Consider the following 113,716-nt stretch of genomic DNA (forward strand, 5'->3'; position numbering starts at 1 on the left):
GGGCGCTGGCGTTCGCGGAATGGCTGTCGGCGACCTACCGCCACCGCGGCATCACGGTGCAGGCGATCTGCCCGCAGGGCGTGCGCACGGCGATGCTGGAAAGCACCGGCACCGCGGGCCAGCTGCTGATGGGCGCCTCGGCGATCGAGCCCGAGCAGGTGGCGGACGCGCTGTTCACGGCCATCGACGAAAAGCGGTTCCTGGTGCTGCCCCACCCCGAGGTCGCGGGCTACTACGCCGCGCGCGCCACCGAAACCGACCGCTGGCTCGGCGGGATGAACAAGCTGCAGCGCAAGGTCGAAGAGGCCGTCGGGGAACTGTGACCCGGGCGGGTGGCGGGCTCGCGGCCGGGGTGGCCGCGAGCCGTCCCTGGTGAGTCCACAAGCGACGGTCCGGAACTCATCGGCCGGACGCGAAAGGCGGGAACCTCGGCGGACGGCGTTCGTTCCAGCTCGCCAGCCCCTCCGCCAGCTCGGGGTGCCCGAACGACTCGACCATCAGCTCCGTCGCCGAGCGGGCCGCCTCGGGCAGCGGCAGCAACGCCTCCCGCGCGAACTGCTCCTTCATCACCGCCATCGACCGTGGTGCGCTGTAGGTCGCCAGTTCCGTCGCGTAGGCGTGCGCGCGCAGCCGCAGCTCGCCGGCCGGGACGACTTCCTGGACCAGGCCGTATTCCACGGCCTGTTCCGCGGTGAACGTCCGCCCGGACAGCAGCAGGTCGCGGGCCCGGCCCTGGCCGATCAGCTCCGGGAGCAGCTTCGCGATGCCGTACTCGGCGATCAGGCCGCGCCGGGCGAACGCGGTGGTGAACTTCGCGCCCGCGGCCGCGAACCGGACGTCGGCCGAACAGGCGATGACGAACCCCAGGCCGGCGCAGCCGCCGTTGATCGCCGCGACCACCGGGACACCCACCGACGCCGCGGCCAGCACGTCCCGGAAGTTCTCGCCGCCCTCGGCCGGCGGCCCCGCCGCGATCGTGTCCAGCAACCCCAGGTCGGCGCCGGGGCAGAAGGCCCGGCCCGCGCCGGTGACGACGACCGCGCGGACGTCCGGATCCGCGTCCGCCCGCCGCAGCAGGGCACCGTAGCGGGCCTGCATCGGGACGTCCATCGCGTTGCTCGAGTCCGGCCTGTCGAACGTGCACGTCGCGACCGCGCCGTCCGCCTCGTACCGCACACCATCCACAGTGGACATCGCCGCCTCCTCGGGGTCCGCCTCATGCTAAGCGGTCGCTTGGGTGGAAGTCGAGGCCGGAGTTCGAAATCATCGAACCCTTTGGTTGTCCGGAAAACTCTGTGCCATAGTGCTTTCCGCCTGCACATCGCCGCGCTGGAAGGGGCTGGCCCGATGCCGGAACAACCGAGTGGTCTCCGCAGACGGGTCGTCCTCGGCGGTGCCGGCGCCGCGGTCGCCGCGTCGGCCGTCGCGCCGGTCGCCCGGGCCGCCGACGCGCTCGCCCCGCCGGGCGCGGCGCGGGAAAGCGATTTCACGGCCGGCTGGCGGTTCGCACTGGCCAACCCCGACGGCGTCACCGATCCCGGCGGCCGCTTCGCCGACGCCCCGAAGCCCGGATTCGACGACTCGAAGTGGCCGGTCGTCGACGTCCCGCACGACTGGAGCATCGAGCTCCCGCCGACGGACCAGGGCACCAGCAGCGGTTCGGGCTTCTTCCGCGGCGGCCTCGGCTGGTACCGCAAGAGCTTCACGCTGCCGCCGTCGCTCGAGGGCAAGCGCGTGTCGATCGAGTTCGACGGCGTCTATTCCGACGCCCACGTGTACCTGAACGGCGAACTGCTCGGCCACCACCCGTACGCCTACACCGGGTTCGCCTTCGACCTCACCGCGCGGCTGCACACCGACGGGCGCACGCCGAACGTGCTCGCCGTGCGGGCGACGAACCCGTTGCCGAGCAGCCGCTGGTACTCCGGCAGCGGGATCTTCCGCCGCGTCCGGCTGGTCGTCACCGACCCGGTGCACGTCGCCCGGCACGGCACGTTCGTCACCACACCGGACATCGCGGCCGGCCGGGGCACCGTGCGGGTGGCCACCGACGTCGTCAACGAGTCCGGCGCCCCGGTCACCGCCGAGGTGCGCACGACGGTCACCGACCCGGCGGGCCGCGCGGTGGCCACCGGCGCGACGAGCGTGGCGGTCCCCGCCGGTGGGACGGCGAAGGCGGCGACCACGCCGCGGGTCGAGCGGCCGCGGTTGTGGTCGACGAGCGCACCCCGGCTCTACCGGCTGCGCACCGACGTCGTCGTGGGCGGGCGCGTGCTCGACACGACCACGGTCGACTTCGGCTTCCGCCACGCCGAATTCCACCCGGACAACGGCTTTTCGCTCAACGGCGAGCCGATGAAGCTGCGCGGGGTCAACCTGCACGCCAGCCAGGGCGCGCTGGGTGCGGTGATCGACCCCGCCGCGCTGGAGCACCAGATGCGCCTGATGCTCGCGATGGGTGTGAACGCGGTGCGGACCGCGCACAACCCGCCTGACCCGCAGCTGGTGACGGTCTGCGAGCGGCTCGGCATTCTCCTGATGGTCGAGGCGTTCGACTGCTGGCGGACCGGCAAGCTCGAGTACGACTACCACCGCGACTTCGACGAGTGGAGCGGGCGCGACATCGCCGAAATGGTGCACGCGGCCAAGAACTCGCCCGCGGCGGTGCTGTGGTCGATCGGCAACGAGGTGCCGGACGCGTCGATGGCGGGCGGCCCGGAGATCGCCGCGGGCCTGATCGCGGCCGTCCGGGCGATCGATCCGACCCGGCCGGTCGTCATGGGCACCGACCGCTACCGCAGCGTGCCCGCGCCGGGTTCGCCGCAGGACCTCATCCTGAAGCAGCTCGACGGCCTCGGTGTCAACTACAACAACGCCGAGTCCGTCGACGGGCTGCACCGGCAATACCCGGACAAGTTCTTCTTCGAGTCGGAGACGTCTTCGGAGACCTCGACGCGCGGGTGCTACCAGGAACCCGACCTGCCCAACACCGGCGAGAACCACACGCCGGGCAAGCGCGCGACGTCGTCCTACGACAACAACCTGGCCCCGTGGACGCTCAGCGGCGAGTACTCGCTGAAGAAGGACCGCGACCGGAAGTACTGCCAGGGCCAGTTCCTCTGGGCCGGGCAGGACTACCTCGGCGAGCCGACCCCGTACGACGTCTTCCCGGTCAAGACGTCCTTCTTCGGCGCGGTCGACAGCGCCGGCCTGCCCAAGGACGCCTTCCACCTGTTCCGCAGCCAGTGGACGACCGCGCCGATGGTGCACCTGACCCCGATGGACTGGACGAACCACCGGCCCGGCGAGCCCGTCGCGGTCTGGGTGTACTCCACTGTGGACACCGTGGAGCTGGTGCTGAACGGGAAGTCGCTCGGGGTGAGGAAGTTCGACCGGAAGACCACCGTGGACGGACGGCCGTACCTGGAGACGAGCGAGCCGTCCGGCGACGACAAGAACGCCCCCTCCGGCAGCTACACCAGCCCGAACGGCGGCACCGGCAAGCTGCACCTGAGCTGGACCGTGCCCTTCGAGCCCGGCACGCTGACCGCGATCGCCCGCGCGGGCGGCCGCGAGGTGGCGCGCGACGAGCTCGTCACGGCCGGGCCGCCGCGTGCGGTCAAGCTGAGCGTCGACGCCCCCGGGGGCGGCGTGGTGGCCGGGGCGATGACGTTCGTGACGGCGTCGGTCGTGGACGCCCGCGGGGTCGTCGTGCCCGGCGACGGGCCGGTGCTGCGCTTCGGCGTCGCCGGGCCCGGCCGGGTCGCCGGCGTCGACAACGGACGGCAGGAACTCGCCCAGAGCTACCAGCAGCCGACGATCCCGGCGTTCAAGGGCCTGGCCGTCGCCGTCATCGCGGCGACCGGCGGGCGTGGCCCGATCACCGTGACGGCGAGCGCGCCGGGCCTGGCACCGGGGAAGCTCACCTTGGCCGGCACGTCCCTCGGGCAGCGCAACGGCCCGGGGGCGCGGGCGGTCGAGGTGGCCGCGGTCCCGGTCGTCTCGACCGCGGACGCGAGCTACTCCGGGGCTCCAGACACGCTGCCGTCGGCGATGCTGGACGGGAACCCGGCCACCGGCTGGTCCAACCACTACCTCAAGCCGGCGACGTCGACGCTGAACGCGGTGAGCAGGCCGCGGGCCGAGGACTGGGTGTCGCTGGCCTGGCCGTCGGCCCAGCGGATCGCCGCCGTCACGGCGAACTTCGTGGTGGACGCCAACCTGGCGCTGCCGGTCGCGGTCGAGGTCGCCTGCCGCACGGCCCGGGGCTTCGAGCCGGTGCGGAACCTGCGGATCACGTGGGGGACCGGGTCGAACGACCCGACGTCGTTCGCATTCGATCCGGTCGTCACCACGGAGGTGCGGGTGACGATGACCGCGCGGGGTTTCCTGCGGATCAGCGCGCTGCTGGCCCGGTGAGGCGCGGGTCCGGCGGGGCGCACCCCCCGCCGGACCCGGGTGGTCACCGGCTACAGGGCGCGAGCGCGTCGAGTCCCTGCGGCTTGGCCGCGTTGCGGCCGATGGCGGTGGCGATCCGGTTGATCGTCGCCACGCGCTTGTCCTCGAGCGGGCCGAGGATGGCGTTCTGCACGAAGTTCGGGCCGCCCTGGCCGACGGTCGTCTGCAGGCGGTTGTTGGCTTCGTCGATCTGGGTGTTCAGCAGCTCGAGGTTGCGCTGGACCTCCGCCTGGGCCTGGGCGGGGATGGCCGGCAGCCGGCTCGCGACGTCGGGGCAGGAAATCTTGCCGACGCCGGCGTTGCCGGTGTTGCCGCTGTTCCCCTTGGCGCCGTTCTGGCCGTTGTCGCCGCTCTGGCCGCCGTTGCCGGTGCCCTGGGCCGGGGCGGGCGCGCCGGCGCCGGCTTGGCCGCCGACCGAGCAGGTGGCCAGGCTGTCGAGGCCCTGCGGCTTCTCGGCCCGGCGGCCGATCGAGATGGCGATGCGGTCGATCGTGGACTTCCGCTTGTCCGCCAGCGGGCCGAGGATGGCGTTCTGGACGAAGTTGGGGCCGCCCTGGCCGACGCTCGTGCGCAGGCGGTTGTTGGCCTCGTCGATCTGGGTGTTCAGCAGGTCCAGGTTGCGCTGCACCTCGGCCTGGGCCTGGGCGGGGATGGCCGGGAGCTTGCTCGCCACGTCGGGACAGCTGATCTGGCCGACCGCCGCCTGACCGCCCGAGGCGGCGTTGGCGGCGCCGGGGTCGCCGAAGGTCGTGGCGACCGCCAGTGCCCCGCCTGCGATCGCGAGGGCGAAGGCACCCGTCGCGATCTTCGTCCGCCGGGAGAGGCGGTGTCGTCCACCGGAAGCAGGCATGAATGACTCCGTTTTCGTACGTGAGTTAGCGTGAACATATGGGTACTCCGCCGTGTTCGGGGGATACGGCGGGTTCTTTGATGGGGCGGACCTATCTGGTCGCCGTTGTCCATGGTGGCGTGTCGACCTGGGGTTTGTCCAGTGTGATCGGTGCGAAAAAGAAGATGTGAACCATTTCGAACCGGGGTACGTGTACCTCTGTGACGGCGGCATCCAGCCGCATTTGCTTTGCGTTGTTCTGCGTGCGCATGAATTGTTCTGCGCAATTTCGGCGTGCCCGCGCGGGACTTGACGCGGGCCATCGTGTCCTCCTAGCGTCGGCATACCGACCGGTCGGTGTCCAAGGGAGGTCACTGGATGAGCTGGTACGACGCGAAGCCCTGGCTCGCGAGCTACGACGAGCGGGTGCGGACCGCGGAGCCGGTGCGGCCGACGACGCTGCCCGAGTCGTTCCGCCGGGCCGTGGACCACGTCCCGGACCGGGCCGCGATCGCGTACTTCGACGCGCGGCTGAGCTACCGCGAGGTCGACGAGCTCTCCGACGGCCTCGCGCGGTACCTGGCGGCGCACGGCTTCGCCCGCGGCGACCGGCTCGCCCTGGTGCTGCAGAACATCCCCCAGTTCGTCGTCGCCGTGCTGGGCGCGTGGAAGGCGGGCGGGATCGTGGTGCCGGTCAACCCGATGTACCGCGAACGCGAGCTCACCCACGTGTTCACCGACGCCGGCGTGAAGGCGGTCGTCTGCTCGCAGCGCGGCTGGAACGCCTTCATCGGCGGGACCGCGGCGGCGAACGGCGTCGGCATCGCGCTCACCACCAGCGAACTCGAGTTCCAGACCCGCGACGACGAGCGCGTGCTGGGCAAGGCCGGGAAGGAGGCGACGCCGGGCGCGACCGAACTGCTCGAAGCCGCGGCCACCCCCGGCCCGAAGCCGCCGGAGCCCGCCTTCGCCCTCGACGACGTCGCCCTGATCAGCTACACCTCCGGCACCAGCGGCACGCCGAAGGGCGCCACCAACACCCACGGCAACATCGGCACCAACGCCGCGGGGCTCGGCTCGTTCAGCGGCCTGCCCGCCGGCTCGACGCTCTTCGGGCTCGCGCCGCTGTTCCACATCACCGGCATGGTCTGCGAGTTCGGCTCCGCGATCGACATCGAAGGCACCCTCGCCCTGGCCTACCGCTTCGAACCCGGGGTCGTGCTCGACGCGTTCCTCGAGCACCGGCCGTCGTACACGGTCGGGCCGTCGACGGCCTACATGGCGCTGATGGCGCACCCGTCGTTCAGCCGGGCGCACTTCGACTCGTTCGCGCTGCTGTACTCCGGCGGTGCCGCGCTGCCGCCCAGCGTCGTCGAGGCGTTCCGGGCGAAGACCGGGCACTACATCCACAACGGCTACGGCCTCACCGAGACCACGGCGGGCTGCGTCGCCGTCCCCGGCACCCTCGAGGCGCCGATCGACCCGGCTTCCGGCACGATCTCGGTCGGCCTGCCGGTGCCGGACACGATCGTCCGCATCCTCGGCGAGAACGGCGAGGAGCTGCCGCTCGGCCAGGCGGGGGAGATCGCCGTGGAAGGCCCGATGGTCGTTTCGGGCTACTGGAACCGCCCGGACGCGACCGCGGCGGCCCTGCCCGGCGGGCGGCTGCTCACCGGCGACATCGGCTTCATGGACGAGCGCGGCTGGGTCTACGTCGTCGACCGCAAGAAGGACATGATCAACGCCTCCGGGTTCAAGGTCTGGCCGCGCGAGGTCGAAGACGTCCTGTACACGCACCCGGCGGTCCGCGAAGCCGCCGTCGTCGGGATCGCCGACGAGTACCGCGGCGAGACGGTCAAGGCCTACGTCAGTCCCGCGCCCGGCGCGACCGCCGACCCCGCGGAGCTGGTCGCCTGGTGCAAGGAGCGGCTCGCCGCCTACAAGTACCCGCGCACCGTCGAGGTCCTCGACGAGCTGCCGAAGACGACCAGCGGCAAGATCCTGCGCCGTGAGCTGCGGGCGCGTGGCTGATGATCGAGACGGTCCGTGGCGCGATCGCGCCGGAAGCGCTGGGCCGGGTGCTCATGCACGAGCACCTCTTCGTGCTGAGCCCCGAATTCGCCGACAACTACCCGGAGCACGAAGGGTTCCGCGAGGACGAGCACGTCCCCGAAGCGATCCGGCGCCTGAAGGAGCTCAAGGGAGCCGGGATCGACACGATCGTCGACCCGACGGTGATCGGCCTCGGCCGGTACCTCCCGCGCGTGCAGCGGGTGGCGGCCGAGGTGGACGTCAACATCGTCGTCGCCACCGGGCTCTACACCTACAACGACGTCCCGCACTACCTGCACTTCCGCGGCCCCGGCACGCTGCTGCAGGGCGAGGACCCGCTGGTCGCGATGTTCGTGGGGGACATCCGGGACGGCATCGGCGGCACCGGCGTCAAGGCCGGGCTGCTCAAGTGCGCCACCGACGAACCCGGCGTGACCCCGGGCGTCGAACGCGTGCTGCGGGCGGTGGCCCAGGCGCACGCCGAGACGGGCGCGCCGATCATGACGCACACGCACGCGGGCACCCGGCGCGGGCTGGAGCAGCAGGAGGTCTTCGCGGCCGAAGGCGTCGACCTGACCCGGGTGCTGATCGGGCACTCGGGCGACTCGGCGGACCTGGGCTACCTGACCGAGCTGGCGGACTCCGGTTCGCTGCTGGGGATGGACCGGTTCGGCCTGGATCTGCTGCTGCCGTTCGAGGAGCGGGTGAACACGGTCGCCGCGATGTGCGAGCGCGGGTACGCGGGCAGCATGGTGCTCTCGCACGACGCGTCCTGCTACATCGACTGGCTGCCGTCCGCGCAGCTGCCGGTGATCGCGCCGAACTGGCACTACCTGCACATCACCCGGGACGTGCTGCCGGCGCTGCGCGAGCGCGGCGTGTCCGAAGCGGACATCACGACGATGCTGGTGGACAACCCGCGGCGGTTCCTGGCGTGGCGTTATCCTGGTGCGTCCTGAGAGGGGGTCCTGCGGTGACACGAGCCAGCACCCGCAAGCCGGGCGAAGCCACCGGCGACGACCAGGCGGCCGTGCCCCGGCGCCTGCTGGAGCACGCCACGAAGCTGTTCGCCAAGAAGGGCTTCGACCGCACGTCGGTCCAGGAGATCGTCGAGGCGGCGGGCGTCACCAAGGGCGCGATGTACCACTACTTCGGCTCGAAGGACGACCTGCTGTACGAGATCTACGCGCGCGTCCTGCGCGAGCAGACCCGCCAGCTGGAGAGCGTGGCATCCTCGGCCGCGCCCCTGCGCGAGCGCCTCGCGGCGGCGGCGTCCGACGTGGTGGTGTCGAGCATCGACAACCTGGACGACAACACGATCTTCCTGCAGTCGATGCACCAGCTGTCCCCGGACAAGCAGAAGGCGGTGCGCGCGGAGCGGCGGAAGTACCACGAGCGGTTCCGCGGCCTCGTCGAGGAGGGCCAGGCATCGGGGGAGTTCCGCACGGACAAGCCGGCCGACGTGGTGGTGGACTTCTTCTTCGGGTCGGTGCACCACCTGGGGTCGTGGTACCGGCGGAGCGGGTCGCTGACGGCCCGCCAGATCGGGGACCACTACGCGGACCTGCTCCTGGACGCGCTGCGGCCGCCGGTGGGCTAGGACCGGCGACCGGGCCACCCGGCGGCAATAGGTGACTGACAGTCACCTGTTGTCACTCGGTGGCGCGCCGACCGGCCGGAAGTCGTCGAAAGCTCGCCTCACCAGCGCCTTCGCCGTGGCGTGATAGCTGCTCAGCACATCCCGGCTTGTCAGATAGGTCGTGCAGTAGGTGTGCTTGAGCAAGACCGCGATCGGTTCGGTGTCTCTCTCGTGGAGGGTGAAGGCGCCCACCGAGTGCAGCGCGGCCACGGTAGCCGGGACGATCCGGATCATGACGTGCCGGTGTTGCGCCACAGCGCGCAGGTGCTCGACCTGTTCGCCGACTCGGGTGTCGGCTTCGGGGAACCGCCGCAAGGCACCTTCGCCGATCAGGAACACGTAACGACGACTGCTGTCGGTCATGGCCTCCTGGCGAACCCTGCGGTGCAGCCCGCGCGGCGCCGGTCGCTCGGGCCGCATCAGGTGATGGTCGGCCGTGGTCTCGGCCCACCTCGCCGTTTGCAGCAGTTCGGGGACGCAGAACGGTGCCCACTCCACGATGCGACTGGAAAGCTGGTCGTATTTCCACGACAGATCCACCGTTGGCAAGGTGGAATGATCGACGAGATCGGCGTCGTCGAGGTGGCGCGCCAGGTGCAGGATCCGTTCGTAGTCGGCCCTGTCGACCCGGAGGTACCCGAGAATGCGTGCCACGGTCGTCGCATCCGGGACGCGTGTGCCCTTTTCCCAAGCCGACAACAGTTGCGGGAGCACCCCGATCTTGTCGGCAAGCCGACGTAGACCGATCTGCCGTAGTTCGCGGGCATTGCGCAGATACCCGCCGACGGCGGACGGTGCCGGCAGGTGGGAAGCGGGTGCCATGGGTGTCGTCCTTGCTCGATTTGGCGGAAGGGGCCGGAACGATCACCATGAGAGCCTGCGCGGCTATGCTGCGGGAAGGGGGGAAATGCCGGGTTCGGCGATTTACCCCCCGTCCTGGCCGACCGGAGGGGATGTGACCGAAGAAACCAGCAAGGGCAGGCCGGCCGTCGATCGGTTGGCCTGGGAAATTCGGCGAGCCCGCCTCGACGCGGGTTTGAGCCAGTCCGAGCTGGCCCGGCGAATCGGGTACACCCGCAATTACGTGTCGATGGCGGAGCGCCCGGGGCGGGGCCTGCCGTCCCGGGCGCTCGTCGAAGCGGTGGACCGGGGCATTGCCGCCGGTGGCGAGCTGCGGCGGCTCTGGGAAACGGCCAGGCAGGAACAGACGGTGCTGAGGTCAGGGAACCGGCCACGCTCCATCACCCGATTCGGCGACGACGCGGTCCGGGCCGGTGTCCCTGCGTTGCGTCGGGCGTTGCTGGCGTGTGATGTGCCGGACGATGGTCCGGTAAGGCCGTGGCACGCCCTGAAGGGGGACGTCGCAAAGGTGACGGAGCAACGCCTGCAGGCGCGCTACGCACAGCTCGCGACTGATCTGCCCGATCTGCTGGTGGAGCTCGGCCGGGCTCGGCACTCGGCCGTCGGCGGGCGGCAGCGAGGCGGCGGAGATGCTCGTCCTCGCGTACCGAGCAGCGGACGGCTTGGCTTTCAAGTACGGCTACCCGGATCTTTCCGCGCAGATCATCACCGCCATGCGACTGGCCGCGTCCGAGGTCGGCCGGCCGTTGCTCGACGCGGCCGTCGCTTACGTGCGCACCGAAGTCTTCTTCGTGACCAATGACCTGGATACCGCCCACCGGTCCTTGATCCGTGCCGCCGACCAGGTCTCGGGGCAGAAATCGACACCGGACTGCGCCGTCGCGCGCGGCTCACTGGCCATGCGGGCCGCTGTGGTATCCGCGCGTGCCGGAAAAGCGGACGAGGCCGCCGACCACGTCGCGGCGGCATACCGGGCCGCGGCGGACGTGCGCGAAGGGGTTTACCTCGGCACGGCGTTCGGACCCGCATCCGTCCGGATTCACGAGGTGGCCGTCGCGCAGGAGCTGGGCGACAGCCCCACCGCGGTCCGTCGCGGTACCGGCTGGCATCCCCCACGCGATCTCCCGGCCGAGCGCCGCTCCCACTTCTACATAGATCTGGCCCCCGCCCAGCTCGAAGTCGGCCGGCCCGAGGACGCTTTCGCGTCGCTTCGGACGGCGAGGCGCATTGCGCCGCAGCACACCCGCGAACACCCCCATGTCAAGACGACGCTCAAGTCGCTGATCCGCAGCCGTCGAGTGGCCTGCGACGAGCTGGCCACCTTCGCCGCTTGGGCCGGTGTGTCCTGATCAGGCTCCGGTGACCAGACCGGGCAGCTCCTCCAGGGAGTCGATCACCCAGTCGGCGTAGGCCAGTACGGCCGGGTCCTCGGCCCACAGATGCCCCCACGGGCCGCGGCGGATCAGGGCGGTCCGGAGACCGGCGGCGTGCCCGGCGATGATGTCGTTGTCCCGGTGGTCGCCGACGTAGAGCAGCTGGTCCCGAGCCACGTCGGCCATGTCGACGACGTGGGAGAAGAAGCGGGGATCCGGCTTGGCCACACCCCAGTCCGCCGACGTCGCGATCTGGTCGACCGGCAGGTCGAGCTTGCGAAGGAGATCGCCGGCCTTCGCGGTCTGGTTGCCGGCGAGGGCGACCCGAAGCCCCATCCGCTTCAGCTCGGCGAGGGAGGCGCGGACGTCGGGGTAGAGGTCGGTCTCGTCGATCTGCTCGCCTCGACCGGCCCTCTCGCGGAGCTGTCGCTCGACGGCCAAGTCGAAGTCCGGCCTGAAGCACCGGAACGTCTCGGCGTTGTCCCGGCCTGCCGCCGTGACCGCGCCCAACACGGTCGAGAAGGTGTGCCGGCCGACGCCGATCCAGTCGGCCCACGCGTTCCACTCGCGGGTGTCGTCGAGCACGGTTTCGCCGATGTCGAGCACGACCGCCCGCACGGGCATGGTGCTTCCTTCCCGTCGAGGACTGATTCGGCCGAGTCTGTCACTAGTGGCGCTGGACGTGGTCGAGCAGCAGGGCGCTCACCTCGTCCGGCACCTCCATCGCCATCCACTGGCTCGCGCCTTCGATGATCTGGAAGCGGTACTCCGCGTCGATGTGGTGGACCGTCTGCTCCGCCGCGCTCTGGCCGAGGTACGGGTCCTCGCGGCCCCACAGGTACAGCGTCGGGACCTGGATGCGGCCCGCCGGGATGTCGAACTCGTCGTTCGTGGCTCCGCGGTACCAATTCAACGTCGCCGTCAGGGCGCCCGGCTCCGAAAGGCGGGTCACCGTGCCTTCGACGATTGCTTTCGGGGTGCGGCGGCTGTAAACAGCCCGTAATTGCGCGGCTTCGTCGCGTAAGAGGTATTTCTCGGCTTTGCCTTCCTCGCGGCGGAAGAACCGGATGTAGCCGAGGTCGTGGGACTGGCCGTCGTCGGTGGCCACCGCGCGCTGGAGGGCCGCCGGGTGGGGAGTGGACAGCACCGTCAGGGAACGGAGGCGGTTCGGGTGGGCTGCCGCGAGCACCCAGGCCACCATGCCGCCCCAGTCGCGGGCGACCAGGTGGAAGCGGGCCGCTCCCTGGCTGTCGGCGAACGCGAGGGCGTCGCCGACCAGGTGGTCGAGCGTGTAGTGCTCGACACCGTGCGGGCGCGCGCCCGCCGCGTAGCCGCGCTGGTCGACCGCCAGCGCCCGGTAGCCCGCCTCGCCGAGGGCGTGGAGCTGCTCGGTCCAGGAGTCGGCGAACTCGGGCCAGCCGTGCAGCAGCAGGACCAGCTCACCCGAGGCGGGGCCGGCCGCGAGCGCGCTGTGGCGGTGACCGCCGATGGTGACGGTCAATTGCTCCAGCGCGCCGGCGTCGGCCGGCGCGACGGCGGTTTCCATGGCGCACAGGTTAGATCCGGGCGTCGGCGAGAACCATGGGAGGAAGGGCATTTTTGTCACCCTTTTACGCATGGAGTGGCCTGGCTCACAAAATTTTCGCTCAGGTGAGCGAAAATTCCGAAAGAAACTGAATTTTCTTCATGAATACCGGCCCAGCCGCTCCAGGTCGACCACGGCCTTGTCGAACGTGAAGACGTCGGCCGGGAGGTGCTTCGCCGCCGCGCCGCCGGCCAGCAGCGAGACGTAACAGCCGTAGTCGATCGCGTACCCGTCGTACAGCCGCCCCGGCCGGCGCGGGTCGACGACGCCGCGCCGCAGGATGTGGAGCAGCCGCGCGTCGCAGAGCGTGCCGATCGCCGCGGTGCGGTCGCGGGTGGGCAGCAGGAACGTCCGGCTCCGGCGCCGTCCGACCACCTCGTCGACCAGCAGGGCGAGCACGCGGTCGGCGTCCTCGTCCCGGCTGAGCACGGACTGCTTGTCCCGCAGGTACCAGTCACGGGCCGCGCGGCGCACGTGCGCCTGGGTGATCTTCTCGCCGTGGGCGTGCTGGGCGGCCAGCGCCGCGATGTTGATCGCGTCGCGCGGGACGCCCTCGGCGGCCCGGACGAGCTCGGGGAACGCCCTGCCGTCGAAGGTGGCGTCGACGAAGTCGGCGGGCTCGGCCGCCGGCAGCATCGAGCCGAGCACCGGCCGGACGTGGTTGGCGAACAGCTGCCGGAAGAACGCCTGCGCCGCCGCCGCCGACTGGTCGAACACCAGGGCGTCGTCGAGGCTGACCGCGGACGCCGCGTCCGAGCCGACCTCGATGCCCAGGTAGTCGCCGTCGAGGGCGGCGGAGAAGCGGGCGCGGTGCTCGATGGCGGCGATCTTCACCGTGATCCCGCGGACGGGCAGCACGCTGCGGCGCAGCAGGTCCGCCAGCAGCGGCTGCAGGTCGGCCGGCACGCTGCTCCACTCGTCGAGCAGCAGCCACAGCCGGGCGGGCCGGACCCCGTCGGCCACGGCCTGCACGGCCCGGCTCAGCGGGCCGAAGAGCACGCGGTGCTGCTCGACACCGGTGCGTTTCCGGCGGTCCGACGCCGTCACCGCCGTGCGGCGCCGCGCACCGGCTCTGGCGCCGCCTTTCGGTGCGATCGACAGTTCCGCGGAGTATTCCCGTTCCAGCGCGCCGCCGAAAGTCTGTTCCTGTTCGGTTTCGCCGATCACTTCCACTTCGGTGGCGGCGGAAACCAGCGCGTCGAGGCCGCGCAGCAGGGCGTCCTGATCCGTGGAGCCGCTTTCGGCGGCGAAAGCGAAAAGCCGGTCGTGCACGGCTTCGAGGGTGTCGACGAGCAATTGCGTGCCGCGCTGGGCGGGGCTCAACGCGGTGTTGGCGTACAGGCCGCCCGTGGACCCGATCGTCCGCAGGTCGAGGTAGATCGGGAGGTCCCCGGTGCCCTCGACGAGCTCGTGCAGGTGCAGCAGGGCGTGCGTCTTCCCGGTGCCGCGGCGGCCGAACAGGATCTGGTGGTCGGCGGAATTGATCATCGCGGAAAACGAGCCCGCCGCGACGTAGGTGGCCGCCAGCGTCGAACGATCGGCGCTTTCGGCCCGCCGCGGAATGCGCATCAGCGCCTGGTTGAGGTGCATCTGGATGGCCTGCGCCATGCCGACCTCCCGGCTGTCCACGTCACCGCAAGCGCCAGCGTACGGCAGCCGCCACCTCCGGCGGCACGGCCGAATGTGTTGCGGAACGCGGAAACGGCCCGTTCCGGAGAACGGGCCGTTTCCGGGAACTCAGGCGGGCAGGTCGATCAGCTCCGCCAGCCGGGCGCGGTGCCGGCCCGGGGTGCCGAGGGCGAGCTCGTCCGCCTTGGCGCGCTTGAGGTACAGGTGCGCCGGGTGCTCCCACGTCATCCCGATGCCGCCGTGCAGCTGGATCGCCTCCTCGGTCGCCTTGACCGCGATCGGCGCGTTGCGGGCCTGGGCCACCGCCACCGCGATCGGCACGTCGGTGCCCGTGGCCAGCGCGTCCGCCGCGTTGCGGGCCGCCGCGCGAGCCAGCACCAGGTCCGTGTACAGGTTCGCCAGCCGGTGCTTGAGCGACTGGAACCCGCCGACCGGGCGGCCGAACTGGTACCGGCCCTTGAGGTAGGTCACCGTCTCGGTGAGCGCCCACTCGGCGATGCCCGTCTGCTCCGACGCGAGGATGCCCGCGCCGAACAGCAGCGCCTGCTCCAGCGCCGCGGCGGCCTCCGGGCCCGAGGCGACCAGCGTCGCCGGGGCGTTGTCCAGCGACACGTCGGCCACCCGCCGGGTCAGGTCGAACGACACCAGCTCCGACACCGTCGCGGCCGAGGCCTCGACGACGTAGAGCGCGGGGCCGTCCGGGCCGGCGGCCGGGACGACCAGCAGGTCGGCCACCGAGGCGTCCGCCACCGTGCCCACCCGGCCGCTCACGGTCCCGTCCGCGGAAGCCGTCACCGACGACGGGAAACCCGCGCCCGGGGCCGTCGACAGCGGCACGGCCAGCGCGCCGATCGACTGGCCCGCCGCCAGCTTCTCGACGAAGTCCCGCGCGCCGGCGTGCACCAGCGCCGTCGTCGCCAGCACGACGCTGCCGAGGAACGGCACCGGCGCGACACTGCGGCCCAGCTCCTCGGCGACGACGGCGACCTCGCGGGCCGACGCGCCGTGGCCGCCCAGCTCCTCCGGGACCGCCAACCCGGCCACGCCCACCTCGTCGGCCAGCGTGCGCCACAGCTTCAGGTCGTACGGCTCGGCCGTCTCCACGCGCGCCAGCAGCGCTTCGGCGCCGGCCTTGGCCTTGAGCAGGTCCCGGACCGAAGCCCGCAGGTCCTCTTCGACATCCGAATACAGCAAATCCGTCATCGGGGGAGGTCCTTCCAGGCGACGTCCTTGTCGACGCGCGGCTCCGAGGGCAGCCCCAGCACGCGCTCGGCGATGATGTTGCGCAGGACCTCCGAGGTGCCGCCCTCGATGGAGTTGCCCTTTGCGCGCAGGTAGCGGTAACCGGCTTCGCGGCCGGTGAAGTCGACGATCGCCGGGCGCCGGAACGTCCAGTCGTCGTAGGCGAGGCCCTCTTCGCCGAGCAGCTCGACCTCCAGGCCGGTCAGCGCCTGGTTGAGCTCGGAGAAGGCGACCTTCATCGCCGAACCCTCCGGCCCGGGCGCGCCGACCGCGAGCTGCTGGCGCAGCCGGGTGCCGGCCAGCCGCAGCGTCTCCGCTTCGACCCAGTGCTTCACCAGGCGGTCACGCAGTTCCGGCGTGCGCAGCTCGGGTCGCTCGCGCCACGTCTTCGCGACGATCCCGATCAGCCCGCCTTCGCGCGGCTGGACGTGGCCGCCGATCGCGACGCGCTCGTTCATCAGCGTGGTCTGCGCGACCTTCCAGCCCTCGCCGACCGCGCCGAGGCGCTGGGTGTCGGGAATGCGGACGTCGGTCAGGAAGACCTCGTTGAACTCGGCCTCGCCGGTGATCTGGCGCAGCGGCCGGACCTCGACGCCGGGGGCGGTCATGTCGCACAGGAAGTACGTCATGCCCTGGTGCTTGGGCACGTCCGGGTCGGTGCGCGTCACGAGGATCGCCCACTGCGACTCGTGCGCACCGGAGGTCCACACCTTCTGGCCGGTGACGACCCAGTCGTCGCCGTCACGCACCGCCCGCGTGCCGAGTGCGGCGAGGTCGGAACCGGCGCCGGGCTCGGAGAACAGCTGGCACCACACCTCCTCGCCGGTCCACAGTGGACGCAGGAAGCGCTCGCGCTGCTCCGGCGTGCCGAAGGCGAGGATGGTCGGCGCGGCCATGCCGAGGCCGATGCCGATCCGGCGCGGGTTGTTGTCCGGCGCGCCCGCTTCGGTGAACACGGCGTCCACAACGGACTGCAGCGCGCGCGGCGCGTTCTGCCCGCCGAGCCCGGCGGGGAAGTGGATCCAGGCGAGCCCGGCGTCGAACCGGGCCCGCAGGAACTCCAGGCGGTCGGTCGAGGCGGGGTCGTGCGAGGCCAGGAACTCCGTGGCCTGGCGGGTCAGGTCTTCGGCGGTGACAGTCACTTCGCGCCCTCCGAGAGGTACTTCTTCAGTTCGCGCCGGGCCAGCGAGCGCTTGTGGACCTCGTCCGGTCCGTCGGCCAGCCGCAACGTGCGGTTCCCGGCCCACATGGCGGCCAGCGGGAAGTCCTGGCTGACGCCGCCCGCGCCGTGCACCTGCACGGCCTTGTCGAGGATCCACTCGACCGCGGCCGGCGTGGAGATCTTGATCGCCTGGATTTCGGTGTGCGCGCCCTGGTTGCCGACGGTGTCCATCAGCCACGCGGTCTTGAGCACCAGCAGCCGCTGCTGCTCGATCCGGACGCGGGACTCGGCGATCCAGTCCTGCACCACCCCCTGCTGGGCGATCGGCTTGCCGAACGCCTCGCGCGAGATCGCGCGGCGGCACATGAGCTCCAGCGCGCGCTCGGCCATCCCGATGGCCCGCATGCAGTGGTGAATGCGGCCCGGCCCGAGGCGGGCCTGGGCGATGGCGAACCCGTCGCCCTCGCCGGCGATGAGGTTCTCGACCGGCACGCGGACGTCCTCGAAGAGCACCTCGGCGTGGCCGCCGTGGTCGCTGTCGTCGTAGCCGAACACGTGCATGCCGCGCTTCACCGTGACACCCGGGGTGTCGCGGGGGACCAGGATCATGCTCTGCTGCTTGTGCGGCGCGGCCTCGGGATCGGTCTTCCCCATCACGATGAAGATCTTGCACGCGGGGTTCATCGCGCCGGAGATGTACCACTTGCGGCCGTCGACGACGTACTCGTCGCCGTCGCGCCGGATCGCGGTCTCGATGTTGCGGGCGTCGGAGGAGGCGACGTCCGGCTCGGTCATCGCGAACGCCGAGCGGATCTCGCCTTCCAGCAACGGTTCCAGCCACTGCTTCTTCTGCTCGTCACTACCGAACATGGAGAGCACCTCCATGTTCCCGGTGTCCGGCGCGGCGCAGTTCAGCGCGCTCGGCGCGAGCCGGATGCTGCGGCCGGTGATCTCGGCCAGCGGCGCGTACTGCAGGTTCGTCAGGCCGGCGCCGTGCTCGCCGGGGAGGAAGAAGTTCCACAGCCCGCGCTTGCGGGCCTCGGCCTTGAGCTCCTCGACGACCGGCGGGATGGCCCACGGGTCGTCGCGCTCGGCGAGCTGCTGCTCGAACACCGGCTCGGCGGGGTAGATGTGCGAGTCCATGAACTCGAGGAGCCTCCCGCGCAGCTCCTCGGTCTTCTCGTCGAACGCGAAGTCCATTTACTTCTCCTCTTTGAGAATCTCGTTGCCGTGCGCGATGAGCGGCGCGACCCCGGCCCCGACGCCTTCGAAACCCGCCCCGACCGTCTGGCCCTTGCTGAAGCGGTAGTAGATGCCCTCCAGGATCACGGCCAGCTTGAAGAAGGCGAAGCTGACGTACCAGTTCAGCTGCGAGACGTCCCGCCCGGACAGCTCGGCGTAGCGGGCGACGACCTCGTCGGTGCCCGGATAACCCGGCGCCGAGCTGGCGTTGGACACGAACGGCAGCGACACCTTGTCGCGCTCGGCGTAGGCCACCAGCAGCGCGAGGTCGGTCAGCGGGTCGCCGAGCGTCGACATCTCCCAGTCGAGCACCGCCGCGATCTTGTCGCTGGAGTCGACCAGCACGTTGTCGAGGCGGTAGTCACCGTGGATGATCGACGGCTCGCCGGACACCGGCACCGCCGCGGCGAGCCGGTCGTGCAGCTCGTCGACACCGGGGAGGTCGCGGCTGCGGGAGGCGTCCAGCTGCTTCTTCCACCGCCGCAGCTGCCGTTCCAGGAAACCTTCCGGACGGCCGAAATCGCCCAGCCCGGCCGCGGCCGGGTCGACGGCGTGCAGGTCGACGAGCGTGCCGACCAGCGCGTCGGCCATCGCCCGGGTGCGGTCCGGGCCGAGTTCGCGCAACTGGTCCGCGGTCCGGTACGGCGTTCCCTCGACGAAGCTCATCACGTAGAACGGCGCCCCGACGACGTCGGCGTCTTCGCAGAGCAGGATCGCCTCGGGCACCGGCACGGCGGTGTCGCGCAGGCCTGAGATCACCCGGAACTCGCGGCTCATGTCGTGCGCCGTCGGCAGCACGTGCCCGAGCGGCGGGCGGCGCACCACCCAGCGCGACCGGCCGTCGCCCACCACGTAGGTGAGGTTGGACCGGCCGCCTTCCACGACGTCCGCGGTCAGCTCCCCGGCGGCCAGGCCGGGCCGCCGGGCGTCCAGGTGGGCGCGCAGGCGGCCCAGGTCGAGACCCGGCGGGTCGGTCGGGCTCATCGTGCCTCCTCAGCCATCATCAGGACATCATACCGACCAGTCGGTATGTCGTACAGAGGGGCCGGGACGGCACCTTCACGCCGAAAGCGCCGCCGCCGGCCCCTCGTCACGCGAGGAACCGCGTCACCCACTCGGCGACGCAAGCGGGCTTCGCTTCGCCGTCGATCTCGATGGTCCACCGCGACACCGCCTGCTTGCCGCCCGGGATGTCGGTGATCTCCACCAGTTCCGCCCCGGCGCGCACCTTCGTGCCGACCTTCACCGGCTGCGGGAAGCGGACCTTGTTGAGGCCGTAGTTGATGCCCATCCTGATCCCGTTGACCCGGTAGATCTTCGGGCCGAACGCGGACAGCAGCGACAGTGTCAGGAAGCCGTGGGCGATGGTGCCGCCGAACGGGCCCGCGGCCGCCATCGGCTCGTCGACGTGGATCCACTGGTGGTCGTCGGTGGCGTCGGCGAACTGGTTGACCCGCTCCTGGGTGACCGTCATCCACTCGCTGTACCCGAGGTGCTCGCCGGCCGCGGCGGCGAAGGCGTCCAGGTTCTCGAACTCGCGCATCGGCCTCAGTCCTTCGGTCCGCCGGCGACGTAGATGACCTGCCCCGAGACGAACCCGGCGCCCTCGCTGACCAGGTACGACGTCAGGTGGGCGATGTCTTCGGGCGTGCCGACGCGCTGCACCGGGATCTGCGAGGCGGCGGCGGCCTTGAAGTCCTCGAAGCTCATGCCGAGCCGCTCGGCGGTCGCCGCGGTCATGTCGGTGGCGATGAAGCCCGGCGCGATCGCGTTCGCGGTGACGTTGAACTTGCCCAGCTCGATGGCGAGGGTCTTGGTGAAGCCCTGCATACCCGCCTTCGCGGCGGAGTAGTTGACCTGGCCGCGGTTGCCCAGCGCCGACGTGCTCGACAGGTTGACGATCCGGCCGTACTTCTGCTCGGTCATGTGCTTCTGCACCGCGCGGGTCATCAGGAAGGAGCCCTTGAGGTGCACGCCGAGCACGGAGTCCCACTCCTGCTCGGTCATCTTGAAGATCAGGTTGTCCCGCGTGATGCCGGCGTTGTTGACCAGCACGACCGGCGGCCCGAGCTCGGCGGCGACCTGCGCGACGGCGGCGTCGACCTGCTCGGCGTTGCTGACGTCGAGGGCCACCCCGACGGCCTTGCCACCCTTGGCGACGATGGCCTCGGCGCCCTGCTTGACGCCGGCTTCGTCCAGGTCCAGCAGCCCGACGGCGAAACCGTCATCGGCCAGCCGGGCCGCGACGGCGGCACCGATGCCGCGGCCGGCACCGGTGACCACGGCGACACGGGATGGGGAATCGGTCACGGGGGACCTCCTCGTCGTTGAGAAGCGGGCTCGTGCCCGCGAGCCTACTAAGCAGTCGGTCACAGACGATACGGGCCGCGGCCCGCATTGCGATGCCAACGTACGCAGATTCGAGGCGCCCGCGCCCGGCCCGGCGCGGTTTGCCGAGGAAGCCGCCGCGGTCGGGTGACGCCGGTGGTGAACGTCACACGGAGGCCGGGCCCGGGTCGGTGCCGGCCACGCCGTCGGTTCTCTCAGAGCGAGCCGGGCTCGTCGGCGAACAGCGCACCGGGATCGGGTTCGTACCAGCAACGCGACCCGGCCGCCGCCAGCCGGGCCAGCGGGTGCGAACGGCCGAGCTCGCGGCTCAGTGCGGTGCCGGCGGCCGCTTCGCCCGGCCGCGGCTCTTCGGCGAGCGCCAGGTTCCACCGTGCCACCAAAGTGGCCGGGTGCCGCTCACCCTGGGCCCGGGTCGCGATCCGGGCCGTGCGGCGGTCCAGCTCCGCCGCGGCGTCGGGCCGGCCGGTCTCGTGGAGGTCGCTCGCGAGGTTGATCGCGCACGCGAGGGTGATCCGGTGTCCCTCCCCGAGCAGCGCCCTGGCCCGGCCGAGGAGGGCGCGGTCGAGCTCGAGCGCCGCCTGGGCTTCGCCGCGGAGGCGCCGGGTCAGGGCCAGCTCGCCCAGCGCGGCCAGCGTCGCGGGATGCCCCTCACCGCATTCCCGGCGCAGGCGGGCCACGACTTCTTCCTGCAGCACCACGATTTCGGCGGCGAGCGGGCGGCCCGCGAGCGCCGCGGCCAAGCGGGCGGTCGCCGCGAACCCGGCGACGACCGCGATGTCGTCCGTGGCCGGGGCGTGGCCCCCGAGCGCCTCGAACGCCGCTTCGACTTCGCCGGTCTCCCGCAGGGAGCGCGCCAGCGACCCGGCCGGGCCGTGACGCCGGTGCAGCCGGACCGCACGGGCGCGCTCGCCCCGCAGCCGGCAGGCCACCCCGAGCTCGGCGGCGAGCTGAGCGAACTGAGGCGTGCCGGCCGATTCGGCCTCCCAGGAACGCAGTGCCGATTCGGCCACCTCGATCGCCCCCGCCAGGTACCCGAGATCGAGGAGCCGTCTCGTCAGCGCGACGACACCACGCCGCACCTCCGGGTCGGCGCAGTCCACCATGCCCGAGCGCTTCAGGTGCGAGACCACTTCCCCGGGCGCCAGCGTCGAAGTGTCCTGGGCCAGGACGCGGTGAACGGCGTGCCGCGCGGAGGCCAGCGCCGTGGCCCCCGACCGGGCCAGCACCTCGGCGCGGACCGGCTCGGGGACGACCAGGACGTCCCCGTCCGGCACCAGCAACCCGCCGTCGAGCAGGGCTGCTCGCGCGTCTTCGGCGTCCGGGACGAGGCTGCCGCCGGTGACCGGGTCGGGTCCGAGGTCCGACAACCGGTCGAGAAAGTGCGCGGACACCCCGCGGGGCCCCAGCACGGCGCAGGCGTCGAGGAGCGGCCGGCGGCCGGCGATGCCGTCGAGCGCGCGGCGGAACAGGCCCTCGGCCACCACCTCCCGGGTGAACCAGCTCGCCGAGAACCGGTGCCGGGGCACCCGGTGCGCGAGACGGGCGATGGTGGCGGCGAGACCGCCGTGCAGCTCGGCGAGCGACTCGCACTCGGCGTCGCCCAGTGCGGGGGCGCGCCGCAGCAGCAGCTCGCGGCTCTGCGCGGCGGACAGCCTGCCGACGGGCACCGGGATGCCGTGGTCCCGCCAGGCCGGCTCCCGCGAGGTCACCACGACGTGCGCCGGCCCCGCGGGAAGGTAGGGCAGCACGTCGGCGGGATCGGCCGCGCCGTCGAGGACGAGCAGCCACCGCACCGCACGGGCGCCGGCGAACGCGTCCAGCACGGTGGCCGCGACGGCGTCGGCGGCCGCTCCGGGGTGCCACAGCCCGAGATCGATGGCGATGTGGTCGTAGCCGGTGACGATGTCGGCCGCCTCGCCCGCCCGGACCCACCAAACCGAGTCGTAGTCGTCGGCGTGCCGCGCTAGGTGTTCCCGGACCAGCTCGGTCTTGCCGCTGCCGCCCTCCCCGAGCACCACCACGGGCCGGCCGTCCCCGCCGACGAGCGACGACCGCACGGCCGCCAGTTCGGGCCGGTCGACGAAGTCCCGGGCGCCGGCCTGCGGGCTTTCCGACAGCGTGGCCATCGACTCGGACGTCCTCGACGGAGCCGCAAGATCCGGATCCCCCAGGCGCGAAAGGGCGCCCGCGCGGGCCGTCAGGCGGCGCGCCCGGGCGAGGTAGGGACCCGACAGCGCCCGCATCACGTCGCGCTCGACGTGGACGTCGGCGGGGTCGCTCGGCAGCGACGGCCCGAACGGGTCGGCGACCGCGGCCCGCAGGCGGTCGAGCACCGGCTTCGCGGCACCGAAGGCCGTGGCCACCTCCCGGATGACGCCCACTGTTTCGGCGCGCCGCAACGCACCGAGGAGTTCCGCCCGCACCCCGGGCAGGAAGTCGAAACTCTCGCCGGGTTCGCCGTCCCCGTCGGTCAGGAGCCCGCCGTGGAGCACCTCGGCCAGGTGGAAGAGCGCCGAACTCGGCACCATTTCCTGCTGGACAAACCGCATCACCGCGAGGTCGATCGGCACCGCGGACAGCAGCGCGGCGAGGCGGAAGGCGGCCGGGGACGCGGTCAGGTGGAACGCGCGCACCCGTTCGTGCGCGGAGAGCTCGGCGGGCAGGTCTTCCGGCACGTCGCCGGACCGGCCGAGAACGGCGACCGGCAGGGTGACCTCGGCCGGCCCCGTCGCGGTGAGCAGGCCGGCCCAGCGCGCCAGCCACCGGCCGGACATCTCGAGCACCGGAACCGCGAGTCCGTCGCGGCGGGGCGCCCCGGATTCGGCGTAGACGTCGACGCGCAGCCGCCGGTTGGGCGCTCCCGGTTCGCCTGCCGACAGGTTCGCCAGTTCCGTGCTCAGGTTTCCCAGGCGCCACAGGCGGTGCGGGAGGTGGTGGACCACGGCGAGCGGGTTGTCCTGCCCGAGCGCGGCCAGCCATGACGAAACCGCGTCCGGCCGCCACGCCCGGCCCACGCCGTCGGTCAGCACGAGGACGATCCGCCGCCCGCGGGGATCGGCGAGCTCCCGCAGCGGGCGCCGGTCCGGGCGGCCGGCGACGCGGTAGGTCTCGGGGACGTCCTGGTCGGTGTCGAGCTGGACGGTCCGGATGTCGCGGAACGCGCCCTGTCGTTCGAGCAGGCGGACGAAGTCGGCCGCGGTCGCTCGCCAGAGCGCGGTCGAGCGGGCGGTGTCGCACACGACGACGACGTCGAACCGCCGGGTGGCCGCGCGCCGGGTCACCGGCAGCCACAACCCGGTTTCCGCGGCGGTCGTCGCCGAGCGGACCTCGTCGAGCTCTCTGTCCCAGAGGGACGGGACGCGCCGGGACAGCGGCCGCAACGCTCGTTCGATCGCCCGCGGGTTCGTCAGCTGCGAGCCGAAATCCCGGCCGCCGCCGGCCCGGCCCGGCCCGGACACGGCCGGCTCGGGCGCCGCCTGCGCCTCGGCCGGCTCCGGGATCGGTTCGGGCTCCTCGACCGCCTCGGGTGGGCTCGGTGGCACCTCGGCCGGCTCCGGTGCGCGCGTCCGGTCCGGGCGAGGTTCGTCCGGGTGCCCCGGCCTTCTCGACTGCCGCAGCACGTTGACGAGCCAGAGCATGTCCCCGACCTCTTGCCAGGACAGCTCGCCCGCCGGTACCCGGGTCGGCGTGTCGTCCGGCTCGCTCATAGCGCGTACTCCCCAGTCAGTCGACGGGTGCCGACAGCTGCCGCCACAGCGCGTCGACCAGCTGCGGCCACGACTTGTCGTGCGCGTCGTAGTTCCCGGATGTCACCAGGTAGAGGGCGTTCAGCAGCTGGTCGACCGGCAACCCGGGCTCGGCCGCCCCGGATCGCTCGGCGAAGGCTTCGATCAGCTCGGCGGCCGCGGTCCCGACCCCCTGCGGCAGGTGTGCGGCGACGATGCCTGCCAGCTGCTCCACGTCCGGGCTCGGCAGGTCCAGCCGGATGCAGCGCCGCAGGAACGCGGGCGGGAACTGGCGTTCGCCGTTGCTCGTGATGACGATGATCGGGAAGGCCCGGCAGCGCACGACGCCGGAGCGGACCACCGCCGACTCGCCGAGGTCGTGGGTGAACACCCGGACGTCCGGCGTCCTGCTCGCCAGCCGGGCCAGCTCCGGGATGAAGTACTCGCCTTCTTCCAGCACGGCCAGCAGGTCGTTGGGCAGGTCGATGTCGCTCTTGTCGAGTTCGTCGACCAGCAGGACCCGCGGTTTCTCGTAGGCCAGCAGCGCCGTGCCGAGCGGCCCGAGCCGCACGAAGTCGCCGATGTCGGCGTTCTCCTGCGGCCAGTCCGGGCGGGCCGCCTGCGCACTGGCGGCTTGAACCCGGCCGATCGCGTCGTACTCGTACAGGCCGTTCCCGAGCGAGCTCCGGGTGGAAATCGGCCAGTACAGGACCGGACCGAGCCTCAGCTCCTGGGCGATCCGGTAGGCCAGCGACGACTTCCCGGTCCCCGGCGCGCCCGTGACCAGCAGCGGGCGGCGGAGGCAGATGGCCGCGTTGATCAGCTCGACCTGCTGCGGAGCGGAACGCATCGGCACCGGGCCGGGCCGGCCGAGCCGCCGGGTGAAGTCGGCGTCCTTCGCCGGCGGCACCGGCACCACCGGTTCTCCGTCGAAGGCCCGCCACGGCGGGGGCGGCGGGAGCAGATCGGCGATGTCCTCCGTGCGCGGCTCTCCCGTTCCGCGGTAGATCCACCACGGGGGCACCGGGGAAGCGGCTTCCTGGCCAGAACTCATGACCGACCTTCCTTCGCGTGTTGGCGCACACCGACCGGCCCGGACGGCTCGACGAGCCGGCCCGGGTCATCCCACAACAAAGTCACATGACTGCCGACGTGTGTTTCAGGGTCGTCGGCACCGAACGCCGCACCCCGGAGCAACCGCACGCTCTCCGGCAGGTTCCGGCCGGTTTCGAGCAGGGACGGGACGATCTCCCGGAATTCGGCGGAGAACCGCGGGTCGCGCAGCCACAGCATCGCCGGGACCCCGGCCCGCAGCCCGACGGCCACTTCGTCCCCGGCGATGCTCGCCGCGGCCACCAGCGGCTGGGCCAGCACCAGCAGCACCTGGTCGCTCGTGGCCAGCCTCGCGTCGAGGCGCCGCACGTCGGCCTGCTCGCGGGCATCGGTCCACCAGACCTGGTCGTTCGCGAGGGAGCCGACCTGGGCCAGGCTTGCCCACCGGCGGCGCCAGGCGCGGTGCCAGTGGGGGGAGCGCATGCGGTCCAGGCTGCGCACGACGACCTGGTGTCGCAGGCCCAGCGGCTGCGGCGACTCGCCGGGGAGCTCGCTCGGCCACTGGTCGATCGGCAGGCCGAGCAGCGCCCGCGGCAGCAGGAACTCCACCCGGATGGCCGCCGTGTCGGCGGCCCAGCCCGCCTCCGCCTCCCGGACCAGCCCGGCGACCAGCTCCCGGACCTCGGCCAGTCCTCCTTCGAACTCCTCGCCCGCCCGCAGCCCCTCCGAGCCGAGCTGGGTCCAGGAGCGCGCCTGGAGCAGCTCGGGCGCCACGAAGTCCGGCTCGAGCCGGATGATCAGGTAGGCGCTCGCGGGTGCGACGGTGCCCGCCGGCTCGGTCACCGCGGGCACCGGCACCTGGAGCCGGGCGGCCAGGTCGCGGTTCCACCGCCGCAACCCGTCCGCGAGCCGGGGTTCGGCCTGGGCGGCCAGGCGTTCGACGAACACCAGTGCGGGCGGGATTCCGCTGGGCGGCGCGTTCAGCCGTTCCAGTTCTTCGAAGTACTCGCGGGGCCCGGCCGGCGGCTCTTCCGGCTCGGGAGCGTACGGGCCGGCCGCGGCGCGGTAGTCCTCCTCCAGCCGCACCCACTGCCCGGCGGCGAACAACCGGAACAGCTGCGCCCGCTCGTCCGATGGCAGCAGCGCGATCGGGCTCAGGTCCGCCGCCGCGGTCCGGACGCTCTCCACCCCGCTCGGATCCGGTTCGAGCTCCTCGAGCACGTCCAGCAAGGCCTGGATCCCGTACGGGTGGCGCTCGCAGGCGACCACCAGCGCGTAGAGGTGCAACCGGAACGAGGGCAGCTCGGGCACTTCGAACTCCGCGCCGAGCTGCCGCCGGAGCAGATCGATCGCCAGCGCCCGGACCGACGGCTCGCGCAGCACCTCGGTGCGCGCCAAGGCGTCGACCAGCGGACCGAGCGGGCCCGCCGCCGCGGGCGGGCGCTGATCCTCGTCACCGGGGGCCAGCAGTTCGGCCGGCGTGACCTCCAGTGCCTTCGCGAGCACGGCGATCTCGTCGGCGGTCACCGTCTTCCGGACGCCGGATTCGATCTTCGCGATGGTGCCGCGGGTGAGCGTCGGCTGGCCGATGTCGGCGCAGGCTCTCGCCAAGCGATCGGCCGACCACCCGCGCTCCCGCCGCAGGCGGCGGACGTGGGCGGCGACCAGCCGCGCGATCGGCTCAGGCCCCATCGAGCCTCCAGAGTCACTGTTCGGAGCAACCCTATCAGTTTTCTTCCGAATCAGAGCATAATGGCGGAGCAACGCAGGTCCGATGAGACTTCGACAGACGCAGGGGGTAGGCGATGCCTACCAGGCCACCACCGCCCGACAGCATCCTCGCCCTCATCGCGGCCATCATTCGCGACCGCAAACAGACGATGAACGTCGCCTTCCTGCTGGTCTGCATCGCGTTCGCGGCGGCCGTCGTCCTGGCCCCGACCCTGGTGATCATGCTGCTGTTCGGTCCCACCGGCGCGGCCGCCGTCGGGGGTGTCAGCGCGCTGGCCACCGCCGGCGCCGCGGTCCGCCGGTCCCGGCGGCGATCGGGCAGGCACCCGGCGGAACCGCCCGGGCCGACGAGGGAAATCGACGGTTCCTGACCACCGGCTTCGAGCCCGGCTCGCCGGCGCCGGCAGTACCGCCGTCGCTCAGCCGGCCTGGGCGGGCGGCATCGACCGGTACTGGTCGAGGACGGCGGGGTTCTGCAGCGACATCCACTTCGTGACTTCCGCGTAGGTGGCGCAGACCGTCTCGGGTTTGGCGCACACTTCGCCCATGAAGCCTTCCGCCGCCCGGGAGAACGCCCCGCCCGCCCAGTCGTTGAAGTGGTTGCCGATGACGAGCGGGGCGCGGTTGCCGTCGAAGGCGGCCCGGTAGGCGCCGCGGTAGGTCTCGAGGGTGGCCTGGGTGTACTGGCCGGCGTCGTTCTTGGAGTGGCCGAGCTGGTACCACAGGTTGTAGTCCATCATGATGACCTTCTTGTGCAGCGCGGGCACCTTCACGAACGGCATCCAGAACTCCCAGATGCCGTCCAGCCTGGTGGGCCACTTGACGCCGTCGGAGGGCTGGCTCGAGTCGAACGTGTAGCCGGCTTCGCGCATGGCGGGGAAGGCCGCGGCCCAGTTGCCTTCGAGGCACGGCGTCCGGCCGCCGGTGACGTCCTTGGCGGACAGGTGCAGGCCCAGGTGGTCGCGGGCGTCGTCGACGAAGCGGCTGAACTGGCCGATTTCGTCGGTCCAGCCCTGCGTGGTCCAGTGGCCGACACTCGGTTCGGCGCCGGCGCAGAAGTGCCCGTTGTAGTGCGTGCCGATCTGGTGCCCCGCGGCCACGGCGGCGTTGAGGTCCCGGACGCGGGTGGCGACCTCCCCGGCGCTGCCGCCGAAGCCGATCGAGGCCACGCCCTGCCGGTGCCCGGGGCCGGTGTAGCGCTGCCGCTGCTCGTCGGTCAGCAGGTAGATGCCCGAGAGGAAACCGCTGAAGTGGGCGTTGACGGACTTGGCGAGGGCGAGGTAGCGGCTCCAGTGTTCGTGCGCGCCGGCGCCGTCGAAGGAGAAGAGCACGAACTGCGGGGGCTTTTCGCCCGGGCGCAGCGGACGCATCCAGTCCGGCTCCTTGGGCACGGGCGGGGCCGTGGCGGACGTGGTGGCGGGCGACGGACCGGCGGCCGGCGGGCTGGGCTGGGCGGGGCCGCCCCCGAGGGTCGTGATCAGCACGACGGCGAGCACGAGGGCGAGCACGACGGTGAACCAGGTGCCCGGTCGCCGCACCCACCGTGCCGAGCGAAACCCCACCGCAAACCCCTCCCCCTGCTACGTACCGTCACATACAGGACGTCGAAGGGGGGATCCGGGTGCATCGCGGTGAGATGCGTAACCCAAAAGCAACCCGGGCAAGGCACGGAGAGTAGTGGATCTTCGCCTGTGTCGCGGGGACCCGGAAGACCGGCAAGATTGCCGGTCGTCGCCCGCGTCCTTGCCTGTGACGCCGGATCGTCAGCCGGCGTTCGCGCACCTCGGCGGCGCCCGGCACCGCGAAGTAGGCCGGTGCCGGAATGTCGTCAGGCGGAAGGGGTGCGTGGCTAACGTCGTCTTCCTCGAACACAAGGGGAGGAACGAAATGAGTGCGGTGCCCAGAACCACCCGGACGCTCGCCGCCGTCGCCGCGGCGGCCGCCTGCCTGCTGACGGCGGCCGAGGCGTCCGAGGCGTCCACAGCCCCGGTGTCGGCGTCGGCGTCGGCGGAAACCGGGAAGTACTGCGCGGTCCTGGTCGGCAAGGCCGCCGCTCCCGACGGTGTTTCCCCGGAGCTCAGCCGGGCCTGCTCCGACGTTTCCCGCGATGACGCCCGACGGCACCTGAACCGGCCGGGTGCCCGCACGGCGGGGGAAGCCGAGGTGGCCGCGAGCGCACGGCTGATGGCCTGGTACGCGGACACCTACTACACCGGCGAGACGAAGGACATCTACGGCAGCGACGGAACCTGCGACTACAGCGGGTACCGGCTGATCCCCAACAGCGACTGGCGGCAGAAGCTGAGCTCCGCGAAGGGGTACGGGCTGTGCACCTGGGGCGAGTTCTACAACCCGACCCAGATCCTCAAGTTCTCGTCACGGCTTCCGGTTCCCTGGTTCGGGCCGGAGTTGAACGACAACGTCGGGGTCGTCAAGGTCTACCGCGTCGACTGAGGTGATGTCGGCTGAGGTGATGTCGACTGCGGTGATCCGGCCGGCGGCGCGGCCGGTTCACGCGCCGCCGCCGGTTCACCGTGTGCAGGGCCCGAAGTAGCGGCACTCGATCAACGCCCGCGGGTCGAGGGCCCGCGCGCGTGGCTCGAGGTCTTCGAGCAGGGCGGCGATCTCCTCCAGGTCCACGACTCCGCTCGCGGTCAGGGGGAAGAACCGCTCCTGGGTGTCGTGCTCGGCGCAGCCGCTGCCGCGGAGGTTGCCCGCCGGGACGAGGGCGAAGACCTCCTCGCCCTCGTTGCCGAACGTGAAGTAGCTCTGCAGCCGCACCGGGGTGGTGTCGGCGACGTCGTTGACGTGCTGGCCGCCGTACGTCTCGGGGTAGTGCCAGCCGGCGTGCACGTCGTCGGCGAACCACACCCGCGCGGGATCGCTGTCACCGTCGAGGAGCCAGCCGCGTGCGGTGAGGAACTCGTGCACCCCGAGCTGGCGGGCGACCATGAGGTCGGACGTGGTCATCGCGGTCCCTTCGGACGAAGTCGGGTACTCACGCTCAGTGTCGCGCTTGGCTGGTTTCCACGACCGGGTGACCCGCGTCCGGGAAGCGAGACGCCCCGCCGGCTACACGATGCCCGCCGAGATCAGCTGCTGCCAGATCTCGCCCTGGTCGACGACCTCGACGCCGTGCTTCTCGGCCTTGGTCAGCTTGCTCGCCCCGACGTCCGCGCCGGTGATGAGCAGGTCCGTGCTCGCCGAGACCGACGTTGCCGTGGTCGCGCCCGCCCGCTCGCAGAGCCGCTGGAACGTCGGACGGGGAACCTTCTCACCCGAGCGGGGGTCGCTGATCGCGCCGGTGACCACCACCGTCTTGCCCGCCAGCGGCGCGCCCGCCGCGACGACCGGCGGGAGGTCCTCCTCGCGCACGTCCAGCGAAACCCCCGCCTGCCGCAGGCGCTCCAGCTCGGGGCGCAGGCGGGTGAGGTGCTCGGTCAGCGAAGCGGCGACCTTCGGCCCGATGTCCTCCACGGCCACGAGCCCCTCGACGCCGGCGTCGGCGACGGCTTCCAGGGAGCCGAACCCGGCCCGGCACAGGCGGGCGGCCGTGCCTTCCGAGGCCATCGGGATCGCCAGCCCGATCAGCGCCCGGCGCAGGCCGACCGCCCGGCTGGTGTCGATCGACTCGATCATCCGGGTGGCCGACACCTCGCCGATGCGGTCGAACTCGAGCAGCTTCTCCTTCGTCAGCCCGTAGAAGTCCGAAGGGTGCTCCAGGATCCCGGCCTCGGCCAGCCGTTCGATCCACACGCCGCCGATGGCGTCGATGTCCGCCGCCGCCCGCGACGCCCAGTGGATCAGCCGCCGCACGGTCTGCGCCGGGCAGGAAACGTTGGTGCAGAACAGCTCCCGGCTGTTGCCCTGCTCGGTCAGCGGCTGCCCGCACGACGGGCACTCGCTCGGCGGGACGATCTCCCGCTCGGCACCCGTGCGCTTCGAGGCGTCGAGCACGCCGGCGACGAACGGGATCACGTCTCCGGCGCGGCGCACCAGCACGGTGTCGCCGATCTTGATGCCGCGGGCGCGGATGACCTCCTGGTTGGCCAGCGTCGCGCGGGTGACCGTGGTGCCGCCGACGAACACCGGCTCCAGCCACGCGACCGGGGCGATCTTGCCGGTCTTGCCGACGTCCCAGACCACATCGGACAGCACGGTGGTCTTCTCCTCGGCCGCGAACTTGAACGCCAGCGCGCCGCGCGGCGAGCTCGACCGGGTGCCGGCCGCCGCGTACGCGTCCCGGCTCGCCAGCCGCAGCACGGCGCCGTCGAGGTCGTAGTCCAGGTCGTTGCGCTGCTGCTCGATCTCGCCGATCACGCTCTGCGCCTCGGCGGCGCCGGCGCAGCGCCGCATGTCGGCCGCGGTGAAGCCGAGCGTGTGCAGCGCGCTGCCGAGGTCGGTCTCCGCGCTGTCCGGCTCGGTGTACAGGTCGAAGGCGAAGAACCGCAGCCGCCGCTCGGCGACGGTGGCGGGGTCCTTCGCGCGGAGGGTGCCGGCGGCCGCGTTGCGCGGGTTGATCAGCGGCTTGTCCGGGTGGGCGGCGTTGTAGGCGGCGAAGGTGGAGCGCAGCATGACGGCCTCGCCGCGGACCTCGACCCGGCCCGGCGCGGCCACCTGCTCCGGGATCCCGTCGGTCAGCGCCCGCACGAGCATCGTGACGTCGTCGCCCGTCGTGCCGTCGCCGCGGGTGACCGCCCTGGCCAGCCGCCCGTTTTCGTAGACGACGGCCAGCGACAGGCCGTCCAGCTTCGGCATGACGACCACCGGCTGGCCGGGGAAGCGGTCGAAGAACGCCTCGACCTGCTCGGGCTTGGTCGCCTTCTCCAGTGACAGCATCGGCCGCGAGTGCCGGATCGGCGCGTGCAGCACCGCGGGCGCGCCGACCTGGTCCAGCGGGTTCGGGTCCGGCGTGAGTTCCGGGTGCGCCTCGAGCAGGCTCCGCAGCTCGTCCTCGATCGCGTCGTACTCCGCGTCGGCCACCAGCGGCGAACCACGGTAGTAGGCGTCGCGCAGCGCCGTGATGCGGTCGGCGAGTTCCTGGATGCGTTCCTGGCTGTTCACGGCGAGGACGTTACCGGGCACCCCCGACAAGAACTGCGACCTGGAACAACTCCAGGGTTACGATCAAGATCATGCGATTCGCCATCAAGACCTCGCCCCAGAACACCGAGTGGGCGGACATGCTCGCCGTCTGGCAGGCCGCGGACGAAATCGAGGTGTTCGAGTCCGGCTGGACCTTCGACCACTTCTACCCGATCTTCTCCGATTCGACCGGCCCGTGCCTGGAAGGCTGGGTGACGCTGACCGCGCTGGCGCAGGCGACGAAGCGGCTGCGGCTGGGCACGCTGGTCAGCGGCATCCACTACCGCCACCCCGCGCTGCTGGCGAACATGGCCGCGACGCTCGACATCGTCTCCGGCGGCCGGCTGGAGATCGGCGTCGGCGCCGGCTGGAACGAGGAGGAGTCCGGCGCGTACGGCATGGAGCTGGGCACGATCAAAGAGCGCAGCGACCGCTTCGAGGAAGCGTGCGAGGTCCTCGTCGGGCTGCTGACGCAGGAGACCACGACGTTCCAGGGCGCGCACTACCAGCTGACCGACGCCCGCTGCGAACCGAAGGGCGTGCAGAAGCCGCACCCGCCGATCTGCATCGGCGGCAGCGGCGAGAAGCGCACCTTGCGCACGGCCGCGAAGTACGCCCAGCACTGGAACTTCGTCGGCGGCCCGCCCGAGGAGTTCGCCCGCAAGCGGGACGTGCTGCACCGCCACTGCGCCGACATCGGCCGCGACCCGGCCGAGATCACGCTGTCCTCGCACGTCCGGCTCGGTCCGGACCTCGACTACGCGAAGGTCGCCGCCGAAGCCGAAGCCCTCGGGGAAGCGGGCCTCGACCTGGCGATCGTGTACCTGCCGCCGCCGCACACCCCGGCCGTGCTGGAGCCGCTGGCGAAGGCGCTCGAGCCGCTGCGCTGATCGACTGCCTCAGGCCGGGGCGCCCAGCGCGGCGACGGCCGCGGCGATGCCGTCGCGGTCGTAGCTGCCGGTGGGCAGGGCCGCGCTGTGCGCGTGGCGGACCACCCCTCGGGCGTCGACGAGGATGCTGCCGGAGCGCTGCAGCGCGCCGAAGACGGTCCGGCTCAGCCCGACCAGCTCGTGGGGCGTGCCGCCGCGGCCGGTGACGACCGGGAACGGGACGTCGTGCTTCGCGCGCCACGCGGCCGCCGTCGCGCGGTCCTCGGGGACGGCGATCAGGACGCGGACACCGGCGGCTTTGAACGCGGCGGCATCCTCGGCCAGGGCGCGGACGTGCCGTCGGCAGACCGGGCAGGTCGTCGAACGCATGAAGTAGAGCAGGACGGCGTGGTTGTCCAGGTGGACGGCCTGGCCGTCGGTGTCTTCCAGGGCCAGGGAGGGGGCGGGGGATCCGGGTTCGAGCACGGTTGTTCCCTTCGGGTTCAGGCGGTCTGCAGCCGGGCGCGGACCGCGGTGCGGGCCCGGTGGAGGTGGGACTTCATCGCCGCGGTGCTCAGGCCGAGCGTGTCGGCGACCGTCCGGCCCGGGTGGCCGAGGACGTCGCGCATGACGAGGACGCGGCGCTGGACGTCCGGCAGGGCCCGGATCGCTTCGGCGACCCGCTCGGCTTCGAGGCGGCTGATGGCTTCGTCTTCGGCCGAGGGGGCCGGGCCGGGGGTGTCTTCGAAGAGGCGGCGGGTGCGGCGCAGGCACTCGTTGCGGACGATGCGGAACATCCAGGAGGCCAGTGCCGCGGTTGCGCGGAGGGAGCCGATCTTGCGGTAGAGGACGATGAGGGCTTCCTGGGCCGCGTCTTCGGCGTCTTGGGGGGATGCGCAGAGGTGGTCGGCGAAGCGGCGTACGTGGGGGTGGGCGCTGTGTACCACCGCTGTGATCGATTCGAGGTCGCCTGCCTGGGCGGCTTCTATCACCTGGTTGCTTACCCAGCCCATGGTTCTCTTCCCTGTCGAGGTGGTCGTGCTTGATAAGAGGGGTTGGGGCCTCGAAAGGGTTCACCGGGGGGTTGGGGGCTCTGGTGGGGAGGTGCCACCGACCCGATCGCCGGATTGTTCAGGGGCGGTGGGTGGGGGCCGGCTTGTGGTCTGCGGCTCGCCGACGATCTTGCCGAGCAACGCCAGCGACTCCGCGTGGTGGGGCCGGTTGGCTGGCCGGCAGTGGTGGGAGTCGATTGGGGAGCCAGGGCGAGTGGGCGTCGGTGGGCTCCGGTGGGTGGGCGACGGCGCAAGCCGCCGAACAGGCGATCGGCCGGCGGGCTGTCTTGTTGCTCTGCGTGGCCGGGGGTGGGCGCTTCCCCGCCGCCTCGGGCCTGCGGTGGGCGGTGCCGATCGTGTCGTGTTGCTCCGGCTCGCCGCGTCGTGGCCTTTCCCGGTGGGTGCCGGGAAACGTTGAACATCGAATTCCCCCGGTTTGTGATCGATGGACATGGTCACTTATTTCCGTTACGACCGGTAAACTGTTTCACTCGATCGTGTGACGCTGAAATTCGGACTCCGGTGCTTGTTGGCCAAAAGTAATGGCGGCGGTAGGGTTGCGCCGTGGAGAGCAACCTGAACGGTTGATTATTTCGCCACTCGCCTTCCGCAATTTCCGGAGCAGAAAGAAAGAGCCTTGGATTTCGAAGCACTGGCCGGCGAGCTGCGGAACCTGCGGGAGACCGTCGCCGGGGTGACTGATACGGTGCTGGCCGCCGTCGATGGTATTCCGATCATCGCCGATGCTGCCGACGACATCGATCCGGCGAAGATCTCCGCGCTCGCCGCGGCCGATCTCGGGATTGCCCGGCAGGCCGCCGAAATCACCGGTAAGGGCACGCTGAACCAGACCGTGGTTTTCGGCAGCGAAGGCTACATGGCCGTTTACGCCATCGGGCGGCTCGCGCTGATGGTCGTGCTGGGGGACAAGGGCCTGAACGTCGGGCGCCTGCTGTTCGAATCCCGGCCCGTCATCGAGCGGATCGGCACGATCCTGGCCGCTTAGCACGCCGGCCAACCCGTCACGGAGAGGATGCAGCACGAATGATGAACATCGACACGGCACTCAAGGAAGCCATGTCCATCAGCGGCGCCGTCGGCGTCGCGCTGGTCGACTACGAAAGCGGTATGTCGCTCGGCACCAGCGGTGGCGGCGACTGGCTCGACCTCGAAGTCGCCGCGGCCGGGAACACCGAGGTGGTGCGGTCGAAACTGCGGGTCATGTCCTCGCTGGCGCTCAACGATTCCATCGAAGACATCCTGATCACCCTGCACCGGCAGTACCACCTGATCCGGCTGATGAACTCGGTGAGCTCGCGGAATTCGCTGTTCCTGTACCTGGTGCTGGACCGCGACCGGGCCAACCTGGCGCTGGCCCGGCACTACCTCAAGCGCATCGAAGCGGATTTGCAGGTGTAGCCGGGGATGACCGGAGGCGGCTCCCGCGCCGCACTCGTCATCGGCTCGGCGTTCGTGCACGACATCGGTTCCCTGTTCCCGGTGACGATGAACCTCACCGGTGAGGAGCTGGCGTTCACGTTCGTGTCGTCCTGCCCGTCGCCCGACGCGGTCGAGGAGTGGGTCCGGCGGCGCTCGGGCACCATCGTGGCCGGCCGGGTACCGCGCTTCTTCGTCGACGCCAACGGGCGGCGGATCCGCGTCGAGCTGGCCGGATCGGCGATCCGGGCCCTGGTCGTCCTCGCCGACGAGGTGACCGCCGCCCCGGCCTCCGTGCCGGCACTCGGCCGCTGGCAGGACCAGATGCCCTGCCGCGTCCGGGGCGCGATGGACGAGCTCGCGCGGATGCTGTCGCGCTGCCACCACCGCGCCGGCGGCACCGCGCCGCTGATCGACCTGGAACTGGCCTACCGGCCGGACCGCGAGTACCAGACCCGTCTGGCCGGCGCGCACGAACGGGTGCAGGCTTACATCGCGCCGGTTCGCCCGGTGCTGGCGATGCGCTGGCGCGCGGCGACCTCGGCGCAGCGCAAGGCCTTCCTGGCGGAGGTCCCGGACGGCTTGCCGGTCCGCGGCTGGCTCCGGCGGCGCCGGACCACGCGGATCATGGGAATGGAGGTGGAGGTGGCGCCCTGAGCCGGGGGCCGGTGGAGCGGCCGGCGCCGGAGGTCACCCGGTCGGATCGGCGGCCGGCCTGCCAGAATGCCCCGGTACGGACGTCGACGGCGGATCGAGGGACCCCTGCATGAAGCTCGCCCGGTTGTTCGGAGCCCTCCTGCTCGCGCTGTCCGGCGTGCTGCTGGTGGCCGGGCCCGCGTCGGCCCACACCGAGCTCGAGTCGAGCTCGCCCGCCGAAGGGGCGAGCCTCGCCGCGCCGCCGCGGAAGATCGAGCTCACCTTCGAGGAGCCCGTCACCCTGCAACCGGACCCGATCTCGGTCACCGGCCCGGACGGGGCGAAGTGGTCCGTTGGCACCCCCACGGTCGTCGACGCGGTGATCTCCGCCCCGGTCACCGCGTCCGGCCCGGCCGGGGCCTACACGCTCACCTACAAGGTCGTGTCCGACGACGGCGACAAGGTGACCGCCGCCGTGCACTTCACGCTCACCGCGCCGGTCACGTCCAGTTCCGCCGCGGCGACGTCGTCGGCCGCCGCGCCCGTCACGCCGACGCCGACACCGGCTCCGGCCGGCGACCTCGGCAGCGGCGTTCCGGCCTGGGTGTGGATCCTCGTCGCCGTCGTGGTCGTGCCGGCCGCGGCCGTCGTCGCGCTGCGGTTCCTGCGGCGGCCCAAGCCGTAGCGTCAGCCGGCCGCGGCACCGTAGTTGCGCAGGAACAGCGCCTCGGCCAAGGCCATCGCTGCGATCTCCCGCGGGTCCACGCTTTCGTTGGGCGCGTGGATGCGCGCCTGCGGTTCCTCGACGCCGATGAGCAGGATCTCCGCCTCGGGGTAGGTCTCGGCGAAGACCGTGCACAGCGGGATCGAACCGCCCTGCCCGAGCAGGCTCACCGGGCGGCCGTAGGCGGCCTGCATGGCCTCGTCCATCGCCTGGTGGGCGGGGCCGCCGGTGGCCGCGTGGAACGGCTCGCCGATCGCCTCCACCTCCACCGAGACCTCCACGCCCCACGGCGCCGCGGCCATCAGGTGCTCGCTCAGCGCGGACGCCGCCCGGTACGGGTCGGTGCCCGGCGGGACGCGCAGGTTGAGCCGGGCCCGGGCGCGCGGGGCCAGCGCCGCCGCGGAGCCGGCCACCGGCGGGCAGTCGATGCCGAGCACCGTCAGCGCCGGCCGCGCCCACAGCGTGTCCGCGACTTCGCCGCTGCCCAGCAGGACGGTGCCGGGGGACAGGCCCGCGTCCGCCCGGAACTGCGCCGCCGGGTACGGGGCGCCGGGCCAGCGGCCGCCGCCGGGCACCCCGTGGACGGTGGTGTCGCCCGCCTCGTCGCGCAGGGTGCCGAGCACCGCCACCAGCGCGGCGAGCGCGTCCGGGGCGGGGCCGCCGAACATGCCGGAGTGCAGTTCGGCCGGCAGCGCGTCGACCTGGACGACGACGTTGACCAGGCCGCGGAGGCTGACCGTGACGGCGGGGTACCCGACGGCGGCGTTCCCGGTGTCGGCCACCAGGATCGCGTCGGCGCGCAGCAGCTCGGCGTGCTCGGGGACGAACGCCTCCAGCCCGCCGGTGCCCTGCTCCTCGGACCCCTCGACGACCAGCTTGAGGTGCACCGGGACGTCGTCGCCGAGCGCGCGCAGCGCGGTGAGGTGCATGAGGATGTTGCCCTTGCAGTCGGCCGCGCCGCGCCCGTACCAGCGTCCGTCCACTTCGGTCAGCCGGAACGGCGGGGTCCGCCACTGGTCGTCCGCCAGCGGTGGCTGGACGTCGTAATGGGCGTACAGCAGCACGGTCGGGGCGTCGGCCCGGGAGCACGGCCGGGAGCCGAGCACCGCCCGGCTGCCGTCCGGGGTGTCGGCCAGGTGGGTGGCGAACCCCGCTTCGGTGAACGCGTCGGCCACCCAGACCGCGGCGCGGTGGCATTCTTCGGGCGGGAACTGCCGCGGGTCCGCGACCGACCGCATCGCCACCAGCTCCGCGAGTTCGCCGTGCGCCCGCGGCATCAGGTCTTCGACGCGCTTGCGGAGGTCCACCGCGCTCACCCGGCCTTCTCGGGGCAGTGGGCCAGCAGCACGCGCCACTGCGCTTGGCGCAGGGCTTCGGGCGGAAGCACCCCGGGTCCGCCGGCACTGACGTTCGCCGCGTGGACGAGCGCGGCGTGGGGGTCGGTGCAGATCGCACCGGCGTCCACCCGCGCCGGGCGGAAGAGCAGGTACGCGGCCACGAGCAGGCCGCCGAGCACCACGCCGACGACGACGTAGAGCGAGCTCCGCTGCGGTCCGGTCGACCGTTCGTCCACAGTGGTCACGGCTGCGTCACCTCCGGCTGCCGCCACGACGGTTTGCGCAGGCGGTAGAACAGGAACGGCACCAGCAGGCCGAGCCCGAGCGCGCCACCCGCGACGACCCCGAGGTACACCCACGGGCTGCCCGAGCCGAACTGCGACGGCGGGACGAAGCCCACCAGCAGCGCGGCCAGCGACGCGCAGAACCCGACGCCGCACAGGCCGAGCAGCATCGGCGCGCGGAACCCGCGCGGGTGGTCGGGGAACCTGCGCCGCAGCCGCACCGCGGCGACGAACATCAGCAGGTACATGATCAGGTACACCTGGGTGGTGATCACCGAGAAGATCCAGTACGCGCTCGAAACGTCCGGGATGAACGCGTAGCACAGCGCGATCAGCGTGGTGACCGCTCCTTGCGTGACGAGGATGTTCTGCTGCACGCCCCGGCCGTTGAGCCGCTGCAGGAACGGCGGCAGGTAGCCCTCCTGCCGGGCGATCAGCAGCAGCCCCTTCGACGGTCCGGCCAGCCAGGTGAGCATCCCGCCGAGGGAGGCCATGACGAGCAGGACGCCGATCAGCGGGGTCAGCCACTGGATGCCGAAGCTCGCGAAGACGGCGGCGAAGGCCTGCATCACCCCGGCCGTCAGCGAAAGCTGCCCGGCCGGGACGACCCAGCTGATCGCCAGCGCGGGCAGGACGAAGATCAGCAGCACGAGCCCCATCGCCAGGAACATCGCCCGCGGGAACTCCCGGCCCGGCTTGCGCAGCGACGACACGTGCACCGCGTTCATCTCCATCCCGGAGTAGGAGAGGAAGTTGTTCACGATGAGCACGAGGCTCGCCAGCCCGGCCCACGCGGGGAGCAGGTGGCTCGCCGACATCGGCGCCGCGGACGGGTGCCCCTGCCCGAGGAACACGATGCCGAGGACCACCAGCAGCGCGCCGGGCAGCAGCGTCCCGATGACGAGCCCGCCACCGGCCAGCCCGGCCACGCCCTTCGTGCCGCGCGAGGAGATCCAGACCCCCGACCAGTACGCCACCACGATCACCGCGGCCGTCCACCACCCGCTGCTCGCCAGCTCCGGGTCGAACACGTACGCGAGCGTGCCGGCGACGTACCCGAGCAGGCTCGGGTAGTAGAAGATCGTCATCGCGAACTGGCACCAGACGGCCAGGAAACCCGCCGGCTTGGAGATCCCGAGCGCCACCCAGTTGTAGACCCCGCCCGGCCAGCCGGACGCCAGCTCGGCCGAGACCAGCGACGTCGGCAGCAGGAACACGATCGCCGGGACGACGTAGAGGAAAACGGCCGCCAGGCCGTACACGGCCATCGTCGGCGAGGGGCGCAGGCTCGCGACGGACCCGGTCGTCATCAGCGCGAGCGCGACCCAGGAGATCCACGCGGCGGCGGGTGGGCGGGCGCGCCGGCTCCCTTCGGCGGGTGGCGGCCCCGCGGGTTCCGGGGACCGGCGCGGTCGGTTGGTGGTGGTCATGGCAGTGGGCCTCCAGGGCTCGCCTCGGCAGGTGCCTCATCGTGTTCCGGGTGCCTCGCCGCCGGGTCACCCGCGGCGGGCGAGACCGGCTCCTCAGCCCAGGGCGGCGTCGAGCGTGACCGCCGCGTCGATGAGCGCCAGGTGCGTGAACGCCTGCGGGAAGTTGCCCAGCTGCTCGCCGGTCGGGGCGATCTCCTCGGCGTACAGCCCGACGTGGTTGGCGTAGGTCAGCATCTTCTCGAACGCCGTGCGGGCCTCCTCCAGCCGTCCGGCCCGGGTCAGCGCGTCCACGTAGGCGAAGCTGCACAACGAAAACGTGCCTTCGGAGCCGGCCAGGCCGTCCGGGGACGCGGCCGGGTCGTAGCGGTAGACCAGGCTGTCGGTCACCAGGTCCGTCCGGATCGCGTCGAGCGTCGAAAGCCACAGCGGGTCCTTGGGCGGGAGGAAACCCGTGCGGGGCATGCGAAGCAGGGCCGCGTCCAGCTCCTCGCCGGTGTCGTGCTGGACGAAGGCGTTGCGCGTCCGGTGCCAGCCGCGGGCGAGGATCTGGCCGTGGATGCTGTCGCGCTGCCACGTCCAGTCCTCGACCGGCGCCGGCCGGCCGTGGGTGGCGGCCAGGCGGATGCCGCGGTCGAACGCGACCCAGCTCATCAGGCGTCCGTAGGTGAACCGCTTGCGGTCGCCGCGGGTCTCCCAGATGCCCTCTTCGGGCTGGTCCCAGTGTTCGCCGAGCCAGTCGAGGGCCGCGCGCAGGGCCTCCCAGCCCCGGTGGGGGAGCTCGAACCCGGCGCGGTCGGCGGCGAAGACGCTGTCGAGGGCTTCGCCGTAGATGTCGAGCTGCAGCTGCCCCGCCGCGTCGTTGCCGATCCGGACCGGGCTCGACCCGCGGTAGCCGGACCAGTGCGCGAGGCTCTCCTCCTGCAGATCCGTCGTGCCGTCCACGCGGTACAGCACGGCGAGCGGCCCGCTCGGACCGCTGCGGCCTTCGCGGATGCGGTCGCCGAGCCAGCTGCCGAACCGGGCCGCCTCCTCCGCGAACCCGAGCGACAGCAACGCCGAAACCGAAAACGACGCGTCCCGGACCCACGTGTAGCGGTAGTCCCAGTTGCGCTCGCCGCCGAGCTGTTCGGGCAGCCCGAGGGTGGGCGCGGCGACCAGGCCGCCGGTCGGCGCGTAGGTCAGCAGCTTGAGGGTGATCGCCGAGCGGGTCACGATCTCCCGCCAGCGGCCGCGGTAGGTGGCGCCGGCCAGCCAGGCGCGCCACCAGTCCACAGTGGACTGAAACAGCGCTTCGAACTCGGCGACGCGCATCTCCCGCGGCGGGCCGGCGGCGTCGGTCTCGAGCACGACCCCGCGGACCTGGCCCGCGGTCAGCGCGAGGCTCAGGTGCACGTCCCCGCCTTCGACGCGCACCTCGGCGAGGTGCGCGTCGCCCGGTTCGCGGACTGCCTGCAGCGTCAGGGAAGTCTCGCGGGTGACGAACACCGCGCCGTTCGCGACGAGCATCGCCTGGTGCGGGCGGCGCCCGTAGTCGAACCGGGGCGCGACCACGACGTCGAAGGCCATCCGGCCGCGGACGCAGCGCACGAGCCGGGCGATCCGGTGCCGGGTCGTGGCGCGCTCGTCGCACGGCGGCATGAAGTCGACCACCTCGCCGAGGCCGTCCGGGCCGGCGAACCGGGTGATCAGCACCGCGGTGTCCGGGTGGTACATCTGGGAGCTCGCGCACGCGCCCGCCGGGCGGATCCGGAACCGGCCGCCGCGCTCGTCGTCGAGCAGGGCGCCGAAGACCGACGGCGAGTCGAAGCGCGGGGCGCAGAACCAGTCGATCGACCCGTCGGTCGTCACCAGCGCGGCGGTCTGCAGGTCACCGATCAGCCCGTGCTCGGCGATCGTGGTCTCGGTCATCGTTCCTCCATGGGGGCACCGGCATTTCCTCGGTGCACCGTCGCCCGGGCGGGACGGCGCTGCCTCATCCCCGCGGGGTGAGGTGGCCCGGCCGCCGCGCACGCCACTGTGGGCGCCACCCGAGCAGGAAGGCCCGCCGATGATCGTGCTGCCACTGGCCCTCGCCCAGTTCGTCGCGAGCTTCGCCGCCACCACCATGACGGTGGCCGTGAGCGCCATCGCCGCCGATCTCGGCACCACCGTGCTCGGCGTGCAGACGGCGATCACCGTGTTCACCCTGACGATGGCGTCGCTCATGGTGCCGGGCAGCAAGCTGAGCGACCTGCTGGGGCGCAAGCGCTGTTTCCTGATCGGGCTGGGCGTCTACGGCGCCGGCGCGCTGCTGGCCTCGGCCGCGCGCGGCCCGGGCCTGCTGATCGCCGGTTATTCGCTGCTGGAAGGGATCGGGTCGGCTCTGATGATCCCGCCGATCTACATCCTGGTCACGGTGACCAGCCGCGACCTCACCGCCCGCGCGCGGGCCTTCGGCTTGGTCAGCGGCGCGGGCGCGCTGGGTGCCGCGGCCGGGCCGCTCCTCGGCGGCCTGGTGACGACCTGGCTCGGCTGGCGCGCGTCCTTCCTCCTGCAGGTGGTGCTGGTCGGCCTGATCGTCGTGCTGGCGCTGCGGATCGTCGAACCGCCGTCGCCGCCACGCGAGCGGCGGTTCGACGTCACCGGCGCGGTGCTTTCGGCGGCCGGGCTGTTCTTCGTCGTCTTCGGTGTGCTGCAGGCGGGCACCCACGGGTGGCCGGCGTCACCGGTGTGGCTGTTCGCCGGGATCGGCGCCGCCTTCCTGTTCGGGTTCTTCGCGCACATCCGTGCGCGGGAACGGCGGGGCCGGGAGCCGCTCGTGCCGCCGGGGTTGTTCCGGGACCGCGGCACCGGGCTCGGCCTGCTGACCCAGCACGTGCAGTGGCTCGTCCTGCAAGGGTCGTTCTTCGTGGTGGCGGTGTTCCTGCAGGAGGTGCGCGGCTACGACGCCATCGAGACCGGGCTGATGCTGACGCCCGCGACGATCGGCATCCTGGCCGCCTCGGCGGCCGCCGGACGGATGGCACGCCGGCATTCGCAGCGTGGCCTCGTGCGGGCCGGCTTCCTCGTCACCGTCGCCGGCCTGCTCCTCGTGCTGCTGCTGGTCCGCGCCGAGTCCGGGGTGGCGAGCGCGGTGCCCGGGCTGCTCCTGCTCGGTGCCGGCGTCGGGGTCATGCTGACGGCCTCGGTGAACCTGGTGCAGTCCCGCTTCCCGGACGCCGCGCAGGGCGACATTTCGGGGGTTTCGCGCAGTGTGTCGAACCTCGGCTCGTCGGTGGGGACGGCGCTGGCCGGCTCCGTCCTGGCCGGGACGCCCCACCTGGGCGGGCGCTCCTTCGCGCTGGCTCTCACGACGTTGGGCGTCGCCGCGCTGGCCGGGCTGGCCGCCGCCCTGCTGCTGCCCTCGGAGTGAAGAGTCCTTAGTGGACGATCGCTGGACGGCGGTGACGATCACCCGCAGCACCACGCCGAGCACCACGAGGTCCGTCACCATCTGCAGGGTCACCAGCACCCGGGCGCCGGTGGCCACCGGGGCGATGTCGCCGAAGCCGACGGTGGTGAACACGGTGACCGCGAAGTACAGCGCGTCGGTCCGCGTCAGCGCCGTGCCGAACGAGCCCGCGCTGTCGTGGGCGAGCACGTAGTAGCCGTCGGCGAACAGCAGGAGGAAGAGCGGGACGATGAGGGCGAGCGCCTGGACGCCCTGCCAGGCCGGGAACGGCGAGCGCAGGATCACCCGCACCTCGCCGACGACCAGCAGCACGACGAGCGCGAGGCCGGCGGTGAACAGGACCGCGGTCCACGGGCGCAGGGCCTGGTCGACCGGGAGCAGGTAGTAGAGGCAGACCAGCGCGGTGACCGTGAGCAGCGGCCGGAGCACCGCGAGGTGGACGAACCGCCACCCGCGCGTCACCGCGCCAGCGCCTTCCGCTTGAGCGCCTGGAACTCCGCGTCGTCGATGACGCCTTGCTCGAGCAGCCGCCGGGCCTCGGCGATCTGCGCCGCGCCGGAGCGGTCCGATGTGGACACGTAACCCGCTTCACGGGCCCGCTGCCGGTCGACGATGTGCCGCCCCTGGGTGATCAGGTAGAGCAGGACGCCGAAGAACGGCAGCACGATGAGCAGCACGGTCCAGCCGGCCTTGGCCCAGCCGGACAGGTCCGCGCGGCGGAACAGGTCGCCGAAGGCCACGAACAGCAGCCAGAACCAGGCGATCCACAAGAAGAACACCAGCATCGTCCACATGAGGTTCAGGAACGGGTACTCCGCGCTCGCCAGGGCCATGGTGTCTCCTCGTCCGGGATCGGGGGCCAGGCACGCTCGCACGTGCCCGGCCCACTCGACCGGATCCCGGGTGCGCCCGCCTCACCCGCCGCGGGTGGGCCGAACCCGGCCGGCGGCCGGACGGCCTCAAGCGGTTCAGACGGAGAAGTCGGCGACTTCGGCGTCCAGCAGGCCGCGTTCCCGGGCGACCGCCACGGCTTCGCGCCTGCTGCGGACGTCGAGCTTCGTGTAGATGCCGCGGACGTGGGTCTTGACCGTGTTCGGCGACACCGTCAGGTCCTGGGCGATCTCGTCGATCGATCGCTGCGTCGGCAGCAGGCGCAGGACGCTGCGCTCGCGTTCGGTCAGCGGGGCCGGCATCGGCGGGGTGCGCAGCCGCCGGCGGACGGCGAGGATCTCGCCCGCGAACCGTTCGCCCGCGCCCAGCCCGCCGAGCCTGCTGGTCAGGAACCCGACCAGCTCGGGCGGGGCGAACACGAACGGGAACCGGACGCCGGTGGGTTCGGCCGCCCGCAGTGCCTCGTCCAGCAGCCGGGCCGCCCGGTCGCGGGCGCCCTCCGCCAGCGCCGCCTGGACCCCGATCAGCGACGCCTCGATCGCCGCCCACGGCAGTTCCATGGGGGTCTCGTCGGCCGACAGGGACCGCAGCACCGACGTGGCCGCGTGGTGGCGGCCGAGGCGGAGCTGGGTCCGGGCGCGCATCAGCAGGAGCTCACCCGAGCCGGCCAGGATCGGCAGGGCCCAGCGGACGGTTTCCCGCGCCTGGCCCGCCGCGCCCAGCCGCAGGGCGGCGCGCTGCTCCAGCACCGCGCACAGAGCGGCGTGGCCGGCCGGGCAGGCGCGCCCGGTGCCGAGGCGGGTGCGGGCCCGGCGCATCCGCCGCAGCCCCGCGTGCCAGGCGCCGAGCTCGAACTCCGCCGCGCCCCGCAGGGTTTCGGCGAACAGCCGCAGCTCCCTGGCCGCCCGCGCGGGCGCGTCGCCGAGGAGTTGCCCGATCCGCTTCGCGTGCTTGAGGCACTCCGCCGGCTCGCCGCACAACAAGGCACCGTAGGCCAGCAGCGCCCCGGCCTGGGCGCCCTGGAGCGACCTCGGCGGATCCTGCCGCGGCAGGCGGGCGTCGGCCCGGCGCGCCAGCGTCTCCATCGCCCGGTAGTCGCCGTCCTGGCAGGCGAGCTCGGCCAGCAGGGTGAGGCACTGGGCGACCGTGAAGTCCTGGTGGACCCGCTCGGCGGTGCCGAGGACCCGCAGCAGGGCCTCCCGGGCCGGCTCCCGCTCGTCGCGGGCGATCAGGACGCCGGCGCGGTGCAGGGTCGCGAGGCCGCCCAGCCCGGCGCCTTCGGCCAGCTCCTCGTCGACCTGCCCGGCCATCCGGGCCGCCTGGGCCGGGGTGTGGTCGAGCTGGGCGAGCCAGGAGTACGTCAGCTGCCGCAGGACGATCAGCTCCGGCGCCGGCCGCTCCGGCCAGGTCGCTTCCGCACGGGCCAGCTGCAGCCCGGCCGCCGACGTCTCGGCCGCCTCGAGGTACAGCCCGGCCGAGATCAGCGCGGCCGGCGGGCCGGCCGGGACCCGGCGGTCTTCGAGCAGGTTCAGCGCCAGCCGCAGGACCTGGTGCTCGCCCGCGAGGAACAGCGTCACGGCGTGCTCGCGCAGCAGCTCGTCGACGCGGCCGGGATGGCCCGAGCGGACGCTGTGGAGCAGCGCCGGCGCGGGCCGGTCGTGCTCGGCGAACCAGCGGGCCGCCTTCGCGTGCAGGGCCCGCGTCCGGTCCGGCGCGCGCCGCTGCAGCTCCGCGCGCAGGTACGTGCGCAGCATCGGCAGCACGCGGTGCCGCGGCGGGGTGCCGTCGGACTCGACCACCTGGGTGGCCGGCCCGCCGAGCTCGCGGAGCACCGCCTCGGCGTCCGTCCGGCCGGAGAGCACCGGCGCCAGCCCGGCCGGGATCTCGTCGCAGACGCTGATCGTCCGGAGCAGCTCCCGCTGCGCCGGGGTCAGCGCGGCGAGCACCTCGTCGGTCAGGTAGGCCAGCACGGCACCGTCCCGGCCGGTGGTGAAGTCCCGCAGGCTGCCGTGCCGGGCCGCCGACGCCGTGGCGAGCCGCAACCCGGCCGGCCAGCCCCCGGTCCGGGCGACCAGCCCGGCGACCTGGTCCCGCGGGATGGCCGGGCCGGCGGCGGCCAGCAGCGCGGTCGCCTCCTCGGTGGTGAACCGCAGCCGGGCGGCGCCGACCTCGACCAGCCGGTCGGCGAGCCGGGCCCGGCCGAGCGGCAGCGGCGGTTCCCGCCGGCTCGCCACCGCCAGGCACAGGCCCGCCGGCTGGTGGCGGACCAGCGCCCGCAACCCGTGCCACGGGCCTGGAGAGGTGATCTCCTGAGCGCTGTCCAGAACGAGCACGACCGGCTCGGGCAGCACGTCGAGGGCATCGGCGACCTGCGCGAGGAAAGCCAGGTCGGTGCTCGGCGCCTCCGGAACCGCCAGCCCCCGCAGCGGGTTGCCGTCCGGGATCCGGCGGCAGCGGCCGAAGGCTTCGAGGACCGCGGACCAGAAGAGCCGGTCGTCGTTGTCGTCGGCGTCGGCCGACAGCCAGGCGACCGCTTCGCCGTCCCGGAACCGGGCCCACTCGGCCAGCAGCACGGTCTTGCCGAACCCGGCCGGGGCGCCGACGAAGACCAAGGCCGCTTCGCCCGCGCCGTCGAGGACGCCGAGCAGCCGCGGTCGCGACACGAGTTCCGACGGCGGTGCGGGCACGGTGATCTTGGCCCTCGGTACCCGTCTTCGGGCGGGGACATCGTGGCACTGCCGCATGTCCGTTCCTCCTTCACGATCGGTCACGGATAATCCCGGCGGATCCTGCCACCCAATTGCCCCGGCTCACCCGCTGCGGGCGAAGAGAACAACGGTGGCTCGCACAATGGTGTGCCGGGTGAAAAATCGTGGAGATGCTCCCGGGAAACCGCCACGCCGATTCGCCGTTTCCCAGTTCTGCTGGCTCGGCCCGGGCGAAGTCGTGGTCCTGGACGTGGTGCGGACCGGCCGGATCAGCGCCGGTTCGGTGCTGCTCGGGCTGGCCGTCGGGCTGTCCGCCCTGATCCCGGCGACCGAGCTGCGGACCGGCGTCCGCGCCGGTGCCGACCTGGTCGCCCGGCTGGTCTTCCTGCCGGTACGGGGTCCCTCGGCGCTGCTGGTGCTGCTCGACGCGGCGCTCGTCGCCCGCGCCTGGTTCTCGGCGGGCCGCGCCCGGGACGACCGGGGTACCCGGTGAGCCGGGCGGGCCTGCTCGGCCTCGCGGCGGCCGCGAATTACGTCTTCCGGGGTGGCGGGGCCATTCCGGAACGGGCCGCGGAAGGGGTCGAGGATTTCCGCGGCGTGCTCGTCGTGCCGGTGCCGCCGGAAACGATAGTTTTCGGGACCGTCGCCGACCCCGGAAGCCTCCCGCTGATCCTGCGGCGGCTCGAGGCGCTCGGAATGCACGTGCAATCGGTGCACCGGGTCCGGGAACTGCCGGTCGTGGTGCACCGCGCGGAGTGATCCCGGGCGGTTCGTCACGACCCGGTGACCGCCGTGACGCGGCCGAGCCGGATCGCCTGCCGCAGCGCGGCGTGGTCGCGTTCGTTCTGGTCGGCGCAGGCCGTCGCGAACTGCCGGACCGCTTCGGCGAACGCCGGGGCGCTGCCGAGGTAGGCGGCGATCGCCAGCGCGTCCCCGGTCCGCGCGTGCGCCCGGGCCAGCGTCCACCCGCACAGCCGCGCGTGCGCGCGCAGGACGTCCGGGCTCATCGCCGTGACGTCGCCGCCGGGCTGCTCGTCGCGCAGCCGGCGGACGTGGAAGTCCGTGGTCCGGCCGTCGAACTCCGCGCGGGCCCAGCCGAGGAAGACGTCGCCGGTGGCCTGGATCAGCCGCTGCCCGGTGACGACCCGCCGGGCGCCGCCGCCCGCCGCGCCGGCGCCGGTGTACTCCTGCAGGACCGACGGCCGGGCTTCCTGCAGCTGCAGGAAGAGCGGGTCCCCGGTGCCGGTGCGGACGAGCAGCGCCACCCAGGACCGCGTGCCCGCGTCACCCGGCCCGGTCACCGTGCGCGCCGCGTCGGCGAGGCGGTAGCGGTCGAGCAGCGCCCGCCGCGCGGGGCCGAGCGTGCGCCGGTACTGCCTCAGCACGACGCCGAGGCGGTCGGTCAGCGTCGCCGGGTCGCCGTCCCCGGCCAGCCGGCCCGCCGGGACGACGGACGGCGGCCGCGCGGCCAATCTCAGGTGCCCGTCGCGGATCTCGGTGAACCGGCGGACGCCCGCCCCGCGTCCCTGCCGCGAGCCGAGCCGGTGCGCCGCGACCGTCCGCAGCGTCCGGGCGTCGGCCGGGGCGAAGAAGATGTCGAGCGACGTGCGGCGCGCGAAGTCGTGCATCGCCAGGCGGTAGGCCTCGACGGCGGCGAGCACGGAGCGCCGCCGCAGGGCCGGCGCGTGGCCGTTCTCGCGGGCGGTGACCTCGAAACTCGCGGCCAGCCGCTTGACGTCCCATTCCCACGGCGCGGGCAGGGTGTCCCCGAAGTCGGCGAAGTCGAACACCAGCCGGCGGCCCTGGGCGGTGAACAGGCCGAAGTTGGCGAGCTGGGCGTCCCCGCACGCCTGGACGCCGAACCCGGTCCGCGGGGTCAGGGCGAGGTCGGCCGCGGCGGGGAGCGCGGCACCGCGGAAGTAGGCCAGCGGCGAGGCCGCCATCCGGCCGTAGCGCAGCGGCCGCAGTTCCGGGACCCGGTCGCGGTCCTGGCGGGCCAGCAGCGTCAGGGGATCGGCGCGCCGCACCGGGCTCGGGAATTCGGCGTGCCCGTCCACCGGGACGGTGGCGCGCGCGGCGCGGGCACGGGCGATCCGCACGTCGGGGGCCGCGGTCTCGTTTTCGGTGAGAGTCATGGGACGGATCGTCGGCCGCACGGCCCGCCCGGGCGTCGCCCGCCGGGGGTGAAGCGGGGAGTCATCCACCACGGGTGACGACCCGCGGCGGCGCGGGCCGCAGGGTGTGGCCGTGGAGGTGCGGTGATGGCGAAGCGGCCGCCGGGCCGACGGCGGGTGCGCCACGGGGATCTCCCCGCCGGCCCCGGCGCGGCGCTTGGCCATCCCGTCCGGCCGGCCCTGGCGTCGCTCTCGGGGGAGCGCGCGGGGCGGTGAACCTCCCGCAGGGACCGCGGCGGCGCTCGGGGGCGTCGCCGCGGTCCCGTTCCGGCCTGGGTGGGCCTGCATCCGGCGGGCGACCGCGGGGCGAGCAGCGCTGGTACGGGCGCGGGTGGCGGAAACTCCCGGTGTCCGACACCCGATCGCCCGTCGTTGCGGCACCTGGATCGCCGCCGGCGGCAAGCGTACTCACGGAATCGAAGCCTCCGGTGGAACCCGCTTCCGGCGCTAGTGCCGTTCCGGCTGCGGGATCTCGCCGAAGGCCTCGCGCAGCCGGGCTTCCTCGACGTCGGACAGGTTGGTGCTCAGCAGCGTGGCGCCGGTTTCCTTGAACGGCTCGACGACCCGGTCGAGCACGGTGTCGTCGGACATCACGAACAGCGCCGAGGTCCCGGGGGTGACCTGGGACCGGACGGTGTCGATGAACCCCGTGTCGATCCCGACGTGGCTCAGTGAGCCGGTGAGCGCGCCGATCGCCGCGCCGACGGCCATCCCCAGCAGCGGCACCAGGAAGATCAGGCCGAACAGCAGGCCCCAGAAGCCGCCGCCCAGCGCGCCGGCGCCGGTCAGGTTGCCGAGGTCCTTGGTCTTCGGCTTCTTCCGGTCTTCGGGCCAGCTCACGTATGCCGCATCGGCGATCGAGATCAACTGCTGCTTCTGCAGCTGCCGCAGCAGATCCAATGCGTTTTCGGCACCTTCGACGGTCGGGAACCGCCACACGGTCAACGTGGACACGGGACATCCTCCTCGGTTCGCGGATCGGTGGTCGTGCCGCACTGTTTCCCGGGAGCGGGCCGGCGGCATCGCCCACGCCGCGTGAGCCCGCGACCGGACCGGCTGATCTCACCTGGGGCGGGCGAGGACCGGTGAACCGGCCACCGACCATGATCGCCCGGGTCCGCAGCCCACCCCGAGCAACGAGGGAGACCGACCATGACCGAACCCGTGCAGCCCCGGGCCGGAACGACCGGCACCCGGGCACCGCTCCCGCCGGACCGCGCCGTCGCGCGGTCGCGGCGGGTCGGCTGGATCTGGTTCGCCGGGGCGATCACCGTCCTGGCCGGACTGTTCAACGTGGTCGAAGGCGCGGTCGCGCTGTTCGACCGGGACTACTACGTGGTCGGCCCGTCCGGGCTGCTCGTGTTCTCCCTCACCGGCTGGGGCTGGCTCCACCTGATCGTGGGCGTCCTCGTCGTGCTGACCGGGATCGCGCTGTTCACCGGAGCGCAGTGGGCGCGGGTCGTCACGGTCGCCCTCGCCGGGTTCAACGCGCTGGCGCAGCTGGCTTTCCTGTCCGCGTACCCGTTCTGGGGCGTCATCGTGATCGCGCTCGACGTCCTGGTGATCTGGGCCGTCATCGTGCACGGCGACGAAGCCACCTACGAAATCTGGTGACCCCTCCCGTCCCGGCCGTCCGCCGGTGATCAGTACAGTCGTGGCCTCCGCCCGGCGTCGACCGCGGATCCGGGGCGACTTCTCCCGACAGCCGAGAGGGTTCACGTGCCCGATCGAACGACGCTCCCGTTCCGGCCGGTGCCCGGCGTGAAGGTCGCCGTGCCGCGGCTGCCGGGCATCTTCGTCCCCCGGCCCCGCCTCGCGGCGGTGCTGGACCGCGCCACCACCCGGCCCGTCACGGTGGTCCGGGCACCGGCCGGGGCGGGCAAGACCACCGCGCTCGCCGGCTGGGCCGGCGACGGCGACGACGTCGCCTGGGTGTCCCTGGACGAAGACGACAACGACGAGCCCCGGTTGTGGGCCGCGATCCTGGCGGCGTTGCGCCGCTGTCCCGCGGTGCCCGCCGACCGTGGTCTGGACCGGCTGCGCCCGCCGTCCCCCGGGCGGCGGCGGGCGTTCCTGGCCGACCTGGACGACGCGCTCGCCGTGCCGGCCCGCCCGGTGCGGCTGGTGCTGGACGACCTGCAGGAGATTTCCCGCGCGGAGACCCTGGAGGCCCTCGCGGCGCTGGCGCGCCACCTGCCCGCCGCCCTGCGGCTGGTGCTCGTCACCCGGGTCGAGCCGCGGCTGCGGCTGGCCCGGCTGCACGTCGAAGACGTCCTGTCCCGGGTGGAGGCGGCCGAACTCCGGTTCACCACCCGGGAAACGGCGAACCTGCTACGCGCCACCGGAAGCGTGGTGAGCGACGACCGCGCCCGTGAGCTCACCGAGCGCACCGGCGGCTGGGCCGCGGCGCTGGGCTGGGCCGCGGTTTCGGTGCGCGAGGCCGACGACGCCGACGGGCTCGTCGCCTCGGTGACCGGCGACGAGCGGGCCGTGGCGCGGTTCTTCGCCGACGAAGTCCTCGCGCGGCTGCCCGGGCCGACGTCGGATCTGCTGCTGTGCCTCAGTGTCTGCGACGCCGTCGGGGCGACGCTCGCCGTCCGGCTGTCCGGGCGCGCGGACGCGGGGGCGCGGCTGGACGAGCTCGAGCGCTCGATGGGGCTCGTCACCCGCACCCCCGCCGACGCCTACCGGCTGCCGCCGTTGCTCCGCGGGTTCCTGCGGGCCGAGCTGGCCCGGCAGGACCCGGGGCGGGTGCTGCGGCTGCACGGGATCGCCGCCCGCTGGTACGCCGGCGAAGGCCGCTTCGGGGACGCGCTGCGGCACGCCGTCGCGGGCCGGGACCGGCAGCGCGTCCTCGACCTGGCGCGGGAGCACGCCGTCCGCCAGGCGCTGGCGGGCGACGGCGAGCCGGTGCGGATCGCGCTCACCTACCTGGGCGCCGAGACGGTCGCCGCGCACCCGCCGCTGCGGCTGGCCTCGGCACTGGAGAACCTCCAGCGCGGCCTGCCCGCCGAAGCCGCGGCCGACCTCGGCGCGGCGGACGACGACCACGACCACGCGCTGTGGCCGCTCGCCGCCCGCCAGCTGGCGCTGGTCACCGGGAACCGGCCGCCGGAGGACGAGCCGCCGGGCACGCCGCCGGCCGGCTTCGACGCCTGGTTCACCCTCGATCGGGCGTGGCGATCGCTGCGCCGGGGGGCTCGCCGGCACGCCGTCACCCTGGGGCAGGAGGCCCTGCGCCTGGCCCACGGGGACCGGTTCGACCACCTCGTGCTCCACAGCAGGCTGGCGCTGGCCGTGGCGACCGCCGTCGGCGGCGACCACCGGGCGATGCGGCGGGCCTGCACGGGCGCGCTCGCCGTCGCGCGGCGGCACGGCTGGCGCCGGACCCCGGGTGTGGCCGAGTGCCACCTGATGCTCGCCTACGACGACCTGATGCGCGCCGAGCCGGTCGCCGCGGCCCGTGAGCTGGCCCAGGCGGCCGCGGCGGAAGTGCCCGGCGGCGCGCCGCTGCTGGCCCCGCTGCGGGCGTTCTTCGAAGGCATGGTGCGCTTCGACGACGGCGACCGGACGGCGGGCTCGGAGGTCATGCGCGTGGCCCGGCTCCGGCTCGCCGGCCTGGAGCTGCCGCCCGAGCTCGTCGGCGTGTGCGGGGTCGGCGAGTACCACGCGGCCCTCGCCCTCGCCGAAGGCGTGCACGCGGCGGAGGTGCTCGCGTGGATGCACGAGCGGCTGCCCGGCAGCGCCGAGCTGGCGCTCCTGCGGGTCCGCGCGCACCTGGCCGCGGACGAACCGGCGGCGGCCGAAGCGGTCCTGCGCGACACCGCCGCGGCGACGGCGGTGCTGCCGGCCACCCCGGTCGAGCGGTGCCTGGCGGAAACGGCGCTGGCGCTGCGTTCGCACCGGCGGACCAAGGCGCTGCACGCGTTGGACCGCGCGCTCGCCCTGGCCCGGCCGAACGGGCTGGTGCGGCCGTTCGCCCTCGCCGAGCCGCAGGTCGGGCACCTGCTGATCGACCACTCCGGCGGATTCGGCGCACTGGACCGGTTCGCCCAGTCGGTCCGCGGCAGGCTCGTCCCGCACGCGCCGGCCAGCAGCCTGACCGACCGCGAGCAGGTGGTGCTGCAGCGGTTGCCGTCCCAGCGGTCGCTGGACGAGATCGCTTCCGACCTGACGGTTTCGGTGAACACGGTGAAGACGCACGTGCGGGCGATCTACGGCAAGCTCGGCGTGAACAACCGGCGGTCGGCGGTCGTGGTGGCCCGGCAGCACGGCCTGACCTGAGCGTCAGCCGTCGTCCCGGCGCGGGGCGGCCAGGAGCGCCTCGGCCCAGCGGGCCCGCGGGTCGACGTCCACCAGCAGCGCCTTGGCCAGCAGCGTCGCCGGGACGGCGAGGACCGCGCCGAGCGGGCCGAGCAGCCAGGTCCAGAACACCAGCGCCAGCACGGTGACCAAAGTGGACAGACCGACCGAGCCGGCCACGAACCGCGGCTGGACGAGGGACTGCACGACGAAGTTCAGCGCGGCGTACACGACGAGCACCACGAGCAGGCTGCGCCAGCCACCGTCGAGGAGCGCGATGACCGCCGGCGGGGCGACGCCGATCACGAAGCCGACGTTCGGGATGTAGTTGGTGACGAAGGCGAGCAGGCCCCAGAGCAGGGCGCCCGGGACGCCGAGCAGGGCGAGCGCACCGGCGTCGAAGGCGGCGACGAGCCCGCCGAAGACGGTCGTCACGACCAGGTACCGCCGGGTGCCCGCCGCGAAACCGCGCAGGGCGGCGGAAATCCACGGCCGGTCGCGCGCGATCCGCCCCAGCCGCTGCCCGGCCCACGCGGTTTCGGCGCTGAGGAAAAGCAGGAGGGCGAACAGGAAGGCCAGGTTGGTGACGAGGCCGCCGACGCCCGCGAGCAGCGAACCGGCCAGGCCGACGAGTTTCCCGGTGTCGAGGGACGAGAGCACGGTCCGAAGTTCGGTTTCCCCGACGCCGAACCGGCCCAGGACGGTCAGGCCGTCGTGCAGCAGTTCGTCGACGCGGCCGGTGTAGCGGGGGAGCAGCGCCGACAGCTGCGCGACGGAGACCACGAAGACGAGGAAGAACCCGACCAGGATGGCGTAGACGGTGACGGCGAGCACGCCGACGGTCAGCCAGCGCGGCAATCCTCTGCGCCGCAACCAAGTGCGTACGGGATCGAGGGTGATGACGACGACGAGGGCGAGGAAGACGGGCCCGGCGAACCAGGCCACGGCCTGGACCCCCGCGAGCACGACGACCGCGGCAGCGGCACCGAGCAGCACGACGAGCGCGCGGGGGAGAGGAACGCCGCCGCCGGCCCCGGACCCGGTCTCGGGAGGCCACGGAACCGGCGGCGGTGGCACACCGCGGCCGAACCGGTCGGCAAGTCCCCGGAACGGGCGGCTCCCCTGCCGATCCCGGCCCCGGCGCCGCCGGGGCTTGCGGAACCGGTGGGCCGGGACATCGGTGAGCGTGGCACGCACCATGCGAAACCTCCGGAGACGAGCGGCGGCGGTTCCACGGTGGCGGGAATCGGGCGGCCCGGCTTCACCTGGTGCGGGGGAAAGCGGTCGTCGGCCGTCGGCCCGGGTTCGGTCATTGCCGTGCAGACACCGCCGCCGGAGGCGGCGTGCAGCTCGGCCGGCTGAGCCGGCGGACGATCTGCTGCGGGCTCCACCGCGTATCCAGCCCATGCTGGACGATGGCCCGCAGCGCCGGGTCTGCGGTGAGCTTGCTGACTTTGGGCCGGGCCCGCCGGGTGGCGGCCTGCTCGTGCGCAGCGTGCGGCTGGTAGGTGCCGTCGGGGTGCTGGTTGCGGTGCAGTTCCCGGGTGATCGTCGAGACCGGCCGGCCCAGCTCGGCGGCGATGGCCCGCAGTGATATCCCGGGTTCGCGGACCCGGTCGGCGATCCGGATCCGCTCCTCAAGGCTGAGAAACCGCGGCGACACCACCGGCGGCGCCGCAGCCACTGCCGCATCAACAGCAGCCGCAGCAGCGGCTGCTGCGGCGGCGCGCCACTGTTTCGCCGTCCGATAGTTGACCCCGACCCGCCGAGCAGCTTCCCGACTGCCCACACCGTCTTCCACCAGCGCAAAGTAGGGGACCCGCTCCTCGACCAACGGCCTACCACGCCGACCCGCACCCCAAACCACACCCCGCGGGGCCCGATCCCGATCCCCGTCTCGACACGAAGCAACTCCTGAACACTCAGGTGTTGCAACCACCCCTAGAAACTGCCGAGGGCGGGGGAGTTTCCGCGAAGTCGAAGCGCCCTTCAACTGCCTCACCGGCGCGAACGTCAGCTTCCGCCCCGGCCCGAACGGCACGCGGACACCCGGCCCCGCACCCCACCCAGACCTCCCCCACCCCGATCCGAAGCCCTCACACGGCCGGTGGTGCCGGGTCAAGGCACGCTTTCCCGCCTTGACGCGGTACCACCGGCCGTAGTGACAATCAGACTTCGGGGTGGTGGGCGCCGCAACCCGCCCAGGAGAGAAGAGCCCGGCAGACATCCCCCACGGCTCAGCACAGCAGCGAACGACTCCGCCGGAACCCCGCCAAAGAACCACCGGCCTACCCCTCAGAAGAAGCGGACCCCGAAACCCCAGTGCACGAAGAACCCCCCAAGTTGCCGAAGAACTCCCGGACATCCTGCACCAGCAGATCGGCCGCCTCCATCGCGGCGAAGTGGCCACCCCGCGGGAACTCCGACCAGTGCACGATCGTGTGCTCGCGCTCGAGCGTGCTGCGGATCGACACGTCCAACGGGAACACCGCCACCCCGGTCGGCACCGTGGACCGCGAGCTCGCGCTCCACGCGCCCGCGTGCGCGGTCTCGTAGTAGCAGTTGGCCGACGACCCGCCCGTGCCGGTCAGCCAGTAGAGCATCACGTTGGTGAGCAGCAGGTCCCGGTCCACCGCGTCCTCCGGCAGCTCGGCCGCCGGGTCGGTCCACTCCTTGAACTTCTCCACGATCCAGGCCAGCTGCGCCACCGGGGAATCGTGCAGCCCGTGCGCCAGCGTCTGCGGCCGGGTCGTCTGCATCGCCACGTACCCGGCCTGCTCGGTCCGCAGGTACTCGAAGTGCTTCAGCCGCGCCTTCTCGGCCTCCGTCAGCTCGACGTCGTCGTCCGGGGCGGTGAACGCGTAGAGCCCGTTCGCGTGCACGCCGACGACCTTGTCCGGGTTGAGCCTGCCGAGTCCCGGGCCGACGACCGCGCCCGTGTCGCCGCCCTGGACGCCGTAGCGGTCGTAGCCGAGCCGGTCCATCAGCTCGGCGAACGCGCGGGTGATCCGGCCGGTGTCCCAGCCCGCCTCGCGGGTCGGGCCGGAGAAGGCCGTGCCGGGGATGGAGGGGATCACCAGGTGGAACGTTTCGCTCAGCGGGCCGATCACGTTCAGGAACTCCACGACCGAGCCGGGCCAGCCGTGGACGAGCACCAGCGGCAGGGCGTCCGGCCGGGACGACCGCACGTGCAGGAAATGGATGTCCTGGCCGTCGATCTCGGTGACGAACTGCGGGAACTCGTTCAGCTGCCGCTCGTACCGCCGCCAGTCGTAGCCGTCGCGCCAGTACGCGGCCAGCTCCTTGAGGTAGGCCGCCGGCACCCCGCGGCTCCAGCCCACCCCGGGCAGGTCCGCCGCCCAGCGGGTGCGGGCGAGCCGGTCGTGCAGGTCGTCCAGCTCGGCCTGGGGGACGTCGATGGTGAAGGGCCGGATCTCGGTGTTTTCCATGTCTTCGACCCTAGAAGCCGGTTAGGTCAGCTTCGGTCCTAGGCGAGGAGCAGAATGAAACCGTGTGGGAAACCTCGGCACGGCTGCTGCGCCTGCTCTCGCTGTTGCAGACCCGGCGCGACTGGTCCGGCGCGGAACTGGCCGAACGCCTCGACGTCACCCCGCGGACGGTCCGCCGCGACATCGAGCGGCTGCGCGCGCTCGGCTACCCGGTGCTGGCCAGCGCGGGCACCGCCGGCTACCGGCTGGGCGCGGGCGCGGCCCTGCCGCCGCTGCTGCTCGACGACGACGAGGCGGTCGCCGTCGCGATGGGCCTGCGCACGGCGGCGGGCGGCTCGATCACCGGCATCGAGGAGACGTCGGTGCGCGCGCTGGCCAAGCTCGAGCAGGTGCTGCCGTCCCGGCTGCGGCACCGGATCAACGCGCTGCGGTCGGCGACGGTGCCGCTGGCCAACACCGGCCCCACCGCCGACCCGGACACGCTCACCGCCATCGCCGCCGCCGTCCGCGACTCGTTGCGGCTGCGCTTCGGCTACCGCGCCCACGACGGCACCGAAAGCCTCCGCACCACCGAACCGCACCGGCTGGTGCACACCGGACGGCGCTGGTACCTCCTCGGCTGGGACGTCGACCGCGAAGACTGGCGCACCTACCGCGTCGACCGCCTCGACCCCCGCACGCCCACCGGGCCGCGGTTCACCCCGCGCACCCCGCCCGACCCCGACCTCGGCGGCTACACCTCGCGCGCGATCTCCACCTCGGCCTACCGCTACCAGGGCCGGTTCACCCTGTTCGCCAGCGCCGAGACCGCGGCCGAACGGATCAGCCCCACCACCGCGGCGCTGGAGCCGATCGACGAGCACAGCTGCACCCTGCGCGCCGGTTCGGATTCGCTCGACGAGCTGGCGATCTACGTCGCCGGCAAGGGGTTCGACTTCCGGGTGCACGAGCCACCGGAGCTCGTCGACCACATCCGGGCGCTGGCGGCGAGGTTCGGCAGGGCGGCCGGCTGAACCGACGTCGTCCCGGGTGCGCTGCGGGCCTCCTGGCGGCACGTGGAAGCCAGCAGCAGCACCAGGAACAGCACCGCGACGAGCCACACGCACCCGCCGCCCTCGCCGCGTTTCGCGCGGACCTCCACCCGGCCGCCGGGTGGCGTCCGCGCGTGCCGCTGGGCGTAGTGGCGGGTCTGCCGCGCGGCGCCTTCGGACTCGGTCAGCCACGGCGTCCGGTAGGAGCATTCGCCACACCAGTAGCGGTAGTTCACGGCCATCGGGCGTCCTTTCCGTGCAAGGGGGAGCCGGGCCGGGCGGCCCCCGTCACCGCCCGGCCCGGAAGTTCAGGGGTGCTGCAGCGCCGCCATCAGCAGCCCGACGAAGTGGTCCAGGTCGGCCTGCAGGCACGGCTGCTGGTTGTGCTTGCCGGTGCAGCCGGGCGCCCACGTGCTGCCGTCGCCGTAGTCGGCGAAGGTGAACGGGATGGCCTCGGCCGTCAGGTTGGCCGCGGTCACCAGGTTCGTCTCCCGTGCCCGGCTCTCGACCACCGCCTGCAGCGGGTCGACGGTCAGGTCGCCGCCGTTGCCGGTGTAGAGCGCCACGCCCATGCCGCGCAGGGCCGAGACGTGCTGGGCCGGGCTCTGGGCGGTCCAGATCCCGTCGAACGGCCGGATCGGCGGGCCGAAGATCGCGTCCACCGACGTCGTCGGCGTGCCGGACGCCGGATCCAGCGCGGTCTCCGCCACCACCGCGCGTTGTTCGGAGTTCTGCAGGTCCAGGCCGCCGGAGAAGCTGCCGACGTACCCGAAGAGGTCCGGCCGGTGCTCGGCGTAGTGGACCGCGCCGAAGCCGCCCATCGAATGCCCGGCGATCGCGCGGCCGGTGCGGTCCGGGATCGTCCGGAGGTGGGCGTCGATCAGCGGGATCACCTGCCCGAGGTGGAAGTTCTCCCAGTTCTGCGGACCCGAGGCGCCGGGGTTGACCCAGTTCGAGTACCAGCTGCGGCCGCCGTTGGGCTGCACGGTGATCAGCGGCGCCGAGCGCGTCGCCGACTCGGCGAGGTCGAGGTTCCGCTGGGTGTTGGGCAGATCGGCGTTGCCGTGCAGCGAGTACAGCACCGGGTAGCGGGTGGCGGCGGCGTGGTCGTACCCGGCGGGCAGGGTGACCATGACGACGTGCTGTCCCGGGGTCTGGCCCGGCAGGACCGACGGCGTGGGCACCTGGTCGGAGCGCACGGCGAAGGTGAAGGTCCGGTGGTGGTCGTCGACCCAGGCGGGTTGCGCGGTGACGGTCAGCCCGAAGCCGTCGGTGAACCGCGGTGGCCCGCTCTCGGCGGCCGCGACCGGTGCCGCGAGGACCGAAGCGGCGGCGAAGACGGCGAGCAGTGCCGCGGTGCGCGGTAGGTGGCTTTCCATGGTGGTTCCCCTCTCGTTCCGGTGCCGAGCCTGCTGTTTGCGCAGGTGGCGGCACCAGGACGCGGAGCGGCCAAATATGGCCGGTCGGCACGCTAGGGTCGATCGGGAACGCAGGCCGGCGCTGCTGGGGGGATGCGCGGAAGTGACGAGCGGGTTCGGGGCCCTGCTGCGCGAACTGCGGCGGCGGGCGGGGATGACGCAGGACGAGCTGGCCGAGCGGTCGGGCATCGCGGTGCGCACGATCGGCCGCCTCGAGCGCGGCGAGGGCAGCAACCCGCGGCTGGGCACGGTGGGGCTGCTCGCCGACGCGCTGGGGATCGCCCCGGAGGACCACCGGAGGCTCCTGGCCGCAGCGGCCGGCGGAGCTGCGGGCGCGGCCGTCGGCGGCGACTTGGCTGCGGCGGGGGGCGGTGCTGCGGTGGTGGGGGAGGTTTCGGGTGGTGGCGTGGCGGGGGTGGCCGCCGGCAGCGACTTGGCTGCGGCGGGCGGCGGTGCTGCGGTGCTGGGGGAGGTTTCGGGTGGTGGCGTAGCGGGGGTGGCCGCCGGCAGCGACTTGGCTGCGGCCGGCGGCGATTCCGCGTCCGCAGCCATCCCCGGCGCGCCGGCCCCCAGTGCATCGCCGGGCCCCAGTGCATCGCCGGCCGTCGTGCCGGCGCCGCGTGGTGAACTCGCCGATGCCGCCGAGCGGCTCGCCCGGGCCGTCGCCGGGCGGTGGCAGCGGGAAGAAGAACAGCGGCGGATCCACGATCCCTTCCCGCTGCCCGTCCGGTGGCGGCCGCTGCCGGCCCGGCTCACCGACCACTGGGCCAACGTCCGCCGCGTTCCCGCCGGGGGCACCGCCGGGCCGCTGGACCTGTCCGGCGAGCTCGGCGGGATCGACGGCACCTACCGGCGGATCCCGTCCGGGCGGCTGGTGGTGCTCGGCCGGGCCGGGGCCGGCAAGACCGTGCTGGCCCTGCGGTTCGTCCTCGACCGGCTGCGCACCCGCGGCCCCGCCGAGCCGGTGCCGGTGCTGTTCGGCCTCGGCTCGTGGGATCCCGGCGCCACCGTCCTGCGCGACTGGCTGATCGACGGCCTGCTGCGCGACTACCCCGGCCTCGCCGCGGCCGCGCCGGACGGCACCACGCTCGCCGCCGCGCTGGTGGAGGGCGGGTACGTCCTGCCGGTGCTCGACGGCTTCGACGAAATCGCCGACGGCCTGCACCGCGCCGCCTTGGAAGCGCTGAACGGCACCACCCTGCCGCTCGTGCTGACCAGCCGCCCGGCCGAGTACACCGCGGCCGTCGCGGCGACCGACGTGCTCACCGCGGCCGCCGGGGTCGAGCTGACCGACCTCACCCCGGACGACGTGCTCGGCTACCTGCCCCGCACGACCCGCCGCCCGGCGCCCGGCGGCACCGCCGGGACCGTGTGGGACCCGGTCATCGGCGAGCTGGCCGGCGAAACCGGCGCCGCGCTCGCCGCCGTCCTCAGCACGCCGCTGATGGTCGTGCTCGCGCGGACCGTCTACAGCGACGCGCCCGGCGACGATCCGTCGGTCCTGCTGGACCCCCGGCGGTTCCCCACCGCCGAAGCCGTCGAAGACCACCTGCTGGGCAGTTTCGTGCCGACGGTGTACCGGGACCGGCCCCGGTGGGACCCCGGCCGCGCCGGGCGCTGGCTCGGCCACCTCGCCCGGCACCTGGACCGCCTCGGCACGCACGACCTGGCGTGGTGGCGGCTCGGCGGCTCGCTGCGCCGGTCGTTGCGGATCTTCGCCGTCGTGCTCTCGGCCATGCTCGCCACCGCGGTGGCCGACTGGCTGTTCTTCGTGCCCGTGGACATCGCCGCGCTGGGCTTCCTGCCGGGACTGGCGGCCGGGCTGGCCGACGGGCTGCTCGTCGGGTCGGTCGTCGGCCTCGCGTTCGGCCTGGTCCACGGGATGATGGTGGTCTACGGCGGGCTGACGTTCGAGCCGTCGCGGATGCAGGTCCGGCTGCGCGGCCGGACCGGACGGCCCGGTTCCCTCCTGCGCCGCTTCGCCGGCCGGTTCGGTGCCGGGCTGCTCGGCGGGTTCGTCGTCGGGCTCGGCTACGGCCCGGTGACGGTCATCTCGCGGGCCGTCGCGAACGGTTTCCCGCCGGAGCTCGGCGAGCTGGTGCCGACGGCGGCGATCAACACGCTGGTGAGCGGGCTCGTGTTCGGCCTCGCCGCCGGGGCGACCTTCGGGCTGGTCGCCGTGCTGGAGACCCCGCTCGACCTCAGCTCGGCCGCCAGCCCGGGCACGCTGCTGCGCGCCAACCGCACCACCGTGCTGCGCCAGGTGCTGGCCTTCGGCCCGCTGCTGGCCCTGGCCATCGCGGCCGGCGGCCGGATCGTCGTCGACCTCCTCCAGGGGGTGCTCGGGCCGCTGGTCTGGACCCTCTCGGGCGGCCTGGTCATCGGCGCGGTCGGCGGCCTGGGCGGTGCGGTCGCGTACGTCTTCGCCTTCACCGCGTGGGGCCAGTGGCTGGTGGTGTCCAGGGTGTGGCTGCCGCTGACCGGCCGCCTGCCGTGGGCCACGGCGGCGTTCCTCGAGGACGCCTACCGCCGCGGGATCCTCCGCCAGGCGGGCGCGGTCTACCAGTTCCGCCACGCCCGGCTCCAGGACCACCTGGCCCGGACGGCCGGGGAACCGGCGGCGCCCGCGCCGGAAGCGGTGGCGCGGTAGCACCGATTCCTTCGGGGACCGCGCGGTGTCCAAGTCTCCGGAAGCGGCGCGGGCGCCGGTGACCGGAGGCAAGGAGACACGAGTGCGCACCACGATCACCCCCACGCCGGTGGCCCCGGCCGCGGACCGGGCACGGCGAAGGTGGGTGCTGGTCATCACCTCGGTGGCGTCGTTCATGGTCGTGCTCGACGCGCTGGTCGTGGCGACCGCGCTGACGGCGATCCGGAACGATCTCGGCGCGTCGGTCACCGAACTGGAATGGACGGTCAACGCCTACGGCCTGAGCTTCGCCGTCCTGCTCATGACCGCGGCGGCGGCCGGCGACCGCTGGGGACGGCGCCGGGTCTTCGCGGCGGGGGTGACGCTCTTCGCGGCGGCGTCGCTGATCTGCGCGATCGCGCCCGGCGTGGACGTCCTGATCGCCGGGCGGGTGCTGCAGGGCGCCGGCGCCGCGTTCGTGATGCCGCTGGCGCTCGCCCTGCTCGGGGCCGCCTTCCCGGCGCAGCTGCGGGCGAAGGCTTTCGGGGTGTTCGCGAGCGTCAGCGGGGTGGCGGTGCCCCTCGGGCCGCTGCTCGGCGGCGCGGTCGTCGACGGCATCTCGTGGCCGTGGATCTTCTGGATCAACGTCCCGATCGGGGTGGCGCTGGCCTGCTCGGCGCTGACCCGGATCGAGGAAAGCCACGGCCCGGACGCCGCCCTCGACGTCCCGGGCCTGGTGCTGGCCGGTGCCGGTTGCCTCGGCGTGGTGTGGGGCCTGGCGCGGGGCAACGCGGCCGGCTGGACCGGCGTCGCCGTGCTGGGCCCGCTGGTGGCCGGCCTGGCGGCGCTCGGCGCGTTCGTCGCGTGGCAGCGGCGGGCCGCCCACCCGATGCTGCCGCTGTCCCTGTTCCGCGCACGCCGGTTCGCCGCCGGGAACGCCGTGATCTTCTGCCACTGGGCCTCGGCGCTGGGCGCGGTGTTCTTCATGGCCCAGTTCCTGCAGGAGGGACTCGGGTACGGGCCGCTGGCGGCCGGGCTCGGGCTGGCGCCGTGGGGGCTGACGACGACGGTCGTCCCGCAGCTCGCGGGCCGGCTGGTGGGCCGGTTCGGCGAACGGCCGTTCATCGTGGCCGGGCTGGGGTTGCACGCCGTGGCCATGCTCTGGATCGGCCTGGTGGCCGGGCCGTCGGTCGGCTACTGGGTGATCGGCGTGCCGCTGGTGCTGTCGGGGACCGGGATCGCGATGTGCCTGCCGGCGGCGCAGAGCGCGGTGCTGACGTCGGTCGCGCCGCGGTGGCTCGGCAAGGCCTCCGGCGCGTTCAGCGCGATGCGGCAGCTGGGCGGGGCGTTCGGCGTCGCGCTCCTGGTCGCCGGGTTCTCCCTGGCCGGTGGTTACGCCTCGAGTGCGGAGTTTTCCGCCGGGTTCACCGCCGCCGCCGTGGTCAGCGCCGCGCTCGCCGCGGTGGGGGCGCTGGCCGGTTCCGTCATCCCCCGACGTGCGACCGAGGAGTCCGGTGATGTCTGATCCGAAGGCCGACCTGCTGCGCGAGCTGCACCACGGGAAGCTGCTGGTGCTGCCGAACGCGTGGGACGAAGCGAGCGCGGAACTCGTCGTCGAGGCGGGGTTCCCGGTGGTGGCGACCTCCAGCGCGGCGGTGGCCGACGCCCTGGGGCACGGGGACGGCGAACGGGCGCCGTGGCGGGAGATGTTCGCGGCGGTGGCGCGGATCGCCCGTGCGGTGCCGGTCCCGGTGACGGTGGACGCCGAGGCGGGCTACGGCCTGGCGCCGGACCGGCTGGTGGCCGAGCTGCTGGCCACCGGGGCGGTGGGCTGCAACGTCGAGGACACCGACCACCGGGCCGAGGGCCTGGTCGACGCGGCGGCCCAGGCGGACCGGCTGGCCGCGATCCGCGCGGCGGCCGGGACGTCGCTGGTGCTCAACGCGCGGATCGACACCTTCCTCCCGTCGAGCGGCCTTCCGGGCCCCGAGCGGGTGGCGGAGGCGATCCGGCGGGGGCGGCGCTACCGCGAGGCCGGAGCGGACTGCGTGTACCCGATCGGGGTTTCGCACGCGGACGACCTCCGGCGCCTGGTCGACGGCGTGCCCGGCCCGGTCAACGGGAACACCGGCCCGGAACTGGACCTGGCCACCCTGGCGGAGCTGGGGGTCGCCAGGGTGTCCTTCGGGCCGAGGTTCTACCGGGCGGGGCCGGCGGCGCTGCGCGACGGGCTGGCGAAGCTGCGCCGCGCGGAGGGGATGGCGGATGCGTGAGTGGAGGCGAGCCCCGGCGAACGGCTCCCCTCGGGAGGGATGAGCGACGGTGTCGATGACGAACGAGGAGCGGGTGGTGGCTTCCGAGGAGTGGCTGCGGGACGAGTTCGGCTCGCTGCGCCCGGCGCTGCTCGCGCACTGCTACCGGATGATCGGCTCCCACCAGGACGCCGAGGACGCCGTCCAGGAGACCTACCTCAAGGCGGCCAAGGGCGTCGACGGCTTCGAGGGGCGGTCCTCCCTCAAGACGTGGCTCTACCGGATCGCCACCAACACCTGCCTCACCGAGCTGAACCACCGCGGCCGGCGGATGCTGCCCGCCGGGCTCGGGGCGCCCTCGGACGATCCCGGGGCGCACGTCTTCGCCGATGACGCCGTCGCGTGGCTCGGGCCGCTGCCCGACGCCGTGCTCGGCGACCCCGGAGAGGTCGTCGTGCGGCGCGAGTCCGTCCGGCTCGCGCTGGTCGCCGCGCTGCAGCACCTGCCGGCGCGGCAGCGTGCCGCGTTCCTGCTGCGCGAAGTCCTTTCGTGGTCGGCCGCCGAGATCGCGGACGCGCTCGGCGTCAGCGTGCCGGCGGTGAAGAGCCTCCTGCAGCGGGCCCGCGTCCGGCTCGACGAACTGGACCTGGACGGCCCGCCGGAGCTCGGCCCGGAAGACGAACGTGCGCTGCTCGACCGCTACATCGCGGCCTTCGAAGCCGAGGACACCGCGGCGCTGCGCGCGGTCATCCGGGACGACTTCAGCCTCGAAGCCGTGCCGCACCCGGTGTGGTTCCGGGGTCTGGCCGTGTGCCTGCCGTTCCTGGACCGCGCGTTCGCCGCGCCGGGCGGAGCGCCCCGGTTGCTGCCGACCCGCGCGAACGGCCAGCCCGCCGCGGGCAGCTACCGCCTCGACGCCTCCGGTGTCCGGCGCGCCGACGGGCTGTGGGTGTTCACGATCACCGGCGGCCGCTTCGCCCGCGCGGTCAAGTTCCACGACCCGCGGCTGGTGACGGTGGCCGGGCTGCCCGACCGGCTTTAGCGGGGGCGGAGCTTCACACCCACGACGGCGGGTGGTCCGCACCTCAAACGCGCTTGCGGCCCCGGACGCGGCGGACCACGAAAACCCCGGCGGCGACGGCGATCGCGGCGAACACGGCGTACTGGAAGCCCGACGCATACCGCTCGACGAGCGGCCAGTGCTCGCCGAGCAGCCAGCCGGCGACGACGAACCCGGTGTTCCAGACGAGGCTGCCGGCGGTGGTGTAGAGCAGGAACCGCCCGAACGGCATGCGTTCGACGCCCGCGGGCAGCGAAACGAGGCTGCGGAAGACGGGGATCATCCGCCCGAAGAAGACGGCTTTGCCGCCGTGCCGCGCGAACCACGCGGCGGTCCGGTCGAAATCGGCGGTCTCGACGAGCGGGATCCGGGCCACGAGCCGGCGCGTGCGGTCGTGCCCGAGCCGCAGCCCGACCAGGTAGACGATGACGGCCCCGGCCACGGACCCGAGGGTGGTCCAGAAGAGCGCACCGCCGAGGCTGAAGGCACCCCGGCCGGCGGCGAACCCGGCGAGGGGGAGGACGAGCTCGCTGGGGAGGGGCGGGAAGAGGTTGTCGAGCCCGACGACGATGGCGGCCCCGGGCCCGCCGAGCGACTCCATGAGCCCGACCGCCCACCCGGCCACCCCGGTGAGCTCCCCGGCAGTGGTGGGCTCGGCGGGCGAGGCGGTCATGGGGGCTCCTGGGGATGGCGGTTGCGTGCGAAGGTCGGCTGGGGCGGGCTTGCGGGCTGGGGGAGGGCGGCGTGCGCGGGGCGGCTCGAGGGGGCTGGGCCACGCCGCATCCCGTCAGGGGCGGCACCAGCCCTCCGGCGAGAACTGTCAGGCGCCTCTACTCCTTCCGGGAGACAGCCGAAGTCTTGAGCAGGCTGGCCGTGACGGCCGTCGCGAGGATCGCGGCGACCACGCCCAGCGAAAGCGCCGTCGGGATCTTCCAGACGTCCAGCAGCAGCATCTTCACGCCGACCCACACCAGCACCAGCGCCAAGCCGAGCTTCAGGTACACGAACCGGTGCATCACGTCGGCGAGCAGGAAGTACATCGCCCGCAGGCCGAGTACCGCGAAGGCGTTCGACGTGAACACCAGGAACGGTTCCTGCGTGACCGCGAAGATCGCCGGGATCGAGTCGACGGCGAAGACGACGTCGGTCACCTCGATCAGCACCAGGACCGCGAGCAACGGCGTGGCCACCCAGCGGCCGGCCTGCCGGACCAGGAACTTCCCGCCGTGGTCGCCGTCGGTGGTCGGGACGATCCGGCGGAACACCCGCAGCACGGGGTTCCGCTCGTAGTCGACCGTCTCGTCCCGGTGCAGCGCCATCCGCACGCCGGTGAGTACCAGGAAAGCGCCGAACACGTACAGGATCCACGCGAAGCTCGCGATCAGCACCGAGCCCGCGGCGATGAACACCGCCCGGAACACCAGGGCACCGACCACGCCGTAGAACAGGATGCGGTGCTGGTACTCGCGGGGGACCGCGAAGTAGCCGAAGATGATCGCGAACACGAAGACGTTGTCGACGGCCAGTGACTTCTCGATGACGTAGCCGGCGAAGTACTGGCCCGCGAACTCCGCGCCCCAGGCCCACCAGACCACGGCGCCGAAGGCGAGCCCGAGCACCACCCACGCGCCGGACCACGCCAGCGCCGACCGGACGCCGACGACGGGCGACTTGCGGTGGGCCGCCAGGTCGATCGCGAGCATGGCCAGGATGACGCCGAGCACGGCGGCCCAGGCCCAGAACGGGACGGTCACGAGACGCTCCTCCGGTTCGGTGACGAACCGGAGGTCTCCCCGGTCACCCTCAGGGTGACGCCGGCACCGGGCTGCTCGCGGGCAGCCGGACTGACGATGCCGGACCGGGCGGGTACTCCCCTCCGATGACTGCTGCCACCAGAATGACGAACTGCACTTCGTCTGTCAAGTTCGGACGTCTACTGTGGCCGGTATGGCTTCGTGGACGTTCCTCAGCAACCACGCGCACGTTCTGCTGTGCGTGGCCGCGGATCCCGACCGGACGCTGCACGACATCGCCGAGCGGGTCGGGATCACCGAGCGCGGCGTGCAGCTCATCCTCGCCGACCTGATCGCCGAGGGCTACCTGGAGCGTGAGCGCGTCGGGCGGCGCAACCACTACAAGATCCACCCGGAAGGGCGGCTGCGTCACCCGCTGGAGGCGCACCACCGGGTGGCCGACCTGGTCGCGGCGCTCGGCCTCGAACCCACGACCCCGGCCTGAATCCACCCGTCCGGGGATGCCGGCCGCGCTCAGGACCTGAACCAGGCCGCCGAATCGGGTGCCACGGCGTCGGACTCGGTGCTGGCGAGCACCACCTCGCCCCACTCGCCGGGCGCCGCGAACGGCGTGGTGCCCGTGTTGAGCACGCACACCAGGTCCCCGCGCCGGAAGGCGAGCACCGCGTCCGCACCCGTTGCCTGCCACGCCACCGGGCCCGGCCGGCCGAGGCGCAGGTCCTTCCGCGCCCGGACGGCACGGCGGTAGAGGTGCAGCGTCGAGAACGGGTCCTTCTCCTCGACGTCGACCGCGTACCGCGCGAACCACTCCGGCTGCGGCAGCCACGGCACCCCCGTGCCGAACCCGAACGCCGGCGCGTCCGCCGTCCACGGCAGCGGGACCCGGCAGCCGTCGCGGCCCTTCTCGAGGCCGCCCGTCCGGTGGAACACCGGGTCCTGGCGGGCCTCGTCCGGGAGGTCCTGGACCTCCGGCAGGCCGAGTTCCTCGCCCTGGTACAGGAACACCGAGCCCGGCAGCGCCAGCAGCAGGAGCAACGCCGCGCGGGCCCGCCGGTCGCCGAGCTCCGCGTCGACTTCGCCGCGCGGGCGCATCAACGCCGCGAAGGCGTCGTTGCTCGCCGGGGCGGGTTCGGGGCGGACGAGGCCGTAGCGCGTGACCGCCCGGTGGACGTCGTGGTTGGCCAGCGTCCACGCCGCCGGGGCGCCGTGGACCTGCGTGCGGGCCGTGGCGCGCTCGATCGCCCCGCGCAGGGCGGGTGCCTCCCACGGCTGGACGAGCAGGTCGAACGAGAACGCCTGGTGCAGCTCGTCCGGGCGCAGGTAGGCGTCGAGGTCGGCCGGGTCCGGGACCCAGACCTCGCCGACCAGCAGCAGGTCGCGCTCCGGGCCGTAGCCCGCGGCGAGCGCGTGCCAGCGGCGGAAGATGTCGTGCACCTCAGGCCGGTTCCAGCTGTAGGCGTTGTAGCTGCCACCGGCCGGGTCCCAGTCGCGCAGGGCCGCGTCCTTGACCAGGCCGTGGCAGACGTCGATGCGGAAGCCGTCCACGCCGCGGTCGAACCAGAACCGCAGGACGTCGTCGAAGTACGCCAGGACCTCCGGGTTGCGCCAGTCGAAGTCCGGCTGTTCGCGGGTGAACAGGTGCAGGTACCACTGCCCGGGCGTGCCGTCGGGCTCGGTGACCCGGGTCCACGCCGGCCCGCCGAAGACCGACTGCCAGTTGTTGGGCGGCTCTTCGCCCCGGCCGTCGCGGAAGACGAACCGCGCGCGCTCGGGCGAGCCGGGACCGGCGGCCAGCGCCGCGGTGAACCACGGGTGCCGCTCCGAGCAGTGGTTGGGCACCAGGTCCATCAGGATGCGCAGGCCGCGCGCGTGCGCCTCGGCGACCAGGCGGTCGAACGTCTCGAGGCTGCCGTAGTCGGGGTTGACGCCGTGGTAGTCGGCGATGTCGTAGCCGTGGTCGGCCTGCGGTGACGGGTAGCACGGGTTGAGCCAGATCGCGTCGGCGCCGAGCCCGGCGATGTGCCCGAGCCGCTCGATCACCCCGCCGAGGTCGCCGACGCCGTCGCCGTCGCTGTCGGCGAACGAACGGACGTAGAGCTGGTACACCACCGCGTCGTCCCAGAACGAGCGCGGCCGGGAAGGAGTCGAAGGCACCCCGGGATCCTCGCACGCGCCGGGTGGTTGACTGGGGACCATGCCGGTCGGGGTGCACGAGGTCGAGGTGTTCGAAAGCTCGCGGGCGAGGCTGGAAGCGATCGCCTACCGCCTGCTGGGGTCGGCGAGCGACGCCGAGGACGCGGTGCAGGACACCTTCCTGCGCTGGCAGGACGCCGACCGGGCCCGCATCGAGACGCCCGAGGCGTGGCTGACGAAGGTGCTCACCAACCTCTGCCTCAACCGGCTCACCTCGGCACGGGCCCGGCGCGAAACCTACGTCGGCCAGTGGCTGCCCGAGCCCGTCTTCGCCGGCGACCGGATGCTCGGTCCGTCCGACACGGCCGAGCAGCGGGAATCGGTCTCCATCGCGGTGCTCACGCTGATGGAACGGCTGACCGCCAAGGAACGCGTCGTGTACGTGCTGCGCGAGGCGTTCGGTTACCCGCACGCCGAGATCGCCGAGGTGCTCGACCTCACCGAGGCCAACTGCCAGCAGATCCACCGGCGGGCCAAGCAGCACCTGGCCGCCGACCGCCGCCGGGTCGAGGTCGACGCGGCCGCCGCGCGCAAGATCGTCGAGGAGTTCCTCGCCGCGGCGCTCAGCGGCCGGACCGACGCACTCGTGAAGCTGCTGGCCGACGACGCGGTCAGCGTCGGCGACGGCGGCGGCGCGGTCTTCTCGGTGCCGCGGCCGATCACCGGAGCCCTGCGGGTGGCGCGGTTCCTGCGGACGCTGTTCACGCCGAGCGAGGCGAAGGGGGAGATGGTCGGCGGCCGCCCCGACCTGTACGCCGCGGTCGCCAACGGCGTTCCCGCGCTGGTCATGGTGGTCGGCGACCGGGTCGCCGGCGTCTTCACGCTGGACGTCACGGACGAGGGCGTCGCCGCCGTCCACGCCCAGGCGAACCCCGCCAAGCTCGCCCGCGCCACGCGCCGGTGGGCCGCCTCCGAGCACGGGGAGCCGCTCGCCGGGAACTGGTGACCCAGGTCACAGCGAGCTCCTGTCAGATTTCGCGCCGCTGTCCGGTTCAGGGAGCACACACCGACCGGACAAGGAGCAGAACCATGAAGCACCGCATCGTCGTCCTCGGGGCCGGGTACGCCGGAGCCAATGCCGCCGGGCGGCTCGCCAGGCGGCTGCACCCCGCCGACACCGAGGTCACCCTGGTGAACGCCGACCCCGAGTTCGTCGAGCGCGTCCGCATGCACCAGCTGGCGACCGGGCAGGACCTGAAACCCCGCCTGCTGACCGACGTCTTCGCGGGCACCGGCGTCCGGGTGCGGATCGCGCGGGTCGCCGCCGTGGACGCCGAACACCGGACCGTCGCCCTCGACGGCGGCGAAGAGATCGCCTACGACACGCTCGTCTACGCCCTCGGCAGCACCGCCGCCGCCGTTCCGGAGCACGCCCACAGCGTCGCGGGCAAGGAGTCCGCGCTGCGGGTGCGCGAGCGGCTGGCCGGCCTCGCCGCGGGCGGGACCGTGCTCGTCGCCGGCGGTGGCCTCACCGGCATCGAAGCCGCCGCGGAGATCGCGGAAGCCCGGCCGGACCTCGACGTCGCCCTCGCCACCCGCGGCGGCCTCGGCGACTGGCTGAGCGAGAAGGGCCGAAACCACCTGCGGCGGGCGTTCGACCGGCTCGGCGTCACCGTGCACGAGGACACGGCTGTCACGAGGGTCGAGCCGGCCGCCGCGGGCACCGCCGACGGCCGCACGATCCCGGCCGGGGTGACCGTCTGGACGGCGGGGTTCGCCGTCCACCCGATCGCCGCGGCCACCACCCTGGCGGTCGCCGAGACGGGGCAGATCGTCGTCGACGACACGATGCGGTCGGTCTCGCACCCGGACGTCTACGCCGTCGGCGACGCCGTGTACGCCCGGGGCGGGCACGGCACACCGCTGCGGATGTCCTGCGCTTCGGGGATTCCGACGGCGCACCTGGCGGCCGACGCCATCGCCGCCCGCCTGACCGGGCGCCCGGCGCCGGAGAACAAGATCGGCTACTCGGTCCAGTGCGTGAGCCTCGGCCGCCACGACGCCGTCATCCAGCAGGTGACCCCGGACGACCTGGCCAAGCCCTCCGCGGTGACCGGGAAGACGGCCGCCCGGATCAAGGAACTGGTCTGCCGGTCCGCGGCCTGGAGCGTCGCGCACCCCACCATGCTCGTGCCGGGCCGCCGCCGGCACCTCGCCGCCGCCGGAGAACCGGGCGAGGTCACCCGCCCGCGGGCAGGCCGGTCCGTGCCTCGGTGAAGCTCAGCGGGCGCAGGGACAGCGTGTACTCGTAGGTCCGGTCCGCCGCGACCTGGCTCTTCTCCCGCACCGGGTTCGGCGTGTCGCCGACGCCGGTGACCGCGTGCTCGGCGTGCAGCGTGAACCAGCCCGGGTTCCGCTGCAGCTGGAACGAGTAGGCCGCCCGGTCCAGGTCGTCGTACGGCGTGACGCTGACGTCCCGCATCCCGCTGACCAGCAGCCCCGACCGCCGCCCGTCGGTCAGCAGCGCCCAGCGCGCGTCGGTGTGGTTGCCGTGGTCCTGCGGGCGGTGGTAGTCGATGTATTGGTCGTCCACAGTGGACTTGTTCACCGCGATCGGGGTGCCGTCCTTGCGGTCGGTGTAGCTCTCCGCGGTCCGGCCGTACCAGCTGAACCGCCGGAAGCTGTCCGGGACGCCCAGCGAGACCCCGATGCGCGGCAGGTAGTTCAGCGTGCGGATCGTGCCCTGCGGGGTCACCTTGTGGCCCAGCCGCAGCACGCCGGCCGAGTCCACTGTGTACGTCATGGTCTGGTCGAACCACGCGCCCGCCACGTCCGGCGCGGCCACCCGGCTGTCCACCACGACGCTGACGCTGTTGCCCGCCCGTTCCACGCGCACGCCGGCGACCGTGGTCCGCAGGCGGTCGAGCCCCAGCTTGCGCCAGTCCTCGCCCTCGGCCCGGCCCCAGGCGAACGTCTCGTTGCTGATCGGGGCGCGCCAGGCGTCGAGCTTCGGCCCGCTCGCCAGCAGTTCGGTGCCCCGCGACCTGATCGAGGAGAGCGTCCCGGTGCGCTTGTCCACCTGGTAGCCGACCGGACCGGCCTGGACGGTGACCGCGTCCGCGGTCTCCCCGGTCGTCACCCGGCCCCAGCCGGGCGGGGCCGGGTCGAGACCGGGCACCCGCGCGCCGCCGAGCGGGAACTGGTCGTGCGCCAGGACGTGCCCCGTGGGCAGCGTCGGCGCCGGCGTCTTGACGACCGCCTCGACGGTGAGGAAGCGTTCGCGGTCACCCGCCTCGGCCGGCAGCGGGACCCGGCCGGTGGTGGCCGCCGCGACGCGCAGCGGCTGCTGTCCGCCGGTGATCGTCTTCGAGCCCTCGGTGACGCGCCACCTGAGGTCGACGTCGCCGGTGTCGCTGAACTGGCGTTCGTTCGTCACCGACAGCACGCCTTCGGCGTAGGCGAACCGCAGGGGCTGGTGCGCCCACGCCAGCTGCGTGGTTTCCGGCTGCGGCGTGCGGTCCGAGCCGACCAGTCCGTCCACACCGGACAGGCTGGAGCCGTAGGACAGGTACGTCCCGCGCTCGGTCACGCTGTCGAAGTCGAGGGCCAGCAGGGCACCCGGGGCCGGCGCCGGCCCCGCGAGCTCCGCCGGGGTGAGCGCGCGGTCGTGGATCCGGACGTCGTCCACCAGGCCGCGGCCCAGCCAGCCGATGTTCGACGGGTCCGTCCAGGACGTCTCGAAGTCGCGGCCGATGTTCACCTCGGCCGACGAGGAGTCGATCGGGCCGCTGAACGCCTTCTGCCCGATTTCCCGGCCGTCCAAGTACAACCGGAGCACGGCGCCGTCGTAGGTGCCGCTGACGCGGTGCCAGTTGCCGTAGAAGTCCGCCGGGACCGGGGCCTGCACCGCGATCCAGGTGCCGCTGTGGATGAAGAACTCGAGCGTGTTTTCGTTCTTCAGCTTCAGCGTGTACTGGTGGTCGCCCTTGGCGATGATCGGGAACTGGCCGGTCCACTTGCCCGGTTTCACCCACGCGTCCAGGGTCAGCGCGGTGCCGGTGAGGTCCAGCCTGCGGTCGCGGTAGACCTCGGCGAAGTCGTCCAAACCGGACAGTTCGAGGGCCTTGCCGCGGTGGCCGTCGACGAGCTTCGCCGTTCCGGAGAGGTGCGTGGCGATGTCGTGCCCGGACCCGTCCGGGACCGCGCGGATCCGCTGCCGGATGTTCTGTTCGGCCCAGTCCCAGACGAACCCGCCCTGGGTCTGCGGGTGGGCCCGGATGATGTCCCAGAACTCGCGGAAGTTGCCGAGGCTGTTGCCCATCGCGTGCGCGTACTCGCCGAAGATGAGCGGCTTGGTGGTCTTCTCCGCCTGGTCGGCGAACTTCTCCGGGGACGGGTACCGCGGGCCCCAGACGTCGGCGTAGGGCGCGTCGCCGTCGGGGTTGTTGGACTGGTGGTAGATCGGGCGCGTCGGGTCGTTGGCCCGCAGCCAGTCGGCCATCGCGTAGTGGTGGGCGCCGAGGCCGGCTTCGTTGCCGGTGTCCCACAGGAAGACGCTGGGGTGGTTCTTGTCGCGTTCCACCATGCCGATCAGCCGGTCGAGGAAGGCGTCCCGCCATTCCGGCTGGTCGGCCTGGCACCAGCTCGCGCAGTTCTCGTGGTTGTGCGTCTCTATGTCGACTTCGTCGTCGATCCAGAGGCCGTTTTCGTCGGCGAGCCGGTAGAAGTACGGGTCCGACGGGTAGTGCGACGTGCGGACGGCGTTGACGTTGAGCTGCTCCATCAGCGCGACGTCGCGTTCCTGTGCCGCACGGGGCACGTGCCGGCCGTGGCCGGGGTCGGTCTCGGCGCGGTTGACGCCCTTGAAGAGCACGCGCTTGCCGTTGACCAGCAGCTGCCTGTCGCGGATTTCCAGCTCGCGGAAGCCGGTGGTTTCGCGGGTGATGTGGGTGGTCCGGCCGTCCGGGCCGGTCAGGGTGAGCACGGCGGTGTAGAGGTTCGGCGTCTCGTCGGTCCACTTGGCGGGGTTCCGCACGGGCAGGGTCAAGGCGGCCGCGGCGCCGGTGTCGCCGACCTCGACGTCCTGGGAGGTGGCGGCGACCTCCCGGCCGGCTTTGTCACGCAGGCTGAGCCCGACGGTGTGCTTCCCGGTGCTCCCGCCCGGTTTGCGCGCGACCTCGACGGCGGCGGTCAGGACCGCGTCGGTGTAGGCCTGGTCGAGGTCGGTCCGCAGCGTGACGTCCCGGATGTGCGTCGCGGGCGTGGAGGTGAGCGTCACCGACCGGAAGATGCCCGCGTACCGCCACTGGTCGTAGTCCTCGAGGTAGGCACCCGCGCTCCAGCGGTGCACCTGGACGGCGAGCCGGTTGGGGCCGGGCCGCAGCGCGGCGGAGATGTCGAACTCCGCGGGGGTGTAGCCGCCTTGGTCGTACCCGATGTACTGGCCGTTGACCCACACGAAGTACGCCGAGGTGACGCCGTCGAAGCGCAGGGAGGTGCGACGCTGGGCCCAGCCGGCGGGCAGGTCGAAGTCGCGGGTGTAGGCCGCGGTCGGGTTGACGTCCCGGGGCACTTCGGGCGGGGCGTCGGGCTGGATCTCGGTGGCGATGTTGCGGAAGACGGGGTGGTCGAGGCCGTCGGTCTGCCAGGTGTGCGGCACGGAGACCTCCCGCCAGCCCGAGGTGTCGTACCCGGCGTCGTGGAAACCGGCGGGGACCTGGGCGGGGTTGTTCGCCATGGCGATCCGCCACCGGCCGTCGAGCGTCTTGGTGAACGGCGTCTGTTCCGGTCCCCGGACGGCGGACTCGACGTCGGCGTACGGGGCGAGGAACGCGTGCGGCGGCTCCTGGCCTTCGCCGACCTTCCGCGGGTCTTCGAGGTAGGAGTAGACGTCGCCGACAGCCGCATCGCCCTGGCCGGCGGGCACCAGGGTCCCCGCGAGAGCCAGCAGGACCACACTCAGAGCGCGCAGCCGCACGGGAGGAACCTCCATGTTCCGACAAGATCCGGGCAGAACCCAACAAGATGGAACAGGAAGCCCCGAACAAGGTCAATAGGACATTCGGTGCGGAACCAGGCATCACGCGTGATTGGAGGGGCGACACGCGTGATTGGAGGGGCATCACGCGTGATTGGCGGGGCGACACGGGTCAGCGGTGCTTGCGGGCCATCCACTGCCAGAGGTGGGTGCCGCCGGTGCTCGGGTCGTTGCGGGCCACGTAGATCCACGACCAGTGGCCGGGGAACTGGTGGCCGTCGCGGATGACGTGGTCGTAGAGCGTCAGTTCCGAGCGGGGGATGAGCTCGTGCGCGTGGACGGTGTTGGCCTGCGGGTCCACCGTGTCGTCGTCGAGGGACGCCACCAGCCAGGTGGGGGTGCCGATCGCGGCCAGCTCGGCGTCGGGGATCAACGGCGGGTCGCCCGCCTTGCGGCCGGTGACGACGCCGCAGATCGGCACCGACGCCGCGAACGTCCGGGGGTAGACCGTGGTCATCTTCAGGCTCATGTAGCCGCCGTTGCTGCAGCCGGCGACCAGGACGCGGCCGGGGTCGACGGCCCGCGTGCTCGCCACCTCGCGGATGATTTCGTGGATGAGGGGCGCGAAGCGGGGCCCGTCGTCCATCCAGGCGGACGTGCTCTGGGGGACGACGACGTGGGCGCCGTCGAAGATCGACTGGGCTTCCCGGGTGGCGAACCCCAGCGCGCCCCGGTTGGCGCGCAACGTGGTCTCGTTGTCGTAGTAGCCGTCGGGCAGGGAGGCGCCTTCGCCGCCGCCGTGGAGCCAGACGATCAAGGGGCGCCTGCCACGTCCGGCCGCCGGCGAGTACAGCCGGTACTTCATCCCCGAACGTGCGGTGTGGTGGGTGAAGGCGTCGGCTTCGGGGTTGGCCAGCCGGCCCTGGGTGAACGAGGTGAAGGTGACCGGGCGGCCGTGCCGCAGCCGGACGGGGGCGTTCTGCGTGATGGTGTAGACCAGGTCGAGCCGGACGTTGCGGCTCTTGGCGTTGACGTAGCCGAGGGTGTTGCCGCCGGGCCTGCCTTCGGCGTGGCTCAGGGCGAGCACGATGTTGCCGCGGGGGTCGAGCCGCGCCGCGGTGACGGCCCGGTCGAGGTCGTAGCCGACGTCCTGGCCGCCGGTGTCGATCGGGCTGGTGGCCTTGGCGTGCACGCCGAACGTGCCGGTGGTCAGGCTCGCGGGATCGATCGGCCCGGTCCGCGCGGTCTCCAGGGTGATCGAGGTGATCTGTTCGCCGCCGTCGAGCGTTTCGGCGCCGAGGGTGAAGCGCACGCTGCCGGTCTGCCCGGCGTGGGCGAGGCCCGGCAACGCCAGTCCGGCGGCGAGGCCCGCCCCGGTGGCCAGTGCGGTGCGACGGCTGAACGCGTTCACCATGCGAACTCCTTTGTCCGGGCGCGCTCCATCGTATCGCCGATCGAGGGTTCAGAAAGCGGTTTCACGGCAGGATGACCGGGGTGGCGCAATGCTCGAACCCGGCTCTGCCAAGGCGATTTCGGCCGTCACGCCGTCGGGCCAGGTCAGCGTGACCACGCGGCCGCCCGCGTCGACCGCCGACGACGGATCGGGATCGTCCGGGCCACCGCGGTCCAAGACCACCACGGCGGCGTACACGGCTCCCGGTTCCGGTGGTCCCTCGGTGGCGAGGAACGGGATCGCGGTCCACTCACCCAAGGGAGAGACACCGGACTCGACCGCCACGTCCGCCGTCGTGAAGCCGTTCAGCGGACGCAGCTCCGACCGGAGATCCGGGGTCGACGCGGAGGCCGCCCCGGTTTCCGGCCGGGTTCCGCCCGACACCGGCCAGCCGCTCAGCCGCAGCGAACGAACGGAATCGCCCACGTCGTCGAGGCGCGCGAGCCGCACCTCGACGCCGTGCCGCACCACCGACACGACCGTCAGGAACGGCCCGGGCACCACGGGCCCGCGGCGACCCGAGCCGTGGTCGGGGGAGTCGTCGGCGGCGGTGTCCACCCAGCGGACCCGCCCCCGGGACGCCGCCGCCATGATCCCGCCCGGCAGCTCGAGCGCGTAGCACGTCGAGAACCCGGCCCGGTGGCTCGCCCGGCCGTCGGCGTCCAGCACGTACACCGCGTTGTCGGGCAAGGAACCGAGTGGCGGGACCGTGGCCGTGGAGTACCCGAGCCGGGCGTAGAGCGGCGAGTCGGACCGCGGGTCGCCCGGGCGGGCGTGGTCCGTGCCGTGGTTGACCACCAGGGCGATGCCGTCGCGACGCCGTCCCGAAACGAGCCAGCCGGGCGCGGTGACGACGCGGGCGACGTCGCCGGTCTCGATCGGCAGCGGCTCCTCGACGTCCGTCCACACGGGATGGTGCGCGGGCAGGGCCAGCCCCAGCAGCCCTTTGGCCGCCCAGTACGGCGAACCGGGCCCCGAGTACGCCTGGCGCATCGCGGGCCAGGCGTGGTGCCAGCCCAGGCTCAGCAGACCGTCGGGAGCGCCGAAGTGCCGCACCATCCCGCCCGCCACCCGGCGCGTCAGGCCGGGCGGCAGGTGCGAAGTCCCGGTGAACGCGCCCACCCAGAACGGCGCCGCGGCCGCGAAGCGGTAGACCAGGCTGCGGCCCTGCAACAGCGGCGAGCCGTCGCCGCCCACCAGCCGGACGGCGTCGTCGAGGTAGTCCCGCAGGTCCGCGGCCCACCGGTGCCGCAGCGAGCCGGGGCACAGGGACCCGGTGACGTCGAACAAGTGCGTCCACAGCAACGGGTACAGGTGCAGGGCCCAGCCCGTGTAGTGGTCGTAGGCGCGCTCGTCGCCGTCGCTGAGCCAGCCGCCCGGCCGCCGCAGCGACGCGTGCACGGCGAGGTCCTCCTCGATGTCCGCCGCCGACCACGGGCCGCCCGCCTCACGCAGGAACGACTCCACGACGATCCGGAACCACACCCAGTTGATCGGCGGGTAGGGCTGTCCGATCACCGTCGCGAGCCAGGCGACGACCCGGTCGCGGACGCCGTCGTCGAGGCGGTCCCACAGCCACGGCCGGGTCAGCTGGAGCACCAGCGCGATCGACGCGGCCTCCACCTTGGCCTGGCCGAGCTCGCCGGGCGGCGGCCACGCCTCGGGCGACGCCGGATCGGTGCCGGCGGCCAGCCCGCGCGCGTAGTGCTCCAGGAGGCCACCGGGGTCCGCGCCGCCCTCCCCGGCCACGCGGAAGCCGGCGATCAGGAAGGTCCGGGCGAATCCCTCCAGGCCGTCCGAAACCCGGCCGTTGCGGCTGGCCGGCCCGGGCAGGTCGATCCGGGCGCCCGACGGCGAACGGTACTGCCCGGCCGCCGCGAGCAGCCGGTCGGCCAGCGCCGCGTGGTGCTCGCGGGTCCAGCCGGTGTACGGCGAAAGCCGCCGGTCCTCGGCGGGGGTCATGCCTGCACGGCCAGGGAGTGCCGGGTCACCGGGGCCCGGGGCGGCAGGCCCGCCGCGTAACGCTCCAGCTCGCCGAGTGCCTCGGCGCTCATCCGGCGGGTTTCCGCGCCGAGCGAACCCGCCACGTGCGGCGTCAGCACCACGTTGGGCAGGTCGTAGAGCGGCGAGCCGGCGGGCAGCGGCTCGGGCTCGGTGACGTCGAGAACCGCGTGCAGCCCGTCCGCGGCGCAGGCGTGTTCGAGCGCCGCAGTGTCGACGAGCGCGCCCCGCGCGGTGTTGACCAGCACCGCGCCGGGCGGCAGGGCGGCCAGCTGGGCGGCGCCGATCAGGTGCCGCGTCTCCGGCAGCGACGGGGCGTGCAGGCTCAGCACGTCCGCCTGTGGCAGGGCTTCCGCCAGTGCCGCGGGTTCGGCGCCGGCCGCCCGGATTTCGCGCGCGTCGGCCACCGGGTCGACGACGAGCACCCGGGCCAGGTCCAGCAGCCGCAGCAGCGCGGCGACCCGGCGGCCGACGCGGGAAAACCCGACCAGCACCACCGTCCGGTCGCGGCCGGACAGCTCGCCCCGCCGGTCGCGGTACCCCCAGTCCTCCCGGAACTCCCGGGCGTCCGCGGCCAGGAACGGCACTTTCTTGAACGCCCACAGGATCGCGCCCAGCGTGTACTGGGCGACCGGCTCGGCGTTGGCGTCGGCGGCCGTGGTGACCAGCAGGCCGCGGTCGAACACCGCCGCGCCGACGTGGTCGCGGACGCTGCCCGCCGCGTGCAGCACCGCCCGCAGCTTCGGTGCGGCCCGCAGCACCGCGTCGTCGAGCGGGGGACAGCCCCACGACGTGATCAGCACCTCCACCTCGGCCAGCCGGGCGCGCACCGGCGCCGAGTCGAGCTCGTCGGTGCACAGCGGCTCGCCCAGCCGGGCCGTGGCGCGCAGCCGCGCCAGCTCCGCGTCGCCGAACTGCAGCGCGGCCGTGTCCCGCCCCATCACGAGCAGGGTCTCCGGAAGGCGCGTCACTTGACGCTGCCCGCCGCCAGCCCGGACCGCCATTGCCGGTGCAGCAGCACGAACGCGACCACCAGCGGCAGCACGGCCAGCAGGGAGCCGGTGATGACGAGCGGGTTGTACTGCGGGAACTGGGTCACGCGCGTGCTCCACTGGTAGAGGCCGAGGCTCATCGGGAACAGCTTCGGGTCGGTGAGCATCACCAGCGGCAGGAAGAAGTTGTTCCAGATCCCGACGAACTGGAACAGGAAGACGGTCACCAGGCCGGGCCGCATCATCGGCAGCGCGATGGTGAAGAACGTCCGCAGCTCGCCCGCCCCGTCGGTCCGGGCGGCTTCGAGCACCTCGCCGGGCACCGCGGCCTCGGCGTAGACGCGGGCGAGGTAGACGCCGAAGGGGTTGGTGAGCAAGGGGATGAACACCGCCCAGAACGTGCCGACCACCTCCAGCTGCGACGCCAGCAGGTACAGCGGCAGGGCCAGCGCGGTGGTCGGCACGAGCACCCCGGCCAGCGTCACCGCGAACAGCGCGCGGCGGCCCGGGAAGTCGAGCTTCGCGATCGCGTACCCGCAGGCGGCGCAGATCAGCGAGCCGAGCACCGCGCCGAGCCCGGCGTAGAGCAGCGAATTGCGGATCCAGGCGAGGAAGACACCGTTCTCCTGGGTGAACAGCGCGCCGAGGTTGGCGCCCAGGTCGAACTGCCCGAATTCGAACGCGCCGGTCGTGGAGAAGTCGCCGACGGACTTGGTGGCCGAGGTGACCAGCCAGACCAGCGGCAGCACCGCGTACAGCGCGGCCAGTACCAGCAGGATGTGCACGACCGTGCGGGACGTCCACCGCGAACCGACTGGGGACAGGGTCACCGGGACCTCCTGGCGGACAGGCGCATGACCAGCGCCGAGAGCAGGGCGGAAACCAGGGCCAGCAGCACGCTCGCGGCGGCCGCGCGGCCGTAGTCGTTGGCGATGAACGCGGCTTCGTACACGTAGAGGCTCGGCGACCAGGTGCTCGTCACCGAACCGGTGAACCCGCGCAGCACCAGGGGTTCGGTGAACAGCTGCAGGGACCCGATCACGGTGAACACCAGCGCGACGAACATCGTCGGCCGGATCATCGGGACCTTCACCGACCACGCCGTCCGGAAGCCCCCGGCGCCGTCGGCGCGCGCGGCCTCGAGGACGTCGCGGGGGACGGCCTGCAGCGCGGTGTAGAAGATGATCATGTTGTAGCCGACCCACTGCCAGGTCGCGATGTTGACGATCGAGGCCACGATGCCGGTCTTGCCCAGCGGGTCGAACGGCAGCAGCGCGGTCAGCCCGGAGCCGGGGCTGTAGAGGTAGGCCCAGATGAGCCCGGTGATCACGGTCGGCACCGCGTAGGGCAGGAACACGGCGAGCGAGAAGACCCGCTTGAGCCGCACGACCGCGGAGTCGATCAGCAGCGCCAGCACGAGCGCCAGGCCGAGCATGATCGGGATGTGCACCACGACGAACAGCGCCACGTTGCCGAGGCCGGCGTGGAAGGCGCTGTCGGTGAGCACGTCGACGTAGTTGCCGAGGGCGACGAACGCCTGCGTGGGACCGGAGAAACCCAGGCCGGACAGGCGATCGGTGAACAGGCTCAGGTAGAGCGCGTACCCGATCGGGACGAGCACGGTGGCGGTCAGCAGGATCGCGAACGGCGCCGCCAGCACGAGGCCGGCGCGCCCGCGGCCACGGCGGCCCCGCACCGGGGCGCCGGAGCGGACCGGTGCCGGCGCGCCCGCCGCGCGTTCCGGGGTGAGGACGGTCATCAGGCTTTCCCTTCCAGCACGGTCAATCCCCGCTCGCGCAGCTCGGCGACGGCGCCGGCCTGCGTCTGCCGGACGGCGGTGGCCATGGTCGTGCCGCCGGTCTTCACCCCGCCAAGGTGGTCCTGCACGGCCGAGAACGTCCGCAGGGAGTTGGGCCCCCACGTCCAGTCCGGGACGCGCCGGGCGGCTTCGTCGAGCACGTCGTACACCGGGTCGCCGAGGAAGAAGCCGCCCTTGTACGCCTTCCGGGCGACGTCCCGGCTGGGCAGGTAGCCCGGGAAGGGGGTGGTGAACGTGGTGCCGATCTTCGCGACGGCCGGGTCGGTGCTCAGCCAGCGCAGGAACTTCACGGCGGCATCGGGCACCTCACTTTCGGCGGAGACGGCGAACGCGCTGCCGCCCTGGACACCGTTGGCGGGCACGCCGTCCCAGGTCGGCATCGTGGTGATCGCCCACCGGCCCTTGTCCTTCGGGATGGACTTGCCGAGGGTGCCGACGCTCCACGACGCGCCGAGCAGCCCCCACAGCCGGCCGGTGTGCATCGCGCCGATCCAGTCCTGGTCGCCGGTCGGGGCGGTGGCGACCAGGCCGTCGCGGATCAGGCCCTGCCAGTAGTCCGCGGTGCGCAGGGTGCCCGCGCCGTCGATGTCCACCCGCCAGGAGCCGCCGTCGACCCGCCACCAGGGATCGCCCGCCTGCCAGCACATCCCGGCGAAGAACGAGCCGTCGTTGAGCGGGAACGTCGTCACGCGCGCGGCCGGGTCGGCCTTCTTCACGGCCTGGGCGGCGGCGCGGAAGTCGTCCCACGTGCGGGGGACGGCGATGCCGTGGGAGTCGAAGAGGTCCTTGCGGTAGTAGAGCACCATCGGGGCGAGGTCCATCGGCACCGCCCAGGTGCGGCCGCCGGGCCGGACGCCCTGCCAGGCCGCGGGGGAGTACCCGCGCTCGAGGTCCGCGAGGTCGCCGGTGAGGTCCCGCAGCCCGCCGGTGGTCAGCAGCTGCGGCAGGCCCTGGTACTCCGCGTGCAGGATGTCCGGGGCGTTGTGGGCGCGCAGCGCGTTGGCCTGCTGGGCGTACCCGCCCTTCAGGCCGGCCGCGATCACGTTGAGCTCCACCGAAATGTCCGGGTGGGCGGCGTTGAACGCGGCGACGTACTTGTCCATGCCGGTGAGCCACGACCAGATGGTCACGCGGGTCGCGCCGGACGCGGTGGTCGTCGAGGCGCAGCCGCCGAGCAGCCCGCCGGCCGCGAGCCCGCCCGTGGCCGCGAGGAACGTCCGGCGGTTGAACCCCTGAAGCGTCATTGCTCCTCCGTCGAAGTGATGCCTGTCACTGTCGGGGTGTGCCATAGTGCGAGTCAACATTTCACGACAAAACCGATCACAAACGATCGGAACCGAAGGGCGGCAATGGTGCGGCTCCCCGACGTGCGCGACCGGACGCTCTGGGACGCCGTGGACGGCGCCGCGATCCTCGCCGAAGCCGAGGCCGTGCTCGCGCGCCCGGCACCGGTCCTGACGGCGACGGCGTGGGCCAGGACGTTCCGCGACGGTGTGCGCACCGAGTACGAAGACGCCGCCCGCGAACTGCGTGACCGCGGCACGCTGCTGGTGCTCGGTGCGGTGCTGACCGGGGAGAAACCGCCGGAGGGCACGCCGTTCCTGGACGGCGCGATCGACGGGCTGGTCGCGCTCGCCGAGGCGACCACGTGGTGCTGGGCACCCCACGACCGGCACGCGGCCGGCCGCGGCGAGGTGCTGGCCGACCCCGACGACCCGTTCCTCGACCTGGGCGCGGCCGAGGTCGCGTCCCTGTTCGCCTGGGCCGACCACGTGCTGGGCCCGCACCTCGACCTCCGGGCACCGGGGCTGCGCAGACGGTTGCGGCGCGAGGTCGACGTCCGCGTGCTGACGCCGTTCGAGCGCGTCCGCGACTGGCACTGGCTCGGCCTCGACGGCGACGCGCACAACTGGAACCCGTGGATCCACTCCGGCGTCCTCACGGCCGCGCTCCTGCTCGTCGACGACGAAGAGCGGCGACGGCGGCTGGTGCGGCTGGTCGTCGAAGGCCTCGGCCACTACGTCGCCGTGCTGCCCGACGACGGGGGCATCGACGAAGGCGTCGCCTACTGGTGGCACGGCGCCTGCCGCCTGCTGGAGTGCCTCGACCTGCTGGCCGGCTCGGGAGATCTGCCCGTGCTGCCCGAGCTGATCCGCTTCCCGCACCGGATGCACCTGGGCGGCGACGCCTACGTCAACGCCGGAGACGCCCCGGCCCGCCTCTCGCCGGCCCAGCCGTGGCACGTCCTTCACCGGTGGGGCGAGCGGTTCGGCGACGACGACGTCCGGGCGCACGCGGTGAGCCGGGCGCGGGCGGGCGGACGGCTCGTGTGGCCGTCGGCCGGGCTCGGCCGCGCACTGTCCGGCCTGGCGGACCCGGACTGGCGGAGGGCCGTGGCGACCGAACCCGAGCCCACCTGGCCGGCCCGCGAGGAGTGGCTGCCACGGGTGCAGGTGCTCGTGGCGCGGGAGCGCGCGGGGACCTTCCGCGGGTTGACCGTGGCGGCGAAGGCGGGGCACAACGGGGAACGGCACAACCACCTCGACGTGGGCTCCTACTGGGTGGCGGCCGACGGGGTGCCCGTGGTGGCCGACGTCGGCCAGCCGACCTACACCGCGGCCAGCTTCGGGCCGGACCGCTACCGGGCCTGGCCGCTGCGCAGCGAATGGCACAACGTGCCCGAGCCGGGGGTGACGCAGGCGCCAGGCGAAGCGTCCGGAGCCCGGGACGTCCGGGTGACCCTGACCGCGGAGGCCGCCACGCTCACCGCGGACCTCGCCGGGGCGTACCCGGGGATCGCGCGCTGGATCCGGTCCGTGCGGCTGGTCCGCGTCCCGCACGCCCGGGTCGTGGTGGAGGACGACGACTCCGTCCGGCCGGTCCGGCTCCGGCACGTCCTGGCGGGCGAGGTCGAGCTGGGGGACGGCGAAGCGGTGGTGGCGCGGGACGGCGTGCGGGTGCGGCTGACCTGGGACGCCCGGCACACCACCGCGGAACTCGAGCGGCGGCCGCTGGACGACCCGCTGCTGCGGGCGTCCTGGGGCGAGCACCTCACCCGGCTCACCCTGCTGGTGCGCGAGGGGCCGGCGCGGGTCCGGCTGGAGCAGGTCCGGTGATGCTCGCCTCCGAACGGCACCGGCTGATCCTTTCCCTGGTGCGCGAGCAGGGCGCCGTCCGGCTCGCCGAGCTCGTCGAGCGGCTGGGCGTCACCGCCGTCACCGTGCGCCGGGACGTCACCGAGCTGGCCGACCGCGGCCTGCTGACGCGGGTGCACGGCGGCGTCACGCTGACCCGGCCCCGCGGCGGCCACCCCGAGCCCGGGCGCGCCGCTTCGGTGTTCGGCCCGGCCACGCACGGCGCGCTGGTCGGCATGGTGGTGCCGTCGGTCGAGTACTACTGGCCCACGGTGGTCCAAGGGGCGCAGGCCACGGTGGCCGCCGCGGGCGGACGGCTCGTCCTGCGCGCGTCGAGCTACGACGCGGCCGAGGACCGCCGCCAGGTCACGAAGCTCCTCGAACGCGGCGTGCAGACGGTGCTGGCCGCCCCGGCCACCAGCGGGCGCGGTGCGCTGGACCTGTTGCGCTGGCTGGGTTCGCTGAGCGTCCCGGTGGTGCTCGTCGAGCGCCTGCCGCCGCCGGAGCTGCCCACCCTCGCCCTGGACGCGGCCACCACGGCGCACGCGCTCGGCGCGGGACTGGCCGTCCGGCACCTGGTTTCCCTCGGGCACCGCGGGGTCGGGCTGGTGACGTCCCGGACCAGCCCGACCAGCCGGGCGCTGCGCACCGGCTGGCGGGAGACGATCGGCTCGCTCGGCCTGGACGCGGGCACGTCGCCGGACCTCGACGTGCCGGTCTACGGTTCCCCGGGCTGGGCCGGCGAATACGACGCCCTGCTGGAGCGCTGCCGCCGGGCCGGCGTCCGCGCCCTGGTGGTGCACGCCGACCGGGAAGCCATCGGCCTGATCGAGCGGGCCCGCGACGGCGGCGTCGCGGTGCCCGGCGAGCTGGCGGTGGTCTCCTACGACGACGAGGTCGCGGCGGCGTCCGACCCGCCGCTGACCGCGGTCTGCCCGCAGAAGCACCGGCTCGGCGCGGTGGCGGCCGAACTCGCGCTGGCCCGCCTCGCCGACGCGATCGGGCGGCCCGTCCACCGCCTCCAGCTCTGGCCGACGCTCGTGGTGCGCGAATCGTGCGGGAGCGCCGGAGTCACCGCGCTCGGGTGACGCCGGTGCCCGACAGCGTCAGGAAACCGCGAGGCGGCGCAGGGCCGCTCGGGTCGTCACGGCGGTGCCGAGGGCGACGACGAGAACCGTGCCCGTCACCAGGAAACGGGCCGGTGACCGGTCGCGGCGAGCGGGGACCGGGGGACGGGACACCGTGAGGCCGGTGAGCGCGCGTTCGGCGTCGGCCATCGACGGCCGGGCCGCCGGCTCCGGGCGGACCAGCGCCAGCAGGGCGTCGAGGAGCGGGCCGTGGTGGCGTGGCGGGACGGCGGTGCCCGGCGCTCGCCCTTCGAGGGCGAAGTACAGGGTGGCGCCCAGGGCATAGACGTCCGAGGAACACCCCGGGCTCGTGCCGCCGGCCACCTCCGGGGCGGGGAAACCGCCGGTGCCCAGCCCGAAGCCGGCGATCTTGGCCGTCCCGTCCGCGGTGAGCAGCACCTGGTCCGGACCGAACCCGCGGTGGAGGACGCCCGCGGCGTGCGCGGCCGCCAGCGCCGAAGCCAGCTGCGCGCCGAGCGCCGCGACCCGGTCCGGCGGCAGGCTCCCGCGCCGCGTGACCAGCTCGGTCAAGGAGCCTGCCGTCAGGTCCTCGGTCACCACGTACGGCGTCAGGTCGTGCTCGAAGACGTCGTGCACCACCAGGACGTGCGGGTGGTGCAGGCGGACGGCCGCGCGCGCGTCGCGGATCGCCTTGGCCCGGACGCGGTCGGAATGGGCCGCGTCGAACGGGCACCCCGGCGGCCGCCGTTCGACGACGACGAACCGGTCCAGCAGTTCGTCCTTGGCCCGCCACGCCGTGGCACCGGCCGGTTCGAGCAGGCGGTACCGCCCGGCCAATAGGCCCTTCTTCGCTGCCACCGGTATCCCCTCATCGCCGTCGACGGCCCCTCTCAAGGGGAATACGGCCGCCACCGGCACCAGGTTCGGCGGGCAGCGCCGATCGCCGGGGAATTTTCATCCGCCGGACGGCGCCGCGGTGCTTTCCCCGGTGACGAACGCCGGGACCACCACGGCGGGCTCGGCGGCCGGTCCGCCGTCGAGCTGGCGCACCGCCCGCTGGACGGACAGGCTCCCCAGCTCGGCCGCCGGGATCACCACCGCGGTCGGCCGGATCCGCTGCTGCCCCGCCACGGTGCCCGAGCAGATCGCGACGACGGAGACGTCGCCGGGAACCTGCCGCCCGCGTTGCCGGAGCGCGCTCGTGACCAGCGGGAGGGTGGCTTCGTCGTGGACGACCAGCGCGGTCGGGCCGTCCTCGGCGAGCAGCGCGTCCAGGCCGCGGGCGACGTCTTCGGCGGTGGGCGGGCAAGGCTGAGAAATCGCTTTCACGCCGCGCTCGCCGGCGGCGGCGCGGAAGCTCTCGACGAACCCCTTCAGGTACCGGAGGCGGGGACCGGGCAGCTCGGCCGACGGCTCGAGGTGGGCGACCGACCGGTGGCCGAGGTCGGCGAGGTGGGTGAGACAGGCCCGGCCGGCCGGGGTGAAGTCGAGTGCCACCGAGGCCAGCCCGCGCTGCTGCCCGGGCGGGCCGACCAGCACCGCGGGGCGGCCGGAGGCCAGCAGGACGGGCACGCGCGGGTCGTCGTCGCCGGCGTCCAGCACGATCACCGCGTCGGCCAGCGCGGCCGAAGTCACCCGGTGCAGGCCCGAGGTGCCTTCGTCGTCGGTGACCAGCAGCAGGTCGAAGCCGAGCTTGCGGGCCGCGCCCGCGGCGGCGGAGAAGAACTCCATCTCCATGCCCAGCTGCCGGTCGCCCAGCGGCGGCACCGCCACCGCGAGGACGCCGGCGCGGGGCGACGGCGACCCGCCGCGGCGCCGGTAGCCGAGGGCGCGGATGGTTTCCTCGACCCGGCGCCGGGTGGCCGCGGAGATCGTCCGCTTCCCGGTGATCACGTAGGACACGGTGCTCGCCGAGACACCGGCCGCGTTCGCCACGTCGGTGATCGTCACCGCGCCGCGGCCGCCGGCGGACGGCTCGTCCGCCACGTCGCGGAAATTCGTCATTTCGTGAGGACTTTCTCGAGAACCATTGTCCGATCCGTTGTCCGGCCGGAAGTTAGCGCTAACAGGAAGCGGTGGAGGTCGACCTTAATGCCGCTTCTCACCGCTGGTCAAGCCACCTTCGTCGGAGGCGGGGAAACGCGCCGGGCGCCGATTCATTCCCCGGGGCGGCAGTCGGTCACCGGCAGCCCGCGGTTGCCGCCGCGGGCCAGGGCGATGAAGCCGAAGGTGGTCGATTCGCCCGGCTGCAGCACGGCATTCCACTCGGCGTTCGCGATCGCCGGGGTGGCGCCGGTCCGCACCAGCCTGCCGTTCCAGAGGTCGTCGACGCTCGTCCCGGCCGGGTTCGTCCAGCTGACCGTCCACCCGGTGACCTCGGCCCGCCCGCTGTTGCGCACGGTCACCAGCCCCTTGAAACCGCCGTTCCACGACTCCACCACCTGGTAGCGCGCGGCGCAGGCCGCGGGGCCGGCGGCCCGGGACGGGCGCTGGCTGGTGGACGGTGTCGTGGACGGCGTCTTGGACGGTGCCGAAGCGAGCTGGGCCGCCGCGCTCGTGGGCTCCCGGCCCGGCGGGAGCGACGTCGCCGCCACGACCGCGGCCGCCGTCAGCGCCAGTGCCGTTCCGGCGAAGACCACCCGGGAGCGGCGGCGGGGGCGGACCGGCGGGGGCGCGTTGTTCGCCGGGACCGCCACCGGGACCAGGCCGGGCGCGGTGGCTCGGGTCAGCAGCCGGGCCGCCCCGGCCATCGCGGGGCGGGCGGCGGGATCCCGGTGGAGCAGCCGGAGGACGGTGTCGGTGACCGGGCCGCTGGTGACGGGCGGGGTGATGGTGCCGGCGCCGACCCGTTTGAGCAGGGCCAGCTGGTTTTCGTCGGTGCCGGACGGCGGCCGCCCTTCGAGCGCGGTGTAGAGCGTCGCCCCGAGCGAGTAGACGTCGGACGGGAAGCCGGGTTCTTCGCCCTCCGCGACTTCCGGGGCCAGGTAGGCCGGCGTGCCGACGACCAGCCCGCGGCCGGTGGCGGTGCCCTCCCCGCGGGCGTGGGCCACGCCGAAGTCGGTGATCTTCGCCGAGCCGTCCGGGGTGACCAGGACGTTGTTGGGGCTGATGTCGCGGTGCACCACGCCTTCCGCGTGCGCCGCGGCCAGTGCCGAGGCGAGCTGCGCGCCGAGCTCGGCCACGTACTCCGGCACCAGCGGGCCGTGCTCTTCCAGCAGGTCGGTCAGCGTGCGGGCCGGCAGGTACTCCATCGTGATGTAGGCCGCGGTGCCCTGCTCGACGACGTCGTGGACGACGACGGCGTGCGGGTGGCGCAGCCGGGCGGTGACCCGGGCCTCCCGGATCGTGCGCTCGCGCGTGCGCTCCGCCGCGTCCGGATCGGCGGGGGAGTCGGGGAAGAGCTGCTTGATCGCGACCAGGCGGTCGAGCCGCTCGTCCTTCGCCCGCCACACGGTCCCCATCGCGCCGTGTCCCGCCCGGCCGAGCACGCGGTACCGGCCGGCGATCACTGCCCCTTCGCGCACGGGCGCGCTCCCCTCCGTCGTCTCCGTCACCGGGGAACACGGCCGGTTCCGGCGCGCAGTTCGGCCCGTCGGACCAATTCACTCACCTGGGTGGGGGCCGGAAATGTGTTCGACGTATTCGTTCCGGATGCCGGAAACGAAAACGGCCGCTACGGAAGAAATGGCGATCCGGATGTGTCGGAACGATAACGGTTCAGTTCGATCGGCAGTTGACGACCGGGAGGGCCGGGACGACCGCGCGGCCGGAGGTGACGTCCTGGTTGAGCCCGAACGAAGCCGAACCGTCCGGCTCGACGAGGGCGTTCCAGCCCGCGTCGGTGACGGTCACCGCCGAGCCGACCTGGCGCAGGGTGCCGTTCCAGAGGTCCCGGATGCTGGCCCCGCCGGGCTGCACCCAGGTCACCGCCCAGGCGATGAGCCGCCTCGGCCGGTCGTTGTGCACGGTCACCTGCACCTGGTAACCGCCCGGCCAGGCGTTCGTGATCTCGTAGCGCGCGGTGCACCCGGCGGTGTCGCCGAGCGGAGCGGGTGGTGCGGGCGGCGTGGTGCGCCGCCCCGATCCTTCGGACACGCGAGCGGGCGCCGGCGCGGGCGCCGTGGTGGTGCTGCTGACCGTGTGGTCGGCGGTGACCGTCGACGGCGGGTGCTCGACGGGGGCCGCGGTGGTGGTCCCGGGCCGGTCGGCGAGGGCGAGCCCGGCCGCCACGCTCACCGACGTCAGGCACGCGGCGGCCCCGGTCACGGCGGCGCGGCGGAGCCGGGACCGGCGGGGCACGGCGTCCGGGGGCGGCTTGCCGACGGCGGCCAGCAGGTCCACCGCCTCCTGCATCGTGGGGCGCGCGGCCGGGTCGCGTTCGAGCATCCGCATCAGCACGGCGGTCAGCGGGCCGCCGTGCTCCGGCGGGGTGAGCTGGTTTTCGGTGATCCGCCGGAGCAGGGCGATCGGGTCGTCGCCGGTGCCGAACGGCGGCGTGCCCTCCAGCGCGGTGTAGAGCGTGGCGCCGAGTGAGTAGACGTCGGACGGCAGGCCCGCTTCGCCGCCCCGGGCGACTTCCGGGGCCAGGTAGGGGAGCGTGCCGACGACGACGCCGTCGTCCGCGGCCGGGTGCTCGCCCAGCGTGCGCGACACGCCGAAGTCGGTGATCCGGGCGGTGCCGTCGTCGGTGACGAGCACGTTGTTGGGCGTGACGTCCCGGTGCAGGATCCAGTCGCCGTGCGCGGCGGCCAGTGCCGCGCCGACCTGCCGCCCGAGCCGCAGCACGTCGCACCGCGGCAGCGGCCCGCGGGTGACGAGGAGCTCGGTCAGCGATCGGGCGGGCACGTACTCCATCACCAGGTACATCGAGCCGGCGTCCTCGAAGACGTCGTACACCGCGACGGCGTGCGGGTGCCGCAGGCGCGAAGCCAGCCGCGCCTCCCGGATCGCCCGCTCGCAGACGTCACCGCCCCCGCCCGGCTCGTGCAGGAACTGCTTGACGGCCACGACGCGGTCCAGCCGCTCGTCCTTGGCCCGCCACACCAGGCTCATCGCGCCGCGGCCGAGGTGCCCCAGTAGCCGGTACCGCCCGTTGACGAGCTGTTCCTCGAAAGCCACCCGTACCCCTGCGTCGATCGACGAAACCGATGCACTTTTTAGCAGAAGTCGGACGTGCGGTGGGGCTTCGGGACCGACTGGATCTCCGAACCGTTATCCGGATCACCGGGCCGCATTCCGGTAATTCGCCGCGCGGGTGTCCGGGTTCGACGAATTCGGCCGCGGCGGCGAACGCTCGTCACGGCCGGTCCACGCGCTGCCGCTGCGGCACGACGACGTACTTGGGGTCCTTTGTGGACTCGACGCCCGCTTCGAAAACGCCGAAGCGCTGCAACGCACTCCCGGCGAACAGGGCGGCCCCGGCGGCCACCGACACCGCGCGGCTGCGGTGCCCGGCCAGCGCGCCGAGCAGCCCGGCCGCGGTCAGGCGTTCCGACCACTTCCGCAGCCGGTGCGCCTTGCCCGTCGTGTACGCCTCCGCCGTGAGGCCGAGCCGCTTCTCCAGCACCTTCGACGCCACCAGTTCGGTCACCGCGCCGGCGGCCGCCAGCGCCCGGGCCGGGCCGGCCTCCTCGACCGGGACCAGCGCCATCGCGAAGCCGCCCGAGCTGGCCGCCGCCGAGCCGGTGAACACGAACGGCAGTTCCGCGTGGGCCTCGTGCCAGGCCGGCACCGCCGTCTGCGAAAGGAGCACGGCCGTGTAGGACGCCACGGCCGGCGCGACGACCGCCGACGACAACCCGGCCGGCCGGGCCACCGCGCGCAGCACCCGCCCGGGCAGCGAGCGCCGCAGCCCGGCGGGCAGCACCTCGGCGGCCGCCGCGACACCCATCCCGGGGCCGAAGGCGCTCAGGATCCAGGTGCCCACGCTCATCGGCGACGTCGGCTTCGCGACGCGCAGCATGTGGTGGAACCGTTCCGGCCGCCCGAGGTCGGCGACCAGCAGGTAGACGCTGGCGACCAGGGCCGCCAGCGAACCCGTCCGGCCCACCCGGCGGAGTGCGGGCCGCCCGGTGAGATCGGCCCCGGCGGCCAGCAGCGACGTGCCCGCGGCGAGCCCGCCGGTGAACAGGTAGGCGGGGACCTTCCACTCCCACACCGGCGGCTTGAGGACCGGCCGCCCGTAGTAGGACCGGAAGTCGGCGCGCGGCACCATCAGCTCTTCCCCGGAACCGCCGCGCCTGCGGCGGCCGCCGAAGACGCGGGCGCGGGTGTCGGCGGCTCCGGCGTCGCTGCGGGGTTCGCGCGGGGTCACCGGCGCCGCCTTCCGAACCCACCGAACGACGCGACCGCGGCGGCGAGCAGCGCCGAGGCCGCCATCCCGGCGTACTTCCACATCGCGGGCAGCTCGCGGGTCGGCACCACCGGGTCCGGCGGCAGCCCGTAGACCTCGGGCTCGTCCAGCAGCAGGAAGAACGCGCCGCCGCCACCGACGCCGTCTTCCGGGTCGTGGCCGTAAAGCCGGGCCTCGGGCACGCCCCGCTCGTGCAGCTGCCCAACCCGGCGCGCGGCCCGCTCGCGCAGCTCGTCCAGCTCGCCGAACTGGATCGAGTCGGTCGGGCAGGCCTTGGCGCACGCCGGCTCGAGGCCGTCGTGGAGCCGGTCGTAGCAGAGCGTGCACTTCTGCGCCCGGCCGTCGTCCGGACGGCGGTCGATCACCCCGTACGGGCAGCCGGAAACGCAGTAGCCGCAGCCGTTGCAGATGTCCTGCTGGACCACCACCGTGCCGAACTCGGTGCGGAACAGCGCCCCGGTCGGGCAGACGTCGAGGCAGCCCGCGTGGGTGCAGTGCTTGCACACGTCCGAGGCCATCAGCCAGCGGAAGTCGGTGCGGCCCTCGGCGCCGGTCTTCCCGCCCGGCAGGTCGAACGACGGCATCCCGAGGTCCTCCGGCGCCCGTGGCAGGGGAGAGGTGCCCAGCTCGCCGCCGCCGCGCGGGGCCTGCCGCAGCTCGTCGGCGACGAACGCGGTCGTCACGTCGATCGCCGACGGTCCGGTCGGCAGCCCGTCGAGGCCCGGGGACTGCGCGCCGAGCGGGCGCTGCTGCTCGATGAAGGCCACGTGCCGCCACGAGTTCGCGCCGAGCGCGCCGGTGTTGTCGAACGACATCCCGAGCAGGTCGAGCCCGTCTTCGGGGACGTTGTTCCACTCCTTGCAGGCGACTTCGCAGGCCTTGCAGCCGATGCACACCGACGTGTCGGTGAAGAACCCGACGCGCGGCGGGTGCCCGGTGTGCCCGGCCTCGGCGGCGACGTCCGGCAGCGGCCCGGAAAGCCGGTTCTCGATGCTCATGGTCCGTCCTCCGTGCCGTGGCCGGGTTCGACGTGCTCGGTGTCGTGCACAGTCGCCACCTGCGTGCCCGTTTCGGGCGTGATGCCCGCCCGCGTGCGGTACTCCGCGAGCAGCGCGAGCAGCCCGGCACCGCGCGGCCGCCGCCCGGGCCGGACGTCGCAGGTGGCGACCTTGCTCTCCTGGATGAAGACGTTCGGGTCCAGCACCACGCCGAGCAGGTCGTTCACCACGTCCCGGGACACCAGCCCGGAACTGCCCCAGTGGTAGGGCATCCACACCTGGTGCACGACCCGGTCCTGCACCCGCAGCGGTGCCATCCGGTCGGTGACGAACACCCGCGCCTCGACCGCGGCCCGCGCGGTGATCACGTGCGCCCAGCCCAGGTGCGCCAGCCCGCGCAGCTTCGCGAGCTCGGGGGAGACCTCGACGAACAGGTCCGGCTGCAGCTCCGAGAGGTACGGCAGGGTCCGGCTCATCCCGCCCGCGGTGTGGTGCTCGGTGAGCCGCGCGGCGGTGAACACGAACGGGAAAACCTCGCCGCCGGTCTCGGGCGGCGACGGGTGCGACGGGTTGTCGCGGCGGCCGTAGACCTTCCGCGTCGGATTCCCCTGCTGCGTGTAGAACGGGTTCCGGAACGGCGATTCGTGCGGCTCGTAGTGCGCCGGCAGCGGTCCGTCGGCCAGCCCGTTCGGCGCGAACAGCCACGCCTTGCCGTCCGACTGCATGACGAACGGGTCGTCGCCGCGCAGCGCGTCCGGGCCGACGGCGTCCGGCGGCGGGACGTGGTCCGGCGGCTTGGTCTTCTCGAAGTCGGGGACGTCGTGGCCGGTCCATTCGCCGCGCTCGGCGTCCCACCAGATCAGGGCCTTGCGCTCGCTCCACGGCCGTCCCTGCGGGTCGGCGGAGGCGCGGTTGTAGAGCACCCGCCGGTTCAGCGGCCACACCCAGCCCCACTCCAGGGCGTAGAGGTCCTGCTCGAACCGGGACTTGCGGCGGGCGGCCTGGTTGACGCCGTCGGCGTAGACGCCGCTGTAGATCCAGCACCCGCAGGAGGTGGTGCCGTCGGCCTTGAGCTCGAGGTAGCCGCCGACCTCCTTGCCGGTGGTCAGGTCCTGGCCGCTGATCCGCCGCAGCACGTCCTCGGCGGACGGCTCGTCACCGTGCACCGCGTAGTCCCAGGCGAGGTCGAGCACCGGCCGGTCCCGCTCGTCTTCCGAGCCCGCCAGCCGTTCCCGGACCAGGCGGCCCAGGTGGTGGAAGAACCACAGCTCGGACCGCTGGTCCCCGGCCGGTTCGACGGCCTTTTCGCGCCACTGCAGCATGCGCTGGGTCTGGGTGAACGTGCCTTCCTTCTCGACGTGCGAGGCGGCGGGGAAGAAGAACACCTCGGTGCGGCACTGCTCCGGCACGATCTCGCCGGTCTCGATCTCCGGCGCGTCCTTCCAGAACGTGGCGCTCTCGATCATCGTCAGGTCCCGGACGACGAGCCAGTCGAGGTTGGCCATGCCGAGCCGCTGCAGCCGGCCGTGCGCCGACCCGACGGCGGGGTTCTGCCCGAGCAGGAAGTAGCCGGACACCTTGCCGTCGACCATGTCCATGACCGTGCGGTAGGTGCCGTGGTCGCCGTCGATCCGCGGCAGGTAGTCGAAGCAGAAGCCGTTGTCGGCAGTGGCTTTCTCGCCCCAGTACTCCTTGAGCAGCGACACGGTGTAGGCGTCGGCGTTGCGCCAGAAGCCCTTCTGCTTGTCACCGCGGACGCTCTCGAGGTAGTCGTCGAGGGTGGCCTGCTCGGGGGTCGGCATCGGCAGGTAGCCGGGCAGCAGGTTGAACAGCGTCGGGATGTCGGTCGAGCCCTGGATGCTGGCGTGCCCGCGCAGCGCGAACACCCCGCCGCCCGGTCGGCCGATGTTGCCGAGCAGCAGCTGGATGATCGAGCCCGCCCGGATGTACTGGGCGCCGACGCTGTGTTGCGTCCAGCCGACGCTGTAGACGAGCGCGGCGGTGCGTTCCCGGCCCGAGTTGCGCGTCCAGGCGGCACAGACCCGCTGGAAGAGCTCCTTGGGCGTCCCGCAGGTCGCCTCGACCATCTCCGGGGTGTAGCGGGCGAAGTGGCGCTTGAGGATCTGGAACACGCAGCGCGGGTGCTGCAGCGTCGGGTCGGCGGTGATCTCCTCGCTGCCGCCTTCCAGCACCGGGCCGCCCGAGCCGTGCTGGTCGGACGCCGACGTCTCCTTGCCGTGCGGGGTCTCCTTCGGCCGCACGCTCTCGTAGTGCCAGGTGGCCGGGTCGTAGGCGGCCTTCGCCTCGTCGTAGCCGCTGAACAGGCCGTCGAGGTCCTCGGTGTCGCGGAAGTCCTCGGACACCAGGAAGGAGGCGTTGGTGTAGGCGACCACGTACTCCCGGAAGTCCAGGTCGTTGCTCAGGATGTGGTTGATCACCCCGCCGAGGAACGCGATGTCGGTGCCGGCCCGCAGCGGGACGTGGGCGTCGGCCAGCGCGCTCGTGCGGGTGAAGCGCGGGTCGATGTGGAACACCTCGGCCCCGCGGGCCTTCGCCTCCATCACCCACTGGAACCCCACCGGGTGCGCCTCGGCCATGTTCGAGCCCATGATGACGACACAGTCGGAGTTCTGCAGGTCCTGCTGGTAGTCCGTCGCGCCACCGCGACCGAAGGAGGTCCCCAGACCGGGAACCGTGGCGGAGTGTCAAATACGAGCCTGGTTCTCGATCTGGATGGCGCCCAGCGCCGTGAAGAGCTTCTTGATCAGGTAGTTCTCTTCGTTGTCCAGGGTGGCGCCGCCGAGGCTGGCGAGGCCCATCGTGCGGCGCAGCGGCTTCCCGTCGTCGTCGGTGTCCTGCCAGCCCTTCCGGCGGGCGTCGAGCACGCGGTCGGCGACCATCTCCATGGCCGTGCCGAGGTCCAGCTCGGTCCACTCGGTGGCGTACGGCGCGCGGTAGCGGACCTTCTGCTCCCGCTGCGGGCCGGTGACCAGCTGCTTGCTCGCCGAGCCCTTGGGGCAGAGCCGGCCGCGGGAGATCGGGCTGTGCGGGTCACCCTCGATCTGGACGACCTTTTCGTCCTTCACGAAGACCTGCTGCCCGCAGCCGACGGCGCAGTAGGGGCAGACCGACCTGGCCACCCGGTCGGCGCTCGCGGTGCGCGGCGCGAGCGCCTCGGAACGCGGCGACTCGGCGGCCTTGCCGCGGCCGAGCGGGTCGGTGCCGGTGAGCTGGCGGTAGACGGGCCACAGCTCGAGCCACTTCCGTGGTCCCATGGCACCTCCCGCTCGCGTCACGCCCGGCTACCCGCGGTCCCCGCAGCCTAAACCGGCTCGGCCGATCCGGCCTCCGATGCGCCCCAAGGTGGCCTTCGGTGCGTGGGACGCACCCAAGGCCGCCTTGGGGCGCGCGGGCCGGGCCGGCGGGGGTCAGGTCGAGAACGGCGAGGAGGCGCCTTCGGCACGGGTGCGGCCGCGGCGGCCGGCGGCGGCCAGCGGCTGGGCGATGTCCTCCAGGGACTTGCCCTCCGCGTCGACCGCCAGGAACCGGGCCACCAGGCCGCCCGCGATCATCACCGCCGCGCCCAGCAGGTAGCCGATGAACAGGCGGACCGGGTGCTCGCCGGTGCCGATCAGGGCGCCGTAGATCACCGGGCCCAGCGCGCCGAAGCACTGCGCGATCGCGAAGAACACCGCGATCGCCTTGGCCCGGACCTCCAGCGGGAAGATCTCGCTCACCGTCAGGTAGCCCGCGCTCGCGCCGGCGGAGGCGAAGAAGAAGATCACGCACCACGCGATCGTCTGCGTGATCGCGTTGAGCGCGCCCGCGTAGAACAGCACCGCCGTGATCGCGAGCAGGACGCCCGACACGACGTACGTGCCGGAGATCATCTTGCGCCTGCCGAGGGTGTCGAACAGGTGCCCGATGGTGAACGGCCCGACCAGGTTGCCCACCGCGAAGGCGATCAGGTAGATCGGCGTCGCCGCCGAAGAAACCCCGTAGAACTTGCCGAGCACCAGCGTGTAGGTGAAGAAGATCGCGTTGTACAGGAACGACTGGCTGATCATCAGCGACGCGCCCAGCACCGCCCTCGACGGGTAGTCGCGGAACAGCACCCTGGCCAGGGCCACGTACCCGATCTGCTCGGCGGGCGTCACCTCGATCGCCTTCTTCTCGTCGACCGGCGGCAGGCTGCGGCCGCCGTGCTCGACCTCTTCTTCGATCTGCTTGATCGACTCTTCGGCGGCGTCGGCCTTGCCGTGCATGATCTGCCACCGCGGGCTCTCCGGCAGGTGCCGCCGGACCAGCAGGATGACCAGGCCGAGCACCGGCCCGATGAGGAAGCCCAGCCGCCAGCCCAGCGACAGGTCCATCCGGTTGAGCAGGATGTACGTCCCGATCGTCCCCAGCACCGCGCCGGCCCAGTAGGTGCCGTTGACGGCGATGTCCACCCGGCCCCGGTAGCGGGCCGGGATCAGCTCGTCGATCGCCGAGTTGATGGCCGCGTACTCACCGCCGATGCCCATGCCGGCGACGAACCGGGTGGCGTAGAGGAAGACGACCCAGCCCGCGCCGTTGCCCAGGGTCAGCGCGGTCAGGCCGCTGCCGACGAGGTAGACGGCCAGGGTCAGCATGAACAGGTTCCGCCGGCCGAGCTTGTCGGAGAGGCTGCCGAAGAACAGCGCCCCGACCACCTCGCCGGCGAGGTAGATCGTCGCCAGCAGCCCCACCGCCGCCGACGACATGTTCAGCGTCTCGGGTTTGGTGAGGGTGTCGGCGACCGCGCTGGCCACCGTGATCTCCAGGCCGTCGAGGATCCAGGCCACCCCGAGGGCGACGACCATCCGGGTGTGGAACGGGGACCAGGGCAGCCGGTCGATGCGTGCCGGGATGAGCGTGCGCACCCCGGCGGACGCCGGATCGGGTGTTGCCGCCATGACAACCTCCTTGAGAGCAAACCGCTCCGCGTGACTTCCCCCGTCTTCCCCTGGCGAAACACGTTCGGGTCGACTCGGGTGGTCACCCCTTGTGATCAGCCGTAAACCGTCATTACCCTGACGCGCGAGCGGGTCGTGCAGGAGCCGCAATGCCTGTTCGTGCCGGTTTCTCGTGAATGAGGTGTTTTCGCGTGGCGTGCTCCGGTTCCCCGACGGGGCGATTGCGGGTCTCGTGCTCGCACGGTGAGCCGGTGCTGCTGGCGTTGACCGGCGAGCTCGACGCCGGGACCGTGCCGGTCGTCGTGGGGGCGGTGGCCGCCGCGCTGGCGGGCAGTCCCGAGCCGCGGGTGATCGTGCTGGATCTGGCGGACGTGCACTTCCTCGGCGCGGCGGGGGTCCGCGTGCTGAGCGCGGTGACCGACCACGCGGCCGCCCAGAACGCCCGGCTCCGCGTGGTCACCGGCGGCAACGCGGTGGTGGGCCGGGCGCTGCGGCTGACGGGGGCGGACCGGGTGCTGGACGTCTACGCCGACCGCGGCACCGCGCTGGGCGCCGGCGACGGCCGCGAGTTCCTGCGGCTCACCGCCCGGATGTGGAACAGCTGACCGTCCACATCGGACTGGGTGTGTCGGGCTGGGTGTCGCCGCCGGTGCGGAAAGGATCGGCTTGCGTGCCTGGCGGGTCGGGCTGCGTACTTGGAGGGCCGGTTGGCGTCGGCGGGTGCGGAGGAGGCTTTCGAGCCGCGCGGCGGTCCGCACCGGGCCGCCGCGCGGACCTCTTCAGCGCTGGGCCTTGGCCGCCGCGAAGTAGGCGTTCGACGGGCCGGTGAACGACAGCACCACGCCGACCACCGCGGCGAGCACCGCCAGGTAACCGCCGATCGTGCTCTGCCCGGTCAGCACCGAGAGCAGCTGCAGGGCGGCGAGGACGGTCAGCACGATGCGCGCCCAGTTCCGGCCGGCCCGCAGCTTGAACGCGAACAGCAGGTACAGCGCGGCGATGATCACCGCGATCACCACCGCGGTGATCATCGTGACGTTCACCGCCTGGTCGATCTGCGCGTCGGTGAGGTTGCCGCCGCGTTGTCTGTTGGTGTCGCGCATGGTCGCGGCGATCTTGTCCCGGTTGCCGAAGATCAGCAGGCCTCCGATCAGCCCGATCACCGGTGCGGCGATGAACGCCCAGAAGGCGCCCTCGACCGTGCCCGGCCGGGGTGGAGCGGGTGGCCGGCCCGTCGAAGCGGACGACTGCGGGTAATTCGGTATTTCGCTCATAAGAGATCAAATAGCACCCGTCCGTGCGGCTCGCAGAGCGAACGGATCCGCCCGGCTCGGCGGGGCCTTTCCCGGAACCGGTCCGCGCGCGGGAATTCCCCTTCCGGTCGCCGTTCCACAATGGATTTGTCCCGCTGTTCCCGGCCGAATGACGAAATGCGCAGGATGTCCGCGGCCGGCTCAGCGGCCGGTGCTGCCGTCGATCAGTTCACGGAGGATGTCGGCGTGCCCGGCGTGGCGGCCGGTCTCCTCGACCATGTGCACCAGCGCCCAGCGCATCGACGGCGGGGTGCGGCCGGGGCGGGCCACCGGCTGCGTCAAGTCGGTGCAGGCGTCGATGACGGCGTTGGCCCGCTCGCACGCCGCCCGGTAGTCCGCCACCACCGAGGCGACGGTCTCCTCCGGCCGTGGCCGGAACGTGCCGGGCCAGTCGGCGGTCTCCTCGCCGAGGAACGTGAAGCGCTCGACGTGCGCGAGGTGCCGGACCAGGCCCAGCAGCGACGTACCGGACGGGACACCGGGTGTGCGGACCTGCGGTTCCGGCACGCCTTGCGCCTTGGCGGCGACGGCGGCCCGCAGCTGGTCGAGGAAGCCGCGCAGCACGTCCTTTTCGGCCGGGCCGGTGCGCGGGGGCGGGGTGTCCCGCCGCCGGGTTCGGGGCACGGGTCAGTCCTCCCGTCGGGTGCGGCGGATCAGCAGCAGGTGGTCGACGACCTCGGCGGTGCGCCCGCCCGGTCCGGTGGCTCGGCGGGGGAGGGCGTCGGCTCGCTCGACGGCCCAGACCGCCGGGTCGAGCTCCGGCGCCCGCAGCGGCGGGACGGCGTCCTGGTTCCACGACCACGGCGCGACGGACCCGTGCTCGACGACCACCAGCCGGCCGCCGGGGGTGAGCGCCTCCGCGGCCTGCCGCAGCACGCGGTCGCGGGGGGCAGCGGGAAGGACGTGTGCAGGTAGCAGGCCGAAACGAGGTCGAACGAGCCGGCCGGGAACGTCGCGGCCAGGTCGTGCCGCTCGGTGCCGATCCGGTCCGCGAGCCCGAGCTCCCGGGCCCGGCGGCCGAGGGCGACGGCGGAGATGTCGGCCGCGGTCACGCGCCGGCCGCGGCGGGCCGGCCACAGCGCGTCCCCGCCGGCTCCCGAGCCGAGGTCGAGGGCCCGTCCGGAGGCCGGCTCGGTCACCACCTCGACGAGCCGGACGTTGGCGCGCGGCACGCCGTCCGGGAGGTGGGTCGTGTAGTGGCCGTCCCAGAACCGGGACGCTTCGGTGGTGGCGGTCGTCATGGGCCCACCCTGACCCGGCCCGGCGGTTCCGGCACGCTTTCTTGCGGTTCCGGCAAGATGGCCGGGTGAGCGACGACTTCGAAGACGTCCTGCGGGCCGTCGGCCCCCGGCTGCGGGCGCTGCGCCGGCACCGCGGGCTGACCCTGGCGGACGTCGCGGCCGCCACCGGGGTGTCGGAAAGCACGCTGTCGCGGCTGGAGAGCGGGCAGCGGCGCGCCGGCCTGGAACTGCTGCTGCCGCTGGCCCGCGCCTACGACGTCCCGCTCGACGCCCTCGTCGGCGCGCCCCGTACCGGCGACCCCCGCATCCACCTGACCCCGCTGCACCGCCACGGCATGACGTTCGTGCCGCTGTCCCGCCGGCCCGGCGGCATGCAGGCGTACAAGATGGTCATCCCCAGCGCGGACCGGCCGCCGGTGCCGGACCACCAGACCCACGAGGGGCACGAATGGCTGTACGTGCTCCACGGAAACCTGAGGCTGCTCCTCGGCGAGCACGACCTGGTGCTGCCCCCGGGCGAGGCGGCGGAGTTCGACACGACGATCCCGCACTGGCTCGGCAGCGCCGACGGGAAGGCGGTCGAGCTGCTGATCCTGTTCGGCCGCCAGGGGGAACGGGCCCACCTGCGGGCCCGCACGCACTGAAGACCCGCCGACCACGGCGGCCGGGTTCACCGCGGAAGTCCCACCCGGAACCCGCGTGACTGAAGCCGGAACTCGCGTGACTGAAGCCGGAACTCGCGTGATTGGGGCCGGAACTCGCGAGTTCCGGCTCTGATCACGCGAGTTCCGGTCCGGATCACGCGAGTTCCGGTCCGGATCACGCGAGTTCCGGTCCGGATCACGCGAGTTCCGGTCCGGATCACGTGAGTTTCGCGCGGGACCGCGCCGCTTGCCTTGACGTGGGCGGCAACGGCCGGCTTCGGGCGTGAACCGGGCCCCCGGCGTGCGGAGATGGCGGCGTTCGCCGAGCGGTTCGGCCTCAGCTGACGTCGTCCACGAGTGACTCGATGCCCGGCGGCAGGCTCGCCCGCCGGGCCGGGTCGGCCACGAACCCGGCGATCGCCGACCGCAGCGCACGCACCGCCCGGGTGGGCTCCAGGTCCGCGCGGTGGGCCAGCTGCACCACGCGCGTCATCCCCGCGCCGGGCGTGAACCGGGTCATCCGGAACCGGTCGCCGGCCACCGTGCTCGGCACCACCGCCGCGCCGACGCCCGCCCGGACCAGCGCCAGCACCGCGTCCATCTCCCCGCCCTCGATCGCGAACGACGGCTCGAACCCCGCCGCGCGGCAGGCGTTCACCGTCGCCTCCCGGACGTCGTAGCCGCGGCGGAACATGACCAGCGGGACGTCGGCGAGCTCGGCGATGCCGAGCCTCTCCCCGGCGATGGGCGCGTCCGGCGCGGAGATCACCACCAGCTCCTCGAGCAGCAGCGGTGTCGCCGTCAGCCCGGCCTCGGCCGTCGTCCGGGCGCCCGCCAGCAGGGCCAGGTCGAGCGCACCCTCGGCCAGCCGCTGCCGCAGGTCACCCGAACCGCTTTCGTGCAGCTCCAGCTGGATGCCCGGGTACCGGCGGCGGAACGCCGCGAGCATCGACGGCAGCAGGCCCGTGCACAGGCTCGGCGGCGCACCCAGCCGCACGCGGCCGCGGTCGAGCTCGGCCAGCTCCCGGACGGCCAGCCGCGCGGTTTCGGTGTCGGCGAGGATCCGCCGCGCGATCGGCAGCAGGGTTTCGCCCGCCTCGGTGAGGGACACGTTGCCCCGGATCCGGTGGAACAGCGGGGCGCCCAGGTCGTGTTCGAGCGCGCGGATCTGCTGGGACAGCGACGGCTGGGCCACTCGCACCTGCTCGGCGGCGCGGGTGAAGTGCCGGTGCTCGGCGACGGCGACGAAGTAGGCGAGCTGCTGGAACTGCATAGTCTCAGGCTATCGACAACAGAGCCATCATGTCTTTGACCTCTGGTAGCCCCGCTCTTACCGTCGATCGGGTGGTGACCACCCTCGCCCCGCACCGGCGCTCCGCCGTCCGGCGCTTCTGGGCCTCGACGATCGGCAAGAAGGCCGTCATGGCGGTGACCGGCCTGCTTCTGCTCGCCTTCGTGTTCGCGCACATGGCCGGCAACCTCAAGACGTTCCTCGGCGCCGCCGAGCTCAACCACTACGCGGGCTGGCTGCGCACGATCGGCGAACCGGTGCTGCGCCGCGAGTGGTTCCTCTGGCTCCAGCGCGCGGTCCTGCTCGCCGCGCTGGTCCTGCACGTCACCGCGGCCGTGCAGCTGGCCCGGCGCGACCGCCGCGCCCGGCCGGTCGCTTACGTCCACCGGCGGCCGTCGCGCGCGACCTTCGCGGTGCGGACCATGCGCTGGGGCGGCGCGACGCTCGCGGTGTTCGTCGTTTGGCACATCCTCGACTTCACCGTCGGCGCGGTGAACCGGGACTTCGTCCCCGGCGACCCGTACCACAACCTCGTGGCGGACTTCCGGGTCTGGTGGGTCAACCTGATCTACCTGCTCGCCCTGGCCATGCTGGGCCTGCACATCCACCACGGCTTCGCGAGCGCCGCGCGCACGCTCGGCGTCACCCGCCCGCGGCGGGAGCGCGCGATCAGGATCTTCGGCAGCACGACGGCGGTCGTGGTCGCGGGCGGCTACGCCCTCGTCCCGGTCGCGATCATGACGGGACTGGTGCACTGATGCCCGATTACCGCGTGGGCGACCCGATCGCCGACACCAAGGCCCCCGGCGGTCCGCTCGAAAACCGCTGGGACGAACGGAAGTTCGCCGCGAAGCTGGTGAACCCGGCGAACCGGCGGCGGCACCGGGTGATCGTCGTGGGCACCGGGCTGGCCGGCGGCTCGGCCGGGGCGACGCTGGCCGAGCAGGGCTACCACGTCGTGCAGTTCTGCTTCCAGGACTCGCCGCGGCGCGCGCACTCCGTCGCGGCCCAGGGCGGGATCAACGCCGCCAAGAACTACCGCAACGACGGCGACTCGGTGTACCGGCTCTTCCACGACACGGTCAAGGGCGGCGACTTCCGGGCCCGCGAGTCCAATGTGTACCGGCTGGCCCAGGTGTCGGCGCAGATCATCGACCAGGCCGTGGCCCAGGGCGTGCCCTTCGCCCGCGAATACGGCGGGCTGCTGGACACCCGGTCCTTCGGCGGGGTGCAGGTGCAGCGCACGTTCTACGCCCGCGGCCAGACCGGCCAGCAGCTGCTGATCGGCGCGTACCAGGCGCTGTCCCGCCAGATCGGCGCCGGGAACGTCGAGCTGCACCCGCGCACGGAGATGCTGGACCTGGTCGTCTCCGGCGGCCGGGCGCGCGGCATCGTCGCGCGCGACCTGGTCACCGGCGAGATCACCACGCACCTCGCGGACGCCGTCGTGCTCGCCACCGGCGGCTACGGCAACGCCTTCTACCTCTCGACGAACGCGAAGGGCTCCAACGCCACCGCGATCTGGCGGGCGCACAAGCGCGGGGCCTACTTCGCGAACCCGTGCTTCACCCAGATCCACCCGACGTGCATCCCGCGGTCGGGCGAGCACCAGTCGAAGCTGACGCTGATGAGCGAGTCCCTGCGCAACGACGGCCGCATCTGGGTGCCGAAGCGCGAGGGCGACCCGCGGCCGCCGGCGGAGATCCCCGAGGACGAGCGCGACTACTACCTCGAACGGCTCTACCCGAGCTTCGGCAACCTCGTGCCGCGGGACATCGCGTCGCGGGCGGCGAAAAACGTCTGCGACGCCGGGCTCGGCGTCGGGCCCGGCGGCCTCGGCGTCTACCTCGACTTCGCCGACGCGATCGCGCGCCTCGGCCGTCCGGCGATCGAAGCCCGCTACGGCAACCTCTTCGAGATGTACCAGCGCATCACCGCGGAAGACCCGTACGCGGTGCCGATGCGGATCTACCCGGCCATCCACTACACGATGGGCGGGCTGTGGGTGGACTACGACCTGCAGAGCACGATCCCCGGGCTGTTCGTGATCGGCGAAGCCAACTTCTCCGACCACGGCGCCAACCGGCTCGGCGCGTCGGCGCTCATGCAGGGCCTGGCCGACGGCTACTTCGTGCTGCCGGCGACGGTGAACGACTACCTCGGCGGCACGCGGCTCGAGGAGGTCTCCGCCGCCGCCGTCGCCGAGGCGGAAACCGCGGTGCGCGAACGGATCTCGCGGCTCCTGGCGGTGCAGGGGACGCGGTCGGCCGACTCGTTCCACCGCGAGCTGGGCCTGCTGATGTGGGACCACTGCGGGATGTCCCGCACGCGCGAGGGCCTGCGCAAGGCCCTCGGCCGGGTGCCCGAGCTGCGGGCGGAGTTCTGGCGCGACATCCGGATCCCCGGCGGCGGTGCGGAGCTCAACCAGGAGCTGGAAAAGGCCGGCCGCGTCGCGGACTTCCTGGAGCTGGCCGAGCTCATGCTCGTCGACGCACTCGTGCGCGAGGAATCCTGCGGCGGGCACTTCCGCGAAGAACACCAGACCCCCGAAGGCGAGGCCCGGCGCGACGACGAGAACTTCGCGCACGTCGCCGCGTGGGAGTACGGCCCCGAGCCGGTGCTCCACCGCGAGGAACTCGTCTTCGACCACGTCCACCCGACCCAGCGGAGCTACACGTGAACCTCACCGTCCGCGTCTGGCGGCAGCCCGGCCCGGCCGCCGAAGGCCGGCTCGTCGCCTACCCGGTCGACGGCATCAGCCCGGACATGTCCTTCCTGGAAATGCTGGACGTGCTGAACCAGCGGCTGATCGAGGCCGGCGAGGAGCCGGTGGCGTTCGACCACGACTGCCGCGAAGGCATCTGCGGCTCGTGCGGCGTGGTGATCGACGGCCGGGCGCACGGCCCCGAGCGCACGACGTCGTGCCAGCTGCACATGCGCTCCTTCGCCGACGGCGACGTGATCGACGTGGAACCGTGGCGCGCCAAGGGCTTCCCGGTCGTCAAGGACCTGGTCGTCGACCGCTCGGCCCTCGACCGGATCGTCCAGGCCGGCGGGTACGTGAGCGCGCCGACGGGCAGCGCCCCGGACGCACACGCGACGCCGGTCCCCAAGCCCGACGCGGACCTGGCCTTCGACAACGCGACGTGCATCGGCTGCGGCGCCTGCGTGGCGGCCTGCCCGAACGGCTCGGCCACGCTGTTCACCGCGGCGAAGGTGACCCACCTGAGCCTGCTGCCGCAAGGCGGGCCCGAGCGCGCGAGCCGGGTGCTCGACATGGTGGACGCGATGGACGCCGAAGGCTTCGGCGGCTGCACCAACACGGGGGAGTGCGTGGCCTCGTGCCCCAAGGGGATCCCGTTCGCGAGCATCGCGACGCTCAACCGCGAGTACCTCGCCGCGGCCCGGTCCGGGCGGCGCTGAGGTCAGAACCCCGGCAGCAGGGCACCGAACCGGCGCCGGCCGCGCGGGGTGATGCGCAGCTCGCGGTCCGCCGGGCCGCGGCGGACCAGGCCGTCGGCCAGGAACGCGGCCAGGACCTCGTGGCCGAGGACGCCGCCGAGGTGGGGGACGCGGTGGGTGCGGTCCAGGCACGCGGTGGCCGGACGGCGGCGGCCGGGATCGACCTCCGACGGCGAGACACCGAGGTCCCGGAACGCCGAGAGGTCGTCGCCGAGGGACACCTCGGCCGCGGACCCGTCCGGTGGCCGCAGCGCACCCCGGGAGACGAGCAGGGCGAACACCGCCACGCCGAGCCGTCCCGCCGCATGGTCGTAGCACGTGTGCGCGATGTCCGCGCCCGACTCGGCCCGGTCCGGCGGGGTGATGCCGTCCTTGCCGGCGTAGCGGGCCAGGGCGGTGAGCACGCCCAAGAGGTCTTCACGGCCGACGCGGTACACGGCGTGCCGTCCGGTGTGCTCGACCGTCACCAGCCCGGCCGCCCGCAGCCGGGCCAGGTGGTTGCCCAGCCGGGGTGCGGTGACGCCGAGCGCGTCGGCCAGCTGCACCATCGTGTGCGGGCCCTCGGCGGCCAGCACCTGCAGGGCCGTGAGCCGCACCGGATCGGCCAGTTCGCGCGTCAGCTCGACGATCGCGCCCTGGACGGCGTTGCCCGCATCGACCAGCCCGCCCATCACCGCCCCTTCCGACGCGCGCGAGCCTAACACGCTTCACAAGAACGTGAACGATGTTTGCGCGACGGTCGCCCGGGAAATACTCTTCACGTCTTCGTGAAGGGTGGATGCATGCGAAGTCTGCTGTGGGGCCGCGGGGTGTCCGCGCTCGGCGACGGCCTCTGGTTCACGATCTGGGCGCTCTACCTCACCCGGATGGCCGGGCTGCCGCCGGTCACGGTGGGCGTCGGGCTGGCCGTGGCGAGCGCGGCAGGCATGGCCGCCGCGGTACCGCTGGGCGCGTTCGCCGACCGGGCGGGTGCGCGGCCGGTACTGGTCACCCTCACGCTGGTGCGGGCCGCCGCGATGGCCGGCTACCTCGCCGTGGACGGCACCTGGTCGTTCCTGGCCGTGACGGTGCCCTTCACCGCACTGGCGACCGGGAGCACCGCGGTCCGGACGGCGCTGATCACCGGGCTGGTCACCGAACCCGCCGAGCGCGTCCGCGCGCTGGCGCGGCAGCGGGTGGCCCAGCACGTCGGGTACGCCGTCGGTGCCGGGCTGGGTGCCCTGGTGCTCACCGCCGACGCCCGGTGGGCCTACACGCTGGCCATCGCGGGCAACGCCGTCAGCTTCCTGGTGCTCGCCGGCGCGACCCTGCTGGTGCCCGCGCCCGCACCGGCCCCGCCGAAGACGACGACCCGTGCGGTGCTGAAGGACCGGCCGTTCCTCTGCGTCACCGCGGCCACGGCCGTGCTTTCGCTGTGCTGGGCCATGTTGTCGGCCGGCCTGCCGCTGTGGCTGTCCCGCTGGACGCACCTGCCGCTGGGCCTCGGTGGCGTCGTGGTGGTGCTCAGCTCGGTGGGGATCGCGGTGTTCCAGGTGCCGTTCTCCCGGTTCGCGCGCACGGCAGGCCAGGCCGCGCGGACGGCCGTGCGGTCCGGAATGGTGCTCGCGGGCAGCTGCGTGCTGCTCGCCACGACGTCCGGCGGCGCGGGGGTGCTCGCGACCGGTGTGGTGGTGCTGGCCGCGCTGCTGCACGTCGCCGGGGAACTGGGGTACGTGGCCGCCAGCTGGGGACTGTCGGTGCGGCTGATGCGCGAAGAGGCCAAGGGGGCTTACCAAGGGGCGACCGAAGCGGCCACGGCGACCGTGCAGATGGTCGGGCCCGGCGTGTTCACCCTCGCGGTCGGCGGGCTGGGCGGCCCGGGGTGGCTGCTGGTCGCGCTCGTGTTCCTCGCGGCCGTCGCGCCCGTGCCCGCGTTGACCCGCTGGGCGGTCCGGACGCGCGAGCCCGCGGCCGTCCGCTGAGCGACGCACGTCACCCTCGCGGTGCGGAACACCAGCAGGCGCAGGACGTTGTAAAGGGTGTCGGTACGGCGGTGCCCCCGGGCCTCACCCCTTGCCTTCACGGAATACCGGTGACGCTGGAGCCGTGTTGAGCCTTCCGCCGCGAGGCGGCCCCCGTACCGGCCCTGAAACTCCCGTCTCCGCTCGCAGGTCGACCCCCCTCGGACCTCCGCTGGGCGGAGACGGGCCTCAGTCCTTTCGGCGGCGCCACCGCCGCAGCAGCCGTCCGGTCAGGCCGACCCCTTCGTAGGTCAGGACACCGCACACCGGGATGACGACGAAGAAGAGGACTTCCTCCAGGGGAATGCCGAACGGCGCCCGCAAGCCGCTGACGAACCCCGCGTCGAAGTGCCAGACACCGCCCGCGATGGCCAGCGCGTCCCAGACGAGGAACACCCCCGCCACCGGCAGCACCGCGCGGGCGAGCCGGCCCGGCCTGCGGTACACCCGCGCGCCCGCCAGTTCGATCGGCAGCGTCACCAGCACGCACGCGCCGAGGACGACCAGGTACTCCCAGCGGCCCACTCAGCGCATCCCCGCGGAACGCCACGCCCATTCGATCATGCCGGGATTCTGCCTGGCGCCGCCGGATTCCGCAGCCGCGCCCGGGAAAAGCGCGTTTGCCGGGCGCGGCCCCGGGTACACCGGTCCCGGCGGTGCCCGCCCGGTGTTCGAGCTCAGCCCGTGGTCTCCACAACCCGGGTGTCCGGGCGGGGCACCGCTGCCATGAGCGGGTGCCAGCGCGTCGCGTCGAAGATCAGCGTGATGGCCTCGATCTTCCCGTCGCGCAGCCGGAAGTGCTCCGCCGTGTGCTGGACGCCGACCGGGGTCGCGGTGTGCACGTCGTAGACGAGCGTGGCCTCGGCGTCGCCGTAGAGCTCGCTGATCAGCTCCACCCCGGTGACGATGCCGACGAAGCCCGCCAGCCCGGCGAGGTGGCCGCGCGCGTCGGCGGATTCGATCAGCGGGCTGCGGAAGGTGAACGTGCCGGCCAGCTGGGCGGCCGCGGCGTGCACGTCGCCGTCGAAGCGGGCGCGGTGGTAGGCCTGCACGGTTTCTCTGGTCTGCGTGGTCATCGGTCCTCCAGGTGGCGGGCGAGGTGGGACTGGTTCTCGGCCAGCCGCAGGCACAGGTGCCGCAGCTGGGCGGTCTCGGCGGTGGTGAACCCCCGGAAGAGCGCGGCCATGGCCAGCTGGGACGGCCGCCGGAACTCCGTCAGCCACGTGCGGCCGTCCTCGGTGATCCGGACCCGCACCGCCCGCCGGTCACGGGCGTCGGGGACGCGCTCGGCGAGCCCGGCGCGTTCCAGGGTGTCGACCAGCCCGGTCACGTTCCGGGAGCTCACCCCGGCGGACGCGGCGAGCTCCTTGATGTTCGCGCTGCCGGCGGCGAGCCGGATCAGGATGTCGAGGGCGCCGGGGCTGAGCCCGCGGTTCCCGGTGCCCTGCGAGCGCAGCCCCTCGAGGCTCCGCGCCGCCGTGCGGACGGCGGCCGCCGCCTCGAGCAGGCCGGTGTCTTCGCCGAGGGTGAAATCGGCCAGTGCACTGCGGACGTCGGGGGAGTAGAGCCGGTCGTCCTCGTCGCGGGCGAAGTTGGATACGTCGTTCATGGTGAAGTCATACATTAGTACGTGCTTCCGTATCTTTGTCAACGGCCTGTCTGCTCGCAGGCGTTAACCAGGGTTTCGCCCGGCGTTAGCCTCGGTCCCGGGACAGGTTCGCTCTTCGCTGCCCATACTGACCCGGCTCGCCACCACGACACCCCCGGAGTCCCCATGACGGACGTCAACCGACGACGTTTTCTGCAGCTCGCCGGCGGTACCGCCGCCCTTTCCGCGCTGTCCGCCAGCATCGCCCGCGCGGCGGAGATCCCCGCGTTCCACCGGACCGGGACTCTGCGGGACGTCGAGCACGTCGTGGTGCTGATGCAGGAGAACCGGTCGTTCGACCACTACTTCGGCACCCTGCGCGGGGTCCGCGGCTTCGGCGACCCGCGGCCGGTGACCCTCGCGAACGGCAAGTCCGTCTGGGCGCAGTCCGACGGCAAGCGCGACATCCTGCCCTTCCGCCCCGAAGCGGACAACCTGGGCCTGCAGTTCATCCAGGACCTCCCGCACGGCTGGAACGACACGCACGCGGCCTGGAACGGCGGCAAGTACGACAAGTGGGTGCCCGCGAAGGGCTCGACCACGATGGCGTACCTGACCCGCGAGGACATCCCGTTCCACTACGCCCTCGCCGACGCGTTCACCATCTGCGACGCCTACCACTGCTCGTTCATGGGCTCGACCGACCCGAACCGCTACTACATGTGGACCGGCTACACGGGCAACGACGGCCAGGGCGGCGGGCCGGTCCTCGGCAACGACGAAAAGGGCTACTCCTGGACGACCTACCCCGAGCGCCTCGAAAAGGCGGGCGTGTCGTGGAAGATCTACCAGGACGTCGGCGACGGCCTCGACGCCGCCGGCGGCTGGGGCTGGATCGAAGACGCCTACCGCGGCAACTACGGCGACAACTCGCTGCTGTACTTCAACTCCTATCGCAACGCGAAGCCCGGCGAAGCCCTGTACGAGAAGGCCCGCACCGGCACGAACGCCAAGGCGGGCGAGGGTTACTTCGACCGGCTGCGGGCGGACGTCAAGGCCGGGCAGCTGCCGCAGGTTTCGTGGATCACCGCGCCGGAGGCGTTCTGCGAGCACCCGAACTGGCCGGTCAACTACGGCGCCTGGTACATCGCGCAGGTGCTCGACGCGCTCACCGCCAACCCGGACGTGTGGAGCAAGACCGCGCTGTTCATCACCTACGACGAGAACGACGGCTTCTTCGACCACGTCCTCCCGCCGTACGCGACGGCCGGCCAGTCCACTGTGGACACCACGGGGGAGATCTTCGCGGGTTCGGCGGCGAACCCGGCCGGCCCGTACGGGCTCGGCCAGCGGGTGCCGATGCTCGTGGTGTCGCCGTGGAGCAAGGGCGGTTACGTCTGCTCGGAGACGTTCGACCACACCTCGATCATCCGGTTCGTCGAGCGGCGCTTCGGCGTGCACGAGCCGAACATCACGGCCTGGCGCCGCTCGGTGTGCGGCGACCTGACCTCGGCGTTCGACTTCGCCCGGACCGACGCGCGGGTGCCCGCCCTGCCGGACACGGCCGGCTACGAGCCACCGGACCGCAAGCGGCACCCGGACTACGTGCCCGCCGTCCCGGCCAAGGCCGTGCTGCCGAAGCAGGAACCCGGGCTGCGGCCGGCGCGGGCGCTGCCGTACGACCTGGCGGTCGACGCCCACGCCGGTTCCGCGCTGGACCTGACGTTCGTGAACCAGGGCCGGGCGGGCGCCACGTTCTCCGTCACCTCGCCCGGGGGTGAGCCGCGGACGTACACCGCGGGCGCCGGCTGCTCGCTCGCCGCTTCCCTGCCCGTCGCCGGGGGTTACGACTACACCGCGCACGGGCCGAACGGGTTCGTCCGGGCGTTCCGCGGCGGCTTGGCCGGGCCCGAGGTGAGCGCGCGGCCGGAGGGGCGGAGCGGGAACCTGGCGCTGGTCCTGACCAACAGCGGCCCGGCCCCGGTGCGGGTCACGCTGACCGACGCCTACGGCCGCCGGTCGACCTCCCGGCTGCTGCGGCCGGGCGCGCGGGTGGTCGAGGTGGTCGACACGCGGCGCAGCGGCAACTGGTACGACGTCTCGATCGTCTCGGACCACGACCCGCGCTTCCTGCGCCGGCTGGCGGGGCACGTCGAGACCGGACGGCCCAGCACGAGCGACCCGAACACGCTCACGGTCTGAGGGGTGCCGCCCGGTCGGGGACGTTTGTCACCCGGCCGGGCGGGTACCGTCACCCGGCCGTGGCCGCCTCCGTTGCGAGGCCCGGTTCCGGGTGGGAGCGTCGGGGAACCGACTGTTTTCCCACCACGGAACCAGGAGAGCGGATGACCACCACCGAAATGCCGGCCGTGCACGAGTGCACGGTCAGCGGCTGTTCCTACAACCACGACGGCTGCCACGCCTTCGCGATCACCGTCGGCGGCGGCAACGGGTCGGCGGACTGCGGAACGTTCATCCCGCTGAACACGAAGGGCGGCTTGGACCGGGTGGTGGCCCAGGTCGGCGCGTGTTCCCGGACGGACTGCCGGCACAACTCGTCACTGGAGTGCGCGGCGGACAGCATCCGCGTCGGCCCGGGCGACGGCGGCCACGCGGCGAACTGCCTGACCTACCGCAGGTAGGGCCGGCCGGGGGTTCCTCGCGGCGGAGCGGGCCGCGAGGAACCGGCGGCCAGGGCTGGTCGGCCCGGCTTCCCGCTGGAGACGCCGGGCGCCGTCGAGCGCCGGTCCGGTCGGCCGGTCGTGGGCGCCGGCCCGAACCGTGGGCGGGTGGGTCTTTCCGCCGCGGGTGCGGCGGGATCTCCGCGCCGGCCGGTCAGGCGGGCCGCTCCGAAGCCACCCCGAACTCCAGGGCGGTCCGGCCGTCGGAGACCGCCGTCGTGGTGCGCAGGGTCAGGCCCGACTCCGCCGCCAGCCGCGTCAGCTCCTCCTCCGTGCGTTCCCGGCCGCCGAAGCACATCAGCATGAACAGGTTGATCGCCGTGGACGTGCCGTGGCGCAGCGGCTCGATCACCACCACCGTGCCGTCCGGCCCGGCCGCGCGGCGGCAGCCCGCCAGGATGCGGCCGGCGTGGTCGTCGTCCCAGTCGTGGAGGATGTCGGACAGCACGTACGCGTCCGCTCCCGGCGGCAGCGGGTCGAAGAAGCTGGCGGGCACCGCCCCGGCCCGGTCGGCGAGCCCGTCCGCCGCGAACCGCGCCGCCGCCGCGGCCGCCGAGGGCGCCAGGTCCAGCACCTCGCCGCGCACCGCCGGGTGCGCGCGCAGGATCTCCGCGAGCAGGAGGCCGTCCCCGCCGCCGACGTCGAGGATCCGCGGGAACCGCCCCCAGCCGAACCGCGCGGCGATCTGCGGTGCCTGCACCTGGAACCGCCAGTTCATCTGCGCGTCGAACGAGTGCCGCAGCCGCGGTTCGGCGTCGATGTCCGCCCAGAAATCCCGGCCGTACCGGTGCTCGTACGCCGCCTTGCCGGTGGTGATCGTCCCGAGCAGGTCGGCGAACGCCAGCTCGGCGCGGCCGCCGGCGGAGTGGATGTCGAGGAGCGGCCGGACCCCCTCCGGGGCGTCCGCGCGCAGCTGCGCACCCAGCTCCGTGGGCCGGTAGCGGCCGGACTCGGCGTCGAACGCGAAGACCCCGGCCGTGACGAGGTGGTCCAGCAGGATGGTCAGCGCGGAGGCGGAAGTACCGGTCCGGGAGGCGAGTTCGGCGGCCGTCGCCGCCGGGTGCTCGGCGAGGCCGAGGGTCGCCGCCACCCGGATGGCCATGGGCGTGGCCAGGTCGGCCAGCGCGAGGATCGACTGCGTCACCCGGTCGAGCCTAGCGGCGGCGTGGCATCATGACGCCTGGACCGATCGGCAAACCGAACGAAAGGCGTCGCTGATGGACGCTTTACCGAACGACGGTGGCCCGTCGATCCGCGACATGCTGGCGGTGAACCTCCGCGCGGCGCGGGCGGCGCGCGGGCTGTCGCTGTCGGAGCTGTCCCGGCGGTCGGGCATCGGCAAGGCGACGCTCTCGCAGCTGGAGGGCGGCACCGGCAACCCGACCATCGAGACCGTGTTCAGCCTTTCCCGGGTGCTCGAGGTGGCGATCTCCGACCTGCTCGACCACCGGCCGCGCGGCGGACTGACCGTCGTGCGCGCGGCCGAGGTCGAGGTGCTCCGCGGCGAGGGTGTCGACCTGCGGCCGCTGCGCCGGATCGAGGCCGAGAACAGCGTCTTCGAGGTCTACGACCAGCTCGTCCGCGGTGACGCGCCGCAGCGCTCGCAGGGCCACGTCGGCGTCGAGCACACCGTCGTGCAGGCCGGCAGGCTGTGCGTCGAGGTCGCGGGCCGGAGCGTGCACCTCGGGCCCGGCGACTACGTCGCGTTCGACGCCCGCGAGCCGCACAGC

Annotated in this window: 96 protein-coding genes and 3 pseudogenes (2 of these 99 running past the window's edge); 38 read left to right on the plus strand and 61 right to left on the minus strand. The window is 73.0% G+C overall.

Translation table 11 applies throughout. The features are described 5' to 3' along the window. Positions 1-323, plus strand: partial view of an SDR family oxidoreductase gene (locus ACWEGE_RS24565; protein ID WP_449662787.1) — the 3' end only. The gene continues 448 nt to the left of window position 1, outside the view; only the last 323 of its 771 coding nucleotides appear in the window; the start codon falls outside the window, past its left edge; the stop codon is at positions 321-323. A 76-nt stretch (positions 324-399) separates the two neighbouring features. Here the strand turns inward: ACWEGE_RS24565 and ACWEGE_RS24570 are convergent, their stop codons facing one another. Continuing rightward, entirely contained in the window at positions 400-1,194 is a 795-nt protein-coding gene (locus tag ACWEGE_RS24570) for an enoyl-CoA hydratase-related protein (protein ID WP_449662788.1), read from the minus strand. A gap of 153 nt (positions 1,195-1,347) precedes the next feature. On the opposite strand from ACWEGE_RS24570, the gene ACWEGE_RS24575 reads away from it, so the two are divergent. After that, complete coding sequence (locus ACWEGE_RS24575) at positions 1,348-4,419, plus strand: glycoside hydrolase family 2 TIM barrel-domain containing protein (RefSeq protein ID WP_449662789.1); 3,072 nt, start codon at positions 1,348-1,350, stop codon at positions 4,417-4,419. A 43-nt stretch (positions 4,420-4,462) separates the two neighbouring features. On the opposite strand, the gene ACWEGE_RS24580 is transcribed toward ACWEGE_RS24575, so the two are convergent. Next, on the minus strand, positions 4,463-5,308 hold the full coding sequence (locus tag ACWEGE_RS24580) for a hypothetical protein (protein WP_449662790.1): 846 nt from the start codon (positions 5,306-5,308) through the stop codon (positions 4,463-4,465). 357 nt (positions 5,309-5,665) lie between these two features. Here ACWEGE_RS24580 and ACWEGE_RS24585 point away from each other — a divergent pair, with 357 nt between their 5' ends. The 3 genes from ACWEGE_RS24585 to ACWEGE_RS24595 are packed head-to-tail and all read left to right on the plus strand — an operon-like array spanning position 5,666 to position 8,939. Next, positions 5,666-7,318, plus strand: coding sequence for an AMP-binding protein (locus ACWEGE_RS24585; RefSeq protein ID WP_449662791.1), 1,653 nt, complete (start codon positions 5,666-5,668; stop codon positions 7,316-7,318). Continuing rightward, positions 7,318-8,298: a phosphotriesterase family protein gene (locus ACWEGE_RS24590; protein ID WP_449662792.1), complete on the plus strand. Its 981-nt coding sequence runs from the start codon at positions 7,318-7,320 to the stop codon at positions 8,296-8,298. Before ACWEGE_RS24585 ends, ACWEGE_RS24590 begins: the two co-directional genes overlap by 1 nt. A 14-nt stretch (positions 8,299-8,312) precedes the next feature. Next, positions 8,313-8,939, plus strand: coding sequence for a TetR/AcrR family transcriptional regulator (locus ACWEGE_RS24595; protein ID WP_449662793.1), 627 nt, complete (start codon positions 8,313-8,315; stop codon positions 8,937-8,939). A gap of 42 nt (positions 8,940-8,981) precedes the next feature. On the opposite strand, the gene ACWEGE_RS24600 is transcribed toward ACWEGE_RS24595, so the two are convergent. Then, positions 8,982-9,800, minus strand: a complete 819-nt coding sequence (locus ACWEGE_RS24600) for a Scr1 family TA system antitoxin-like transcriptional regulator (RefSeq protein WP_449662794.1) — start codon at positions 9,798-9,800, stop codon at positions 8,982-8,984. A gap of 85 nt (positions 9,801-9,885) precedes the next feature. On the opposite strand from ACWEGE_RS24600, the pseudogene ACWEGE_RS24605 reads away from it, so the two are divergent. Both ACWEGE_RS24605 and ACWEGE_RS24610 read left to right on the plus strand, forming a co-directional pair. Then, positions 9,886-10,152: pseudogene (locus ACWEGE_RS24605) on the plus strand (helix-turn-helix domain-containing protein); the annotation flags it as partial. A 316-nt stretch (positions 10,153-10,468) separates the two neighbouring features. Further along, positions 10,469-11,188, plus strand: coding sequence for a hypothetical protein (locus ACWEGE_RS24610; protein WP_449662898.1), 720 nt, complete (start codon positions 10,469-10,471; stop codon positions 11,186-11,188). Here the strand turns inward: ACWEGE_RS24610 and ACWEGE_RS24615 are convergent, their stop codons facing one another. The 12 genes from ACWEGE_RS24615 to ACWEGE_RS24670 all read right to left on the minus strand — a co-directional run bounded on the left by ACWEGE_RS24615 (position 11,189) and on the right by ACWEGE_RS24670 (position 26,891). Continuing rightward, positions 11,189-11,836 carry an HAD family hydrolase gene (locus tag ACWEGE_RS24615; RefSeq protein WP_449662795.1) on the minus strand — a complete coding sequence of 216 codons (648 nt, stop codon included), beginning with the start codon at positions 11,834-11,836 and terminating at the stop codon, positions 11,189-11,191. A gap of 43 nt (positions 11,837-11,879) precedes the next feature. Continuing rightward, positions 11,880-12,758, minus strand: coding sequence for an alpha/beta fold hydrolase (locus ACWEGE_RS24620; RefSeq protein ID WP_449662796.1), 879 nt, complete (start codon positions 12,756-12,758; stop codon positions 11,880-11,882). A gap of 138 nt (positions 12,759-12,896) precedes the next feature. After that, positions 12,897-14,405, minus strand: a complete 1,509-nt coding sequence (locus ACWEGE_RS24625; RefSeq protein WP_449662797.1) for a hypothetical protein — start codon at positions 14,403-14,405, stop codon at positions 12,897-12,899. Positions 14,406-14,534: 129 nt separating this feature from the next. Further along, positions 14,535-15,629, minus strand: coding sequence for an acyl-CoA dehydrogenase family protein (locus ACWEGE_RS24630; RefSeq protein WP_449662798.1), 1,095 nt, complete (start codon positions 15,627-15,629; stop codon positions 14,535-14,537). Continuing rightward, positions 15,626-16,810, minus strand: a complete 1,185-nt coding sequence (locus ACWEGE_RS24635; protein ID WP_449662799.1) for an acyl-CoA dehydrogenase family protein — start codon at positions 16,808-16,810, stop codon at positions 15,626-15,628. Before ACWEGE_RS24635 ends, ACWEGE_RS24630 begins: the two co-directional genes overlap by 4 nt. After that, entirely contained in the window at positions 16,807-18,030 is a 1,224-nt protein-coding gene (locus ACWEGE_RS24640; RefSeq protein WP_449662800.1) for an acyl-CoA dehydrogenase family protein, read from the minus strand. The genes ACWEGE_RS24635 and ACWEGE_RS24640 overlap by 4 nt, the downstream gene beginning before the upstream one ends. Next, positions 18,031-19,056, minus strand: coding sequence for a phosphotransferase family protein (locus tag ACWEGE_RS24645; protein WP_449662801.1), 1,026 nt, complete (start codon positions 19,054-19,056; stop codon positions 18,031-18,033). Positions 19,057-19,162: 106 nt separating this feature from the next. Then, entirely contained in the window at positions 19,163-19,615 is a 453-nt protein-coding gene (locus ACWEGE_RS24650; RefSeq protein ID WP_449662802.1) for a MaoC family dehydratase, read from the minus strand. A 5-nt stretch (positions 19,616-19,620) separates the two neighbouring features. Then, complete coding sequence (fabG, locus tag ACWEGE_RS24655; RefSeq protein ID WP_449662803.1) at positions 19,621-20,382, minus strand: 3-oxoacyl-ACP reductase FabG; 762 nt, start codon at positions 20,380-20,382, stop codon at positions 19,621-19,623. 233 nt (positions 20,383-20,615) lie between these two features. Then, positions 20,616-24,128, minus strand: coding sequence for an SAV_2336 N-terminal domain-related protein (locus ACWEGE_RS24660; RefSeq protein WP_449662804.1), 3,513 nt, complete (start codon positions 24,126-24,128; stop codon positions 20,616-20,618). Positions 24,129-24,144: 16 nt separating this feature from the next. Then, positions 24,145-25,200 carry an AAA family ATPase gene (locus tag ACWEGE_RS24665; protein WP_449662805.1) on the minus strand — a complete coding sequence of 352 codons (1,056 nt, stop codon included), beginning with the start codon at positions 25,198-25,200 and terminating at the stop codon, positions 24,145-24,147. Beyond that, complete coding sequence (locus ACWEGE_RS24670; RefSeq protein ID WP_449662806.1) at positions 25,197-26,891, minus strand: VMAP-C domain-containing protein; 1,695 nt, start codon at positions 26,889-26,891, stop codon at positions 25,197-25,199. The genes ACWEGE_RS24665 and ACWEGE_RS24670 overlap by 4 nt, the downstream gene beginning before the upstream one ends. A gap of 113 nt (positions 26,892-27,004) precedes the next feature. On the opposite strand from ACWEGE_RS24670, the gene ACWEGE_RS24675 reads away from it, so the two are divergent. Beyond that, the gene (locus ACWEGE_RS24675) at positions 27,005-27,301 is read left to right on the plus strand and encodes a hypothetical protein (RefSeq protein WP_449662807.1); all 297 of its coding nucleotides are present in this window, start codon (positions 27,005-27,007) and stop codon (positions 27,299-27,301) included. Positions 27,302-27,349: 48 nt separating this feature from the next. Here the strand turns inward: ACWEGE_RS24675 and ACWEGE_RS24680 are convergent, their stop codons facing one another. Beyond that, complete coding sequence (locus ACWEGE_RS24680; protein WP_449662808.1) at positions 27,350-28,468, minus strand: polysaccharide deacetylase; 1,119 nt, start codon at positions 28,466-28,468, stop codon at positions 27,350-27,352. A gap of 358 nt (positions 28,469-28,826) precedes the next feature. Here ACWEGE_RS24680 and ACWEGE_RS24685 point away from each other — a divergent pair, with 358 nt between their 5' ends. Then, positions 28,827-29,384 carry a hypothetical protein gene (locus ACWEGE_RS24685; protein ID WP_449662809.1) on the plus strand — a complete coding sequence of 186 codons (558 nt, stop codon included), beginning with the start codon at positions 28,827-28,829 and terminating at the stop codon, positions 29,382-29,384. Positions 29,385-29,459: 75 nt separating this feature from the next. Here the strand turns inward: ACWEGE_RS24685 and ACWEGE_RS24690 are convergent, their stop codons facing one another. After that, entirely contained in the window at positions 29,460-29,900 is a 441-nt protein-coding gene (locus ACWEGE_RS24690) for a hypothetical protein (RefSeq protein ID WP_449662810.1), read from the minus strand. 102 nt (positions 29,901-30,002) lie between these two features. Continuing rightward, positions 30,003-31,994, minus strand: a complete 1,992-nt coding sequence (ligA, locus tag ACWEGE_RS24695) for an NAD-dependent DNA ligase LigA (RefSeq protein WP_449662811.1) — start codon at positions 31,992-31,994, stop codon at positions 30,003-30,005. Between the two features lie 71 nt (positions 31,995-32,065). On the opposite strand from ligA, the gene ACWEGE_RS24700 reads away from it, so the two are divergent. Then, positions 32,066-32,905: an LLM class F420-dependent oxidoreductase gene (locus tag ACWEGE_RS24700; protein ID WP_449662812.1), complete on the plus strand. Its 840-nt coding sequence runs from the start codon at positions 32,066-32,068 to the stop codon at positions 32,903-32,905. A 9-nt stretch (positions 32,906-32,914) separates the two neighbouring features. Here ACWEGE_RS24700 and ACWEGE_RS24705 read toward each other — a convergent pair whose 3' ends face one another. Continuing rightward, a complete protein-coding gene (locus ACWEGE_RS24705) occupies positions 32,915-33,370 on the minus strand; it encodes a redoxin domain-containing protein (protein ID WP_449662813.1) in 456 nt (151 codons plus the stop codon). Positions 33,371-33,387: 17 nt separating this feature from the next. Beyond that, a complete protein-coding gene (locus tag ACWEGE_RS24710) occupies positions 33,388-33,897 on the minus strand; it encodes an RNA polymerase sigma factor (RefSeq protein ID WP_449662814.1) in 510 nt (169 codons plus the stop codon). Positions 33,898-34,573: 676 nt separating this feature from the next. Here ACWEGE_RS24710 and ACWEGE_RS24715 point away from each other — a divergent pair. The 4 genes from ACWEGE_RS24715 to ACWEGE_RS24730 all read left to right on the plus strand — a co-directional run bounded on the left by ACWEGE_RS24715 (position 34,574) and on the right by ACWEGE_RS24730 (position 36,694). Then, on the plus strand, positions 34,574-34,942 hold the full coding sequence (locus ACWEGE_RS24715; RefSeq protein WP_449662815.1) for a roadblock/LC7 domain-containing protein: 369 nt from the start codon (positions 34,574-34,576) through the stop codon (positions 34,940-34,942). Positions 34,943-34,983: 41 nt separating this feature from the next. Beyond that, positions 34,984-35,355: a hypothetical protein gene (locus ACWEGE_RS24720; protein ID WP_449662896.1), complete on the plus strand. Its 372-nt coding sequence runs from the start codon at positions 34,984-34,986 to the stop codon at positions 35,353-35,355. A gap of 6 nt (positions 35,356-35,361) precedes the next feature. Further along, on the plus strand, positions 35,362-36,030 hold the full coding sequence (locus tag ACWEGE_RS24725; RefSeq protein WP_449662816.1) for a hypothetical protein: 669 nt from the start codon (positions 35,362-35,364) through the stop codon (positions 36,028-36,030). A 109-nt stretch (positions 36,031-36,139) separates the two neighbouring features. Next, positions 36,140-36,694, plus strand: coding sequence for a copper resistance CopC family protein (locus tag ACWEGE_RS24730; protein ID WP_449662817.1), 555 nt, complete (start codon positions 36,140-36,142; stop codon positions 36,692-36,694). Positions 36,695-36,696: 2 nt separating this feature from the next. Here the strand turns inward: ACWEGE_RS24730 and ACWEGE_RS24735 are convergent, their stop codons facing one another. The 4 genes from ACWEGE_RS24735 to ACWEGE_RS24750 all read right to left on the minus strand — a co-directional run bounded on the left by ACWEGE_RS24735 (position 36,697) and on the right by ACWEGE_RS24750 (position 41,692). Further along, positions 36,697-38,049, minus strand: coding sequence for a M20/M25/M40 family metallo-hydrolase (locus tag ACWEGE_RS24735; protein WP_449662818.1), 1,353 nt, complete (start codon positions 38,047-38,049; stop codon positions 36,697-36,699). Beyond that, positions 38,046-38,315: a hypothetical protein gene (locus ACWEGE_RS24740; protein ID WP_449662819.1), complete on the minus strand. Its 270-nt coding sequence runs from the start codon at positions 38,313-38,315 to the stop codon at positions 38,046-38,048. The genes ACWEGE_RS24735 and ACWEGE_RS24740 overlap by 4 nt, the downstream gene beginning before the upstream one ends. Then, positions 38,312-39,784 (minus strand): APC family permease, encoded by a 1,473-nt coding sequence (locus ACWEGE_RS24745; RefSeq protein WP_449662820.1) that lies wholly within the window; start codon positions 39,782-39,784, stop codon positions 38,312-38,314. The genes ACWEGE_RS24740 and ACWEGE_RS24745 overlap by 4 nt, the downstream gene beginning before the upstream one ends. A gap of 93 nt (positions 39,785-39,877) precedes the next feature. Next, positions 39,878-41,692: a glycoside hydrolase family 15 protein gene (locus ACWEGE_RS24750; protein ID WP_449662821.1), complete on the minus strand. Its 1,815-nt coding sequence runs from the start codon at positions 41,690-41,692 to the stop codon at positions 39,878-39,880. A 139-nt stretch (positions 41,693-41,831) separates the two neighbouring features. Here ACWEGE_RS24750 and ACWEGE_RS24755 point away from each other — a divergent pair, with 139 nt between their 5' ends. Next, entirely contained in the window at positions 41,832-43,175 is a 1,344-nt protein-coding gene (locus tag ACWEGE_RS24755; RefSeq protein ID WP_449662822.1) for an MFS transporter, read from the plus strand. An 81-nt stretch (positions 43,176-43,256) separates the two neighbouring features. Here ACWEGE_RS24755 and ACWEGE_RS24760 read toward each other — a convergent pair. From ACWEGE_RS24760 to ACWEGE_RS24770, 3 genes and pseudogenes are all read right to left on the minus strand, one after another. Continuing rightward, positions 43,257-43,676 (minus strand): annotated as a pseudogene (locus tag ACWEGE_RS24760) (potassium channel family protein); the annotation flags it as partial. Beyond that, positions 43,673-44,047, minus strand: coding sequence for an SHOCT domain-containing protein (locus ACWEGE_RS24765; RefSeq protein ID WP_449662823.1), 375 nt, complete (start codon positions 44,045-44,047; stop codon positions 43,673-43,675). The pseudogene ACWEGE_RS24760 and the gene ACWEGE_RS24765, both read right to left, overlap by 4 nt. A gap of 135 nt (positions 44,048-44,182) precedes the next feature. Beyond that, positions 44,183-46,849 (minus strand): LuxR C-terminal-related transcriptional regulator, encoded by a 2,667-nt coding sequence (locus ACWEGE_RS24770; protein ID WP_449662824.1) that lies wholly within the window; start codon positions 46,847-46,849, stop codon positions 44,183-44,185. A gap of 118 nt (positions 46,850-46,967) precedes the next feature. Between ACWEGE_RS24770 and ACWEGE_RS24775 the strand changes: the two genes are divergently transcribed. After that, positions 46,968-47,306, plus strand: coding sequence for a hypothetical protein (locus ACWEGE_RS24775; RefSeq protein WP_449662825.1), 339 nt, complete (start codon positions 46,968-46,970; stop codon positions 47,304-47,306). Continuing rightward, on the plus strand, positions 47,303-47,572 hold the full coding sequence (locus tag ACWEGE_RS24780; protein ID WP_449662826.1) for a hypothetical protein: 270 nt from the start codon (positions 47,303-47,305) through the stop codon (positions 47,570-47,572). Before ACWEGE_RS24775 ends, ACWEGE_RS24780 begins: the two co-directional genes overlap by 4 nt. 14 nt (positions 47,573-47,586) lie before the next feature. On the opposite strand, the gene ACWEGE_RS24785 is transcribed toward ACWEGE_RS24780, so the two are convergent. Beyond that, the gene (locus ACWEGE_RS24785) at positions 47,587-48,948 is read right to left on the minus strand and encodes a DUF2252 domain-containing protein (RefSeq protein WP_449662827.1); all 1,362 of its coding nucleotides are present in this window, start codon (positions 48,946-48,948) and stop codon (positions 47,587-47,589) included. 486 nt (positions 48,949-49,434) lie between these two features. Then, complete coding sequence (locus tag ACWEGE_RS24790; protein ID WP_449662828.1) at positions 49,435-49,941, minus strand: DUF1269 domain-containing protein; 507 nt, start codon at positions 49,939-49,941, stop codon at positions 49,435-49,437. A 198-nt stretch (positions 49,942-50,139) separates the two neighbouring features. Here ACWEGE_RS24790 and ACWEGE_RS24795 point away from each other — a divergent pair, with 198 nt between their 5' ends. After that, on the plus strand, positions 50,140-50,601 hold the full coding sequence (locus ACWEGE_RS24795) for a DUF7144 family membrane protein (RefSeq protein ID WP_449662829.1): 462 nt from the start codon (positions 50,140-50,142) through the stop codon (positions 50,599-50,601). A gap of 105 nt (positions 50,602-50,706) precedes the next feature. Continuing rightward, positions 50,707-53,271 carry a LuxR C-terminal-related transcriptional regulator gene (locus ACWEGE_RS24800; RefSeq protein ID WP_449662830.1) on the plus strand — a complete coding sequence of 855 codons (2,565 nt, stop codon included), beginning with the start codon at positions 50,707-50,709 and terminating at the stop codon, positions 53,269-53,271. Positions 53,272-53,274: 3 nt separating this feature from the next. Here the strand turns inward: ACWEGE_RS24800 and ACWEGE_RS24805 are convergent, their stop codons facing one another. From ACWEGE_RS24805 to ACWEGE_RS24815, 3 genes are all read right to left on the minus strand, one after another. Continuing rightward, positions 53,275-54,489 (minus strand): AI-2E family transporter, encoded by a 1,215-nt coding sequence (locus tag ACWEGE_RS24805; RefSeq protein ID WP_449662831.1) that lies wholly within the window; start codon positions 54,487-54,489, stop codon positions 53,275-53,277. Positions 54,490-54,598: 109 nt separating this feature from the next. After that, positions 54,599-55,123 (minus strand): transposase, encoded by a 525-nt coding sequence (locus ACWEGE_RS24810; RefSeq protein WP_449662832.1) that lies wholly within the window; start codon positions 55,121-55,123, stop codon positions 54,599-54,601. 454 nt (positions 55,124-55,577) lie between these two features. Beyond that, positions 55,578-56,738: an epoxide hydrolase family protein gene (locus tag ACWEGE_RS24815; protein ID WP_449662833.1), complete on the minus strand. Its 1,161-nt coding sequence runs from the start codon at positions 56,736-56,738 to the stop codon at positions 55,578-55,580. A 62-nt stretch (positions 56,739-56,800) separates the two neighbouring features. Here ACWEGE_RS24815 and ACWEGE_RS24820 point away from each other — a divergent pair, with 62 nt between their 5' ends. Beyond that, positions 56,801-57,751, plus strand: coding sequence for a helix-turn-helix transcriptional regulator (locus tag ACWEGE_RS24820; protein WP_449662834.1), 951 nt, complete (start codon positions 56,801-56,803; stop codon positions 57,749-57,751). Here the strand turns inward: ACWEGE_RS24820 and ACWEGE_RS24825 are convergent. Then, entirely contained in the window at positions 57,649-58,011 is a 363-nt protein-coding gene (locus tag ACWEGE_RS24825) for a hypothetical protein (RefSeq protein ID WP_449662835.1), read from the minus strand. The genes ACWEGE_RS24820 and ACWEGE_RS24825 overlap by 103 nt on opposite strands. 66 nt (positions 58,012-58,077) lie before the next feature. Further along, complete coding sequence (locus ACWEGE_RS24830) at positions 58,078-59,148, minus strand: alpha/beta hydrolase (RefSeq protein WP_449662836.1); 1,071 nt, start codon at positions 59,146-59,148, stop codon at positions 58,078-58,080. 142 nt (positions 59,149-59,290) lie between these two features. Between ACWEGE_RS24830 and ACWEGE_RS24835 the strand changes: the two genes are divergently transcribed. The 4 genes from ACWEGE_RS24835 to ACWEGE_RS24850 all read left to right on the plus strand — a co-directional run bounded on the left by ACWEGE_RS24835 (position 59,291) and on the right by ACWEGE_RS24850 (position 65,110). Continuing rightward, the gene (locus ACWEGE_RS24835; protein WP_449662837.1) at positions 59,291-61,837 is read left to right on the plus strand and encodes a helix-turn-helix domain-containing protein; all 2,547 of its coding nucleotides are present in this window, start codon (positions 59,291-59,293) and stop codon (positions 61,835-61,837) included. An 82-nt stretch (positions 61,838-61,919) separates the two neighbouring features. After that, positions 61,920-63,341, plus strand: a complete 1,422-nt coding sequence (locus ACWEGE_RS24840; protein WP_449662838.1) for a DHA2 family efflux MFS transporter permease subunit — start codon at positions 61,920-61,922, stop codon at positions 63,339-63,341. Then, entirely contained in the window at positions 63,334-64,089 is a 756-nt protein-coding gene (locus tag ACWEGE_RS24845; RefSeq protein WP_449662839.1) for an isocitrate lyase/PEP mutase family protein, read from the plus strand. The genes ACWEGE_RS24840 and ACWEGE_RS24845 overlap by 8 nt, the downstream gene beginning before the upstream one ends. Before the next feature lie 55 nt (positions 64,090-64,144). Then, positions 64,145-65,110, plus strand: a complete 966-nt coding sequence (locus tag ACWEGE_RS24850) for an RNA polymerase subunit sigma-70 (protein ID WP_449662841.1) — start codon at positions 64,145-64,147, stop codon at positions 65,108-65,110. 43 nt (positions 65,111-65,153) lie between these two features. Here the strand turns inward: ACWEGE_RS24850 and ACWEGE_RS24855 are convergent, their stop codons facing one another. Together ACWEGE_RS24855 and ACWEGE_RS24860 are read right to left on the minus strand one after the other, a co-directional pair. Beyond that, positions 65,154-65,801, minus strand: coding sequence for a DedA family protein (locus ACWEGE_RS24855; RefSeq protein WP_449662842.1), 648 nt, complete (start codon positions 65,799-65,801; stop codon positions 65,154-65,156). 157 nt (positions 65,802-65,958) lie between these two features. Beyond that, the gene (locus ACWEGE_RS24860) at positions 65,959-66,882 is read right to left on the minus strand and encodes a TerC family protein (RefSeq protein WP_449662843.1); all 924 of its coding nucleotides are present in this window, start codon (positions 66,880-66,882) and stop codon (positions 65,959-65,961) included. Between the two features lie 193 nt (positions 66,883-67,075). Between ACWEGE_RS24860 and ACWEGE_RS24865 the strand changes: the two genes are divergently transcribed. After that, the gene (locus tag ACWEGE_RS24865; protein WP_449662844.1) at positions 67,076-67,366 is read left to right on the plus strand and encodes a helix-turn-helix transcriptional regulator; all 291 of its coding nucleotides are present in this window, start codon (positions 67,076-67,078) and stop codon (positions 67,364-67,366) included. Between the two features lie 29 nt (positions 67,367-67,395). Here the strand turns inward: ACWEGE_RS24865 and ACWEGE_RS24870 are convergent, their stop codons facing one another. Further along, positions 67,396-69,036, minus strand: coding sequence for a glycoside hydrolase family 13 protein (locus ACWEGE_RS24870; RefSeq protein ID WP_449662845.1), 1,641 nt, complete (start codon positions 69,034-69,036; stop codon positions 67,396-67,398). 40 nt (positions 69,037-69,076) lie between these two features. On the opposite strand from ACWEGE_RS24870, the gene ACWEGE_RS24875 reads away from it, so the two are divergent. After that, positions 69,077-70,021, plus strand: coding sequence for an RNA polymerase sigma-70 factor (locus ACWEGE_RS24875; protein ID WP_449662846.1), 945 nt, complete (start codon positions 69,077-69,079; stop codon positions 70,019-70,021). Between the two features lie 83 nt (positions 70,022-70,104). Continuing rightward, positions 70,105-71,292 (plus strand): NAD(P)/FAD-dependent oxidoreductase, encoded by a 1,188-nt coding sequence (locus tag ACWEGE_RS24880; RefSeq protein ID WP_449662847.1) that lies wholly within the window; start codon positions 70,105-70,107, stop codon positions 71,290-71,292. On the opposite strand, the gene ACWEGE_RS24885 is transcribed toward ACWEGE_RS24880, so the two are convergent. From ACWEGE_RS24885 to ACWEGE_RS24915, 7 genes are all read right to left on the minus strand, one after another. Then, positions 71,255-74,992, minus strand: coding sequence for a glycoside hydrolase family 2 TIM barrel-domain containing protein (locus ACWEGE_RS24885; RefSeq protein ID WP_449662848.1), 3,738 nt, complete (start codon positions 74,990-74,992; stop codon positions 71,255-71,257). The genes ACWEGE_RS24880 and ACWEGE_RS24885 overlap by 38 nt on opposite strands. A gap of 172 nt (positions 74,993-75,164) precedes the next feature. Further along, a complete protein-coding gene (locus tag ACWEGE_RS24890; protein ID WP_449662849.1) occupies positions 75,165-76,406 on the minus strand; it encodes a prolyl oligopeptidase family serine peptidase in 1,242 nt (413 codons plus the stop codon). 48 nt (positions 76,407-76,454) lie between these two features. After that, positions 76,455-78,407 carry a DUF2264 domain-containing protein gene (locus ACWEGE_RS24895; protein WP_449662850.1) on the minus strand — a complete coding sequence of 651 codons (1,953 nt, stop codon included), beginning with the start codon at positions 78,405-78,407 and terminating at the stop codon, positions 76,455-76,457. Next, entirely contained in the window at positions 78,404-79,417 is a 1,014-nt protein-coding gene (locus tag ACWEGE_RS24900) for a hydroxyacid dehydrogenase (RefSeq protein WP_449662851.1), read from the minus strand. Before ACWEGE_RS24900 ends, ACWEGE_RS24895 begins: the two co-directional genes overlap by 4 nt. Then, positions 79,414-80,223, minus strand: a complete 810-nt coding sequence (locus ACWEGE_RS24905; protein WP_449662897.1) for a carbohydrate ABC transporter permease — start codon at positions 80,221-80,223, stop codon at positions 79,414-79,416. Before ACWEGE_RS24905 ends, ACWEGE_RS24900 begins: the two co-directional genes overlap by 4 nt. A gap of 41 nt (positions 80,224-80,264) precedes the next feature. Further along, positions 80,265-81,197, minus strand: coding sequence for a carbohydrate ABC transporter permease (locus ACWEGE_RS24910; RefSeq protein WP_449662852.1), 933 nt, complete (start codon positions 81,195-81,197; stop codon positions 80,265-80,267). Continuing rightward, positions 81,197-82,501, minus strand: coding sequence for an ABC transporter substrate-binding protein (locus ACWEGE_RS24915; protein WP_449662853.1), 1,305 nt, complete (start codon positions 82,499-82,501; stop codon positions 81,197-81,199). The genes ACWEGE_RS24910 and ACWEGE_RS24915 overlap by 1 nt, the downstream gene beginning before the upstream one ends. Positions 82,502-82,606: 105 nt before the next feature. Between ACWEGE_RS24915 and ACWEGE_RS24920 the strand changes: the two genes are divergently transcribed. Beyond that, positions 82,607-84,373: a heparinase gene (locus ACWEGE_RS24920; RefSeq protein ID WP_449662854.1), complete on the plus strand. Its 1,767-nt coding sequence runs from the start codon at positions 82,607-82,609 to the stop codon at positions 84,371-84,373. Beyond that, a complete protein-coding gene (locus ACWEGE_RS24925; RefSeq protein WP_449662855.1) occupies positions 84,373-85,479 on the plus strand; it encodes a substrate-binding domain-containing protein in 1,107 nt (368 codons plus the stop codon). The genes ACWEGE_RS24920 and ACWEGE_RS24925 overlap by 1 nt, the downstream gene beginning before the upstream one ends. Positions 85,480-85,497: 18 nt before the next feature. Here the strand turns inward: ACWEGE_RS24925 and ACWEGE_RS24930 are convergent, their stop codons facing one another. From ACWEGE_RS24930 to ACWEGE_RS24965, 8 genes are all read right to left on the minus strand, one after another. After that, positions 85,498-86,337: a protein kinase domain-containing protein gene (locus ACWEGE_RS24930; RefSeq protein WP_449662856.1), complete on the minus strand. Its 840-nt coding sequence runs from the start codon at positions 86,335-86,337 to the stop codon at positions 85,498-85,500. Between the two features lie 96 nt (positions 86,338-86,433). Next, on the minus strand, positions 86,434-87,483 hold the full coding sequence (locus ACWEGE_RS24935; protein WP_449662857.1) for a LacI family DNA-binding transcriptional regulator: 1,050 nt from the start codon (positions 87,481-87,483) through the stop codon (positions 86,434-86,436). Positions 87,484-87,635: 152 nt separating this feature from the next. After that, positions 87,636-89,003: a serine/threonine-protein kinase gene (locus ACWEGE_RS24940; RefSeq protein ID WP_449662858.1), complete on the minus strand. Its 1,368-nt coding sequence runs from the start codon at positions 89,001-89,003 to the stop codon at positions 87,636-87,638. Positions 89,004-89,196: 193 nt separating this feature from the next. Then, the gene (locus ACWEGE_RS24945) at positions 89,197-90,597 is read right to left on the minus strand and encodes a serine/threonine-protein kinase (protein ID WP_449662859.1); all 1,401 of its coding nucleotides are present in this window, start codon (positions 90,595-90,597) and stop codon (positions 89,197-89,199) included. Positions 90,598-90,775: 178 nt separating this feature from the next. After that, a complete protein-coding gene (gene nrfD, locus ACWEGE_RS24950; RefSeq protein ID WP_449662860.1) occupies positions 90,776-91,792 on the minus strand; it encodes an NrfD/PsrC family molybdoenzyme membrane anchor subunit in 1,017 nt (338 codons plus the stop codon). Next, positions 91,789-92,829: a 4Fe-4S dicluster domain-containing protein gene (locus tag ACWEGE_RS24955; RefSeq protein ID WP_449662861.1), complete on the minus strand. Its 1,041-nt coding sequence runs from the start codon at positions 92,827-92,829 to the stop codon at positions 91,789-91,791. The genes nrfD and ACWEGE_RS24955 overlap by 4 nt, the downstream gene beginning before the upstream one ends. Next, positions 92,826-96,104 (minus strand): formate dehydrogenase, encoded by a 3,279-nt coding sequence (gene fdh / locus ACWEGE_RS24960; RefSeq protein ID WP_449662862.1) that lies wholly within the window; start codon positions 96,102-96,104, stop codon positions 92,826-92,828. The genes ACWEGE_RS24955 and fdh overlap by 4 nt, the downstream gene beginning before the upstream one ends. Positions 96,105-96,257: 153 nt before the next feature. Next, positions 96,258-97,766, minus strand: a complete 1,509-nt coding sequence (locus tag ACWEGE_RS24965) for an MFS transporter (RefSeq protein ID WP_449662863.1) — start codon at positions 97,764-97,766, stop codon at positions 96,258-96,260. Between the two features lie 251 nt (positions 97,767-98,017). On the opposite strand from ACWEGE_RS24965, the gene ACWEGE_RS24970 reads away from it, so the two are divergent. Then, entirely contained in the window at positions 98,018-98,371 is a 354-nt protein-coding gene (locus ACWEGE_RS24970; RefSeq protein ID WP_449662864.1) for an STAS domain-containing protein, read from the plus strand. A 174-nt stretch (positions 98,372-98,545) separates the two neighbouring features. On the opposite strand, the gene ACWEGE_RS24975 is transcribed toward ACWEGE_RS24970, so the two are convergent. From ACWEGE_RS24975 to ACWEGE_RS24985, 3 genes and pseudogenes are all read right to left on the minus strand, one after another. Next, positions 98,546-99,040: a hypothetical protein gene (locus ACWEGE_RS24975; RefSeq protein ID WP_449662865.1), complete on the minus strand. Its 495-nt coding sequence runs from the start codon at positions 99,038-99,040 to the stop codon at positions 98,546-98,548. A 180-nt stretch (positions 99,041-99,220) separates the two neighbouring features. Continuing rightward, the gene (locus ACWEGE_RS24980) at positions 99,221-99,703 is read right to left on the minus strand and encodes a DinB family protein (RefSeq protein ID WP_449662866.1); all 483 of its coding nucleotides are present in this window, start codon (positions 99,701-99,703) and stop codon (positions 99,221-99,223) included. A gap of 3 nt (positions 99,704-99,706) precedes the next feature. Further along, a pseudogene (locus tag ACWEGE_RS24985) lies at positions 99,707-100,320 on the minus strand (class I SAM-dependent methyltransferase). 65 nt (positions 100,321-100,385) lie between these two features. Here ACWEGE_RS24985 and ACWEGE_RS24990 point away from each other — a divergent pair. Further along, positions 100,386-100,964 (plus strand): helix-turn-helix domain-containing protein, encoded by a 579-nt coding sequence (locus tag ACWEGE_RS24990; RefSeq protein ID WP_449662867.1) that lies wholly within the window; start codon positions 100,386-100,388, stop codon positions 100,962-100,964. A 337-nt stretch (positions 100,965-101,301) separates the two neighbouring features. Here the strand turns inward: ACWEGE_RS24990 and ACWEGE_RS24995 are convergent, their stop codons facing one another. Next, on the minus strand, positions 101,302-102,237 hold the full coding sequence (locus ACWEGE_RS24995; protein WP_449662868.1) for a LysR family transcriptional regulator: 936 nt from the start codon (positions 102,235-102,237) through the stop codon (positions 101,302-101,304). A gap of 71 nt (positions 102,238-102,308) precedes the next feature. Between ACWEGE_RS24995 and ACWEGE_RS25000 the strand changes: the two genes are divergently transcribed. The 3 genes from ACWEGE_RS25000 to ACWEGE_RS25010 are packed head-to-tail and all read left to right on the plus strand — an operon-like array spanning position 102,309 to position 105,678. Further along, positions 102,309-103,013, plus strand: a complete 705-nt coding sequence (locus tag ACWEGE_RS25000) for a succinate dehydrogenase cytochrome b subunit (protein ID WP_449662869.1) — start codon at positions 102,309-102,311, stop codon at positions 103,011-103,013. After that, positions 103,013-104,935 carry a fumarate reductase/succinate dehydrogenase flavoprotein subunit gene (locus ACWEGE_RS25005; RefSeq protein ID WP_449662870.1) on the plus strand — a complete coding sequence of 641 codons (1,923 nt, stop codon included), beginning with the start codon at positions 103,013-103,015 and terminating at the stop codon, positions 104,933-104,935. The genes ACWEGE_RS25000 and ACWEGE_RS25005 overlap by 1 nt, the downstream gene beginning before the upstream one ends. Then, positions 104,932-105,678 (plus strand): succinate dehydrogenase/fumarate reductase iron-sulfur subunit, encoded by a 747-nt coding sequence (locus tag ACWEGE_RS25010; RefSeq protein WP_449662871.1) that lies wholly within the window; start codon positions 104,932-104,934, stop codon positions 105,676-105,678. Before ACWEGE_RS25005 ends, ACWEGE_RS25010 begins: the two co-directional genes overlap by 4 nt. 2 nt (positions 105,679-105,680) lie before the next feature. On the opposite strand, the gene ACWEGE_RS25015 is transcribed toward ACWEGE_RS25010, so the two are convergent. Beyond that, on the minus strand, positions 105,681-106,388 hold the full coding sequence (locus ACWEGE_RS25015) for an ArsR/SmtB family transcription factor (RefSeq protein WP_449662873.1): 708 nt from the start codon (positions 106,386-106,388) through the stop codon (positions 105,681-105,683). A gap of 111 nt (positions 106,389-106,499) precedes the next feature. On the opposite strand from ACWEGE_RS25015, the gene ACWEGE_RS25020 reads away from it, so the two are divergent. Further along, on the plus strand, positions 106,500-107,678 hold the full coding sequence (locus ACWEGE_RS25020) for an MFS transporter (RefSeq protein ID WP_449662874.1): 1,179 nt from the start codon (positions 106,500-106,502) through the stop codon (positions 107,676-107,678). 228 nt (positions 107,679-107,906) lie between these two features. Here the strand turns inward: ACWEGE_RS25020 and ACWEGE_RS25025 are convergent, their stop codons facing one another. The 3 genes from ACWEGE_RS25025 to ACWEGE_RS25035 form a co-directional block, all read right to left on the minus strand. Beyond that, positions 107,907-108,242: a lycopene cyclase domain-containing protein gene (locus tag ACWEGE_RS25025; protein WP_449662875.1), complete on the minus strand. Its 336-nt coding sequence runs from the start codon at positions 108,240-108,242 to the stop codon at positions 107,907-107,909. A gap of 152 nt (positions 108,243-108,394) precedes the next feature. Next, the gene (locus tag ACWEGE_RS25030; RefSeq protein ID WP_449662876.1) at positions 108,395-108,793 is read right to left on the minus strand and encodes a hypothetical protein; all 399 of its coding nucleotides are present in this window, start codon (positions 108,791-108,793) and stop codon (positions 108,395-108,397) included. Next, positions 108,790-109,326, minus strand: a complete 537-nt coding sequence (locus ACWEGE_RS25035; protein WP_449662877.1) for a MarR family winged helix-turn-helix transcriptional regulator — start codon at positions 109,324-109,326, stop codon at positions 108,790-108,792. Before ACWEGE_RS25035 ends, ACWEGE_RS25030 begins: the two co-directional genes overlap by 4 nt. Before the next feature lie 165 nt (positions 109,327-109,491). Between ACWEGE_RS25035 and ACWEGE_RS25040 the strand changes: the two genes are divergently transcribed. Beyond that, positions 109,492-111,507 carry a phosphocholine-specific phospholipase C gene (locus ACWEGE_RS25040; protein ID WP_449662878.1) on the plus strand — a complete coding sequence of 672 codons (2,016 nt, stop codon included), beginning with the start codon at positions 109,492-109,494 and terminating at the stop codon, positions 111,505-111,507. Positions 111,508-111,650: 143 nt separating this feature from the next. Then, a complete protein-coding gene (locus tag ACWEGE_RS25045) occupies positions 111,651-111,947 on the plus strand; it encodes a DUF1540 domain-containing protein (RefSeq protein ID WP_449662879.1) in 297 nt (98 codons plus the stop codon). Positions 111,948-112,140: 193 nt separating this feature from the next. Here ACWEGE_RS25045 and ACWEGE_RS25050 read toward each other — a convergent pair whose 3' ends face one another. Then, positions 112,141-113,130: a methyltransferase gene (locus tag ACWEGE_RS25050; protein WP_449662880.1), complete on the minus strand. Its 990-nt coding sequence runs from the start codon at positions 113,128-113,130 to the stop codon at positions 112,141-112,143. Positions 113,131-113,203: 73 nt separating this feature from the next. On the opposite strand from ACWEGE_RS25050, the gene ACWEGE_RS25055 reads away from it, so the two are divergent. Further along, positions 113,204-113,716: the 5' portion of a helix-turn-helix domain-containing protein gene (locus tag ACWEGE_RS25055; RefSeq protein ID WP_449662881.1), read on the plus strand. The gene runs 99 nt beyond the window's last position; 513 of the gene's 612 nt are visible here — the first part of the coding sequence; the start codon lies at positions 113,204-113,206; the stop codon falls past the right edge of the window.

Source organism: Amycolatopsis sp. NPDC004747 (assembly GCF_053601335.1).

Coding starts and splice junctions, on each gene's coding strand:
- ACWEGE_RS24570 (WP_449662788.1), bottom strand. CDS start 1,194: ATGTCCACTGTGGATGGTGTGCGGTACGAGGCGGACGGCGCGGTCGCG.
- ACWEGE_RS24575 (WP_449662789.1), top strand. CDS start 1,348: ATGCCGGAACAACCGAGTGGTCTCCGCAGACGGGTCGTCCTCGGCGGT.
- ACWEGE_RS24580 (WP_449662790.1), bottom strand. CDS start 5,308: ATGCCTGCTTCCGGTGGACGACACCGCCTCTCCCGGCGGACGAAGATC.
- ACWEGE_RS24585 (WP_449662791.1), top strand. CDS start 5,666: ATGAGCTGGTACGACGCGAAGCCCTGGCTCGCGAGCTACGACGAGCGG.
- ACWEGE_RS24590 (WP_449662792.1), top strand. CDS start 7,318: ATGATCGAGACGGTCCGTGGCGCGATCGCGCCGGAAGCGCTGGGCCGG.
- ACWEGE_RS24600 (WP_449662794.1), bottom strand. CDS start 9,800: ATGGCACCCGCTTCCCACCTGCCGGCACCGTCCGCCGTCGGCGGGTAT.
- ACWEGE_RS24610 (WP_449662898.1), top strand. CDS start 10,469: ATGCTCGTCCTCGCGTACCGAGCAGCGGACGGCTTGGCTTTCAAGTAC.
- ACWEGE_RS24615 (WP_449662795.1), bottom strand. CDS start 11,836: ATGCCCGTGCGGGCGGTCGTGCTCGACATCGGCGAAACCGTGCTCGAC.
- ACWEGE_RS24620 (WP_449662796.1), bottom strand. CDS start 12,758: ATGGAAACCGCCGTCGCGCCGGCCGACGCCGGCGCGCTGGAGCAATTG.
- ACWEGE_RS24625 (WP_449662797.1), bottom strand. CDS start 14,405: ATGGCGCAGGCCATCCAGATGCACCTCAACCAGGCGCTGATGCGCATT.
- ACWEGE_RS24630 (WP_449662798.1), bottom strand. CDS start 15,629: ATGACGGATTTGCTGTATTCGGATGTCGAAGAGGACCTGCGGGCTTCG.
- ACWEGE_RS24640 (WP_449662800.1), bottom strand. CDS start 18,030: ATGGACTTCGCGTTCGACGAGAAGACCGAGGAGCTGCGCGGGAGGCTC.
- ACWEGE_RS24645 (WP_449662801.1), bottom strand. CDS start 19,056: ATGAGCCCGACCGACCCGCCGGGTCTCGACCTGGGCCGCCTGCGCGCC.
- ACWEGE_RS24650 (WP_449662802.1), bottom strand. CDS start 19,615: ATGCGCGAGTTCGAGAACCTGGACGCCTTCGCCGCCGCGGCCGGCGAG.
- ACWEGE_RS24660 (WP_449662804.1), bottom strand. CDS start 24,128: ATGAGCGAGCCGGACGACACGCCGACCCGGGTACCGGCGGGCGAGCTG.
- ACWEGE_RS24665 (WP_449662805.1), bottom strand. CDS start 25,200: ATGAGTTCTGGCCAGGAAGCCGCTTCCCCGGTGCCCCCGTGGTGGATC.
- ACWEGE_RS24670 (WP_449662806.1), bottom strand. CDS start 26,891: ATGGGGCCTGAGCCGATCGCGCGGCTGGTCGCCGCCCACGTCCGCCGC.
- ACWEGE_RS24675 (WP_449662807.1), top strand. CDS start 27,005: ATGCCTACCAGGCCACCACCGCCCGACAGCATCCTCGCCCTCATCGCG.
- ACWEGE_RS24690 (WP_449662810.1), bottom strand. CDS start 29,900: ATGACCACGTCCGACCTCATGGTCGCCCGCCAGCTCGGGGTGCACGAG.
- ACWEGE_RS24700 (WP_449662812.1), top strand. CDS start 32,066: ATGCGATTCGCCATCAAGACCTCGCCCCAGAACACCGAGTGGGCGGAC.
- ACWEGE_RS24710 (WP_449662814.1), bottom strand. CDS start 33,897: ATGGGCTGGGTAAGCAACCAGGTGATAGAAGCCGCCCAGGCAGGCGAC.
- ACWEGE_RS24720 (WP_449662896.1), top strand. CDS start 34,984: ATGAACATCGACACGGCACTCAAGGAAGCCATGTCCATCAGCGGCGCC.
- ACWEGE_RS24725 (WP_449662816.1), top strand. CDS start 35,362: ATGACCGGAGGCGGCTCCCGCGCCGCACTCGTCATCGGCTCGGCGTTC.
- ACWEGE_RS24730 (WP_449662817.1), top strand. CDS start 36,140: ATGAAGCTCGCCCGGTTGTTCGGAGCCCTCCTGCTCGCGCTGTCCGGC.
- ACWEGE_RS24745 (WP_449662820.1), bottom strand. CDS start 39,784: ATGACCACCACCAACCGACCGCGCCGGTCCCCGGAACCCGCGGGGCCG.
- ACWEGE_RS24750 (WP_449662821.1), bottom strand. CDS start 41,692: ATGACCGAGACCACGATCGCCGAGCACGGGCTGATCGGTGACCTGCAG.
- ACWEGE_RS24755 (WP_449662822.1), top strand. CDS start 41,832: ATGATCGTGCTGCCACTGGCCCTCGCCCAGTTCGTCGCGAGCTTCGCC.
- ACWEGE_RS24765 (WP_449662823.1), bottom strand. CDS start 44,047: ATGGCCCTGGCGAGCGCGGAGTACCCGTTCCTGAACCTCATGTGGACG.
- ACWEGE_RS24770 (WP_449662824.1), bottom strand. CDS start 46,849: ATGCGGCAGTGCCACGATGTCCCCGCCCGAAGACGGGTACCGAGGGCC.
- ACWEGE_RS24785 (WP_449662827.1), bottom strand. CDS start 48,948: ATGACTCTCACCGAAAACGAGACCGCGGCCCCCGACGTGCGGATCGCC.
- ACWEGE_RS24795 (WP_449662829.1), top strand. CDS start 50,140: ATGACCGAACCCGTGCAGCCCCGGGCCGGAACGACCGGCACCCGGGCA.
- ACWEGE_RS24805 (WP_449662831.1), bottom strand. CDS start 54,489: ATGGTGCGTGCCACGCTCACCGATGTCCCGGCCCACCGGTTCCGCAAG.
- ACWEGE_RS24815 (WP_449662833.1), bottom strand. CDS start 56,738: ATGGAAAACACCGAGATCCGGCCCTTCACCATCGACGTCCCCCAGGCC.
- ACWEGE_RS24825 (WP_449662835.1), bottom strand. CDS start 58,011: ATGGCCGTGAACTACCGCTACTGGTGTGGCGAATGCTCCTACCGGACG.
- ACWEGE_RS24830 (WP_449662836.1), bottom strand. CDS start 59,148: ATGGAAAGCCACCTACCGCGCACCGCGGCACTGCTCGCCGTCTTCGCC.
- ACWEGE_RS24845 (WP_449662839.1), top strand. CDS start 63,334: ATGTCTGATCCGAAGGCCGACCTGCTGCGCGAGCTGCACCACGGGAAG.
- ACWEGE_RS24850 (WP_449662841.1), top strand. CDS start 64,145: ATGACGAACGAGGAGCGGGTGGTGGCTTCCGAGGAGTGGCTGCGGGAC.
- ACWEGE_RS24855 (WP_449662842.1), bottom strand. CDS start 65,801: ATGACCGCCTCGCCCGCCGAGCCCACCACTGCCGGGGAGCTCACCGGG.
- ACWEGE_RS24865 (WP_449662844.1), top strand. CDS start 67,076: ATGGCTTCGTGGACGTTCCTCAGCAACCACGCGCACGTTCTGCTGTGC.
- ACWEGE_RS24875 (WP_449662846.1), top strand. CDS start 69,077: ATGCCGGTCGGGGTGCACGAGGTCGAGGTGTTCGAAAGCTCGCGGGCG.
- ACWEGE_RS24880 (WP_449662847.1), top strand. CDS start 70,105: ATGAAGCACCGCATCGTCGTCCTCGGGGCCGGGTACGCCGGAGCCAAT.
- ACWEGE_RS24890 (WP_449662849.1), bottom strand. CDS start 76,406: ATGGTGAACGCGTTCAGCCGTCGCACCGCACTGGCCACCGGGGCGGGC.
- ACWEGE_RS24895 (WP_449662850.1), bottom strand. CDS start 78,407: ATGACCCCCGCCGAGGACCGGCGGCTTTCGCCGTACACCGGCTGGACC.
- ACWEGE_RS24910 (WP_449662852.1), bottom strand. CDS start 81,197: ATGACCGTCCTCACCCCGGAACGCGCGGCGGGCGCGCCGGCACCGGTC.
- ACWEGE_RS24915 (WP_449662853.1), bottom strand. CDS start 82,501: ATGACGCTTCAGGGGTTCAACCGCCGGACGTTCCTCGCGGCCACGGGC.
- ACWEGE_RS24920 (WP_449662854.1), top strand. CDS start 82,607: ATGGTGCGGCTCCCCGACGTGCGCGACCGGACGCTCTGGGACGCCGTG.
- ACWEGE_RS24925 (WP_449662855.1), top strand. CDS start 84,373: ATGCTCGCCTCCGAACGGCACCGGCTGATCCTTTCCCTGGTGCGCGAG.
- ACWEGE_RS24935 (WP_449662857.1), bottom strand. CDS start 87,483: ATGACGAATTTCCGCGACGTGGCGGACGAGCCGTCCGCCGGCGGCCGC.
- ACWEGE_RS24955 (WP_449662861.1), bottom strand. CDS start 92,829: ATGAGCATCGAGAACCGGCTTTCCGGGCCGCTGCCGGACGTCGCCGCC.
- ACWEGE_RS24965 (WP_449662863.1), bottom strand. CDS start 97,766: ATGGCGGCAACACCCGATCCGGCGTCCGCCGGGGTGCGCACGCTCATC.
- ACWEGE_RS24975 (WP_449662865.1), bottom strand. CDS start 99,040: ATGAGCGAAATACCGAATTACCCGCAGTCGTCCGCTTCGACGGGCCGG.
- ACWEGE_RS24995 (WP_449662868.1), bottom strand. CDS start 102,237: ATGCAGTTCCAGCAGCTCGCCTACTTCGTCGCCGTCGCCGAGCACCGG.
- ACWEGE_RS25005 (WP_449662870.1), top strand. CDS start 103,013: ATGCCCGATTACCGCGTGGGCGACCCGATCGCCGACACCAAGGCCCCC.
- ACWEGE_RS25015 (WP_449662873.1), bottom strand. CDS start 106,388: ATGGGCGGGCTGGTCGATGCGGGCAACGCCGTCCAGGGCGCGATCGTC.
- ACWEGE_RS25020 (WP_449662874.1), top strand. CDS start 106,500: ATGCGAAGTCTGCTGTGGGGCCGCGGGGTGTCCGCGCTCGGCGACGGC.
- ACWEGE_RS25030 (WP_449662876.1), bottom strand. CDS start 108,793: ATGACCACGCAGACCAGAGAAACCGTGCAGGCCTACCACCGCGCCCGC.
- ACWEGE_RS25035 (WP_449662877.1), bottom strand. CDS start 109,326: ATGAACGACGTATCCAACTTCGCCCGCGACGAGGACGACCGGCTCTAC.
- ACWEGE_RS25040 (WP_449662878.1), top strand. CDS start 109,492: ATGACGGACGTCAACCGACGACGTTTTCTGCAGCTCGCCGGCGGTACC.
- ACWEGE_RS25045 (WP_449662879.1), top strand. CDS start 111,651: ATGACCACCACCGAAATGCCGGCCGTGCACGAGTGCACGGTCAGCGGC.